Raw genomic sequence first — 109,988 nt, forward strand, 5'->3', positions numbered from 1 at the left:
CATGGCTTCAACCCCGAGGCCGGCAGGGACAGCGCAGGACGGGCTTCTCCGTCCCGTGAGCGGAGGCCGGTCCCAGCCACCAGGCACCACGGTGCGAATCCCCGGCGGTGCGGCTTCTACTCCGGTCGGCCCCGAGGCTCCGGGGACGACGGTTCCCATTGCCGGCGGTGCCGCCTCGACGCCAGTGGCCCCGCAGGCGCCGGGCACGACGGCTCCGATCGCGGGTGGCGCGGCTTCAACGCCGCTCCCGACGCAGCCAGCGGGCACCGGGACGCTCGGGCCACGGCCGGGAGTCCAGACGCAGCCTCCCGGAACCACGGTCCCGATTCCAGGTGGCGCCGCGTCCACGCCATCGGCCCGGCAGCCACCAGGGAGCGGCGGTCCCATCGCGGGTGGATGGGCCTCAACGCCCGTCGGGCCGCAAGCTCCGGGCACCACCGTCCCGATTGCCGGCGGCGCGGCTTCGACACCCATCGGGTCGTCCGTCCCTGTCTGGACCGCCCCGCTGTCGTCCGGCCCGGAACCGGTGCCAACCGCCACCCCGGCCGGCCCAGTGGCGCCCGGCGTGCTCGATCAGATGCGCGAGTCGATCGGGTTGCCGGCGATGGCGGCCCCGCAGAACTCAGCCGCCGCCGGCCCGACGCTGACCGCCGCGCCCGCAAGCACCGACGTCCTGTCGAGACTTCGGCAGGCGATCGTGCCGCAGTTGCGGCAGCCGCACGGCCGAACGCCGGCACAGCTCGCCCGGGACCTCAAGCGCAGCCGAGAGTTCGGACCGCGATTCGCCACTTGATTCTAGGGGGGACACTGTGAATCGCAAAGAGATTTCGGCCCGAAATCGGTTGGGGGGCGAGGGAAGAACCGCGAAGAAAACCGCTAACAAAACCGCTAAGCCGTCTCCGCGTAGCGGCGTGTCTCTCCCGGTGGGAGCCCACCCCGGGAACACCGGTGGCAAGAAGGGCCGCTCGGGGCGCCTGCCGTCGATGATCCGCGACCTGGCGCGCGAGGGGTTCGCCGACAACCTGGATACCCTGATACAGATGGCCGACGGCCACGTGGTCCGCCGCGTGCGGGTCGGCGATGCAGAAACAGAGAGCGTGGTCAACGTCGAGGTGTCGGACCGACTGCGCGCGATCGACCTGCTCGGGAAGTATGGACTCGGCACGGTCCGCGAGGTGAGCATCGAGGACGTGCGGGAACGGGTGCACCGAACGCTCGACGTCGTTCAGGAGCGCACGTCGCCGGACCAATGTGCAGCGATCATTGAAGCGATCAGGCCCATTTGGCGATGAACCAGCTCTCGAAAGTCCGAAATGGAAAGCACCGCGAGCAGCTGCATGCAAGACGCAGCGCGCTCCGACCGGACCTCGGATACTCACACTTCGGACGAGGTGACCGAAATGGCTGAGAAGTCGAAATCGTCTGCTGTCGCTGAGAAAACCGCGAACAAAACCGCGAAGCTTGCACCGCCATCAGGTAGGAACGGAAACAGGTTGCCGGTTGGGGCGCACTCCGGCAACACTGGTGGCAAGCCTGGACGCTCCGGTAGGCCAAGCAGGGCGTTCAAGGCGACGATCGCCGAGCTGCAACGCGACCCCGATCTCCACGACGCGCTACGCGAGGCTGCCTCCGACCCGAACCACAAGAACTTCGCCGCGGCCTGGGGTGTCATCACGAAGTTCGGCCCCTTGGACGATGGTCAGCAACCGGCGATGACGCCGGAGCAGGCGATGCAACTCATCGCGGAGCGCCTGAGTGTGGCCGCTGAGCGTCGGAAGGCGGCTATCATGATGAGAGTGGACATGCGAACCGGGGCGCCCGCAGGATGCGGCCTGACCGCCAAGCAGGGGCGCTTCGTCGATGAGTACCTGATCGACCTCAACGCGACGCAGGCGGCGATTCGGGCCGGCTACAGCGAGCGAACGGCCCGGTTCATCGGCGCAGAGAACCTAACAAAACCCAACATTGCCGCGGCGATCGCAGCGCGTACGGCCGAGGTGTGCGAGCGCCTTGGGCTCACGAAGGAGTGGGTGCTGACGCGTCTCAAGGAGAATGTTGAGCGGGCGATGCAGGCGGAGCCGGTGAAGGACAGCAAGGGCAAGGAAACCGGCGAGTATACGTACCAGGGCGCGGCGGCCAACAAGGCCCTGGAACTGCTGGGCAAGCACGTCGGCCTGTTTACCGACAAGTTGGACGTGGACTTCAATGACCTGTCCAGCATTTCGGACGCGGAACTCGAGCGGCGGCGGCGTGAGTTGCGGCTAGTGTGACGACGGCGGAGGTGGCGCGCCGGCGCCAGCACGTCGTCAAGGACGGCCGCCTCTGGCACGACCCGTCGCCGCGACCCATCCCGGTCGCTCGGTACGCGGAATACCAGATCCTCGTGCCGCTCATGCCACAGAGTCCGCGTCGGCTCAAACGGGCGGCGTGAGGGGCTACTAATTGACGATGACCGCCACGGTGGCCCCGCGGGCGACGTCTACGTGCTTCCAGACCACCCCGCCCTGCCTCGTCAGCGTTCCCCACACCGGGTCTGGGGCGTCCCAGGTGACCACGGTGCGCACCAAGTACGCCCCCGGCGGCAGGCTGTCGAACTCGAACCGGCCGTCACCGTCGGCGGTGACCATGCGCCGCGCGCGCCGAAACAGCCCGGTCGTGTCCGGGGGGTCCTGCAGGAAGGTGCCGAGGTCTGTGCCGCGCTGGGTGAACCACTCCATCGAGAACTGCGTAGCCGGATCCAACGTCACCTCCCGGCCGGCCGCGGTGCGCACCTGCCCTCCGCGGGTCGTGAGGAACGCCTGCCCTTTGAGCGTGGCGGTCCCAGGCGCCAGATAGGCCGCATACGCCGTCGTTGACGGCGGCCCGGAGAACCGCAACGGGGCGAGCGGCGCAGGCGGCGTGACGCACGCCCCGATCACCAACAGCGGAATGAGTGCCATAAGTCGTTTCACAATCACACCCTCCAAAAGGTTCCCCGCCGTATAATGGCGCACTTGTGGCCCCCACCTACAGTGCTAGCGCGTCCCTTACAAACAGTTGACCGTCCCCCCGCTTGAGGAGCAGGGATTATGGGTCGGTTGAAGTAGCGGTAAAGGTGAATGCTCTAGCAAAGCTCCCTGGCGTGCGGTCCGCAAGGCTGCTTTACCGTTGCGACATTGAAGGCCGCACGGCTCGCTCTCCGGTTCGGGAGGGCGGCCCGTTTTGCGTTTGTCCGACCAGCCCAACGAGCACACCGTGCCATGAAGTGAAGGTGAGTTCACCCCCCATGCCGCAGAGCCGAAGCTTTCCATCGTCTGTCGGCTGCTCTGCGCGCCTTCTTCTCCGCCCGCCTGACCTGGGTGTCCACCGTGGTGCGCTTCTTCCCGAACGCGCGCGCAGTTTCCGCGATCGATGGCCGGCCGGTGATCGCTTGGCGCCGCAGGTCATCGAGGATCGCTTTCTGACCTGGCGACGCTTCGGCGTAGAGGTCCTCTACTGACGGCTCGCCATACTTGGGGACGTCGGGATCGTAATCGAAGTACAACTCGTAAATCTCCTCGCCGTCGAGGCCGATTTCGAATTTGGGGTCGCCCGGGGTGGTGAACGGATACGGCTGGTTCAACAGGTCCGCGCGCGCCGCTTTTATGGCCTCACGCCTGAGCCACTTGGCGAACGCTGGCCCTACGAAGACTTGTGACGGAATGACCAGACGGCGGCTGTTGCGCTTGATGCGCTGTGGTTCGTTTCGACTGCCCCACGCGAGGCAGAGGCCGACCTTTACTGCGTACACCTTGACCGAAGCGAGCGAAATTCGTTCTGCTCGCGCACGCGCGAGGAGCGCGGCGAGAAGCCGGTGCCCGCGGATGATCCACCCGGTGGCGATCGCCCCCGCAAGTCCGAGCACCTCAGGTGGGATCCCGGCTGATTCCCCGCCCGCGTCAGCCACGATTCGCGGCCTCGGTCTCGCCGGTAGTCGGGTACTGCGACCGGTACACAAGGCGCAGGCAGGACCGACACGCCCGCTCCTGCCCGCCGGCCGGGCGGAGTAGGACCCGCCGCCGACTGCCGCACCGCGGACAGACGAGCCACCAACAGCGGCCTCCGAGCGTGCCCGGCGTGCTCGCTACCTGAAGACGGGCGGTCGTGCCCCGACTCGTTCGGATATGCCACCCGGTAACCTCGGCTCCAGCGGGCGGATGGCCATAGACCCGCTGCAGGTCAGTGATGCGCAGTGCCCGGCATTCCTCGACCGTCAGGCGCCGTTGCCGTCGCGACGGTGTTTTCGCTAGCCCGCTTTCAGCGGCGTTGGTCATTCTGAACTCCTTTCGGGTCATTGGGTACGGCGGCGCGGCCCCGAGTCCTGGGCTTTGGACGGCGATCGCTGCTTTCAGCGCAGGCTTGGCACACTAGGGCGAACACGGGGGCGCCGTGGCGCGTGTCCAGATTCGGCACGGCGCGGAGTCGGGCGGCGTCGGCGCCGCACGCGTCGCACCTCATGGCGTGGCGCTCACGTCAGACCGCCCGCGCTTTGGCCTGCATGGGGGCGCTTTGCCGCCCGGCGTCGCGCAGGAGCGCGATCACGGCCGAGGGGAGGGACAGAGACCGCCTCAGTCGGCGGAACGGCCAGTGGGGCGCTCAGACGCTCAGCATCTCGACCGTCCCGAGCGCCATACCATGCTGGATCTGGCGCGAGACGCCGGTCTGTGCAGGCATCAGGTGTCAGATTGGGTGTCGAATTGGAGCGGCAGAGTCCGACATCGCGGCCCCGACAGGACGGCGGATCACGTTGACTGTCAGAGTGTGGGCGCATCAGATGCCGGACTTCCGCACCGCGCTACGACGCCAACAAGGCGTTCGCGCACTATCGCTGGTAGGCGGTCGTCCCGCTGCTGGTGGCACGCCCCGTCCGGTCTCACCGGGCGGGGCGTTTTATTAGTTCTCTAGAATCCGAACCCGAAATCCAGCGTCCAGAGCCACGGTCGGCTGTTGGTCGGGGCGCTCACGCGCCGGAGGAGTCCGAGGCGGGGGCCCAGGGCGATGAACGGAAACCACGCGACGTCGGCGCCGACGTAGGTAGCATTGGGCGGCGCCTGCCATGGGTGGACTACGGTGCGCAGGACCGAGGCGCCGGCGGCGATGCCCCCGCCGAGATGGCCTGTGGAATGGACATAGGTCACGGACGCGCGTTCGGCGCCCAGTCCGGGAGCGAGGGCGAGGAGGAGTTCGCCCGACGGCTGCGTGGGGTCGGCGCCGGGGTCGAGGTTGAGGCCGATGCCGGCGGAGACGGAGAGGCGCTGCGGCGTGCCGAAGCGGGCGCCGAGGAAGGGGAAGACCTGCGTGTTGGTGGCCTCGACTGCCCCGGTCTGGATGGCGGTCTGTGCCGTGGCGTGGTTGGGGGCCGCGGCGACCAGGATGAGGGCGAGCGCGGCGAGGGTGCGCGCGCGTGGGCGGTGCCTGTGGGCGAGGGCTGGGATTGGGAGGCGAGGACGGCGGGGGCGTCGCATGGTGCGCGGTCTCGAGAAAGGGGTCCGACGTTGGGAATGTACCGGCGGCGTGGGCCGAAAGATTACCGGTGGGCGGGCGTTGACAACGCTCCGAATGCCAATAAATTCAAGGGGCTAGGGCAATTCGTACCTCTGGTTGTCGTAGCGGATGGTTCGTCGGCGGACTGCGCGCCGACCCTTATGGGCTCGCCGATGGGAGCGAGGGGACTTCAGACCGGCCGGAGCGCCTGTGGCGCCGAGGCTCCCGAAAAGCAACGCAGGACAATTCAACGTCGAGCGAAGTCGGCTCGGCGCGCCATGGGTCCCGGCTCGCGCTGCAGTGGCGGGCACACCCGGCGGCAGCGGATGGATACCGGCTCCTCTGGAGCGCCCTGGTCCACCCGCGTTTTTGCTGGTGACGGTTTGTCGTTCCCGATTCACTTTGAATTTGACGCCGTGCGTAGCTGGGCGCGGCATGCAGGCAAGAGACTCTTCGACTTATGGCACGCATCACACCGCTCGGGCACTATCGGAACATCGGCATCATGGCGCACATCGATGCCGGGAAGACGACGACGACCGAGCGCATTCTGTACTACACGGGCAAGGCCTACAAGATCGGCGAGGTGCACGAAGGCACGGCCACGATGGACTGGATGGAGCAGGAGCAGGAGCGCGGGATCACGATCACGTCGGCTGCGACGACCTGCTTCTGGAGCCGGCATGGCCAGAGCCAAGAGGCGGGCGATGGGCCGGAGTACCGGATCAACATCATCGACACGCCCGGCCACGTGGATTTCACGGTCGAAGTGGAGCGGTCGTTGCGGGTGCTCGATGGGGCGGTGACGCTGCTCGACTCGGTGGCCGGGGTGGAGCCGCAGACGGAGACGGTATGGCGGCAGGCCGATCGATACAACGTGCCGCGGCTGATCTTCGCCAACAAGATGGATCGCGTGGGTGCGGATTTCGAACGCTGTTTGACAATGGTGCGGGACCGGCTGTCGCGGAACGCGCACCCGCTGCAGCTGCCGGTCGGATCGGGCGAGTTGTTCACGGGCCACATCGACGTGATCGAGCGCAAGCAGTACGTGTTCGACGAAGCGTCGCTGGGCAAATCTTTCAGCGTCGTGAACGTACCGCCGGAGTTCGTCGAGCGGATGGAAGAGGCGCGCCACGAGTTGATCGAAGCCGCGGTGGCGCATGACGACGAGCTGCTGGAGAAGTATCTGGCCGGTGAGGAGCTGACTGTCCCTGAGATTCGACGGGCCATCCGCAAGGCGACCCTGGCGATGCAATTCGTGCCGGTGCTCTGCGGCGCCTCGTTCAAGAACAAGGGGGTGCAGGCGCTGCTCGACGCGGTGATCGACTACCTGCCGTCGCCCGAGGACGTGCCACCCATCCAGGGCCACGTGCCCCATCACGACGAGCACTTCGAGACGCGGCCGACCAACGACGAAGCGCCGTTTGCAGCGCTGGCGTTCAAGATCGCGACCGACCCATTCGTCGGAAAGCTGACGTTCTTCCGGGTGTACTCGGGGGTCCTGAAGTCGGGGTCGTACGTGTACAACTCGACCAAGGACAGGCGCGAGCGCGTGGGCCGGCTGTTGCAGATGCACGCCAACAAGCGCGAGGAGATCGCGGAAGTGCTGGCCGGCGACATCGCGGCCGCGATCGGGCTCAAGGACACGCGCACGGGCGATACGCTGTGTGACGACGACCACCCGATCATCCTCGAGGCGATGAAGTTCCCGAACCCGGTGATCGACGTCGCCATCGAGCCGAAGACCAAGGCCGACCAGGACAAGCTGGCGATCGCGCTGCAGAAGCTGGCCGAAGAGGATCCGACGTTCCGCGTGCACACCGATTCCGAGACGTCCCAGACGATCATCTCCGGGATGGGCGAGCTGCACCTCGAGATCATCGTCGACCGCATGATGCGCGAGTTCAAAGTGGACGCGAACATCGGTCGACCGCAGGTGGCCTATCGCGAGACCATTCGCCGGCGCGTCGAGAAGGTCGAGGGGAAGTTCATCCGGCAGTCGGGCGGCAAGGGCCAGTACGGGCACGTGGTGATCAACATGGAGCCGTCGGACACGGGCGCCGGATTTATCTTCGAGGACAAGATCGTGGGCGGGGTGATTCCGCGCGAGTACATCGCCCCGGTGGAGCAGGGCATCAAGGAAGCGTTGGAGAACGGCGTGCTGGCCGGCTATCCGATGGTCGATGTGAAGGTCGAGCTGGTGTACGGGTCGTACCATGACGTCGACTCGAGCGAGATGGCGTTCAAGATCGCCGGGTCGATGGCATTCAAGGAGGCGGCGAAGCGGGCGCATCCCGTCATCCTGGAGCCGTTGATGAACGTCGAGGTGGTGAGCCCGGAGGCGTACATGGGCGACGTGCTCGGCGATCTCTCGTCGCGGCGCGGCAAGATCGGAGGCATGACGCAACGGGGCGAAGCGCAGGTGATCGCCTCGACGGTGCCGCTCTCCGAGATGTTCGGTTATTCCACGAAGCTGCGCTCGATGTCGCAGGGCCGGGCGGTGTATTCGATGGAGTTCGCCCACTACGAAGAAGTGCCGAAGTCGAAGGCGGAAGAGATCATCAGCAAGGTCAAGGCGTAAGTCGGGGAGCGGCAGGCGGAATCACGGTTCCGACCTTCCATTATCAAGGACGCAGTAGATCAACTCATCGGGAACAGTACCATGGCCAAGGCAAAGTTCGAGCGTACCAAGCCGCACGTGAACGTCGGAACCATCGGCCACGTGGATCACGGCAAGACGACCCTTACCGCGGCGCTCACGAAGATCTCGGCGGAAAAGGGCTACAGCACGAAGTACATCGCGTACGATGAAGTCGCGAAGGCGTCGGAATCGCAGGGTCGCCGCGACGCGACCAAGATTCTGACCATCGCGACGTCGCACGTCGAGTACGAGACCGAGAAGCGCCACTACGCACACGTGGACTGCCCGGGACACGCCGACTACGTGAAGAACATGATCACGGGCGCGGCGCAGATGGACGGCGCGATCCTCGTCGTGAGCGCGGTGGACGGCCCGATGCCGCAGACGCGTGAGCACATCCTGCTCGCCCGCCAGGTGAACGTGCCGTCGGTGGTCGTGTTCCTCAACAAGTGCGATCTCGTGGACGACCCGGAGCTGCTGGACCTGGTCGAGCTCGAGGTCCGCGAGTTGCTGAGCAAGTACGACTACCCGGGCGACGACACGCCGGTGATCCGTGGCTCGGCGATGAAGGCGATCGAGGGCGACAAGGCGTGGATCGCGAAGATCCAGGAGTTGTATGACGCGCTCGATACGTTCATTCCGGAGCCGGTGCGCGAAGTGGACAAGCCGTTCCTGATGCCGGTCGAGGACGTGTTCTCGATCACCGGCCGCGGCACGGTGGCCACGGGCCGCATCGACCGCGGGAAGATCAAGGTCGGTGAGGAAATCGAGATGGTCGGCTTCGGCACCGACAAGAAGAGCGTCGTGACCGGCGTCGAGATGTTCCGTAAGCTGCTCGACGACGGCCAGGCAGGCGACAACGTCGGCCTCCTGCTCCGCGGCGTGGACAAGAAGGAGATCGAGCGCGGGATGGTGCTGGCCAAGCCTGGCTCGATCACACCGCACACGAAGTTCGAGGCCGAGGTGTACGTCCTCACCAAGGAAGAGGGCGGCCGCCACACCCCGTTCTTCAAGGGCTACCGCCCGCAGTTCTACCTCCGCACGACGGACGTGACGGGCGCGATCGAGTTGCCGGCCGGCACCGAGATGGTGATGCCGGGAGACAACATCCAGATGACGATCGAGCTGATCACGCCGGTCGCCATGGAAGAGCAACTCCGGTTCGCCATCCGCGAAGGCGGACGGACGGTCGGAGCGGGCGTGGTCACCAAGATTCTGAAGTAGGACGGTAGGCGAGTAGGACGGTAGGGCAGCACGCTGCGGACAACGATTCCGTCCTACCGTCCAACCGTTCTACAGCACGCCGAATCGAGCAGTCGGTCAGGTGCAGCACGATTGGTTCGGCAATACTCACTCACGGGCAACGCATGACTGGCAGAATTCGCATCCGTCTCAAGGCCTTCGATCACGCGGTGATCGATCAGGCGGCAGCGGATATCGTACGGACGGCGGAGAAGACCGGCGCTCAGGTGTCGGGGCCGATCCCGCTGCCCACGAAGTCGCAACTATGGACGGTGCTGCGCTCGCCGCACGTCGACAAGAAGTCACGCGAGCAGTTCCAGCTGAAGACGCACAAGCGGGTCATCGACATCCTCGATTCCCGCGCCCAGACGGTGGACGCGCTGACCAAGCTCGATCTGCCGGCCGGCGTGGACGTGGAAATCAAAGTTCAATAACGCGGGAAGGGCCGCTGGTGGGCTGATCGCCGACCGCTGCCGTTTCACAGTCCTCCTGGCGATCCGGCCAGTGACTACGCAGAGGAATTCATGATCGGAATTATTGGGAAGAAGCTGGGGATGACCCAGATCTTCAACGAGCAGGGACAACAGATCCCGGTGACGGTGATCGAGGCCGAGCCGAATCCGGTCGTCGCCGTGACGGACGCGGCGAAGAAGGGATTCGCGGCGGTGCAGCTCGGGCTCGGGCTGCAGCGTCTGGCGCGCGCCTCGACCAAGGGCGAGGGCACGCCGCGGGGGCGTCGCGCGCATGCGGCGGCGATCGGCCATGCCAAGAAGGCGGGCCTCGACACCCCGCCGGCCGTGCTGCGCAGTTTCCGGTTGGACGACGCGCGGGGCAAGGATGTGCCGGTTCCCACGTACGCCGTGGGCGACGTGGTCAAGGTGGACATCTTCCAGTCGGGCGAGACGGTGAAGGTGACGGGGACGAGCAAGGGACGCGGGTTCCAGGGCGTGGTCAAGCGCCACGGCTTCCATGGCGGTCCGAACACGCACGGCAATACGAAGCACCGCCGGCCCGGCTCGATCGGACCCGGCACCGATCCGTCGCGCGTCATCAAGGGGAAGAAGATGCCCGGGCACTACGGCGCGGCGCGGCATACGCAAACGCATCTCCGCGTGGAGAAGATCGACGCGGATCGCAATCTGATCTACATCCGTGGCTCGGTGGCCGGTCCTCGGAACGGCATCGTGCTCGTGCGGAAGCAGGGGTGAGTCATGGCTGACGAGACGACATTACAGGCAGCCGCGTACACGGCGCAGGGGACGGCTCGCGACAAGGTCGCGCTCCCCGAGGCGCTGTTCGACGGCACCGTGAACATGCCGGTGATGCACCAGGCGGTGAAGGCGTATCTCGCCAACCAGCGCCAGGGCAACGCCGCGACGAAGATTCGCAAGTACGTGATCGGCGGCAACCAGAAGCCGTGGCGGCAGAAGGGCACCGGGCGTGCGCGCCAGGGCTCGACGCGCGCGCCGCAGTGGGTGGGCGGTGGAACGGTATTCGGTCCGATTCCGCGCAGCTACGCGCAGTACGTGCCGCGCCAGGTGCGTGCGCTGGCCCGCAAGAGCGCGTTCAATGCCCGGGCCCGCGAGGATGCGATCATCGTCATCGACCGGTTCGACTATGACGCGCCCAAGACGAGCCGCCTCAAGGCGCTCATCGACCGGCTGGACCTGGCCGACCACAAGGTGCTCATCCTCACCGACGGCGTGAAGCCGAACGTGTTCCTGAGCGGACGCAACCTGCCCACAGCGCACGTGATGCCGTACGCGGACGTGTCGACCTACCATCTCCTGTGGTCGGACGTGGTGCTCGTGGAAGCGGGCGCGCTGGGCCAGATGTTGGCCCCGGTGGCGGAGACGGCGGCGGAACCGCGGGCGAAGAAGGCCAAGCCGGCCTCCAAGGACGAGGCATTAGTGAAGGCCGAAGCCAAGCGTGCCCGGAAGCAGGCCCCGAAGGCCAAGGCGCCGGCGGCCAAGGCGCCGGCGGCCAAGGCGGTGCCGACCAAGAAGGCGGCACCCAAGGCGGCCAAGAAGCCGGCGGCAAAGAAGACGGCTACGAAGAAGCCGTCGGCCACCAAGAAGAAGGGGAAGTAAGCGATGCCGACCACGCATCAGACCATCGTTCGCCCCGTGATCACGGAGCAGACGTCGACGGCGTTCCAGGAGCGCGGCGAGTACACCTTCGAGGTACACCCGAAGGCGAGCAAGCCGCAGATCCGAACGGCCGTCGAACAGTTGTTCGGCGTGAAGGTGACCGGCGTGTGGACCTCGAACCAGCGCGGCAAGCTTCGCCGCGTGGGTGCGACGGCCGGACGCCGCCCGAACTGGAAAAAGGCGATCGTGACGCTCCGCGAGGGCGATACGATCGAGATCTTCGAGGGCTGACCCGATGGGAATTCGTCAGTTCAAGCCGGTGACGAAGGGCACCCGGTTCCGCTCGGTTTCCGATTTCTCGGACATCACGCGGACGACGCCGGAGAAGTCCCTGCTCGAGCCGCTCAAGAAGTCGGGCGGTCGCGACAATCACGGGCACATCTCGATGCGGCGCCGTGGCGGTGGCCACAAGCGCATGTATCGCATCATGGATTTCAAGCGCAACAAGACGGGCCAGCCCGCCACGGTGCGTGAGATCGAGTACGATCCGAACCGGTCGGCGCGCATCGCGCTGGTCGAATACGCGGACGGCGAGAAGCGCTACATGCTGCACGCGAAAGGGCTCGCGGTGGGCGACACGGTGGTCGCTGGGCCGGGGTCGGACATTCGGGTGGGCAATGCGATGCCGCTGGCCGAGGTGCCGTTGGGCACCGCGGTGCACAACATCGAGCTGAAGATCGGGAAGGGCGGTCAGATCTGTCGTTCGGCGGGGACGTCGGCGCAGGTGCTGGCCAAGGAAGGCGACTACGTGACGCTGCGGCTCCAGTCGAGCGAGACGCGCCTGGTGCACGCGCGGTGCATGGCGACGATCGGCGAAGTGGGCAATGCTGAGCACGAATTGGTGTCGTGGGGCAAGGCAGGGAAGACGCGCTGGAAGGGGCGTCGTCCCAAAGTGCGCGGTGAAGTGATGAACCCGGTGGACCATCCGCACGGTGGCCGCACGCGCGGCGGCCGGAACGTGGTGAGTCCGTGGGGCAAGCCGGAGGGCGTGAAGACGCGCGACAAGAAGAAGTCGTCGCAGCGGTTGATCGTCCGCGGCCGGAAGCGCGGCAAGGCGACGCAGTAACCCGGGGCCGAGACTAATGGGAAGAAGCGTAAAGAAGGGACCGTTCGTTCAGGAAGCGCTGGCCAAGAAGGTCGAGGCCCTGAACGCCAAGAGCGAGAAGCGCGTGATCAAGACCTGGTCGCGGGCGAGCACGGTGCTGCCGGAGTTCGTGGGGCACACGTTCGCCGTGCACAACGGGAACAAGTTCGTCCCCGTGTACGTGACCGAGAACATGGTGGGGCACCGGTTGGGCGAATTCTCGCCCACGCGGCTGTTCCGCGGCCACACGGGGGCGAAGGCGGCGGACAAGAAGGCGCCGGCCGGCGCGCCCAGTGGCCCCGGCGCCGCTCCGGCGGCGGCCGCCCCGGCGCCGGCACCGGCGGCCAAGGGAGGCAGGTAACATGGCCACCGAGGCGCGGGCGATTCAGCGTACGGCGCGACAGTCGCCCTACAAGATGCGGCTGGTGATCGACCAGGTGCGCGGCAAGAGTGTGAACGAGGCGCTGGCGTTGCTGGCGTTTTCCAAGAAGCACGCGGCGCACCAGATCGAGAAGGTGGTGCGCTCGGCTGTGGCGAACGCGGAGCAGGCGGCGCGCGCGACCGGCGCGTCGTTGGACGTGGACGCGCTGGTGATCACGCACGCCGTGATCAACGAGGGGCCGAAGCTCAAGCGGTTCACGCCGGCGGCGATGGGGCGGGCCACACCAATTCAGAAGCGCACCAGCCACGTGGAAATCGTGGTGGGCGAGAGGAAGGATCGCTAATGGGACAGAAGACACATCCGATCGGCTTCCGCCTCGGCATCTCGAAGCAGTGGCGGTCGCGGTATTACGCGGGCCGGGAGCTGCCGGCGTTGCTGCGCGAGGACGAGTTGCTGCGCAAGTATCTCAAGGCGCGCCTCGGACACGCGGCGATTGCCGACATCGTGATCGAGCGCAAGCCGGGCAAGGTCGTGGTGACGCTGCACACGGGCCGTCCTGGCGTCGTGATCGGCAAGAAGGGCGCGGAGGTCGACAAGTTGCGCGACGAACTGGCGCACCTGACCGGGAAGGAAGTCGGGATCAACGTGGAAGAGATCAAGCGGCCCGAGCTGGAAGCGCAGTTGGTGGCCGACAACATCGCCAGTCAGTTGGCGCAGCGCATCTCGTTCCGGCGCGCGATGAAGCGGGCCGTGCAGAGCGCGATGCGGATGGGCGCGCTCGGGATCAAGATCAAGTGCGGCGGGCGTCTGGGCGGCGCGGAGATCGCGCGCGTCGAGGGCTACCATGAAGGGCGCGTGCCGCTGCACACGCTGCGGGCGGACATCGACTACGCGACGTCGACGGCGAAGACCACCTTCGGGACCATCGGGGTCAAGGTGTGGATCTTCAAGGGCGAGATCGTGGAAGACCGTCGTGGCACCACCTACTCCTCCGGCATGTAAGGGAGGCGACGATCAATGCTGAGTCCGAAGCGCGTCAAATTTCGCAAGATGTTCAAGGGCCGCACCAAGGGGCTGGCCCAACGGGGCAGCACGGTGGCGTTCGGGACCTACGGGCTCCAGGCGCTCGAGCCGGGCTGGATCACCAACCGGCAGATCGAGGCCGCGCGCGTGGCGCTGACGCGTCACATCAAGCGCGGGGGCAAGGTCTGGATCCGGATCTTCCCGGACAAGCCGATCACGAAGAAGCCCGCCGAGACCCGTATGGGCAAGGGCAAGGGATCACCGGAGTCGTGGGTGGCGGTGGTGAAGCCCGGCCGGGTGATGTTCGAGTTGGAGGGCATTTCGCGGGAGATCGCGCTGAAGGCGATGGCGCTGGCCGCGGCGAAGATGCCGATCAAGACGAAGTTCGTGGCCCGCGAGGAGGCGCACACCGATGCTAGCTAACGAAATTCGCGAGCTGACGTCGGAGGACATCTCGGCGCAGATCGTGGCTCTGGAAGAGGAGCGTTTCCGTCTCAAGTTCCGGAGCGCGTCCGAATCGCTGGAGGAGCCCCTCCGGCTGCGCGTGATCCGGCGCGATCTCGCCCGGCTCAAGACCATTCTGCGCGAACGGCGGCAGCCGCACGCGGCCCGCTAGTGGGGAGCGATCAACGAAATGGCTGACATGACGAATCCCAATACCGCTTCCGCGCCGGCGCGCACGTCTCGCAAGACGCGCGTGGGCCTCGTGGTGAGCGACAAGATGCAGAAGACGGTCGTGGTCGCGCTCGAACGCCGCGTGGCACATCCGATGTACGGCAAGATGATGACGCGCACCCGGAACGTGAAGGCGCACGACGAGGAGAACTCGGCGAAGACCGGCGATACGGTGCGCATCATCGAGACCCGCCCGCTGTCCAAAGACAAGCGGTGGCGTGTGGTCGAGATTCTCGAACGCGCACGCTGAGAGGAACGGCCGATGATTCAACAGGAATCCATAGTCCGGGTGGCGGATAATTCGGGGGCCAAGAAGGCGCTCGTGATCCGCGTCCTGGGCGGCACGCGCCGGCGGTACGCCGGCCTGGGCGACGTCGTGATCGTCGCCGTCAAGGATGCGTTGCCGAACGGTACGGTGAAGAAGGCGGAGGTGGCGCGGGCCGTCGTGGTGCGCACGGTCAAGGAGACGCGGCGCAAGGACGGCAGCTACATCCGCTTCGACGAAAACGCGGTCGTGATCATCAACGACCAGGGCGAACCGCGGGCCACGCGCATCTTCGGTCCCGTGGCGCGCGAGCTGCGCGAGAAGCGGTACATGAAGATCGTCTCGCTCGCGCCGGAGGTCTTGTAACATGCGCCACAACGAATATCGGAAGACGGATCGCCCGCGGGCCCAGAACCGGCGCCGCCACGCGATCAACGCGGCGCGGATGCCCATCCACGTGGTCAAGGGCGACACGGTGCGGGTGGTGCGGGGCGACGACAAGGGCAAGGAGGGGAAGATCCTCCGCGTCTATCCCAAGACCGGGCGGGTGATGGTCGAGGGCGTGAACATCGTGAAGCGGCATCGGAGGGCACGCAACGCCGACGAGCAGAGCGGGATCGTGGAATTCCCGGCCCCGGTGCACTCGTCGAACGTGATGCTCATCGATCCAAAGACCGGCGCGGCGACGCGCACGCGCGTCCGCCTGGACGACGACGGCACCAAGGAGCGCATCGGCGTGAAGAGCGGGGATGCCATTCCGCATCCCAAGCGCTGAGCGAGGACGATAGACCATGGCAACCAAGGAAAAGAAGGCGAAGAGCGGCAAGGGCAAAGGTGAGGTGAAGGCGCGCGGGGCCCATGCGGGCGCCGGGCTGCCGGTGCCTCCGCCGCGGCTCCGCATCCAGTACCACGACGAGGTGCGGCCGAAGCTGATGGCGCAGTTCGGCTTCACGAATCCGCACCAGGTTCCGACGCTCACCAAGATCGTGCTCAACGTGGGGCTGGGTGAGGCGATCAAACAGCCCAAGGCGTTGGACGTGGTGGTCGAGGAGCTGGCGACCATCACCGGCCAGCAGCCGGTGCGCAAGCGGGCCAAGAAGTCGATCGCGAATTTCGGGCTCCGCGAGGGGCAGGAGATCGGGGCGGCGGTGACCCTGCGCGGGGCGCGGATGTGGGAGTTCCTGGATCGGTTCATCTCGGTGACGATCCCGCGCGTGCGCGATTTCCGCGGGCTGCCGACGCGGTCGTTCGACGGGCGCGGGAACTACTCGCTCGGCATCAAGGAGCAGATGATCTTCCCGGAGATCAACTACGACGCGGTGGAGCAGATCCACGGCATGGACATCACGTTCGTCACGACGGCCAAGCGCGATGACCAGGCGCTGGCGTTGCTCAAGGAACTGGGCATGCCCTTCAAGGGCGAAGACAAGAAGGGCGGGCGCCTCCTGTAGGCGCGGTCCAAACCTGGAGAGAATGCTATGGCTCGAAAGGCCATGATCGAGAAGAGCCACCGGAAGCCGAAGTTCGCCGTGCGGCAGCACAACCGCTGTGGGCGCTGCGGACGGTCGCGTGCCTACCTCCGGCGGTTCGGCCTGTGCCGGATTTGCTTCCGGGAACTCGCCCTGAACGGGATGATCCCGGGCGTGCGTAAGGCGAGCTGGTAGGACTACAGGACGGTAGGACCGTAGGACAGCAGGACGGATGACTGCGGAACGCCGCGTGGCGTCCAACCGTCGAACAGTCCTACAGTTGGTTGGAGTAGCAGCGTTCACATTTCATTTCCGCACGTCCGCGCGAGTGGATACGACGGAACGACAGGACGAACACCATGAGCATGACCGACCCGATTGCCGACATGTTGACGCGGATCCGCAATGCCTGCGGATCGAAGCATCGCCGCGTGGACATGCCGGTGAGCAAGATCAAGACCGAGATCGCACGGATCCTGAAGGAGGAGAATTTCATTCAGGATTTCCAGACGATCGAGACCGAGGATGGCCGGAAAGTGTTGCGTGTGCGGCTCAAGTACGCGGGCGGCACGCCCGTGATCCGCGACCTGCAACGCGTGTCGACGCCGGGACTTCGCCGCTACGTGGGCGTGGGGGAGATCCCGCGCGTGCGCAACGGACTGGGCGTCGCCATCCTCTCCACTTCGCAGGGGCTGATGTCCGACCGTCAGGCGCGCGCCAAGCGCACCGGCGGCGAGCTTCTGGCCTTCGTCTGGTAAGGGGGCCCCATGTCGCGTATCGGAAAACTGCCGATCAAAGTGCCCAAGGGCGTCACGGTGACCGTGGACGGCCATGCGGTGCAGGTGAAGGGCCCGAAGGGCGAACTCGCGCGCACGCTGCACCGCGACGTCGGCGTCGTCGTGGACGGTGACGTGGTGACCGTCACGCGCCCGTCGGACGAGGACCGCCACAAGGCGCTCCACGGTCTGTCGCGCACGTTGGTGTTCAACATGGTCGAGGGTGTGACCAAGGGATATCAGAAGCAGCTGGAAATCACGGGCGTGGGCTACAAGGCCGAGGTGCGGCCGTACGGGCTGCAGTTAGCGCTGGGCTTCTCGCATACGATCGAGTACAAGGCGCCCAAGGGCATCAAGCTCACCGCGCCCCAGCCCACGCAGATCGTGATCGAAGGAGCGGACAAGGAGATGGTGGGCCAGGTGGCGGCCGAGTTGCGCAACCTGCGCCCCCCCGAGCCATACAAGGGCAAGGGCATCAAGTACGCCGGCGAACAGATCCGGCGGAAGGCCGGCAAGGCGGGAGGCAAGTAATGGCGATCATTCCCAAGACCCGCGAGGAGAAGCGCGTTCGGCGGCATCTGCGCGTGCGGAAGGCGCTCGCCGGCACGCCCGAGCGGCCCCGTCTCGTGGTGTTCCGTTCGCTCAAGCACATCTACGCCCAGCTCGTGGACGACACGTCGGGGCGCACGCTGCTCGCGGTGTCGAGCCACGGGATCACCGAGGGCAAGAAGGCCGAGCGTTCGGTGCAGGTGGGCAAGGCGATCGCCGAAAAGGCGAAGGCCGCCGGAATCAGCCGCGTGGTGTTCGACCGTGCGGGATACAAGTACCACGGCCGCGTGAAGGCGGTGGCCGAAGGCGCCCGCGAGGGCGGTCTGGAGTTCTAACATGGAACAGAATGAGAATCCGCAGTCCGAAGTGAGCACGACGTCGGTACCGGCGTCGGCGCCAGCGCCCGCGCCGCGCCGCGGCGGCGGCGGCGGTGGCGGCCGTGGTCGCGGTGGTGGTGGTGGTGGTGGCGGCGGCCGTGGTCGTGGCGGTCCCGGCGGCGGGGGTGGCCGTGGGCCTGGGCGTGGTGGGCCCGGCGGCGGCCGCGAGGGAGGCGGTCGCGACGGGCGGTCGCCGCGCAGCGGCGACTCCCGCGGCGAGCGTGGAGATGGCAGTGATCTGATCGAGAACGTGATCGCGATCAACCGCGTGGCCAAGGTCGTCAAGGGCGGCCGCCGGTTCTCGTTCAACGCCCTCGTGGCGGTGGGCGACGGCCAGGGCAAGGTTGGCTTCGCATCGGGCAAGGCCAACGAAGTGTCGGAAGCCGTTCGCAAGGCGGTCGACGCGGCGCGGCGGCGGATGGTGCAGGTGCCTCTCACCGGGGCGACAATCCCGCACTCCATCACGGGCCACTTCGGCGCCGGCAAGGTGTTGATGAAGCCCGCGGCACCCGGCGCCGGCGTGATCGCCGGCGGGGCTGTGCGGGCGCTCCTCGAGTGCGCCGGCATCTCCGACATTCTCACCAAGAGCCTCGGCTCGACCAATCCGCACAACATGGTGCGCGCGGCGATGCAAGGGTTGCAGGCGCTGACGACCGTGGAGCAGATCGCGCGGGAGCGCGGCGTCGAGCCGGACAGCCTCGGCTACCGCTCGCGGGCCAAGGTGAAGGAGGCGGTCTGATGGCACGGACGTTCGTGTGGCACCCCGGCAAGGGGCCGAAGCAGACCGCGAAGAACGAACTGACGGGGGGGAAGGTGCGCGTCCGCCAGGTGCGGAGCGGAATCGGCCACTCCTGGCGCATGCGCCTGACGCTCGAGGCACTCGGGCTCAAGCACCACCAGGATTCGGTTGTCCACCAGGATTCTCCGTCGCTCCGCGGCCAACTCAAGAAGGTGCGTCATCTCGTCGAAGTGACGCCGGTAAAGGAGTGACCAGGTGACCAATTCTGGAAAGATCGGCCTGCACAATCTGTCTGGCGCGCCCGCCTCTCACCGAGACCGCAAGCGGCTGGGGCGCGGTCCGGGGTCTGGCAAGGGCAAGACGTCGGGCAAGGGCCACAAGGGCATCAAGGCGCGCGCTGGCCATCACGGTCCGGGGGGCGGCAAGCCGCAGTTCGAGGGCGGCCAGATGCCGCTCACGCGCCGGCTGCCGAAGCGCGGATTCACCAATCCGTTCCGCGTCGAATCGCAGGTCGTGCGCCTCGCCGACCTGGCGACGCTTCCCGGGGGCATCGAGATCACCACCGAGACGCTGGTCGCGGCCGGGCTGATCCGGGCCAACAGGGGACCGGGCAAGGTGTTGGCCAACGGCGAGGTCACGCAAGCGATCACGTTGCGCGGTGTGAAGGTGAGCGCCGGCGCACGCGAGAAGATTGTCGCGGCCGGAGGCCGCGTCGAGGAGTAACATGGCGCAAACCAATCCGGTCGAGGCCATCCAGGGGCTGTTCAAGACGCCCGAGCTGAAGGAGAAGATCCTCTTCACGCTGCTGTGTCTGCTGATCTACCGAATCGGCGCGCACGTCACGGTGCCTGGGGTGGATCCGGTGGGGCTGGTGAACTTCTTCAACCAGCAGTCGGGTGGGTTGCTCGGCCTGTACGACCTGTTCACCGGCGGCGGGTTGTCCAAGGCCACGGTGTTCGCGCTCGGCATCATGCCGTACATCTCGTCGAGCATCTTCTTCCAGATCGCCGCGGCCGTGGTGCCGCAGGTCGAGAAGATGCAGAAGGACGAGGAAGGCCGGAAAAAGGTGGAACAGTGGACCCGATATGGGACGGTGGCGCTGGCTGCGGTGCAGGGCTGGGGCTTCGCGTTGTTCGCGGAGGGCCTGACCGGCGTGGTGGCGGCGCCGGGCATGGCGTTCCGGCTGGAGTTCACGTTCTTCCTCACAGCGGGCGCGATCTTCGTGATGTGGCTCGGCGAGCAGATCACCGAGAACGGCATCGGCAACGGCGCCAGCCTGATGATCTTCTTCTCGATCGCCCAGCGCATCTGGCCGAGCATCGCGCAGGCGTACACCTACATCACGACCGGCGCGCTGGGCGCATTCTCGCTGCTCGTGGTGATCGTGCTCCTCGTGGTCGTGGTCGCGGCCACGGTTTACATCACGGTCGGAGCGCGCAAGGTGCTCATCCAGATCCCGCAGCGTACGATGGCGCGAGGCCGAATGCGCGAAGCGTCGCGCAGCTACATCCCGTTGCGCATCAACGCGGCCGGTGTGATGCCGATCGTGTTCGCGCAATCGGTGATCGTGGTGCCGGCGGCCATCGCCCAGTTCATGGGCAACCAACGGCTCAAGGACATGGCCGACATGTTCAATCCCGGAACGGGGTGGTACTACATCGCGTTCGCCGTGCTGAACATCTTCTTCACCTACTTCTACACGTCCATCATCTTCAACCCGGTGGACCTGGCGGAGAACCTGAAGAAGCAGGGCGGGTTCATTCCCGGCGTGAAGCCGGGGTCGAAGACCGCCGAGTACATCGACTCCGTGGTCTCACGCATCACGCTGCCGGGCGCCATCTTCCTCACGGCGATCGCGCTGTTCCCGATCTGGCTCACGCAACTGGTGAACGTGCCGTTCGTATTCGGTGGGACGTCGCTGTTGATCGTGGTCGGCGTGGCGCTCGACACGCTGCAACAGATGCAGCAGCATCTCCTGCTGCGGAAGTACGATGGCTTCATGAAGAAGGGGCGGGTCAAGTTCCGAGGTGGCGCGTCGAACCTGGGTGGCGGGTTCTAACGCCCGCCCGGACGCTCACGCCAATGTGGTGGACCGGAACCTCGGTGCGAGCGACCTCGCGCCGAGGTTTCTCGTTCCATTCCCAAGGCGGGCATTCCGTGGCATTCTTCCTATCATGATCATCGTCCTGTTTGGCAAACCCGGCGCCGGCAAGGGCACGCAGGCCCCACGGCTGGCGGAATTGCTCGGCATCTCCACGCTGGCCACGGGGGATGTTCTGCGCGCGGCGAGCCAAGCGGGTACGGCGCTCGGCCGGGAGGCCAAAGGCTACATGGACAAGGGCGCGCTCGTGCCCGACGCGGTCATCCTGGGCATCGTGCGCGAGGCCCTGGCCTCACCGGCGTACGCCAACGGTGTGATCCTCGACGGCGTGGTGCGCACGGTGCCGCAGGCCGAGGGGCTGCGCGACGCGCTGGCCACCCTCGGGCGCACGGTGGACGCGGTGCTCAACTTCGACGTGTCCAACGACGAGATCGTGCGGCGATTGAGCGCCCGCCTGGTGTGCAGCGCGTGCCAGACGCCGTACATGTCCGGTTCGGTGGGTGACGCGTGCGCCAAGTGTGGGGGCAAGCTCGTGCGCCGTAAGGACGACGAGCCGGCGGCCATCCGGCACCGCCTCGAGGTGTTCGAAGCCCAGACGGCGCCGGTGTTCGAGTGGTACCGCGCGGCGGGGACCCGGGTGGCCACCGTGGACGCCACCGGCCCGGTAGCCGATGTGACGGTGCGGGCGCTGAAAGCCCTCGGTCGATGATCAAGCTCAAGTCGGCGCGCGAACTCGACGTCATGGCGGCGGGCGGTAAGATCCTCGCTGGCACGTTGGATCTGCTGCGCAAGGCGGTGGAGCCGGGCATCACGACGCAGGATCTGGATCGGATCGCGGAGACGTTCATCCGCGACCACGAGGGCGCGACGCCGGCATTCAAGGGGCTGTACGGTTTTCCCGGCAGCATCTGCTCGTCGATCAACGAGGAGATCGTGCACGGCATTCCGTCCAAGAAACGTGTGTTGCACGAGGGCGACCTCGTGTCACTCGACGTCGGGGTGGGTTACAAGGGTTTGTTCACCGACGCGGCGATCACGGTGCCGGTGGGCGACATCGATGCCGAGTCGAAGCGACTGCTCGAGGTGACCAAGAAGTCGCTCGACGCGGGGATCGCGGCGGCCAAGGTGGGCAACCAGGTGGGTGACATCGGGGCTGCCGTGCAGGCGGTGGTCGAGGCGGCCGGGTTCTCGGTCGTGCGCGAGTTAGTGGGGCACGGTGTGGGGGTGGCCATGCACGAGGAGCCGCAGGTGCCCAATTACGGCAAGCCCCACCGGGGAACCAAGCTCAACGCGGGGCTCACGATCGCCATCGAGCCGATGGTCAACGTTGGCGGGCACGCGGTGAAGACGCTCCCCGACCGGTGGACGATCGTGACCGCCGACGCTTCGCGGTCGGCGCATTTCGAGCACACCGTGGCGATCACGGAGAACGGCCCCTGGGTGCTGACGCGGCGGTAGCACGGGGGCCAGCGGTTCCGCCTCACGCCCCGTAGCTTCTGAGGAGTTCCCTTCCCGGGTCCGGCGGCGCGTACGCGGCGTGCCGGGCCACCGATTTCCACCGGAGATTCGCCATGCGGTCGAACCACTTCCGCACTTCTCTGGTCCTCGTGTTGCCCCTGGTGTTGGTGGCCGGCGCGGCACGGGCCCAGCGTCACGTCACGTCGCCCAAGGAGCAGTTCGGCCACAATATCGGCGACGACTACTGGCTTCCCAACTACGATCAGTACGAAGCGTACGTCCAGACGCTGGCCAGAGAGTCCGACCGCGCCAAGCTCGTGGACATCGGCAAATCGGCGGAGGGGCGTACGCAGTACACGCTCATCGTGTCGGCGCCCGAGAACATGAAGAACCTCGAGCACTACCGGCAGATCGAGGAACGACTGGCGCGCGCCCAGAACCTCACGGACGAGGAGGCCCACCAGTTGGCCAACGAAGGGAAGGCCGTGGTGTGGATTGACGGCGGGCTGCACGCCACCGAGGTCCTCGGCCCGTCGCAACTGATCCAGACCGCATACGACCTCCTCTCGCGCAACGATCCGGAGACGATGCGCCTCCTGCGCGATGACATCGTGCTGCTCACGCTGGTGAATCCCGACGGCATGCAACTCGTCGCCAACTGGTACATGCAGGAGCCCGACACGCTCAAGCGGAGCGAGAACATCCCGCGGCTCTACGAGAAGTACGCCGGGCACGACGACAACCGCGACTTCTACATGGCCAACCTGCCGGAAACGCAGAACGACGAGAAGGTGATGTTCTGGGAGTGGTACCCGATCATCGTCTACAACCACCATCAGACGGGACCGGCGGGCACGGTGATGTTCTCGCCCCCGTTCCGCGATCCGTTCAACTACAACTTCGATCCGCTGATCGTGACCGATCTGGACATGGTGGGTGCTGCGATCCATACGCGCCTGACCGTGGAGCACAAGCCGGGATTCACCATGCGGTCGGGTTCGAGCTATTCCACCTGGTGGAACGGCGGGCTCCGCACCGAAGTGTACTTCCACAACATGATCGGGCTGCTCACCGAGACGATCGGCAACCCGACGCCGGAGCGGATCCCCTTCGTGCCGGCCATGCAGCTTCCGCGAGGCGACCTCCCGTATCCGGTGGATCCGCAGGCGTGGCATTTCCGTCAGTCGGTGGACTATTCAGTGAGCGCGAACTATGCCGTGCTGGACATCGCATCGCGGCGGCGCGACGAGTTCCTGTACGGGCTCTACGAGATGGGTCGGAACTCCATTGAACGCGGAAGCCGGGACAGCTGGACGGTGACGCCGCCCATGATCGCGGCCGTGGACTCGGCGCTGGCCCGCGACCGTGCCGGCCGCGGTGGAGCTGGCGTGGCCGGTGGGGGTCGCGGCGGGCGCGGCGGCACCGCGGCCCCGGACGCGATGTTCCAGGAGTACCTGCGGAACCCGGCCGAACGGGACCCGCGCGGCTACATCATGACGGCCGGGCAGCCGGATTTCCCGACGGTCACCAAATTCATCAACACGCTGCGCTACAACGGCGTGGACGTGCTGCGTGCCACGGCAGCCTTCACCGTGAACGGCAAGTCGTACCCCGAGGGCTCATACGTTATCAAGACGGCACAGGCGTTCCGCCCGCAGATCCTCGACATGTTCGAACCGCAGCACTACCCCAACGATTTTGCGTACCCGGGTGGGCCTCCGGTCCCGCCGTATGACAATGCCGGGTGGACACTGGCCTATCAGATGGGGGTGCACTTCGACCGCATCCTCGAGGCATTCGACGGTCCATTCGAGAAGATCGGGGGGCTGGCCAGGCCACTGGCGGGCACGGTGGCCAACGCCGCCGGTGCGGCGGGCTTCGTATTCAGCCACGCCGAGAACGACGCGTTCACCGTGATCAATCGGCTGCTCAGGGCGCACGCCGACGTGTACTGGCTGCGGCAACCGCTGGCGGCGAACGGCACGACGTATCCGATCGGGACGTTCTACGTGACGTCGTCGAGTACGGCGGCTCCCATCGTGCGGACGGCGGCCGCGACCCTCGGCGTGAGCTTCACCGGCGTATCCGCCGCCCCCACCGCGGGCGCCATCAAGCTGCACCCGCAGCGCATCGCGTTGCTGGACCAGTACGGTGGATCGATGCCGTCCGGATGGACACGGTTCGAGCTGGAGCAATTTGAGTTCCCATATACCGTGGTCTATCCGCAGGACCTGGACGCGGGCAACCTCAACGCCAGGTACGACGTCATCATCCTCGTGGATACCCGAATCCAGGGGTCGGTAGGGAGTGGCGGGGGACGGGGGTTCGGAGGCGGCCGTGGCACGGCCGAGGTGCCGGCCGCGTACCAGCACATGCTGGGCAACGTGACGGCCGCCCAGACCGTCCCGCAGCTAAAGACGTTCATGGACCACGGCGGCACGGTGCTGACCGTCGGGGCCGCGACGTCCATGGCGTACGACCTGGACCTGCCCCTCGAGGACCAGTTGACGGAGCGCACGCCCGCCGGCCAGGTGCGGCCGCTCACCGGTCAGCAGTTCTACATCCCGGGGTCGATACTCGAGACGGCCGTGGACACGACGAACATGCTGGCGGCGGGCATGCCGGCGCAGCTCGACGTGTTCTTCGACCACTCGCCGGTGTTCCGGCTCGAGCCAGACGCCGCAATGCGCGGTGTGACGCCGGTAGCATGGTTCGACTCCGCGACGCCGCTGCGTAGCGGGTGGGCGTGGGGGCAGGGCTATCTGGAGGGCGGCGTTGCCGTGGCGGCTGCCAGGATCGGCCAGGGGCATCTGTTCCTGTTCGCTCCGGAAATCCTGTTCCGCGGGCAGCCGCATTCGAATTTCAAGTTTCTGTTCAACGGCATTTACGGCGGAGAGCGGTAGGCCGGGACGGGGACTCACGAATGATCCCAGACCCGGCCGGTGTGCTTCAGCCGCCGATCGCTCGTTCCACCATGCCTGTTGCCTGAGCGGCGAAGGCAGCCGCCTGGTGGGCGAGCGCGGCGGCATCGGCCGCCCGAGCCGCGCCGAGCGCCGGATCGTCGAGCGCGGCGACGTTGACACGGACGTTGTAGCCCGCGCCACGGCACGCCGCTTCGGCGAGCAGCGCCGCGACGGCGGCGTCGGATACCGCGTTCGTGTTCCCCTTCGCGGCCACGGTGACCGCGAGTTCGCACACCCGGACGCAGGCGCGGGCCGTCTCCAGCGGTACGTCCGCCGCGCCGAGGAGCGCCGCGGTTATCGCTTCGCTTCGGCGCAGAGCCTGTGGCGCGGTTTCGCGCGGCAGTTTGTAAGCGGCGCTGACGGCGGCGTACGACTGGGCGTCGCGGTCGACGAGGGCCGACAGGTCGCTGACCAGTGCGGCGGCTTCAAGCGCTACGGCCCGCATCTCGGCATCGACGGCCGCGTACTTCTTGCGCCCCGCGGTGAGCCCGGCCACCATCTGGGCAAGCGCCGCGCCGAGGGCGCCGGCATGCGCCGCCACGCTTCCACCTCCGGGCACTGGCGCCGACGAGGCCACGGCAGCCACGAAACCACCGAGCGACACGCCGCCCTCCACGGCGTCGCGCACCCGGCGTTCGAGCACCACGTCGGGAGAGAAGTCCCGCAGTTGGAGATGCCGCGCCGCCGCGTCGAACAGGGCTCGCTCGGGCACCAGCCCTACAATTTCGCTCCACGTGGGCGATACGCCCCGCGCTTCGGCCTCCATCTTCACCATGTCGAACGCCTGGTGCAGCGGTGTCTTCTCGGTATCAACGAGGTTCATCGACACTTGTGCTTGGCCATCCACTGCCAGGCCGAGGCCCTTCACGAAGCGGAGCCCACCCGAGGAGCCACGCACCGCCCTGGCCACGGCTTTGGCCACGCCGAGGTTGGATTCCGGTCCCAGATACACGTTGTAGGCCACGAGGAAGGGGCGGGCTCCCACCGCAGTGGCGCCGGCGGTGGGATGCACGCGAGCCGGTCCGAAGTCTGGCGTGCGCGCGGGCGTCGTGCCGATCTCGTCGCGCAGCGCCTCGAACTCGCCGCGCCGGATGTCGGCCAGGTTCTCGTGGTCCGGACGCGTGGCGGCCCGCTCGTAGAGGAAGATGGGGATCTCCAACTCGCGGCCAGCGCGCTCGCCGAGGCGGCGGGCAAGGGCGACGCAGTCTTCCATGGTGGTGCCTTCGAGCGGAATGAACGGCACCACGTCGGTCGCGCCCATGCGTGGGTGCTCACCGGTGTGCGTGGTGAGATCGATTCGGTCGCGGGCTGCGCGCATTCCGGCCAGCGCGGCGTCCACTGCCTGCTGGACCGGCGCGACGAAGGTGATCACACTGCGATTGTGGGATTCGTCCGACGATACATCGAGAATCGAGACGCCGTCGACGCCGGCGATCGCATCGCGGATCGCGGCGATGACCTCGGGGCGGCGGCCATCGGAGAAATTGGGAACACATTCGACAAGACGCATGGCGGAGTAGGGGAGAGAGCAGGTTTTGCTGCACCAGGACGCTGACGACAGAACACGCTGAAACCGCGACTGCAATAACAACTGCAATTACGGCAACCACCACCGGTCTTGGCAACGGCGGCCGGATGTCCGTTGGCGTTCGGGTCCGTCCTTTCCGCCCTGCGGCGAAGATCCGTCGAAGCCGCGTCAGGCGCGGCGGAGTTGTCCGAGGAGCCAGGCGTGCATCGCCGGATTGCCGGCCACGAGGGGGCCGTGGGCCACGGCTGCCGGACGCCCGTCCAGATCGGTGGCCACTCCCCCAGCTTCGCGGATGATCAGGAGGCCGGCGGCCACGTCCCAGGGAGCGAGGCTCAGCTCCCAGAAACCATCGAATCGCCCGCAGGCGACGTCGGTCAGGTCGAGGGCGGCGGCGCCGGCACGGCGCACGCCGGCCGTGGTGCGCATGATCTCGGGAAACGACGCCATATACGGTTCGATCAGGTGCCTGTGCTTGAACGGGAAGCCCGTGCCGATGAGGCTGCGCAGGGGGTCGGTCTGCGTGGACACCGCGATGGGCTCGCCGGCCCGGCGGGCTCCGCCCCCCGCTGTGGCGGTGAACAGTTCGCCGGTGGCGGCGTTGAGCACCGCGCCGGCCAGGATCTCCCCATCGCGCAGGGCGGCGATGGACACCGCGTACCACGGGTAGCCGTGCAGGAAGTTGGTGGTGCCGTCGAGCGGGTCGGCCACGAACACGAGCCCCGACAGGTCGCCGGCCTCGTCGGGTGACAGTTCCTCACCTACCATGCGGGCGTCGGGGTGGCGCTCACGGACCATGGCGGCGATGGCGTGTTCCGACGCGCGATCGACGTCACTCACGAAGTCGGCCGGCGATTTCACGTCCCAGGTGAGCTGGCCCAGATTGGCGGCACCGGCGCGCAGTACCTCACCGCCACGAACCGCGGCGGCCACGCAGGTCGTGAGTAGCGCGCGGTGATCCGCGCGCGGCGTGGATGCACCGGCTGATTTTGCTTGCGACGGGTCTGGTGCGCTCATAGCTTCACGCAATGTCACGAATTTTCAGTGGAATACAGCCCTCCGGCGAGCTGCATCTCGGCAACTATCTGGGGGCGGTGAAGAACTGGGTCCAACTCCAGGGCGAGCATCCCACGATCATCTGCATCGTGGACTACCACGCCATCATCACGGTGCCGTACGACCCCGACGTGCTGCGCGCGCGCCGTCGCGAGATGGCCGTCTCGCTGCTCGCCGCGGGAATCGATCCCGAGGTGGCCACGCTGTTCGTGCAGTCGGCCGTGCGGGAGCATACGGAGTTGCAGTGGATCTTCAACACCGTCACGCCGCTGGGCGAGCTGGAGCGTCAGACCCAGTTCAAAGATAAGGCCAGCCGTCAGGAAAGCGTGAATGCGGGGCTGCTCATGTATCCCGTGCTGCAGGCGGCCGACATCCTGCTCTACCGCGCCGACCTCGTGCCGGTGGGGGAGGACCAGCTCCAGCACCTGGAGCTGTCGCGCGTGATCGCGCGGCGCTGGAACGCCGCGTTCGGCCGCGGCGAGGACTACTTTCCCGAGCCGCAGCCCCTGCTCGCGCCCACGCGTCGCATCATGGGGCTGGACGGGCAGGCGAAGATGTCCAAGTCCATGGGCAACACCATCGGGCTTCTCGAAAGCCGCGACGAGATCTGGGCCAAGCTCCGTCCGGCGGTCACCGATCCGGCGCGCGTGCGCCGCACCGACCCGGGCCACCCAGAAGTCTGCAACATCTACGTGCTGCACAAGGCGTTCAGCTCCCCCGACACGGTGGCCCACGTGTACGAACAGTGCACGACGGCCGGGTGGGGGTGCATCGATTGCAAGAAAGTGCTGCTCGAGTCGATGGACCGGGAGTTGGTGCCCATTCGACGCCGGGCCGAGGAACTGCGGCAGCATCCGGAGCGGTTGGACGAGGTGCTGGCGGCTGGGGCGAGCACGTGCCGCGCCATCGCCCAGCAAACGATGGCCGAGGTGCGGGACCGTATGGGACTTGACTAGTGGCTGAGTTCCTCGCGGTCTTCCACGTTCAGTTGCTGGCCAAACTGGTCGTCGCCGTTCTTCTCGGTGGGGCGATCGGACTGGAACGTGAGGTCGCCGGCAAGCCGGCTGGATTACGCACGAACATCTTGATCTGCGTGGGCGCAGCGTTGTTCATGCACCTGTCCATCGTCGTGGGCGACATCGGGTTCTCGCCCGACGGCCATCCGTACGGCGACGTGACGCGCATCGCGGCGCAGATCGTGACCGGCGTCGGGTTCCTGGGCGCGGGGACGATCATGCAGGCGCGGGGAACGATCGTCGGGCTGACCTCGGCGGCGACGATCTGGGTGGTGGCGGCCATCGGGGCGACCGTGGGGGCTGGATTCCTGGTGGAAGCGTTGGGCGCCGGGGCGCTGGTGATGTTGGTGCTCAGCGGCCTGGGGTCGCTGGAGCACCGGTTGCGGCGGGCACGGCGCACGGTGAGCGCGACGATCCGCGCGCACCCTGGTACGTCGTTCGAAGAGATGTCCGAGGCCCTGTACCGGACCGGGATCAAGGTCGTCGAGCATTCGATCTTCGATCATGCGGGCGACCGGACGTTCGAGGTGCGGCTCGCCGGGCCGGCGCGCCAGTACACCGAGGCGCACGAGACCTTGATGAAACGGGATGACGTCTACGATTTCCACGTCGGATAGCGCCGGCCGGCTCGTCGTCATCGACCTCACGTCGACGTCGCGGAACTGGGCGCTCAGGGAAGGTGGCGAGGCGCACCTTCGTGCCGCGGCTCCGCCGGGGTGGCGGACGTATTTCGTGAGCGCGGCGACGATATCTGACGGCGATGGGTCGCCCACGCCCAGCGCCGAGGCACTGGCCGCGATCACCGAGGCGGAGGTGTACTTCGGGTTCGGCATCTCGCGCCCGCTGTTCGCGGCGGGCCGCCGGCTGCGCTGGGTGCACTCGGCCACGGCCGGCATGGGGAGCCTGCTCTTTCCCGAAATGGTGGCGAGCGACGTGTTGCTCACCAATTCGGCGGGCGTGCACGGCCCGCCGATCGCCGAATCGGTATTGGCCGGTGTGCTCCACTTCCTGAGGGGACTGGACGTGGCGGTGGACCAGCAGCGAGCCGGGACGTGGCGCAAGGCGTTCTTCGTGTCGGGCGAATCCCCGCTGCGCGAGGTGGCGGACTGTCGCGTGCTGGTGATCGGCGCTGGCGGCATCGGGTCGGAAGTCGCGACGCGGTTCAACGCACTGGGGGCGACGTGCGTCGGCGTGCGGAGGCGGCCAGCGCGGGGCGTGCCGCCGGGTTTTTCGCGCGTAGCGGGGCCCGATGCGATCGACGCCGAACTGCCGCAGGCGGACGTGGTCGTGGTGGCGGCGCCGTTCACGGGGGAGACGAGTGGACTACTCGATGCGCGGCGGCTGGACCTGTTGCCCGCGAACGCGATCGTGGTGAACGTGGCGCGTGGGGCGCTGGTGGATGAGGCTGCGTTGGCCACGCGGCTGGCCGAGGGACGACTGCGGGGCGCGGTGCTGGACGTGTTCGGCGAGGAGCCCCTGGCGCCGTCGAGCCCGCTGTGGCAGCTTCGATCGGCGCTGCTCACCCCCCACGTTTCGGCCGTGTCCCCGCTGCGCTTCTGGCCTCGGCAACTGGCGCTGTTCGTGGACAACTGGAACCGCTATGTGCGGGGAGAGCCGTTGCGTAACCTCGTGGACAAACACGCCGGGTATTGAGCTTGGAAAAAATCATCAAGGCGGCCGTGGACCGTGGGGCGTCGGACCTCCACATCAAGGCGGGCGACGTGTTCCGCGCCCGCATCCACGGCAGACTCGTCGCGCTCACCAAGCAGGCCCTGACGGCGGATCAGACGCGGGCCATCGCGCTGCACTTGATCGGGAACGAGGAGGACAAGGCGCGTATCGACCAGCTCACCGACTACGATTGCTCGTGGGAGGTGCCGGAGATGGGGCGCTTTCGCGTGAACATCATGAAGCAGCGGGGCACGTTCATGATCGTCATGCGGGCCATCCCATTCGAGGTGCCGACGTTCGACACGCTCAGGCTGCCGCCCGTGCTGGCCAGGGTGGCGCAGGCCGAGCGCGGCATGGTGCTGGTGACGGGGGTGACGGGCTCGGGCAAGTCGAGCACGATGGCGGCGCTGATCAACTACGTCAATCGGCACGAGAACCGCCACATCCTGACGCTCGAGAATCCGATCGAATTCCTGCACAAGGACATCAACTCGTCGGTCACGCAGCGGGAGATCGGTGCGGACACGACGGACTTCAAGATGGGTCTGCGGGCCGCGCTGCGTCAGGATCCCGACGTGATCATGATCGGCGAGCTGCGCGACGCGGAGACGATCGACACGGCGATGAAAGCCGCCGAGACGGGGCACCTGCTCATCTCCACGCTGCACACGCCCGACGCGCAGAGCACGATCCTGCGCATCATGGCGATGTTCCCGCCCGAGGAGCAGGAGACGGTGCGCCTCCGTCTGGCCGAGTCGCTGTACGCGGTGGTGTCGCAGCGGCTGCTCAAGCGCCGCGACGGCAATGGCCGCGTGGTGGCCGCCGAGGTGTTGATCGTCACACCGGCCGTGCGCGACATGATCGCCGACGGCAAGCGGATCAACGAGATCCGCGACTATATCGAAGCGGGGCACGAGCAGTACGGCATGCAAACCTTCGATCAGCACCTGGCCGACCTGGTGCGGGCACAGGACGTGACGTTCGAGACGGCGATGGCAGCATCTACAAACCCGTCGGACTTCGAACTCAAGTTGCGGATGTTCGGACGGCTGTCCCCGTCGGCGCAGACGGGGCCAGGAGAAGAGCCTCGCAGGAAAGGCGAACATCCGACGGAGGGCCCGACGCTCGAAGGCATCCGGCCGGGCGGGCTCGACTTCATGGGGGCCTAGGCGATGCATCTGTCGGGAATCCTCGGTCCCGTCGTGACCACGTTCGACGCGGCGACCGGCGAGTTGGATCGGGTGGCCTTCGCGGCCAATATCCGGGCGCACCTCGCGGCGGGGCTCCAGGGGGTCGTCGTCGCGGGGTCCACCGGCGAAGCGGTGCTACTCGACGAAGCCGAGCGCCGCCAGTTGATCGAGACGGCGCGGGAAGCGACGCCAAGGGACCGGCTGCTGGTGGCCGGCGCGGGGGCCGAGTCGACGCGCACCACGGTGCGCCGCTGCCGGGACGCCGCTGCGGCCGGTGCCGACGCGGTGCTCGTCGTGTCGCCGCACTACTACACGGCGGCGATGACCGCCGACGCCCTGCTCGGGCACTTCCGGCGCGTGGCCGACGAGAGTCCCGTTCCCGTCGTACTATATAATATTCCTAAATATGTGGGCTTCACCATCGCGCCGTCGATCGTCAGCGCGCTGGCCATGCACCGGAACATCGTGGGCATCAAGGACAGTTCGGGCGACCGCGATCTGATCAGCCTGTACGTGAACGCGCAGGGGCGGGATTTCTCAGTGCTCACGGGCAACGGATCGGCGTTCCAGGCGTCGCTCGCGGCCGGGGCGCGCGGGGCGATCCTGGCCGTCGCCCTGTTCGCCCCCGAGCTGTCGCGCCTGGTGTACCATGCCGCGCTGGCGCACGACGATGCCGCGGCGACCGACGCGCAGGCGCGATTGGCGCCGCTGGCGGGCACGATCGTCGGCACGTACGGCGTGGCCGGAGTGAAAGCGGCGCTCGACGGGGTGGGACTCCGGGGCGGTCCGGTGCGGCCGCCGCTCCAGCCGCTCGGGAAGGCCGAACTCGCCCGCGTACGCACGCTGCTCACCCACGGGGCGCTGGCCGCCAGCGCGTGAGCGCCTCCGCGGACGCCGACCTGGCGTTCCTGCGCGCGCTGGCGGCGCGCCCGCGGTTCACGGGCACCCAACCGCTCGCCCGCGCCCGCGAGGTCTGTGCGGTGCGGCTTCGGGGAATGGGGTTCTCGGTCGTGGAGCGCCCGTTTCGCTATTCGACCCTGCCGGCCCGGTTCGGGATGCCGTTGGTGGGACTGATGTCGATCGTGCTGGTGGCCGGCGTCGAGCTGGCCGCCGACCGGCTCGACGCGCGGGCCGCGGCCGGGCTGGCGCTCCTGGGGCTCGGCGTGCTGTTGGCGTTGGTCCGGTGGTTGACCGGTGGTGGGGCCCTGTCACTCGACGCGGCCCGTGCCCATGGCGCCAATCTCGAAGGGACGCGGGGCGGCGAGCCCCGCGTGTGGCTCGTGGCGCATCTCGACTCGAAGTCGCAGCGCTATCCGTTGGCCGTGCGCGCCGTCGGCGCATCACTCACCATGCTCGCCTGGGGCGCGCTGCTCATCGCGTGCGCGGCGGGCGCGGGCGGCGCTTCGTCGCCGTACCGGTGGTGGATCTGGGCGGCGAGCGCGGTCGGCGGCGGGCTGCTCGCGCTGGCCTCGGCGGGCAACGAGTCGCCGGGCGCGGTGGACAACGCTTCGGGTGTCGCGGCGATGCTCGCGGCCGCGGGGCGGTTGGGGCCGGCGGTGCCGGTGGGCGTGCTCATCACGGACGCCGAGGAAGTGGGGCTCGCCGGCGCGCACGCGTGGGCGCACGGGCGCGTGCCGGGCATCGCGGTCAACTGCGACACGATCGACGACCGCGGTGAGTTCGTGCTGCTCATCTCGGGCAGGCGCCCCGGCGCCGTGTGCGATGCGGCGGGCCGCGCGGCGCGCGGCACGGGCGTGCCGATTCGCGTGCGGCGGCTGCCGCGGGGCGTGCTCACGGACGGGGTGGCGCTCGCCCGCGCCGGTTGGGCGTGTGCCACGCTGAGCCGGGCCACCGTGGGGACGCTGCTGCGAATCCACACGCCGCAGGATTCCGTAGAGATGCTGGCGGGGACCGGCATCGGGCCGGCGGCCGCGCTGCTCGACGCCATGGTGCGGGAGTTGCTCTGATGTCGCTGGTCGTTCTGATCGTCGTGCTTGCCGGGTCGCTCGTGTTGGTTCCGCTGGGGTTGCCCGGCACGTGGCTCATGGTCGGGGCGGCGCTGGTGTACCACGTGGCCGTCCGCGGCGGTGGGATCGGTGTGTCCACCATCGTGGTGGTGGGCGTGTTGGCACTCGTGGGCGAACTGGTCGAGTTCTCGCTCGCGGCGCGCTTCACGCGAAAGTATGGCGGCTCACGACGAGCCGCCTGGAGCGCCATCCTGGGCGGCCTCGTGGGCGCGTTGGTGGGGGTGCCGGTGCCGGTGGTCGGCCCCGTGATCGGGGCGTTCCTCGGTGCCTTCCTCGGCGCGCTGGCGGCCGAGATGACGGTGCACGGCGACCATCGGGCGGCGACGCGCGTGGCCACGGGCGCACTGCTGGGGCGCGTGGCCGCATCGGCGATCAAGGTGGCGCTGGGCGCGGTGATGGCGGTATGGATCGTGATCGCCGCGCTCACGTGACCGACGCGTTGACACCACCCTGCGGCACGGTAGATTGACTCAACGCCCTGGGCAACCCGGGGCGTTTTTTCTTGCGGATAGGTTCTACCTCCAGGAGCCGCATGTTCGCTGACGACCGGCGCACCATCGTCGTGGTGGGCGCGCAGTGGGGAGACGAGGGGAAGGGGAAGCTCGTGGACGTGCTCGCCGAGCGTGCGCAGTGGGTGGTGCGGTATCAGGGCGGCGCCAATGCCGGCCACACCGTGGACCTGGGCGACTCGCACTTCGTGCTTCACCAGATCCCGAGCGGCATCCTGCATCCCGGGGTTCGCTGCGCCATCGGCAACGGCGTGGTGCTCGATCCCGATACGCTATTCACCGAGATCGACGGTCTCGTGCGCGATGGCGTGGACGTGGAGGGCCGGCTGTACGTGAGCGACCGTGCGCATCTGGTGCTGCCCTACCACAAGCTGGTGGACTCCGAGAGCCATGCGAGCCAGGCGATCGGCACCACCGGTCGCGGGATCGGGCCCGCCTACGAGGACAAGATCGCGCGGCGGGGCGTGCGCGTGGTGGATCTACGGCACCGCGACCGGCTCCAAGGACTGGTGGAGCAGGCGGTGGGCCACGCCAATGCGCAGCTGCAGCGGTTCGGCAGCAGCCAGCGCGTAACGTGCGACGACACGATGGTCCTGCTCGACCGCCTGGCCGAACGGCTGCTGCCGCTGGCCGAGGACGTGGGGTTGATGATCCACCGCGCGGGCAAGACCGGGGCTGCGGTGCTGCTCGAGGGCGCGCAGGGCTCGCTGCTCGATGTGGATCACGGCACGTACCCGTTCGTGACGTCGAGCAATACCACGGCGGGCGCCGCCGCGGTGGGTGCCGGCATCGCGCCGATGATGATCGACGCCGTGCTCGGCGTGGTGAAGGCGTACACGACGCGGGTGGGAAACGGGCCGCTCCCGACGGAGTTGGACGCCGCGCAGAGCGACCGCATGCGGCAACTCGGGAACGAATTCGGCGCTACCACCGGCCGGCCGCGCCGCTGCGGGTGGTTCGACGCCCTGGTGGTGAAGTACGCGTCCCGCATCAATGGGCTCACCGACCTCGCGGTCACCAAGCTCGACGTGCTCGACACGTTCGACAAGCTCGCCATCTGCACGGGGTACGAGTTCGAGGGCGAGATGCACACGGAGTTTCCATCGGATCTTGCCGAGCTGGCGGGGGTGACGCCGCGCTACGAGTGGCTGGACGGCTGGCAGTCGGCCACGTCCGCGGCCCGCCGACTCGAAGACCTGCCCGCGGCGGCGCGCGGTTATCTCGACCGGCTGGAGGAGACGGTGGGCACGCCGGTGACGTTCGTGAGCGTCGGCACGCGGCGCGATCAAATCATCGGGCTGCAATGACGGCCCGGCGGAGCGCCCGTGGCCGCTGACCGCGTGGACTGCGATCTGCTGATCGTGGGCGCGGGCCCGTGCGGGCTTGCCGCCGCGATTTCCGCGCAGCGCGCGGGGCTGCGCGCGCTCGTGGTGGACGCGCACGTCGTGGCGAGCACGATCACGCAGTATCCCACATACGTGCGGTTCTTTTCCACGGCCGAGAAGCTCGCCCTGGGCGGACTTCCTTTCGTGGTCGCGGCCGAGAAGCCGGGGCGGCGCGACGCGCTGGCCTACTACCGCGCCGTGGTTCAACACTTCGGGCTCGCCGTACGGCAATACGAGCGGGTGCAAGCGATCGAGGGACAGGTCGGGGCCTTCGAGGTACGCACGCGCACGCGCGCCGGTGAAGATCGCGTGATCCGCGCCGGAGCGGTGGTGGTGGCCACCGGCTATTTCGGTTCGCCGAACAAGCTGGGAGTATCGGGCGAGGATCTGCCGCACGTGGTGCACGTCTACCGAGAAGGGCACGAGGCGTTCCAGCAGGACGCGGTCGTGGTGGGCGGCGGCAACTCGGCCGCCGAAGCGGCGCTCGATCTGTGGCGCTCGGGGGCGCGGGTCACGCTCGTCCACTTCGGTCCCACGTTCGACAAGCGCATCAAGCCGTGGGTGCGCCCCGATTTCGAGAATCGGGTCAAAGAGGGAAGCATGGCGGCGCGATGGAATGCCCGGGTGGGCGCCATCGAGCCCGCGGCGGTCCGCATCACGACGCCGGAGGGCGAGGATCGGATCCCCGCGTCGTTGGTGTACGTGATGACGGGATTCGCACCCAATCTGACGCTGCTGCGCGACGCCGGCGTGCCGATCGACGCGGCCACCGGCATTCCGGCCCACGATCCCGCGACCCTCGAGACCACCGTGCCGGGGTTGTTCATTGCCGGGGTGGTTGTGGCGGGGTTCGACGCCAACAAGGTGTTCATCGAGAACGGCCGCTACCATGGGGATCGGATCGTGGCCCGGTTGACCGGGCGTCCGGCGCCCGAGAGCCCGCGGCTGAGCGCGGAACTGGACAGCTGACCTCCAGCCGAGCGCGCGGGGAAGTTTCGGTATAACTTTATGCGCTTCTCCGGTCGCGGTTCGCCGCCGACCCCGAGCGTCCCGGTGCGTCCCCTGTGCAGGTTGTTGCCGAGAGCTCACGTCCGTGAGCCGCCAGTTCGCGGCTTGCTGTTGTCGTCATCGCCCTTTCCCCCGCTTTTATGTCGCCCAGTCCGAATCCCGACGTGATGGAGAAACTGGTCTCGCTGTGCAAGCGGCGCGGCTTCGTCTTCCAGTCTTCCGAGATCTACGGTGGCACCGGCTCGGTGTGGGACTACGGTCCACTGGGCGTGGAGCTCAAGCGGAACATCAAGGACCGCTGGTGGAACGCGATGGTGCGGGCCCGCGATGACATCGAGGGGCTGGACGCGGCGATTCTCATGCATCCGCGGGTATGGGAGGCGAGCGGCCACGTGGCCGGGTTCACGGATCCGCTGATCGACTGCCGCAACTGCAAGCGGCGGTTCCGCGCGGACGACCCGAAGATCAAGGGCACGCCTGGCACGCCCGACGCACAGTGCCCGGCGTGCGGCATGAAGGGCACGCTCTCGGAGCCGCGCATGTTCAACCTCATGTTCAAGACGTTCATGGGGCCGGTGGAGGACAGTGCGGCCGTGGTGTATCTGCGTCCGGAGACGGCGCAGGGCATTTACGTGAACTTCCTGAACGTGCAGCAGTCCACGCGGCAGAAGGTGCCCTTCGGCATCGCGCAGATCGGCAAGGCGTTCCGCAACGAGATCACGCCGGGGAACTTCATCTTCCGTACGCGCGAGTTCGAGCAGATGGAGATGCAGTTCTTTGTGGATCCCGAAGGCGATCACATGCAGTGGTTCGAGTACTGGAAGGGCCAGCGCATGGCCTGGCACCGCGCGCTGGGGCTCGAGGAGGGGCGACTGCTGTTTCATCAGCACACGCCAGAGGAGCTGGCGCATTACGCGCGCGCCGCGTTCGACATCCAGTTCGACTTCGGCGGCACGCTCGGCTTCCAGGAAATCGAGGGGGTGCACCACCGCGGCGACTTCGATCTGAGCCGGCACCAGGAGTATTCGGGCAAGAAACTCGAGTATTTCGATCAGCCCAGCAACCGGCGGTTCGTGCCGTTCGTGGTGGAGACGTCGGTAGGCGCCGACCGGACGACCCTGGCCGTGCTGGTGAATGCGTATCGCGAGGAGACGGTGGAGGGCGAGGCCGAGGGCCGCACGGTGCTGGGGCTCCATCCATCGCTGGCGCCGATCAAGGCCGGCGTGTTTCCGCTCGTGAAGAAGGACGGGATGCCCGAGTTCGCCGAGAAGCTCGCCCGCGAGTTACGCAAGGCGTTTCCCGTGTTCTATGACGAGTCGGGGGCGATCGGCCGGCGGTACCGCCGCCAGGACGAGGTGGGGACGCCGTTCTGCATCACCGTGGATGGTCAGACGATGGCCGACGGCACCGTCACGCTGCGCGATCGCGACACGCTGGCGCAGGAGCGCGTGGCGGCCGAACGCGTGGGCGCGATGATCGCCGAGCGCGCGAGCGCGTGAGCATCCTGTCGCTCGACCGCCTGCGCCGCGAGGGCCAGACGTTCATGCAGGCGATCTCGCGGGAGATCTACCTGGCGCACTCGGGGCAGAAGGCCACCGCGGAGCTGCAGCCCATCTACGATCGTCACGCCGGAGTGATGGGGGAGGAGTCGCTGGCCCTGGTGCGCGATGCGTTCCAGGCCGCCGATCCGGCGAGCGACGAGTACCGCGGGCTCCGCCAACTGCTCGACTGGCAGGTGGAGTCGCAGGTGTCGCGCGCCTTGGCGGCGCTCGATGAGCGTGAGATCGCGTGGGAGGGGCAGGCGCTCGTCACCCTGCCGGACGGCACCAAGGTGCCCTTCCAGCGGGCGGCGATCGACATCGCCAACAGCACCGACCGCTCGGCGCGGCTGGCGCTCGACGCCGCCCGGGCCGATCTCGTGCGGGCCGAGTTGGCGCCCATGCGGTTGGAGCACTTCCAGAGCGAGCGCGAGATCGTGGAGCGGCTCCAGCTGGCGCCGGGGTACAACGCGACATTCGACCTGCTGGCCGGGTTCCCGTTGCTCGAGCTGCGCGCCGAATGCGAGCGGTTCCTGCGCGACACGCGGGCCATGTGGGACGACGTGCATCCCGAGTTCGTGAAGCGCATACTCGGCATCGCGCCGGCCGACGCGATGCGCGCCGACGCGCTGGCCGTCCTGCGGGCGCGCGAATTCGACGCCGGGTTCCCCTGGGGGCCGATGCAGGAACGCATCCTGGGCCAGGTGCGCGACATGGGGGTCGTGCCCGACGCCGGCGGCCGGATCGTGTTCGACACGGGCGACCGGGAGGGCAAGCGGTCGCGCGCCTTCTGCGCGCCGGTGCGCGTGCCGGAAGAAGTGTACCTCGTGCTGCGCGCGCACGGGGGCCAGAACGACTGGAGCACCTTCCTCCACGAACTCGGGCACGCATTACATTTCGCTTATATGCGACCGGACCTGCCGTTCGAGTACCGGTGGCTGGGCGACAACTCGGTGACCGAAGCGTACGCGATGCTGTTCGACCATCGCATGCAGGACGCCGGGTGGCTGGCCCGCTACGCGCCGCTGTCCAGGGCCGACGTGCCGCGGTTCCTGCGCAGCGCCGGCTTCGAGGAACTGCAGTTCCTGCGGCGCTACTGCGCCAAGCTGATCTACGAGACGCACCTGTACGGCGGCGACGTGTCGTGGGGCGCGCTCCCCGACCTGTACGTGCAACTGCTCACCGACGCCACGTCGTTCCGCTACGATACCTCGGATGCGTTCGTGGACGTGGATCCCCACTATTACTCGGCGCGATACCTGCGGGCCTGGCAGCTCCAGGCGCTGTTGGGGGAGACGCTCACCGAGCGGTTCGACGAAGACTGGTGGCGCAATCCGAAAGCCGGTCCGTGGATGGTGGGTGAGCTGTTCGGACACGGGCAACGGGAGTTGGCGCAGGAGCAGGCGGCGCGCGTATCGGGGAAGTCCCTGGGTTTCGCGCCCCTGGTGCGTGGCGTGGAACGGCTGCTGGGGTGACGCTACCCGTTCCATGCAAGGAGAGAGGAACATGTCGAAGCCCATCGCCCTCATCACCGGTGCCTCGCGCGGCATCGGGCGCGCCATCGCCCTCCGTCTAGCGACCGGCCACGACATCGTGGGCGCGGCGCGCTCGGAGGCGGAATTGCAGACGCTGGCCGCCGAGATCGAAAGAGGCGGCGGGCGTTGCAGGCCGGTCATGCTCGACGTGACCGATGCCGCCGCCGTCGCCTCCGTGCTCGCCGACGTGCAGGCCGACGTGGTGGTCAACAATGCCGGCGTGGGCGTCATCAAGCCGCTGCTCGACACCACCCCCGAAGAGTGGCACCGACAGGTGGACGTCAACTTCAACGCGGTCTACCACGTGACGCGCGCCGTGCTGCCCGGCATGGTGGCGCGCGGCCGCGGTCACGTGGTGATCATCGGTTCGATCGCGGGGCGGAGCGCCTTTGCCGGCGGTGCGGCGTACACGGGTACCAAGCACGCCGTGATGGCGTTTGCCGAGTGCCTGCTGCTCGAAGTACGGGACCGGGGTGTGAAAGTGTCGGTGGTGAGCCCGGGTGGCGTAGCCACGGATTTCGGGGGCGGGGATCCGGGCGCCAAGTCGTGGGCGCTCCGCCCGGAGGACGTGGCTGAAGCGGTGGCCCACGTGCTCGCCACGCCACCCAACGTGCTGGTGCACCGGGTGGAAGTGCGTGCGCTATCGAAGAAGGGGTAGTCCCCTCGCCCGCCCGATGGAATAAACAGCCGTATAAACATCCGTCTGGACCGGTCGGGGCGTTGCCCATACATTCGTAGGCGTGAGCCGGGCCTCAGCGATCTCGGGCGAAACCCACCTGCGCACGCCCGCCGAGGGCGTGGACTTCGGACTGCGGGAGTTGATGGCGGTCCGCGAGATCGTTCACGCGTTCCTCACCGCCGACCGCCCCGAAGAGGTCTTCCAGTTCGCCCTTGACCGGGTGAGTCCGGTGGTGGGCGCGACCTTTGCGTGCGTTTACCTGATCGACGGCGCCTCGGAGTTGATGCGGTTGGCGGCGGCGTACAACTGGCCGGAGCGGTTCACGCCGTTTCTGGGCGAGATGCGGGTGCGGCTGGGGTTCGGCCCGAGCGGCGAAGCGGCCAGCGAACGGCGGGCCATCGAGGTACCCGACATCTTCTCCGACCCGTCGCTCGAAGATTGGCAGGAGGTCGCCAGCGAGTTGGGGTTCCGGTCCCTGGTTGCGCTCCCGCTACAGACGGGGGCCGGCGTGCTGGGCACGGTCACTTTCTATTTCGGTGCGGCCGGCGGTTTGAGCGTGGAATCGCGGAGTCTGCTGCGGATGGTGGCCGACCAGATGGCGGCTACGGCGCAGAAGGCCCGGCTGATCGACGACCTGCGTCGCGCCAACTCGGCCCTCAGCGACTCCAATGCCGAGCTGGAACGGCAGTACGCCGAGCTGCTCGAGGCGCGGCGACTGCAGGACGAGTTTCTGGCCAATCTGTCCACGGACCTGCGCGCGCCTCTGGCCGAACTCGTCGGTTACATTTCCAAGGTTCAGGCCGGAGAGACGGGTCCCCTCACCGAGGCCGAGGACAAGGCGCTCGCGGAGGTGAAGGTCTCGGGCGCGGAGTTGCTGGAGCGGATCGCCAATCTGCTGGAGCTCTCGGAGCTCAAGCGTGGCGAAGTGGAGCCGGCGGTGAGTGTGTTCGACGTGCGCGATCCGATGCGTGAAGCGCTGACGATCGCGGCGGGGCGGCGCGACGAGGTGGCGGTGCAGAAGGTCGAACCGGACGACGCGGTGACGATGGCGAGTGATCGCCGGCGGGTGGTGCGGCTGCTGGTCCGACTCATCGCCAATGCCTATGCGTTCACGGCGCGCGGCACGGTGCGCGCAGTGGTCGAGGTGCACGAGGATCGCGTGGTGTATCGCGTGGAAGACACGGGCATCGGTATTCCGATCGACGCGCAGCGCTACGTATTCGAGGAGTTCCGGCGTGGCTGGGCGCCGGCGCCGGCGCCGGCGCCGGCGGAGGGCGGGCGGGTGGGGGCGGGTCTGGGGCTCGCGCTGGCGCGCCGGACGGCGCGGTTGCTGGGCGGCGACATCGTGCTGGTGAGCGCGCCGGGGGAGGGCTCGACGTTCCGCGTCGAGTTGCCGTTGGTGTACGAGGGGCCCGCCGAGCGGGCAACGGGGGCAGCAGGCCGCACGACGCCTCCGGGAACGAGGACCAATCCGGAATGACTGCCATGACGCCGTCCAAGATGACGCTGCAGGACTACTTCACTCCGCTGTCGCCCGACGACGTGCTCGCGCGGGCCAACCAGTTCTTCACCACGCGCAGCCCGTTGTACGCTGCGTTTCCGGACCAGCATGGCGCGGGGTGGGCCAGCTTCCGCGGGCAGGGGGGCGAGGAACTGGTCGTCGCGGCCGCCCCCGTGGCCGGGGGGAGTCGTGTGACCGGCTCCTCGTACCTATTCACGATGCAGGTGGCGCGGTTCTTCACCACGCTGCCCGCGATGGACAAGCCGGCGGAGGTCGCATGAGCGCCGCGCCGTTCGTCACTCAGCTGCGCGCCCGCCGCGACACGATCCGGTTAGGCACGCCCGACGAGAAGACGATCACGATTCGCGTGGAGATGCCTGAGGTATGGGACACCGTACGGATCGCGGTGCCGGGCTCGGCCAAGGTGGACGTGGTCAAGGTGCGCGCCCTCGAGGCGCTCTTTCCGCAGGCGCAGTATCACGAGGACTTCGTGGTCAAGCTGCGCGGGTGGGAAGTGCTGAATGAGCACGAGACCCTGGCCGATGCCGGTGTGACGGACGGCGCGATCCTCCTGCTCACGCACCGCCTCCGCCGCGCGCTGCGCTGATCGCCGCGCGGCTGCCAGGCGCTTATGTCGCTGGCCTACATCTCGCATTCCGACTGCGGCCGCCACGACACGGGGTGGGGGCATCCCGAGCACGTGGGGCGGCTGCGCGCGGTGCCGCGCGCGCTGCGCGACGACGCGGAGCTGTTTCGCGAGATCCAGCATGTCGAGGGGCGCCACGCGACCGAGGACGAACTGCGTCTCATCCACGACCCGGCGCACGTGGCGCACGTGCGCACCCTCGCCGAACAGGGTGGGGGGCGGCTGGATCCCGACACGGTGGTGAGCGAAGGTTCGTGGGACGCGGCCCGTGCGGCGGCGGGCTGCGTGCTCGATGGTGTGGACATGGCATTCGACGGCCGGGCGAGGCGCAACTTCAGCGTGGTGCGGCCTCCGGGGCACCACGCCCTGCGCGACCGCGGCATGGGGTTCTGTCTGTTCGGCAACGTCGCGCTGGCGGCCCACTACGTGCGACGGGTGCATGGTGCGGAGCGCGTCCTGATCGTGGATTGGGACGTGCACCACGGCAATGGCACGCAGGCGCTCGTCCAGGACACGCCGGACATCCGGTTCGTGTCGCTTCACCAGTGGCCCTGGTACCCGGGCACGGGAGCGGCTGGCGACCGCGGCCCACACGGATCGGTGTGGAACGTGCCGATGCAAGCCGGGCTCGCTCCCCAGCGCTACGTGGACACCTTGCTCGGCGCGGTGGATGACGCGACGCGCGGATTCACGCCTGACCTGGTGCTCGTGTCGGCGGGGTTCGATTCGCTGGCCGGAGATCCGCTGGGTGGATTCACGTTGGAGTTGGAGCATGTGGCGGCGCTCACGCGGGCGGTGGTGGAACGGGCCGACACGTGGTGCGGGGGCCGGGTCGTGAGCGCACTCGAGGGTGGATATGCGCCCGACCGCCTGGGGGCGGCGTGTGTGGCACACCTGCGGGCGCTTCGCTGATGCAGCGGGGGCACCGTCATGCTATGTTGTGAGTCCACGCCAAGGCCATGGCGGCCGACCACGCGGAGCGCGTAGCATGTTCTGTCCGGATTGCGGCACCTGGAATCGCGCCACAGCCGAGAGTTGCGCGCGCTGCAGCGCGGCACTCCCGGAGTTGGAGCACGCGCCCAAGGAAAAGCCGAGCGAGACGATTTCGGCATTGCGCCACGCGACGGGCAGTCGCTATCGCGTGCTGCAGCGGCTGGGCGGCGGCGGCATGGCCGACGTGTTCCTGGCCGACCACGCGCAGTTGGAACGCCGCGTGGTGATCAAGGTGCTCCACGCGCACCTGGCCAAGGACTCCGAGATGATGGAACGGTTCCGCCGCGAAGCTCAGGCGGCGGCGCGGCTGGTGCACCCGCACATCTGCCCGGTGATGGATGCCGGGAGCCAGGGAACGACCGTGTACACGGTGATGCCGTATCTGTCGGGGGGCTCGCTTTCCGATCGGATCGCCAAGCGCCGGATGGTCGATCCCGTGGAGGTGGCCACGGCCATCGCGCAGGTTGCGACGGCGCTCGACTACGCGCACCGGCGCGGCATCGTGCACCGCGACATCAAGCCCGACAACGTCCTGTTCGACGACGACGGCAACGCGATTCTCACCGACTTCGGCATCGCCGAAGCGCGGCACCATGGGCGTCTCACCGCGTCGGGGCGGGCCATGGGCACGCCGCATTACATGTCGCCCGAGCAGGCGATGGGCAAGTTGGTGGACGGGCGCAGCGACGTGTACGCGTTGGGCATCGTGCTGTACGAGTCGGCGGTGGGATTCCCTCCCTTTGACGGGCCCGACGCCTTCTCCGTGGGCTACAAGCAGGTGCACGAGCAGCCCGTGGCGCCCGACCAGGTGGACTCGCGCGTGCCGGCGACGCTGGCCGCGATCATCATGCAGTGTCTGGCCAAGGCACCGAGCCAGCGATATGCGCGGGCCAACGACCTGGCCGACGCGCTCATCGGGTTCGTGGAAAGCATGCCGAACAACGAGGCGGCGCACCGTGCGGCGTGGAGCGCGCGCCACCCCACGGAGGCGCCCCCCGCGTGATCGCGCTCGCGTATTCGCGGGTGACCGTTCACACCACGAATCCATTCGTCATCGCTCGCGGGAGCATGTCGGAGTACACGCGCGTGCACGTGACGGTGAGCGATGCCGATGGGGCGCAGGGGATGGGGGAGGCGGCGCCGAGCGCGTACTACGGCGAGACGGCCGATACGGTGGTGGCGGCGCTGGAGACGCTGCGGCGGATCGTCGAAGCGGCCGACCCGTGGGCGCTCGAGGACCTCGAGGCCGCGATGGTGCGCACGTTGCCCGGCAACGCCGCGGCCCGCGTCGCGGTGAGCGCCGCGGTGCACGATCTGGTGGGCCGGCGGCTGGGCGTGCCGCTGTACCGGCTGTGGGGGCTCACGCCGGCCCACGCACCGCCGTCGAGCTTCACCATCGGCATCGCGCCGACCGAGGACGAGCTGGTACGGCGTGTGGTACAGGCGTCGGCGTATCCCGTGCTCAAGGTGAAGCTCGGGACCGACCGCGACGACGACATCATGCGGACCGTGCGCGGTGCGGCCCCGCATAAGGTGCTGCGGGTGGACGCCAATGGCGCGTGGACGCCCGCGCACGCCGTGGAGATGATCGAGCGGCTGGCGCGCTACGGCGTGGAGCTCGTGGAGCAGCCGCTGCCGGCCGACGACCTCGATGGGCTGCGCTTCGTGCGGGAGCGCTCGGCGCTCCCCATCATCGCCGACGAGTCGTGCGTCACGAGCGTTGACATTCCGCGGCTGGCGGGGGCCGTGGACGGCATCAACATCAAGCTCGCCAAGTGCGGCGGCCTGCGGGAAGCGCAGCGCATGATCGCCACGGCGCGGGCGCACGGGCTGCGTGTGATGATGGGGTGCATGATCGAGACCAGCCTCGGCATCACGGCGGCCGCGCACCTGGCGCCGCTCCTGGATTACGCCGACCTGGACGGTGCCGCGCTGCTGGCCGATGATCCGTGGGTGGGGGCCGCGATCGTGGGTGGCCGCATCGACATTCCCGACGCGCCGGGGCTGGGAGTGCGGCGGCGCGGACGCTGACGCGTCGCGCGGCCACAGGCGCCGCATGCTGATCTCCGTGGCCCTTCCCCTTCCCTTGTTCCGCGAGTTCACCTACGCGGTGCCGCCCGCGTTGGCTCCGCGCGCCGGCGTGGGCTCGCGGGTGGTGGTGCCCGTGCGCGGGCGACGCACGATCGGCCTCGTGGTGGGCATCGCCGAGCCGAGCACCGACGTGGCGCCCAAGGACATCCTCGACGCGCCGGACGCGGCGCCCGTGGTGAGCGCGTCGCTGCTCGACCTCGCACGCTGGATGTCGGACTATTACGTGGCGCCGCTGGGCGTGGTGCTGCGCACGATGCTGCCCGCCGCGCTGTCGGCGGTGCGCGCGCCCACGCCGGTGCAGAAGGAGCAGCGGTTGGCGGGCATCATCCGCGAACTGCCATCGCTGCTGGAGCGGGATGCGGTGTTCAAACGCGCGCCCAAGCAGCGCTCCGCATACGAACTGCTCGAGTCGCTTCGGGGGCAGGCCCCGGTGGCGCACCTCGTCAAGCAGCTTGGGGCGTCGCCGTCGGCCCTCACGGCGCTGGCCAAGCGGCACCTCATTGCGTTCACGCAACAGGTCGTGGTGCGCGACCCCTTCCTGTCGCGACCGCCTGGCTCGCCGATGGCGCACCCGCTCACCGAGGCGCAGAGCGCCGCCGTGCACGCCATGGCGCAGGCCGGGGGCGGGGAGTCGCTCGTGCTCTTCGGCATCACCGGAAGCGGCAAGACGCTCGTGTACGTGGAATTCCTGCGCAAGGTCGTGGACGAATGGGGCAAGACGGCGATCGTGCTCGTGCCCGAGATCGCGCTCACGCCGCAGACCGTGGATCGCTTCCGCGCCGTGTTCGGCGACCGGATCGCCGTCCTGCACAGCGGGCTGAGCGACGGGGAGCGGTACGACGCCTGGTTGGCGCTGTCGCGCGGCGAGAAGCGGATCGCCGTGGGGGCGCGTTCGGCGGTGTTCGCGCCGCTCGACAACCTCGGGGCGATCATCGTGGACGAGGAACACGAATCCACGTACAAGCAGGGCGAAGCGCCGCGCTACCACGCGCGCGAAGTGGCGCTCGTCCGTGCCCGGCGCGAGGGCGCCGTGGTAGTGCTCGGCAGCGCCACGCCGAGTTTAGAAACCTGGAATAACGCCACGCGTGGGCGGCACCACCTGTTGCGGCTGCCGGAGCGGGTGGGCGGCGGCGTGCTGCCGGTGGTGGAGATCGTGGACATGCGGCGGCCCGATCCGATGCACGCCGGTCCGCGGGCGACGCCCGAGGAGGCCGCGCTGCGCTACGTGCTCAGCGAACCGCTGGAACGGAAACTCGTGGAACGGCTGGCGCGCGGCGAGCAGAGCATCCTGCTGCTCAACCGGCGCGGCTACGCCTCGTTCGTGCAGTGCACTGCCTGTGGTGACGTGGCGAGCTGCCCCAACTGCAACGTGAGCCTCACCTACCACCGGGTGCCCGAGCGGCTGGTGTGCCACCACTGCCAGTACTCCGAGCCCCTGCGCACCGCCTGCCCGCAGTGCGGCGGCGACCTGCTGCGCGCCAAGGGGCTGGGCACGCAGCAGGTGGAGCGGCTGCTCGGCGAGCGGTTCGGCACGGCGCGCGTGGCGCGCATGGACATGGACACGACCAGCGGCAAATGGGCGCACGCGAACATTCTCGACCGTGTGGGGCGGGGCGAGGTGGACATCCTGCTCGGCACCCAGATGATCGCCAAGGGGCTGGACTTTCCCAACGTCACGCTGGTGGGGGTGATCGATGCCGACGTGGGCATCAACATGCCGGATTTCCGCGCGTCGGAGCGGTGTTTTCAACTGGTGAGTCAGGTGGCGGGGCGCGCCGGCCGCGGCGCCAAGCGCGGTGAGGTGGTGGTGCAGACGCGGGTGCCGACGCACCACGCGCTCACGTGCGCGGCGGCGCACGACTACGAAGGGTTCGTGGCCCTCGAACTCGCCGCGCGGGCGAACCCGCCCTATCCGCCGTTCTCCCGGCTGGCCAATGTGATCGTGAGCGGGCTGTCCGAAGCGGCGACGATGGAGCAAGCCCAGTCGGCCGGGGCGTGGCTGCACGCGCTGGTGGACCGTCGTGAACCGGGGGCGCTGTCGATCATCGGACCGGCACCCTGCCCCATCGACCGGGTCAACAAGCGCTGGCGCTGGCATCTGCTGCTCAAGGCCCGGGAGCCGGGACCGCTCACCCGGGTGGCCGGCTACTTCGCTGCGCGGTATCCCGTGCCGGCGTCGTACGGGCTGCGGATGACCGTCGACCGGGACCCGGTTTCGCTACTCTAGGTCGGGTTTCGGGGTGCTCGTGGGCGCGGCTGCTGTCGCGCGGCTTGTTCGGCTCCCACTCTCCGGTCATCTTTCACGGGTGATCATCATCCCACCCCCGAACCTGGACGCGCCGGCGCTCAGCGGTGCTCCCGATGCCCGGTTCGTCCCGGCGCCCGTCGACGGCGTGGTGCCCGACGGCTTCTTCTCCACCACCAACCTGCCGACCTACGTCCGCATTGCCGGGACCTGGCGTACGCCGCGCGAACCGCGCATGGACGCGGCGCTGGTGCTCGACGCAGCGGGCGACCTGTGGGCGCGGGAGATGCGCCGGGTGCGCAAGGGCGAGCTGGTGGCGGTGGGCAAGGCCGAGAACGGCAGCGAAGGGATCTTCGTGTACGACCGCGCGCTCGACGCCGGCGGCGAGGACCAGTTCCAGTTCATGGGCAGCGACGTGTCGCGCGAGAAGCCGATCGACTATGCGCTCATGGCGCGGCTGCTGCTCGACGAGCGCGACCGCGGCGGGTACCCGGTGTGGGTGCTCGGGCCGGCGCTGGTGCACGCGCGGGCGCGGGCCGATCTCGTCTGGTTCATCGAGCGCGGGTTCGTGCGGGCGCTGCTGGCGGGCAATGCCGTGGCGGCCCACGACATCGAGGCGTCGATCTACGGCACGACGCTGGGCATGACGGGCAGCGGCATCCCGACGCAGGGCGGGCACGGGCTGCACATGCGGGCGATCAACAAGGTGCGCGAGGCAGGGTCGATCGCGGCGGCGGTGAAGCAGGGGATCATCACCGAGGGCATCATGCGGGCCTGCGTGCTGCACGACGTGCCGTTCGTGCTCGCCGCGTCGATTCGCGACGACGGTCCGCTACCCGAGGTGATCACCGACATGCTCCAGGCGCAGGACGCCATGCGCCGCCACACCGTGAAGGCGACGATGGCGATCATGATCGCCTCGGCGCTGCACGGGATCGCCACGGGCAACATGCTGCCGGCGTTCGTGACCGATGCCGACGGCGGGATGCGCGAGCTGATCACGATCTGCGTGGACTCGTCGGAGTTCGTGGTGAACAAGTTGAAGGACCGAGGGACGCACCAGGCGTTCGGCGTGGTGACCAATGCCCAGGACTTCATGCACATCATGCGGCTGTACGTGGAGCGGGAACTCGACGCGCGCGGCGCGGCGGCGGCGGCCGAGACGGTGGGCGCGCCATGATGACCGACGAGACGCGTGAGCGGTTCGTGCTGGCCGTGGCGGCGCAGCTGCCCGGGGCGGACATCTTCGAGGTGCACTTCTTCGCGCCGCGGCGGGTGGGCGGGGTGGAGAGTGGGGTCGCGGTAGTGGCGGCCCACTTGCGGGCGGCACCCGAGCCGATCGTGGATCAGGCGGCGCGCGCCGACGGCGCGGAGTCCGCGCCGCTGGACGCGGAGATCGAGATCGTGCCGGCGGTGGACGAGGCGCCCCTCGACGAGTTGCCCTATGCGTCCACGCCGGGCCTGCCCGAGCGGTACACGGTGTTGAGCGCCGCGTACCGCCACACGCTCAAGGGTCCCGAGCGCGGCAAGTGGGAAGTGGTGGTGAAGGCCGAGGCCGACGCACCGCTGGTGACGGTCGACCGGGTCGTGCGCGGGGTGCAGCGCCGTGCCGAGGACGCCGAGGAGGTGGACCGGATGACGGGCGACGAGGTCCGCGCGGTGATCGATGCGCACCGGGCGCACGAGGAGCGCATGGCCGGCGGGCCGGACGTTTCGTGACGGCGGGAGGCGAGATCGGGCTGTTGGTGGCGTTCGCGGCGGGGCTGGTGAGCTTCGTGTCGCCGTGCGTGTTGCCGCTGGTGCCGAGCTATCTCACCTTCATCACCGGGATCTCGCTGGAAGACGTGCACGCGTCGCGGCGGTTCGCGCTGCTCCACGCGGTGCTGTTCGTGATCGGCTTCTCGATCGTGTTCGTGACGATGGGCGTGGCGGCCAGCGCCGTCGGCCGGCTGCTGCTGGTGAATCGTGTCTGGGTAGCGCGCGTGGGCGGGGTGGTGATCATCCTGTTCGGCCTCTATCTGACCGGCGCGTTCAACCTGCCCATTCTGGGGCGCGACACCCGCGTCCACCTGCGCAACAAACCGCTGGGCTATTTCGGAACCGTAATCGTCGGGATGGCGTTCGGGGCCGGTTGGTCGCCCTGCCTGGGGCCGATTCTCGGGTCGATCCTCACCTTCGCGGCCACCTCGGGGGACGCAGCGCGCGGCGCGGTGCTGCTCAGCGCCTACTCGCTGGGGCTGGCCGTGCCGTTCCTGATCTCGGCGGTGGCGCTGGAAGAACTGATCGGGTTCGCGCAGCGCAATCGCGCCCGCCTTGCGTGGCTCACGAAGGCGTCGGGGGTGCTGCTCATCCTCGTGGGCCTGCTGCTGGTGAGCGGGTATCTCACCGTGCTCACCGGCATGCTGCAGTCCATGACGCCTGATTTCATCCTCAAGCGGATGTAGGTGCGCCAGGCGCGCATCAGGAACGGAGAGGTTCGGCCGGGGATGCTCCGGACTGGACGGATGCTCCGGAACCAAGAGGGCGGCTTTGGCGGGAAGATCTCTGCGCTGGAGCCCCCAAATTCTCTATCGGGCGCATCCGGCAAATCCGGAGCATCCTCTCGAGAACCCTGCAATCCTGATGCCCGCTACGCCGGCTCGATGGATGCTTCGAGCGACTCCTCGAGCTGCTGGCGGTTGAGCAGCGACCAGTAGCGCCCGCCGGCCGCGATGAGCACGTCGTGCGTGCCCTGTTCGACGAGGCGGCCCTCGTCGAGTACCACCGTGAACGTCGCGTCGCGGATGGCCGACACGCGGTGTGAGGCGATGAGGGCCGTGCGCCCGGCCAGCGTGGTGCGCAGCGCGTTGAGGATCTCGGCCTCGGTGTGCGTGTCCACGGCGCTCAGCGCGTCGTCGAGCAGCACCACCGTCGGCTTGCGGGCCAGGGCACGGGCCAGCGCCGCGCGCTGCTTCTGGCCGCCCGACAGGTTGATGCCGCGCTCGCCGAGCATCGTGTCGTAGCGCGCGGGCAGGGCGTCGATTGTGCTCGTGAGCTGCGCCACCTCCGCTGCCCAGTCGCGTGACGCGCCGTCGGGGGCGCCGTAGTCGAGGTTGGCGCCGACGCTCTCGCTGAACAGGAAGCTCTCCTGCGGTACGTAGCCGATCTCCCGCCGCCAGGCGTCGAGATCGAGGTCCGTGAGGGGCGCACCGTCGATCAGGATCTGGCCTTCCTGCGGATCGAACACCCGCGGCACGAGGTCGAGCAGCGCGCTCTTGCCGCTGCCCGTGGCGCCGACCACGCCCACGGTGGCGCCTGCCGGCACGGTGAAGCTCACGCCGCGCAGCACCCATCGCGGCGCGGCGTCCGGTGCCGTGGGGTAGTGGAAGCCCACGTTGCGGAACTCGATCGAGCGGCCGGCCGCGACGGCGCTGAGGGTGCGCGGCTGGGCCGGGGTCACGATCGTCGGTTTGGCGTCGAGGATATCCAGCAGCCGTTCCATCGACGCCGCACCCCGCTGGAACAAGTTGATCACGAAGCCCAGCGCGATGAGGGGCCAGGTCAGCATGCCCAGGTACAACCCGAATGCCACGAACGCGCCCACGGAGATCGTGCCGCGAATGGCCAGCGCGCCGCCCAGTCCCAGCACCACCACCGCGCCCAATCCCGCCAGCATCCCGAACGACGGGTACATCATGCCGTACAGCATCGCCAGCCGCATCTGCTTGGCGAGATATTCCTGGCCCAACGTCGCGAACCGCTCCGTCTCGGGCGCCTCCTGGCGATACGCGCGGACCACGCGTACCCCGGAGATGTTCTCCTGCGCCATCGTCGTCATGCGCCCGAAGTGGTCCTGCACGGCCTCGAACCGCTGGTGGATCGAGCGCCCCATCCAGATCATCGAGATCGGGAGGAGGGCCATGGGCAGGAGCGCGATGAGCGTGAGCCGCACATCGATGTGCAGCATGAACAGCAGCGCGAAGCTGCCGCCGGCGATCGTGTTGGTCAGATACATCACGGCGGGGCCGGCGGCCATGCGCACCGCCGACAGGTCGTTGGTGAGCCGCGCCATCAGGTCGCCGGTCCGCATGCGGGCGAAGTACGCCGCGTCGAGCGTCTCGAGCTTGGCGAACAGGGCGTTGCGCAGATCGTACTCGATCCAGCGGCTGACCTTGTTGAGCGTCTCCCGCATCATGAACCGGAAGAACCCGCCCACCAGCGCTACGCCGGTCATCGCGCCGACGAGCAGCCAGATGCGGGACATCGGCGCCTTGCTGATGAAGTCGTCGACCGCCTTCTGCAGGAACCACGGGCCGGCGGTGGAGAACGCGTATGAAACGACGGTCATGGAGAGCCCCAGGACCATCTTCGTGCGATACGGGCGGTAGTAGGGAAGGAGCCGCCGGAGCGGCCGCCGTGTGCTCATCCGTGCCCTCGTGCGGCGGTGTGCGTGATCGCCGTCCTGCGCCGGGACTCCGCCGTCAAAATCGTGTATAATTCACGATGGGAAGAAAAACCAACAGGGAGGGAAGACCCATGGTCAAATATATCGGCCGTCTGGGGGCTGCGCTGGCTGTGACGGCCATGCTCGCGGCGTGCGGCGGCAAGGGCGAATCTGCGAGCGCCGACTCGTCGGCGGCCAAGGATCTACAGATGGCGGGCGACTCGGCGGCCGCACAGCCGTCGCTCGCCGATACGGCGGCGGCGCCCGCCAGTGCGCCCGCCAGAGTGCGTCCCAGTGCGGCGGCTCCGACACGGCGTGCCGAGGGCGCCAGCCGGCCCGCGGAGGCCCCCAAGTCAGAGCCGGCCCGGCCCGCCGGCGAGATCGCGGCGGGCGAGACGCTCCTGTTGCACCCGAGTCAGAAGGTGTGCACCAACACCAATAAGGTGGGTGACGTCGTGCAAGCGACGGTGGCGGCGGCCGTACCGGGCAGCAACGGCGTGAGCATTCCCGCCGGTGCCGTCGTGAGGTTGACGATCACCGCGCTCAAGCGCAGTGAGAACGTCAAGGACCCGATCGACATGGGGTTCAGGGTCGAGTCGGTGACGTTCGCGGGTCAGACGTATGCGATGAGCGCGACCGTGACCGCAGAAGCCATCGATCACGTGCGGAACGAACCCACCAGCAAGGACGTCCAGAAAGTCGTGGGTGGGGCCCTGGTGGGCGCCATCGCCGGCAAACTCATCGGCAAGAGCACGACGGGAGCCGTGGTCGGCGGCGCTGCCGGCGCCGCGGCGGGCGCTGGCGTGGCCGCCACCACCGCGAACTTCGAGGGCTGCATCGCCGAGGGCAGCGACATGACGGTGAAGCTCACGGCCCCGGTAGTTATAAAGTAAGTATAATACGTCCCGGCGCGGGGCGATCGGCCGTGGCTGCGGTCGTCCCGGCTCCGGGCATCCCCCGCGGCTTGCCACGCGCGTTCCGCGATCGGTAGACTTACCGCAGCGTCCGGGCGCGCCGATCGCCGGTGGCCCGCGGACGCCGCGTCGAGTTCCCCCACCGGACCCCGTGGCCGCCAGAGCGAACGACCCGCGTATCACCGAGCAGCGCAATCCGCGCACGGCCGACATCGACCTCGCCACGCCGTTGGAGATCGTCGATCTCCTCGCCGCCGAGGACCGCGCCGTGCCGGCCGTCGTGCACCGGGAGCGGGACCGGATCGCCGCGGCGATCGCCGAAGCCGAGCGCACCTTTCGCCGCCGCGGCCGCCTGTTCTACGTGGGCGCCGGAACGTCCGGACGGCTGGGCGTGCTCGACGCGTCGGAGTGCCCGCCCACTTTCGGCACCGATCCGGAGATGGTGCAGGGGATCATCGCCGGCGGTCCTGACGCGCTCACGCGATCGCAGGAGGGGGCCGAGGACGTGGTGGAGCACGCGGTGCGCGACCTGGACGCGGCCGGCGTGCGGGCCGGCGACTTCGTGATCGGCATCGCGGCGTCGGGCACCACGCCGTATGTGCGCCGCGCCCTGGAGCACGCCCGGCGGCTGGGCGCGAGCACCGCCTTCGTGGCCTGCTCCCCACCCCCCGCTGGCGAGGCGCCACCGGCCGATATCGTGATCCTGCCGGTCACCGGCCCCGAGGCGGTTACGGGGTCCACGCGGCTCAAGGCGGGCACCGCCACCAAGCTGGTGCTCAACATGATCACCACCGGCGCCATGATCCGGCTGGGCAAGACCTACGGCAACCTGATGGTGGATCTACGTGCCACCAACGCCAAGCTGGCCGACCGCAGCGAACGCATCGTGATGGAGGTGTGCGACGTGCCACGCGAGGCGGCGCGGGCGCTGCTGGCCGCGGCCGGCGGCGCCGTGAAGCTGGCGATCGTCATGCACGTGCTCGACACGGACGCCGCGGGTGCCCAAGCAGCCCTCGTCCGCGAGGGGGGCGTGATCCGGCGCGTGATCGGCCGCACGCCGCCGCCGGTCCCATGACCGACGCCGGGGCGCGCCCGCCCCTCTACGTAGGGCTCATGTCGGGCACGTCGCTCGACGGGATCACCGCCGTGGCGGTCCGCTTCCACCCGCGCGACACGGGCTTCGACCCCGAGATGTGCGCCTTTAGCGTTATGGAATATACGGCCAACCAACGCGACGCTCTGCACCGGGCGATGTCGGTGGGCACGGCGGAGGAGTACTGCGTGCTGCAGTTCGCCCTCGGCGGCTGGCTGGCCGAGGCCGCGGTGGCGGTGATCGCCGAGGCCGGCGTGCCGCGCGAGGAGATCCGCGCCATCGCCTCGCACGGGCAGACGCTCTGGCATGCGCCGCCCCATGCCACCTGGCAGATCGGCGAATCGGCGGTGATCGCCGAGCGCACGGGCGTGGACGTGGTGAGCGACTTCCGTGTGCGCGACGTGGCGGCGGGCGGGCAGGGGGCGCCGCTCGTGCCCATCGCCGACGCGCTGCTGTTCGCCGGCGACTCGTGGCGCGCGCTGCAGAACATCGGCGGCATGGGCAACGTCACCATCGTGCCCCCCGGGGGCGCGCTGGGCGGCGTGCGCGCCTTCGACACGGGGCCGGGCGTGGCGGTGCTGGACGGCGTGGTGCGGGCGCTCTATCCCGGCATTCGCTACGACCACGCCGGCGCGTTCGCTCGGCAGGGCGTCCCGATCGACGCCGTGGTGGACGCGCTGCTCACCGACGAGTACTTCGCCGCCGAGCCGCCCAAGTCCACGGGCCGCGAACGGTTCGGCGCCGCCTACGTGGAGCGGGTGATCGCGCTGTGCCGTGAGGCCGCGCCCGGCGCCGTGCCCGCCGACCTCGCGGCCACCGCCACGGCACTCACGGCGCGCAGCATCGGCGACGCGTACCGGCGGTTCATGCCCGAGCCGGTGACGGAGGTCCTCGTGTCGGGGGGCGGCGCCCGCAACGAGACGCTCATGGCGATGGTCGCCGCCGAACTGGCGCCGCGCGCCGTGCGGGCGTTCAGCGATGCCTACTTCGACGACGAGGCCAAGGAGGCGGTGGCGTTCGCGCTGCTCGCGCACCTGTTCCTGGAACGCCTGCCCGGCAACGTGCCCCGTGCTACCGGCGCCGCCGGGCCCCGCGTGCTCGGCAAGCTCACGCCCGGTGGGCATCCAGAACGAGGTTGAACAGGGTGAACCGGATGTTACGGATGCTCCGGACCAGACTTCTGGGGAGGGCGGCGGCGAGATCTCCCCGCTGGCGCCCCCTCTTGTTTGATCCGGAGCATGCGGTCGATCCGTCTCATCTTTTTCGTAGAGTCCGTTCTGGATGCCTGGGCCGCGCTACTTGATGATGGCGCGGGCCTCGGGCGGCAGGAACGCCGCCAGCTTGTCGGCCGGGACCGCGTAGACGATGCGTCCGCCCGCTTCAGCGGGGCCACCGTACACCACGCCCACCACGTCGCCGTCGGCATTGAATACGGGACTGCCGCTGGATCCGTGGGTAGCGTACGAATCGATCTGGAGCACCGTCGTGACGCGCTTGCTCACCGTGCCGGGATCGAGCGTCGTCTTGGCGACCATGTCGCGTCCCGTCCCCTCCATGGGGAGGTCGGTGGCGAGCGGGAATCCGATCGTGACCACGGCCGCGCCTTCAGGCGCCGCGGTGGCCGAAGGGCTGATCCCGGCGACCACGGGGTAGGGCCCCGGCCGGTCCACCTGCACGAGCGCCAGATCCACCGCCGGATCGTCGCTCACCGTCACGATGTGAGCGGGCAGCAAGTCCTTGGAGTCGCGGAAGGTGACGGCGATCCGCGTGGCCGGTGTGCCGCCGGCGCTCTGCACGTTGTGCCGGCTGGTGACGAGCAGGCCGCCGCCGGTGACCGCGAATGCGGTGCCGGCGTACGCTTGGTTGTTCATCTCCGAATAGAGAATGGCCACGGCCGGCGCGTTGCGCGCGTTGATGGCCGGCACGTCCATCGTCACCAGGGCGCGCTGCGACCGGAGGTCGGTCCGGATGGAATCGATCGTGCCGGCCGCGTGGGCCGGCGCGCGGGCGATCCGTGCGCGCAAGGAGTCGCTGTTACGCGCGAGCGCCCGGATGAAGTTCGTGTCGGCCATCGCGGTCAGTCTGGCGTCGAGGGCTGCCGAGGCCGATTCGTTCTGGGCCAGCATCTCGCGGAGCTGCTGCATCTGTGCCGCCGCGGCGCGGTTGCCCAGCCAGAACGCGATTCCGATGCCCGCGCCGAGCAAGATCACGGCGGCGATCAGTAATCGAATCAGGTGCGCCGACTGGGCCCGCACGGCGATGGCGATACGCTCGGTGGTCGGCCGGCGGGGCGTCTCGTTGACCGGTGCCGCCGGCGTGGCCCGCGGTCTCCGCCGGCCGGCTCCGCGCGTGGCGGTGGGGGCGTCGGCGGCCACGAAGCGGACCTCCACCTGGGGACCGTGCACGCCGAACGCGATGCGGTCGCCGTCCGCGAGTTCCCGGTCGGGGAGTACGCGCTCGCCGTTCACGAACGTGCCGTTGGTGCTCGTATTGTCGTGGATGACGTAGCGGCCGTCGTGGCCGCGGATCTCGGCGTGCCGGGCGGATACGTCGAGGTCGCGCTCGGGATCGAAGCGCAGGTCGCTGAGAGGATGGCGTCCGACCGCGATCACGGACTTGTCGAACACCGCCCGCTGGCCGGCGCGCGCGCCGCCCAGGATGCGGATCTCGAGCGGCACGTCAGTTCCGGGCCTTGCCCAGCCACCACGCGGCGGCGGCGACCACGGCGATCACCAGCGCGCCCAGGAGCAGGCGCTGCATCATCCGGCCGCGGGCGCGCCGCTCCTCGGTTACCAGCGGTTGCTCCTCCGCCGCGCGTACCGGCACCGTCTCGCGGGTCACGGCATGCACGGGCGTGGTCGCGTGCCCGCTCTGATCGTCGAGCAGGCGGTCCACGCCCCGGGACGGTGTGTTCCCGGAGTCCGCGAGCGGGTAGACACGATGGCGCACTTCGTCGCTGTGGGCCGGGGCGCTCAACCCCTCGCCGTCGAAGCGCACCGCGATCACGGTGATGTTGTCGGGGCCGCCCGCGCTGTTGGCGAGGTCGATGAGCTGCTTGCACGCCGCCACGAGGTCCGGCTGGTCGCGGATCACCTCGGCAATCTGGTCGCGCGAAACCTGGCCCGACAGGCCGTCGCTGCAGAGCACGAGTACGTCGTCGCGGCGGAGCTTCTGGTGCGTGAGGTCGATCTTGACCGTGGCTTCGGGGCCCAGCGCCTGAAGGATGATATTGCGGCGCTCGCTGCGTTCGGCCTCCTCCTCGGTGAGCTCGCCCGCCTCGACCAGTTTCTGCATGAGCGACTGGTCTTTGGTGATCTGGCGGGCCACGCCATCGCGCACGAGGTAGGCGCGGCTGTCGCCGACCTGGGCGAGGTAGAGGGTGTCGCCCAGGAGGCCGGCGATCGTCGCCGTGGTGCCCATGCCACGGTATTCGGGGTGGTGGGCGGCGAACGCGTTGATCTCGGCATTGGCCACCACGGCGGCGCGCCTGAGCGCGGCGGCGAACGCGTCGGCCGTTGGGTCGGCGTGGGCCAGCCAGTCGCGGCGCAACTCGCGCAGCACGATGGCGGTGGCCATCTCGCTGGCGATCTCGCCGGCGGCAGCGCCGCCCATGCCGTCGGCCACCATGAACAGGGACCCGCGTTCCCCGGCCTCGTGGGTGCGGACCGTGGGCAGGAGCGACGCGTCGTCCGTCGTGAGGTCGGCCACGACGAACGCGTCCTCGTTGTGCTCGCGCGTGCGTCCCACGTCGGTCTTGGCGAAGACGTGAACGATCACGGGTCCGCGGGCAGCGCCGCCGGAGGATGGCATGGACTGAGGATTCACGAGGTTGCGGCTAGTTGCAGGAGATGTGCAACATGATGGATCTTACGGTGCTGTCCTGCGACGCCGTCGACGCCTTGTCCTTGATGCCCCGGAGAATCGCACACCCACTGTCGTTGAGGCCGACGGACCCCAGAGCTGCTGCGCGAATGATGGCGGCCGACACGTTCTGCACGGGCGTGGCGAGCCTTCCGGAGAGCGTGTCCAACGCCTGGAGGACGCGTTGGGCTGCGGGTTTGTCAAAGTTGCTGTCGGTGACCAGGGAGTCGAGCCGCGTGAGCTCGGCGTCCACGTCCGCCGCTGAAGCGGCGGGTGGTCCCGCCTGATTCGCCCCCGGCTTCAACGCCGGCGGCCCGATCGGCTTGTTGGCGGCGCGTCCCGCCGCGTCACGTTCGGCGTTCGCGTTCTGCGGCGAAGCCCCGTTGCCATGCTCGGTGGAATCTGCCGCCGCCCCGCTCGCTTGGCGGGGGGCCGGTGCCGCGTTCGCCGGCTTGCGCATCTGCAGCATCACCGTCATGACCCCGCCGAGCGCCACCACCGTGGCGATGGCGGCGATGAGCGGCGTCTTGCTCTTGCCGGCTGGTGTGGCCGCGGGGGCCGGCCTGGCCGGCGCGATACTGGCCGCCGCTGTGACGCGCGTGGCCGGCACGGCCGCCGTACGGGTCGTGGCCGCTCCGATCACCTGCGTACTCGCCTCGGCGGCCAGGCTCAGCGGCATGGCGCTCACCGCCCGATAGAGGTCACGCCCGAACTCCGGCGCCGTCTGGTACCGTCGGTTGGCGTCGCGTTCCAGCGCCTTGTCCAGCACCGCCTGCACGTCGGCGGGCCACGCCACGTCGGGCTTCATCTCCGGCAGTCGACTGGGCCTGTCGGTGAGGCGCACGAGCATTGCCTGCTGCGCCGATTCACCACGAAAGGGCAACGCGCCGGTGAGCATGTGAAAGGCCACCAGGCCCAGCGAATAGATGTCGCTCCGCCCGTCGAGCGGGTCGCCCGCCAGCTGCTCGGGGCTCATGTACTCGGGGGTGCCGATCACGAAGCCCGTCCTCGTGACCTTCTGCGCGTCGTTGCCGGCGGCCTTGGCGATGCCGAAGTCCACGACCTTCACCAGGTCCGACCCGTCGGGCGTCTTGGCGACCAGGATGTTGTCGGGCTTGAGATCGCGGTGCACGATGCCCATGTCGTGGGCGGCGGCCAGCGCGTCGGCGGCCTGGCGCACGATGGCGGCGGCGCGGAGCGGGGGCAGCGCCCCGTGCCGCGCGATGAGCGTGGTGAGCGACGGGCCGTCCACGAACTCCATCGCCAGGTAGATCAGGCCGTCGCTGGTTTCACCAAAGTCGTATACCGCGGCCACGTGGGGATGGCTGATGCGGCTGGCGTTCGACGCTTCGCGGTTGAACCGGGTGATCGCGTCGGCGTCGTGCCCCAAGCCGGGATTCATCACCTTCACGGCGCTCTTGCGCCCCATCCTGACGTGCTCGGCCAGGTAGACCCGGCCCATGCCGCCCTCGCCGAGCTTTCGCAGGACGCGGTAGCGGTCGGCGATGACCGACCCGACGAGATCATGGTCGCCTCCCGGCGTGCGCAGCGTGGCGCCGTCCTTGGGGCAGAACCGCTGGTCGAGCTCGTACTCGGCTCCGCACTGGGGGCAGGTCTTCAGATGGCTCACACGCTCTCCACCCGCAGGACCTGATCACCCAGCAGCAGCCGCTGTCCCTTCTTGAGTGCCTGCTCGCCGCGCACGGCGAGCGCGACGCCGTTGCGGCTGCCGGCGTCGTGGACGGAGAAATCGGAGTTGGCCGATCGGATCTCGGCGTGGCGCCCGCTCATCGTCTGATCGTACGGAAAGGTCCAGTCTCCCGTTTCGCGGCCGATGAGAATGCTGCGTCCCGGGGAGAGGTGGAAGGTGTCGCGTACGCTGCCGTCGGCGCGGAGTTGTTCCAGCACTGCCACGTCCACCGACGGCACGAGCGAACCCATGCGACGCGTGGAGTCGGCCTCGGGGGCGTGGGGACCCGGATATCCCAGCCGCCGGAAGCGCAGCACCTGCGATCCCACGAGCACACGGTCGCCGTCGATCAGCCTGACGCCACCCTCGATGAAAGCCCAGCTCGCGTTGCGCGAGCCGAGGTCGCGCACCCAGAGCACGCCCTCGCGCAGGTCGAACCGCGCGTGCAGCGGCGACATGTACACGTCGTCGGAGAACTTGATGTCGGCTTCGCTCCGACCCACCACGGCCTCGCCCCGGTCGAGGTTGAACGTCCTCGCCACGTCGCCGGCGTCGTTGAGAAGCGCGAGCCGTGGGCCCACCTCGCGCCGGCCGCCGCCCAGCCCCAGAGTGCCCGGTGCCAGCGGTTGGTCCCCCACCGACACGCGCTTGCCCACCCGCGATCCGCATCGAGCGCAGAACATGTCCGCTCCCTGCTGGAACGGCGCCCCGCAGTTGGCGCAACTGCCTTCCGCCGGGGCCACCGACATGCGGTTGCCGCAGTGCGGGCAGAACGGCAGCGAGGCTTCGACGGTCTTGGCGCACCGGGAGCAGGTGGCGCTGGAGGCGGGTTGAGAATCGGCCATGGGCGTATCAGGGACGCCTGAAGTATGGAAGGGGAACGATCAGCAGCACGGGCGGCGACCTGTGGTCGTGGATTGCCCGGCGGATCGGGCAGGTACGCCGGTGCCACGCGAGCGTTGGACGGCGCGGGAAACCGCCATGAAGCGCGAATATAGGACGCATGGAATAGAGGGTCAATGAACCGCCGATAGCGCGCAAGTGCCGGATCCGCCGTCGCTTCCCTCCTCCGCACTGGAGTCATAGGTTCATGCGATGCCGCGATCTGCCGCACGCTCCGCGCTGGCCGCTGCCGCCTTGGTCGCGGCGTGCGTTCCATCCACCGTCCCCGTTTCGCCACCGACGCCCGCCGCTGCCGACTCGGGCCGTGGCGCCGGCGCCCCGTCCACGCGGCCGGTGGCGCGCCGCGCGCCCGGGCCCGGCGGTGGGCCCCCGGCTTCCCTCCCGCCGATTCCCTTCGTGGCGGGCGCGCTCAGCCTCCACGTGGTCTATCCCGCGATCGGCCAGCTGATCACGTCGCGCGACTCCACCTACGTGCTGGGCTCGGTGGGAAACGGCGATGCCAAGCTCACCGTGGACGGGGAGCCCGTGCGTGTGTATCCCAACGGGGCATTCATGGGATTCGTGGCCAATCCGCCTGCGGGGGCGCCGCAATACGATCTCACTGCGGTGCTCGGCGCCGACACCGTGCGCGCCACGCATCAGGTACGGGTGCGTAGTCCCGAGACGGAGCGCTGGCCATCCGAGCCGCCCGCGTTCGATTCCACCGCCGAGTGGGTGCGCCTGGACGATCCGACCTCCCTGCTGCCGGACACCGACCAGACGATCGTGGCGCGTCCCACGCCGGGCGAGACGTACCACTGGTTCTTGTTGCCCGGCACGGTGGTGTGGCGCAGCGGCCGCGTGGGCGGGTACACGCGGATCCAGCTGGACAGTGGGCTTGCCGTGTGGGTTCCCGATTCGCTCACGCACGCGGTTGACGCCACTGCTGCGCCGCATCGCGTGGCCCAGGACGCCGAAGTGGTTTCGGCGCCCGGATGGGCCGACTTCGTGCTTCCCGTGGGGCAGCGGCCACCGTACGTCGTGGAGGAGCGCAACCATGCGATCGACCTCACGCTCTACGGCACGCGCGGCAACACCGACATCATCAAGTATCCGACGGACGATTCGCTGATTCGCCGCGTCGACTGGGCGCAGGTGCGCGGCGATCGCGTGCGCTACACGCTGCATCTGAGCCGCCGGCCGTTCGGCTACCTCGTACTCTGGCGCGACGGGCGGTTCGTGCTCCGCGTGCGCCGGCCGCCGGTGGTGAACGCGGCGCATCCGCTCCGCGGCCAGGTGATCGCGGTGGACGCGGGGCATCCGCCAGGCGGCGCCACCGGGCCCACGGGTCTCCCGGAATCCGACGCCACGCTGGCGGTGGCCCGGCGGCTCCAGACGTTGCTCGAGGCCGAGGGCGCGACGGTGGTGATGACGCGCGACACGCCCGACGCCGTCGCGCTCGACGACCGTCCCGTGATCGCCCGGCGTGCCGATGCCGACGCGTTCGTGTCCATCCACCTCAACGCTTTTCCCGACGGTGTGAACCCGTTCACGGCCACCGAGGGGAGTGCGACGTACTACTACTACGGGGAGGCCGAGCCGCTGGCCCGCGCGGTGCAACAGGGTGTCGTGCGCCACCTCGGGCTTCCCGACCAGGGCATCGTGTTCCGCAGCCTGGCCGTGGCGCGACAGACGTGGGTGCCGTCGATTCTCTGTGAGGGTGCGTTCGTCATCATTCCCCAGCAGGAGGCTGCGCTCCGCACGCCGGCATTCCAGGACGCGTATGCGCGGGGCCTGGCCGCCGGGCTGGTGGCCTACTTCCGCGGCCTGGGAGCGTCGTCGTGATGCGGCGTCTGTTGCTGGCCCTGGCGCTCCTCGGCGGGCGGTCCGTCGCGGTGCAGGCGCAGGTCGTGCCCAACGCCGATTGGCACACCATCACCACCACGCACTTTCGCGTGCACTTCACGCCGGCGCTCGAGTCGTTGGCCCGCCGCGCCGCCGCCTCTGCCGAGACCGCGTACGTGCAGCTGTCGGCCGAACTGCACCCACCGCGCGGCATGATCGATCTCATCGTCGCCGACAACATCGATGCCACCAACGGCTACGCCACGCCCTTTCCCACCAACCGCATCGTCATCTATGCCAACCCGCCGGTGAACGAGACCGCGCTGCGGTTCACCGACGATCCCGACGCGATGGTGGTGACGCACGAACTCACGCACATCTTCCAGCTCGACCGAACGCGTGGCATCTGGACGCTGGCCCAGCACGTGTTCGGGCGCGCGCCGTACCTGTTCCCCGAGGAGTACATCCCGGCCTGGCTCCGCGAGGGGTTGGCCGTCTATTACGAGTCGAAGCTCACTGGCGCCGGCCGCGTCCTCGGATCCGACCACCCGATGATCGCCCGCGCCTTCGCCAGCGAGCACCGGTTTCCGTCCATCGATCGCATCAGCTTGGGCGACGTCCGGTTTCCGTACGGGAACACGCCCTACGTATTCGGTTCGCTTTTCATGGACTATCTGGCGCGGACGCGCGGCGATCACATCCGGACGTTCGTCGAGTCCGAGGCCGACCAGCTCGTGCCGCTCTGGATCGACCGGCCGGCCAAGCAGGCGTTCGGCATCTCGTTCAGCCACGCCTGGCGGCAGTGGAGCGACTCGATGACCGCGGCGGCGCCCGATCCGTCGCTGCCGGCACCCGGCTGGCGCTACCTGACCGCGGCCGGCGGGTTCGCGAGCTTTCCGCGTTGGGCCGACGACACCGCCATCGTCTATTCGGGTACGACGGGGCGCGACAGTTGGGGGGCGTACAGCGTGACGCTCGACGGCACCGTGGATCGCATCGACCGGCGGAACAGCGACTCGCCCACGCTGCTCGCGCCCGGCAACGAGCAGCTGTACACGCAACTCGAATACGTGGATCCGTATACCGTGCGTTCTGACCTGTTCGAGCGGCGTGGGGGCGAGACGCTGCGGCTCACCCGGGGCGAGCGGATCAGCGTGCCCGACCGGCGCGCGGACGGGCGCATCGTGGCGGTGCAGACGTTGCCCGGCGCCACCCGCCTGGTCACCCTCCAGTGGGACGGCACCGGTCTGCGGCCGCTCACGGTGGGGAGCCCCGACGAGCAATGGACCGAGCCCCGCTGGTCGCCCGACGGCACGCACATCGCGGCCGCGCTGTGGCTGCGCGGGGGCACGTCGGAGATCGTCGTGATCGACACCAGCGGCCGGATCGTGCAGCGCATCTCGCCGGCCCACGCCATCCAGGCTGCCCCCAGCTGGTCGCCCGATGGTACGCGCATCTACTTCACGTCCGACCGTACCGGCGTCACCAACGTGTACGCTGCGCCCTTCGCGCCGGGGAGCACGGGCGGCCTCGAGGTGGTCACATCTGCCACCACCGGCATCTTCTATCCCAGCATCTCGCCCGACGGGCGGTGGCTCACCGGCTCGGTGGTGTTGGGCGACGGCTACCACGTGGGCATCGCGCCGGTAGACCGGCTGGCGCCTGCGCCCGCGCCGCCGCTGGCGCCGAACGTCACGCCCGAGCCCGCGCCGCCGGTGGACAGCGTCACGACACCGGCCGCCCCGTACTCGCCCTGGCAGAGCCTCTGGCCGCGCTATTGGATGCCGGTGGAGGAAGCGTCGATCGATGGCGGTGCGCGCCTGGGCGCGTACACCAGCGGCAGCGACGTCGTCGGGCGGCACAGTTACGCTGCCCAACTGTTCGTGCCCACCGACAACTCGGGCCTGACCGGATACGTGGACTACACGTACGCCGGGCTGGGGATGCCGCTGCTCACGGTCAGCGCGTCACAGGATTGGCAGATGCTGGGCGCCATCCGCGACGACCACCGCAACACCATCGGCACGCTGCGCGAGCGCACGCGTTATCTCACCGCCGGTCCCACCTGGGTGCGCCCGCGCTACCGCACCTACGGCGCGCTGTCGCTGCTCGCTTCGTTCGAGGCGCAGGACTACGCGTCCAGCCCCGCGCCGCTCGTCGCGCGCATCGATTCGTCCTATCGCTACACGAGCTACTATCCCACGCTCATCGCGAGCGGCGTGTGGAGCAACGTGCAGTCGCCCATCACCGCCGTGTCGCCGGAAGACGGTGTGACGGCGGGGTTCACGGCGCGCGAGCGGTTCCAGAGCGGCAGTGCGGCGCGGCAGACGCTGAGCGTCGTGGCCAACGGCACGGCGTACAAGTCGTTCGACTTTCCGGGATTCTCGCATCACGCGCTGGCCTTCTACGGCGCCGTGGGATTTCTCGACAACAAGGCCACCGACTACCTCGACCTGGGCGGGGTGAGCGGATCGACGATCGTGCTCGCACCGGGGATGGTGTTGGGTGAGGGGCGCCTCACGTTTCCGGTGCGCGGCTTCGCGCCCGGCACGCTCTTCGGCACCCGCGCGTACGCGGCGTCGGCCGAGTATCGGCTGCCGCTGGCGCTCATCGACGCCGGCCACGGCCTGCTTCCCTTCTTCCTCGACCGCACCTCGCTCTCGGGGTTCTACGACCAGGGCAGCGCGTGGTGCGCGTCCGTGCTCCCCCAGGGTGCCGTCTGCCGCGATCCCGCGCTCACCCAGCTCCACACCCTGTCGAGCGCGGGCGCGGAACTGAACGTCACGGCGGCCGTGCTCGACTGGGACACGCCCTATCGCTTCCGGGCCGGCCTGGCATTCCCGACGCGGGGCCGCGCGCTGGTCGGCGCGCCCCAGGTGGTCAGCTACTTCTCCCTCGGCCTCTCCTTCTGACCATGCCCACTCCCCCGCGCATCGATTCCACCGCGTTCGTCCACCCCCGCGCGTTCCTGTGTGGCGACGTGACGCTCGGGCCGCGGGTTTCCGTGTGGCCCTTTGCCGCCATTCGCGGCGACACCGCCCCCGTGGTGATCGGCGCCGACAGCAACGTGCAGGACGGCACGGTGATCCACGTGGATTTTGGTGTACCGTGCGTCATCGGAGCACGGGTCGGCATCGGCCACCGTGCCATCGTGCACGGCGCCACGGTCGCGGACGACTGCCTCATCGGTATGGGGGCCGTGTTGCTCAATGGCGTGCGCGTGGGTACGGGTTCGATCGTCGGGGCGGGGGCGGTGTGTCCCGAGGGCATGGAGATCCCGCCGAATTCGCTCGTGCTGGGGGTGCCCGGGCGGGTCGTGCGGGCCACCACCGACGTCGAGCGCGCCCGGATCCGGGGGACAGTGGAGAGCTATCTGGCGCTGCAGGAAGAGCACCGGCGCGGGTTCTACCCGTCGTTGTGATGTGGGTCCTGCTGGGCGAGTGGGATTCGGGTCCTGGGGGCGCTATTTCGACCTGTGTGAGCGAGCAAACGACGCCAGCATGTTTGTGATGCCTGCCTGGCCACTTCGGCCCTTCCTCGGTGCGGGTTTCCGAAACAGAAGATTTATCCAACTCGTTGTGCAGTAGGCATTTGGCAGATACAAGAGCGGTTTTATCCGACGATCGTGCGCCGTGTTCTATTGTTCTCATTGTGTCACGATTTGTTATCAACGTTCGAGACAGAGCACGCGCACGTTCGTGATGTTGATATCGTAACTGACTGTAACCAAACGAGTTGGGAAGGGACTGGCGTGGTTTCACGATCCCCGGTACGTTGCGCGCCCACCCCATATGGAACGGGGTTTCGGCAGTTTCCCGCCGGGGTCCCGCCCGTCCGTTGACTTGGCATACGTAATTAGGGAGTCTTTTCAAAATGTCCGTCTCCAAAATTCCGCCAGCTGGCAAGGCGTCGCTCACCGCAAACGCCCGGACCGTGCTGGCCAAGCGCTACCTCATCAAGAACGAGAAGGGTCAGTCGGTCGAGCAGCCGGAAGACCTGTTCTGGCGTGTGGCCACCGTGGTGGCGGAGGCGGACCGGCGGTACGGATCGACTGACGAGCAGGTGCAGGCGCAGGCCGAGGCGTTCTATGCGCTGATGACGCAGCGCCGGTTCGAACCCAATTCGCCCACGCTGATGAACGCCGGCCGTCCGCTGGGCCAGCTCTCGGCGTGTTTCGTGCTGCCCGTGGAGGATGCCCTGTCCAACCACAAGGACGGCATCTACGACACGCTGGCCAGCATGGCGCTCATCCACCAGTCGGGGGGCGGCACGGGCTTCTCGTTCTCGCGGCTGCGGCCCAAGGGGTCGATGGTGCGGAGCACCACCGGCGTGGCGTCGGGCCCCGTGTCATTCATGAAGTTGTATGACGCCAGCACCGATGCGGTGAAGCAGGGCGGGACGCGGCGCGGGGCCAACATGGGCATCCTGCGCGTGGACCACCCCGATGTGCTCGAGTTCATCACCTGCAAGGAAGATCTGACGCAGGTGACCAATTTCAACATCTCGGTGGGCGTCACGGCCAAGTTCATGGAGGCGTTGAAGAACCGGACGTCGTACGACCTCGTGGATCCGTCGAGCGGCAAGGTGGTGGGCGCGCTCGACGCGAACATGGTCTGGGACAAGATGATCCTGGGCGCGTGGCGTACTGGGGAACCCGGCTGCTTCTTCATCGACGAGGCCAACAGGTTCAACCCGGTTCCGCATCTCGGCGCCTACGAAGCCACCAACCCGTGCGGCGAGCAGCCGCTGCTGGCGTACGACGTGTGCAACCTGGGGTCGGTGAACGTCGGCTATTACGTGAACGACGGGGTGATGGACTGGGACGCATTCCGTGCGGACATCCATCTGAGCACGCACTTCCTGGACAACATCATCGACGTCAACAAGTACCCGCTGCCGGAGATCGACGCGCTGTCCAAGCGCATCCGGCGCATCGGGCTGGGCGTGATGGGCTTTGCCGACATGCTGGTGCGCATGGGCATCGCCTACGACAGCCCCGAGGGCGTCGAGATGGGGCGGCGCGTGATGGAGTTCCTGGACGTCGAGGGCAAGAACGAGAGCCGGCGGTTGGCCGAGCAGCGCGGGCCGTTCACCGAGTGGGGGCGGTCCATCTGGGGTCCCGACGAGACGTGCGCGCGCGACGCGGCAGGGGAGCGCATCCGTCCCATGCAGCTCTTGCGCAACTGCAACGTCACGACGGTGGCGCCCACGGGGACGATCTCGATCATCGCGGGCTGTTCGTCGGGGCTGGAGCCGCTGTTTGCCGTTGCGTTCATGCGCAACCAGGCGGGTGTGATGATGCCCGACGTGAACGAGGATTTCGTGCGCATCGCGAAGGCCGGGGGGTGGTACAGTGACGCGTTGATGGAGCGGATCGCGGCGCAGGGCCACATCAGGTTCGACGAGGTGCCCGAGCGGTGGCAGAAGGTGTTCGTGACCGCCAATCAGATCACGCCCGAGATGCACATCCGCATGCAGGCGGCCTTCCAGGCGCACTGCGATTCCGCGATTTCCAAGACCACCAATTTCGCGCACACGGCGACGGTGGAGGACGTGCGCGAGATCTACGAGTTGGCGTACGCGATGCACTGCAAGGGAGTGACGGTGTACCGCGACGGGTCGCGGGACAACCAGGTGCTCTCGACCGGTGCAACGGAGAAGGCGGCGGCGGAACGGGACGGCAAGGCGGTGGAGGCGCCGACGCGGGAGGAGCAGGCCGATCTGCACGGGACGATCGCCGAACTCCAGGCGGCGAACGAGGCGCTGCGGAAGCGCGTGTTCGACGTGGAGGCGGAGAATCTGCAGCGGCGGGCCAAGCGATCGCGTCCCGACCGGCTGCGTGGCACGACCATCCGCAAGGAGACGCCGCTCGGCGTGATGTTCGTGAGCATCAACGAAGACGAGAAGGGGCAGCCGTTCGAAGTGTTCATCAACCTGGGCAAGGCGGGCGGGAGTGCCATGGCCGACGCCGAGGCGATGGGGCGGCTGATCAGTCTGGCCTTGCGGTCGGGCATTCCGCTCACGGAGATCCACCGGCAGATGCGCGGCATCTCGTCGGACCGGATGGTGGGACTGGGCCCGAACAAGGTGATGAGCGTGCCGGACGCGATCGGGCTGGCCCTCGAAGAGTGGATGCGCGAGAAGCAGGGCGTGCAGCAGGAGCTGATCAGCGATCGTGCGGTGCCGCCGGTGGCCGATGCGGGGGACAACGTGGTGCGGGCCATGGGCCGGCCGAGCCTGTCGGGGTCGTCGGGCGCGCAGGGCGAGTTCGAGATGACGTCATTCGACGGTGGGCAGGCGTTCATGGGAACGTGTCCCGACTGCGGATCACAGCTCGAGTACGCCGAAGGGTGCGTGAAATGCCACGTGTGCGGGTTCAGCGAGTGTGGATGACCGAGTGGGGGGCGGGGTAGGGAGGAGCGCCTGCGGATCACGCGACAACAACGGCAACGGCGCCCGCGGGACGGGGCGCCGTTGGTGTCTCGGGTGAAGGCACGCGGCAATCCTGTCGTGCGAGGGTATCATGGAATTCCGAAGACTTGGCAACACGGGTCTCACCGTTTCTCGTATCTGCCTTGGGTGCATGAGCTACGGCGACCCCGCCGCGGCATTGCCCGGTGAACCTTCACGCTGGGCCTGGGTGCTGAAGGAGGACGAGGCGCGGCCGTTCTTCAAGCGCGCGCTCGAACTCGGCATCAACTTCTTCGATACGGCGAACGTGTACTCGCTAGGGGCGAGCGAGGAGATCACGGGCCGCGCGCTGCGCGCGTTCGCGCGGCGGGAAGACTTCGTGCTCGCCACGAAGGTCTGGGGACGGATGCGTCCCGGCCCGAACGGCCAGGGTCTCTCGCGCAAGGCGATCCTCCAGGAGATCGACGCGAGCCTGAAACGGCTCGGCACCGACTACGTGGACCTCTACCAGATCCACCGCTGGGACGACGCGACGCCGATCGAGGAGACGATGGAGGCGCTGCACGATGTGGTGCGCATGGGCAAGGCGCGGTACATCGGCGCGTCGTCCATGCACGCGTGGCAGTTCGCCAGCGCGCAGCACGCGGCGGACCGCCACGGTTGGACGCGCTTCGTGTCCATGCAGAATCACTACAACCTTCTGTATCGCGAGGAGGAGCGGGAGATGTCGCCGCTCTGTCGCGATCAGGGTGTGGGCATGATTCCCTGGAGTCCGCTCGCGCGCGGCCGGCTGGCGCGCGGACCGGATACGGGGACCACCAAGCGATCGGCGTCGGATCAGTTCGCCAAGACGCTGTATGCGGCGATGGCCCACGCGGACGGACAGGTGATGGAGGCGCTGGATCGGGTGGCGGCGCAGCGCAAGCTGCCCCACGCCCAGGTTGCCCTCGCCTGGCTACTCCACCGTGACGCCGTGACGGCCCCCATCGTTGGGGCGACGAAGATGGAGCACCTCGAGACCTCGGTCGGGGCGTTGGACGTGCGACTGTCCAACGAAGAGATGCAGGCGCTGGAGGCGCCGTACGTCGCGCACCCCGTTGCGGGCTTCGGCTGAGCGCCGCCGCAGCACGGACGGTTGAGGTCTTCGGCCTGTCGACCGCGGTGTACCGGAATCCGACAGGCGGCAGTATTGTTGTTCGTACCCTTCAGACCAGGCCCTCATGAAGCGCGTCGTCGGTCTCGCCATTGCGTTCGCCGCCTCCGCCCTGGCCCATACGGCCGGAGCGCAGAGGTTCGAGGTGTCCTTTCCCGCCGCTGTCCACGCCCAGCCGATCACCGGACGCGTCTTCCTCGTCATCACGCGCGACTCCGCGCCGCCCCCTCGGCTCCGTGCCGGATCATTCACCGAGAGCACCCCATTCTTCGGGGTTGATGTGAGCGCTCTGGCGCCCGGCCAGCCGGCCGCGATCGACCCGGCGACGCCCGGCTATCCGATTGCGTCGCTGCGGGACATTCCGGCGGGCGATTACTGGGTGCAGGCGGTGATGAACGTGTACACGGAGTTCCATCGCGCCGACGGCCACACGATCTGGGCGCACATGGACCAGTGGGAGGGCCAGAACTTCGCGAGGTCCCCCGGCAACCTCGTGAGTGTGCCGCAACGCGTGCACATCGATGCGAGCGCCGGCTACGACATTCCGATCTCGCTCACCCAGACGCTTCCCCCGATCGCGCTGCCGGCCGACACGAAGTGGGTGAAGCACGTCAAGATCGAGAGCGCGCTGCTCACGAAGTTCTGGGGCCATCCGATATACCTCGGTGCGACGGTACTGCTGCCGGCGGGATATGACGAGCACCCTGGCGTCCACTACCCCGTGGTATACGAACAGGGACATTTCAGCCTGAGCGCACCGCTCGGCTTCAGCCCCGACAGTTTTCCGCTGCCTCCCAGCTATCGCGCGTTGATCGCATCGTACAACATCGAACCACCCTGGGTATTCGCGCGACACTGGATGGGGCCTGGCGAGCCGCGGATGATCGCCGTGACGTTCCAGCATCCGACGCCGTATTTCGACGACTCGTACGCCGTCAACTCCGCCAACAACGGCCCCTATGGCGACGCGATCATGACGGAGCTCATTCCGTACATCGAGTCGCACTTTCGCATCATCGCCAAACCGTACGCGCGGGTCCTCACCGGTGGCTCCACCGGCGGCTGGGAGTCGATCGCGCTCCAGATCCATCACGCGGCGTTCTTCGGTGGCACCTGGACCCTGTACCCCGACCCGGTGGATTTCCACCATTACGGCACCGTCGACGCCTACACCGACACGAACGCCTTCGTCGTGTCGCGCCACGGGATCGCTCCGTTCGATCCGACGAGCGAGTGGTTTCATCCGGAGCGCTTCATCATGCGCGACAACGACGGGCAACCGTGGCTCAGCATTCGCGACTTCAGCCGGCTGGAAGACGTGCTCGGGAGCCACGGCCGGTCGGGCGAACAGCTCGAAGCGTGGGAGTCCGTCTACGCCCCCGTGGGCGCCGACGGGTATCCCGAGCCGCTGTGGGACAAGAAGACCGGGCACATCAACAGGTCCGTCATCACGTACATGCGCGATCACGGCTACGATCTCGAAGCGTATCTGGCCAAGCACTGGGCGACCGTGGGGCCGAACCTCGTGGACAAGATCCACGTGGACGTGGGCGACATGGACAACTTCTATCTCAACCTCGCCGTGATGGATCTGCAGGCGTTCATGGACTCGACCCGTGCGCCGCACGTGGCGGGTACGTTCCGGTATGGGCGGCCGGAGAAGGGCCACGGGTGGCAGCACGCGACGAACTCCGAGTTGCTGCGCGAGATGGCAGCGGCGATCACGAAACACGCTCCCGCCGGAGCGAACACCAGCGCGTGGAAGTACTAGGACATCGTCGCGAGGCAGCTATCGATCCCGCAACCCGGCCCGCGCCAAGCCGCCCACCGGAACCAGCACCGTGAGCTATGTTGACGAGAATCTCCTGGCCGGCGAGCGGGTCTCGTTCCGGACCACACTCCACTGGAACATCTATGTTGTTCCGGTGCTGCTCTCGCTGGTCGTCTTCGCGCCGCTCACCTGGCTGGCGTTCGAGTCGCAGCGCCCGGTGGTGGCCGCTGCGCCCGTCGCCGCGATCGTCATCGCGCTGCTGAGCGCGTTCCTGCGCCGGCGGTCGTCGGAGTTCGCGGTCACGAACAAGCGCGTGATCATGAAGCTCGGTGTGTTCCAGACGCGGTCGGTGGAACTGCTGCTGCCGAAAGTCGAAGGCGTCGGGGTGAACCAGGGGCTGATGGGCAAGATGCTCGGCTATGGGGAGATCGTGGTCACCGGCAGTGGCGGGACCCGTGAGCAGTTTTCGGACATCGACAAACCGCTCGAGTTTCGGCGCGCGCTGCAGACGGCGACCAGCGCCTGATGCGCGGTGGGCCGTGAGTTCGCCACAGCTCCACCGCGACCGTGTGCTCGAGCTGATCGCGGCGTTCAAACTGGTGAAGGCGCTGCTGCTGCTCATCGTGGTGGCCGGAGCATTGGAGTACGTGCGACCAGCGATCACGTTACGGGCCCGCGAATGGGTGGGCGCCATCTCGTTCACCGGCGAGCCGCGATTCGTGCGCGACCTGCTCGCGTGGCTGAGCGGCACGAGCGCCGCGCGCATCCGCGAGCTCGGTCTGGTGGCCTTGGGATACGCCGTTCTCTATACCCTCGAGGGCGTGGGCCTCTGGCTCGAACGACGGTGGGCGGAGTACCTGACGGTTATCGCTACGGCATCGTTCATTCCGTTCGAGGCAATCGCGCTCGCCGGCGGCCTCACGGGCCCCAAACTCTTCACATTCACGGTGAACGTGCTGGTGTGCGCGTATCTCGTGTGGCTGCTCCGGGGCACGAACGGGGCGGCGAAGCGCTTGGCCGGCGGCGATTCGACCACCGGGTAGCGCTGGTCATCCGGTAGGTCCATACTTGGGTGAAGGTTTGCCGGCGCGCCGCGCAGGCCGGAGCGCCAACGAGCGGGCTGATACGTCGGTCCTGTGAGGTACCACGATGGTCAACGCCCCCCGGATTGGCTGGCGTAAGTGGGCGCTAGCGTTCGGATCGGCCACCATCGTGCTGATGGCCGCCGGGTACTGGGTGTACCGAGTGGAGGCGGATGAAATCCACCGGGCCCAGTTCAGCGCCGTGGCGGCGGTGGGGCAGCTCAAGAGCGACCAGATCGAGCAATGGCGGCGGGAACGCAGCGTGGATGCCGCGGTGGCGGCGCGGGATCCAGCCTTCGCGATTGCGCTCCCCGCACTCTCGAACCCCGCCTTGCCGGCACTTCGCGCGCGCGCCCGCGCGCGTCTGAAGAGCGTGGCCGTGGCGTCCGACTACACGGACGGGTTGCTGACCTCGATGGATGGACGGGTTCTGCTCGCGGCGCACGACAGCACACCGCCACTCGACTCGGCCACCCGGGCGGCGATCATGCAAGCGGCGCAGACGTCGGGCGGAGTCCTGTCCGACCTGTTTCTCGGGCGTGACGACTCGGTGTTCATCGACGCGGTGAGTGTGGTCCGCGACGGAATGGGCCGGCCGCTCGGCGCCATCGCCCTTCGCGCCAACGCACGCACCTATCTGTATCCGCTCATCGACGCCTGGCCCAACCCCAGCCGCAGCGCGGAGACGGTGCTGATCGAACGTCGCGGCAACGATGTACTGTCGCTCAGCGATCTGCGATATGAGGCCAACTCGGCGTTGCGGTGGCGGCGCTCGCTCACGCTGGTGGAATTTCCGGCGGTGCAGGCGGTGCTCGGGAGGCGCGGTCCGGTGGAAGGGGTGGACTATCGCGGCGTGGACGTGCTGGCGGATCTGCGCGCGATCCCGGGCTCTCCCTGGTTGATGGTGGCCAAGGTGGACGCCGACGAACTCCTCGCCGAAGCGCGGTACCGGGCGTGGGTGATCAGTCTCATGGTTGCCTCGCTGATCCTGGCGGCGGCGGCGGTGACGGCGTACGGCTACCGGCGCCGGCAGGCCGGGGTGTTCAGGGGCCTGTACGAGTCGACGCGCGAGGCACAGGCGGCGCTGGTGCAGAGCCTGGAACGCTTCCAGTTGGCCAACCGTGCGACGTTCGACGTCATCTGGGACTACGACCCACAGGCGAACACGCTCTGGCACAACGACAATTTCCGGGAACGCTTCGGCTACCCGTCGCAGGACGCCGAAATCGGGCTGGAGTCATGGAGCAGCAGGGTGCACGAGGATGATCGGGCGCGCGCACGCGCCGGACTCGACGCCGCCGTCGCATCCACGGCCACGTTCTGGTCCGACTCCTATCGGTTCCGCCGACGCGACGGCACGTACGCGATGGTCGAAGACCGCGGCAATATCGTGCGTGACGCCGAGGGGCGCGCCGTGCGGGTAATCGGCGCCATGCAGGACGTCACGCAGATGCGACGGGCCGAACAGGGGATACGGCGGCTCAACCGCGTGTACGCCGTGCTCAGCGAGATCAACCAGGCGATCGTACGGATCCGGGATCAGCCGGCGCTGTTCGAGCGGGCCTGCGCGATCGCCGTGGAGCGGGGCCAACTCCGCATGGCGTGGGTGGGTCTGCGCGATGGACACTCCCCGGAGTTGCGCGTCGCGGCGTCGGCCGGCCTGAGCGCCGGGTATCTGGAAACAGTCAAGATCGACATCGGCGATCCCACCCGCGGGAGCGGCCCGACGGGAGTCGCCGTGCGCGAAGGCCGGCACGACGTCTGCAATGACATCGAACACGATCCCCGCATGGCCCCCTGGCGCGACCGGGCGCTGCGCCTGGGGTTCCGGTCGTCCGCTGCGTTTCCATTGATCGTCGATCGGGTCGTCCGCGGCGCGTTCACCCTGTACGCCGCCGAGCCGGACTTCTTCGACCGCGACGAACTGGCATTGCTCGACGATCTCGCGATGAGCATCAGCTTCGCCATGGAACTCGCCGAGCAGGAGTCCAACCGGCGGCAGCTGGAGGCGCAGTTCCTGCAAGCCCAGAAAATGGAGACGGTGGGCAGGTTGGCCGGCGGCATCGCGCACGACTTCAACAACCTGCTCACGGTGATCAACGGCACGGCTGGTATGCTGCTGGAATACGACGCGGTGGACGCGGGCCTGCGCCGGGATCTGATGGCGATCAAAGACGCCGGTGACCGGGCGGCGGCGCTCACCCGTCAACTGCTGGCGTTCAGCCGCCAACAACTGCTGACGCCCGACGTCATCGACCTCAACGCCCTGGTCGGCCGAATGCAGCCCATGCTACGGCGGCTGATCAGCGAGAACATCGACCTCGTCGTCACGCCGGGTGCGGCACTCGGCAGCGTCCGGGCCGATCCGGGTCAGATCGAACAGGTCGTGTTGAATCTCGTCGTGAACGCGAGCGATGCGATGCCCGCGGGCGGCACGCTGACGATCGAGACGGAGAACGCCGATCTGGACTCAACGTACGCCGAGTCCCATCCGTCGGTGCCGCCGGGTGCGTACGTGGTGCTCTCGATCGCCGATACCGGTACCGGGATGGATGAGGCGATCCGGCAGAAGATCTTTGAACCGTTCTTCACGACCAAAGAAGCCGGAAAGGGTACCGGCCTTGGGCTCGCGACGGTGTACGGCATCATCAAGCAGAGTGAGGGCAGCGTCTGGGTGGACAGCCAGCCGGGGCGCGGGTCGGTGTTCAAGATCTATCTGCCTCGGGTCGCGGAAGGGGCGCCGTCGCGCACGCCGGCCGAGGCACTGGCCATGCCGCGGGGAACGGAGACGATTCTCCTGGTTGAAGACGACGAGGCGGTGCGACGCCTCGCCGCGAGGATCCTGACGGCGGCCGGATACACGGTGCTCCCGGCGGCGGACGGCGCGGAAGCGCTCGAGATTCTGGGCCGGCAGGAGACGCCGATCCAACTGCTGCTGAGCGATGTGGTGCTTCCGGGGATCAGCGGACGCGAACTCGCCGCCCGGGTCGCGGAGCGTTACCCAGAAATCGGCGTCCTGCTGACCTCCGGCTACACCGACGACGCGATGCTGCGGATGGCCGTGACCGACAGCACCGCCCACTTCCTGGGCAAGCCCTACACGGCGGTCGAACTGACGCGTCGCGTGCGCGAGGTGCTCGACGCGCCCTGATGGTCGTGTTGACGGCCGGCCGCGGGGTCGCCGGGCGCACTCGCGCTCCTTCCTCCGGCGCCGGACTACCCGTGCGCGCTCGTCACGTGCTCGGCCAGGAACCACACCTGTAGCTCGTTGGTGCGGATCACGCCGCTCACGACGAGATCGTTGGTTCCGTCGTCGCCCGCTTTGGCGGCGTCACGCGCCGTGGCCCGTGCTGCTTCGAGCACGACCTCGTGTGCGTGGAGCAACCGCTGGATCTGCGCTTCGGCGGTCTCACGCCCGCGCGGCGGCCGGGGAACGAGCGTCGTCTCGGCCACGTCCTGCGCCATCGCGATACTGAGTCCGCCGAGCATCATGATGCGCTCGGCCAGGGAATCGACCAGTTCCGATTGCTCGCCCCAGTGCTTGTCGAACAGCAGATGCAATTGGTAAAACGTGGGGCCGGACACCTGCCAGTGATGCTTCTTGTACAGGTCGCGCAGGGCCATGGTATCAGCGAGCACCTGGTTCAGGTTCTCCACCGACTGCTTGCACGCCGATTCGGACAGCGCGATGGGCAGCTTGCGCTCGTGGCCGAACTCCTGGGTGACCTGGTGGTCAGTGCGCGGTTCCGCTTTGCCGCGGGCCGGCGCCGGTCTGGTTGTCGTCGTCATAGTTCATTCCTCCATATTTGAAGATGAACGGGTTTTCCCGGCGACGACAAGTGGGTTGGGCCCGTACGCGGGCGCGGTGACTCCCCGACGACCGCTGCCCCCGTATGAGCGGATTGCGGGAGCCGCGCCCCATCGTCCATGATGTAGCACGGCCTGCAGCGCCGCCGCCAACCCTGATCGCTGGACATGCAACCCCCCGATTCATCCGTGAAGATCCGCACGCTCTGTGTCTTCTGCGCGTCGAGCCCCGGCGCCAATCCACGCTACGTGGCGGCGACCCGCGAGTTCGGCGCGCTGATGGCGAGGTCCGGCCGCCGCATCGTGTACGGCGGCGGCAACACCGGGCTGATGGGCGCGCTGGCAGACGCGGCGCTCGCGGCCGGTGGTGAGGTGGTGGGGCTCATGCCCCGGCACCTCGTGGACCGCGAGGTGGCGCACCGGGGCCTCACGAGGCTGGACGTCGTGGCGTCGATGCACGAACGGAAAGCGCGGCTGGCCGACATGGCCGACGGGTTCGTGGCGCTGCCGGGCGGTCTCGGCACCCTCGAAGAGTTCACCGAGATCTGGACGTGGGGCCAACTTGGGCTCCACGCCAAGCCATACGGACTACTCAACGTCGCCGGGTACTACGATCCGCTGCTGGCGTTCCTCGATCATGCGGTGTCGGAGCGCTTCGTGCGCCCCGAACACCGCGCGATGGTACGGGTGGCCGACGATCCGGCGATGCTGGTCACCGCGATGGAGTCCGCGCCGGCGCCGGCGCAGCCCAAGTACATCGATCGGTCGGCGACGTAGCGGGCTACTGCCGCTCCCAGAATGGCGGCGGCGCGATGTTCAGCGCGCGCAGATAGACGTAGCCCTGCGCCCGGTGGTGGATCTCGTTATCGATCACGTACATGACGAGATCGCAGGCGCGCCCCTCGTAGTAGCCGAACGCGTTGACCGTCTCCTGAAAGCGCGTGGCCGGGATCTTCGGCCAGCCTTCATTCATCTTGGCGGTGGAAGCGTCCCACAGGCGCAGCACCTCAGCTTTGGGCTTCGGGTCGGCGGAGACTCCTTCCACCCAGTCGCCGGTGAGCACGCCATGAACCGTTGGCGCGGCCATACGCAGCATCTCCACGGCCATGGTGCCGAAGGGCCGCATGCCGCCCACCGCGAAGGTGTTGAACTGTTCGTCGGGAAACGCCTCGATCACGCGGCGGGTGAGACGGCGATGCCCCTGCCAGTGTTCGAGCAGGGCGTGCGGAGTGAGAAAGACTTCGGGTGCGGTCGCGGTCATGGCATGGTTCCTCGCGCGGCGATGGGGTGAAGGCACAAACGGAACTTCGTGAGCTTCGGCCTTTGTTCGGGCACAAGAAGATATGCGACGTATCCGTGGCATGCAAGCGGCGGCGCGGACGACATGCGATGCTGGAGCGGCCGGTCCCTCGCGTGCTCGGTTCCTTCAAAATGGCTCGAGTTCGAGCGCATGATTCGCCCCGTCGGGGCACGGGTTGGGGGCGGTTGCCCCACGACGGACATGCAACAGCTGACGATGGTGCTCACGCCGACGAGTTGAAGGTGCGGCGTGCGCGTGATCACACGGGCGTCGGCTCTGGCATTTCGAGGGCGGCGTCCACTCGTCGCGCGAGATCCCGGGCGCGGTCGATGTCGGCGGTAAGTTCGTCCACCGATGCCCGGCCGGCATGCAGCCGGAGCAGATCGAGGCGCAGGTTCTCGATGGCGGTGACGGCGGTGGCGAGGCGCTCGGCCTTGGAGGGATCGGCGCCGTCCAGCTGGTGGAGCGCGGCGGCGTCGGACTGGAGGCGTGCGAGGAGCGCGGGAACCTCGCCGAGCCGGCGGCGCTGCTCTCCGGGAAGCGCGTGGTACAGATCTTCGGTGGCGCGCGCCAGCAGGACGGCGGTGGGTTCGGCGGACGGGACCATCTGCTGTGTCTTCACCGTACGGCCGACAACGCGGAACAGCCAACGGCCGAACGGTCCGGCCATGAGGCGGTTCCAGAAGGTGCCCGGCTTCCCTGCCCGGAGGTCATGCCACACGCGGCGCGCTGCCATGGCGGGCGTCGTGATGCCGACGACGAATCCGAGGACGTCCAGCCCGTACCCGTTGGCGCTATTGGTCAGATAGAAGCCCGCCGACGTGACTGCCAGCCCGCCGAGCGCCGTGATCCAGGTGCGCGGGCCCACGCCGTGCGCCGGCTCGGCGGTGCTCTCGAGGTCGTGTTCCCGGTCGGCCACGATCGCGGCGGCGCGTACGGCATCGTGTCGGTAGCCGTCGCGGATGAGATTCCGCGTCTCGCTCGCCAGTTGGGCGGCGCGCGTAGCGGCGACGCCGAGAAGCGCCGCGGCGACGACGAACTCGATCGCCGTCGCGATGCCGAGAAAGTCGCCCGCGAACAATTTCATGATTTCGAATGCCACGACGGTCGCGGCGGCCGTCACGCCGAGCGGCGCGATCTCGCCGCCGATGCGCTCGGCAACCTGCACGTACCGCCGGACGGGCAGGGGCACCACCCCGAGCGCGCCGCGCGCCTCGCCGACATTCGCGGCGAAGGCGTCGGCTGATTCGAAGCGATCGTCGGGCGATTTGGCGAGCAAGCGGTCCACGGCGCCGACGAAGCTGGGCGGCAGACGCGGCGCGGCGGTACCGACGGAAGGCGCCGGCTGCTCGGCGTGCATGAGCAGCAGCGCGTGCGGACTCCGCGATTCGAAGGGCAGGCGGCCGGTGGCGGCGAAGTACGCGGTGCCGCCGAGCGAGTAGAGATCACTGCGGCCGTCCACGTCGTCGCCGCGCGCCTGCTCGGGGCTCATGTACTGCGGCGTGCCCACGGGCACTCCGCCACCGGGGTCGAGGGACTGGGCGACGCGGGCGATGCCGAAGTCGGTGACGAGGGCGCGGCCCGTGCCGCGCTCGAGGAGGATGTTGTCGGGCTTGACGTCGCGGTGGACGACGCCGCGCGCGTGCGCGTGACCGAGCGCCCAGGCCACCTCCTGCGTGATGCGCATGACCTCGCCCGGCGCGAGCGGTCCGGCGCGGCGCACGCGGGCGCCGAGCGTCTCGCCGTCCACGTAGGTCATGACGAAGAACACGAGGTCGCCATGTTCCTCGACGGCGTGGATGGGGACGATGTGCGGATGCGACAGCTTGGCGGCGGTGCGCGCCTCGCGCAGGAACAGCGCGCGGAGGTCGTCGCGCTGGGCCAGGTCGGGCGGCAGGAGCTTGACGGCCACGGGACGGTCGAGCGCCACGTCGCGAGCGAGAAAGACGACGCCCATGCCGCCGCGTCCGACTTCACGCTCGATGGAATACCGCCCCTTCACGACCTGCTGGAGGGCGAGGAATTCGGGGGCGGGCGCGAGGGGGAGTGGGGTGGTCGCCATGTGGGATCAGTATGGCATACGCGGGGCGGGCGGCGGAAGATTCCGCCGACCACCGCGGGCTACCGCGCCGATGGCGCGCCACCTCGCGCCGGCTAGAAGGCGGCGGCCCCGCGCGAGAGCATGGTCTGCCAGAGTTCGCGGTTGGCGTCCCACCGCTCGCGTTCCGTCGCGATGGTGATAACGGCGATATTGGTCTTGAGCGTATCGAACAGCGGGGTGAGCTTGGCCACGCTGGCCTTGGACAGCACGCCCTGGTCGTCGATCATCGCGGTCCACAGTTGGATGTTCGCGTCCCAGCGTTCCTTCTCGGGGGCGTTGTGGATGCGGCCCACGTTGTAGCGTATGCGTTCCAGCACGGCCGACATCCTGTCGTGTTCGGTCTTGGCGATGGGGCCGGTGCGGGCCAGTTCGATCTGCCAGAGTTCGATGTTGGCGCTCCAGCGTTCCTTCTCGGCGACGTTCTTGATGAGCGCGACGTTGGCCTTCATCACATCGATCGGTGCCCTGGTAGCCGGCGCCTGCTGGCTGGTGGCGAGCGCAGGCACCATGAGCAGCAACGACCACAAATTCTTGAGCTTCATGAGATCTCCTCGATAAGCGGGACCGGCGGCCAGTGGCGGTCGCACAGTCGGGTGCAATGTGCGGGCTGACCCGGGCGGGCAATGTCGGGGAGGAGGAGCAAGGGACGTAGGGGATTGGCGTACCCTGCAAGAGCGGCGCCCCCGTCCTGGGAGCGCCGCTCCGTGGCCAACTCGATGCCCGCAGGTCAGCCGCTCACGGCACGATCCCGCACACCTGTCCGGGCGCGCACTTGGGGTTGACGGCCGGGAGGCCGAGCTTCTTGGCCTGGGCGTTGAACGCCGCGAGGTCGGTGGCCCAGACCTTGGCCAGCGCGCTGGTCTGCACTCCGAGTTTACCGCTCAGGTAATTGAAGATCGGCGCGGCGCTGGCGATGGGGCGGCCGTCGCCGCTGTTCACCGTACTGAGCAGCGTCCCGATGCGGTTGTTGATCTTGATGGGGAAGTTGAGCGGATCCTGCCCGCTCTGGTTCCGCACCTGGTAGATGTTCTGCTCCACCGCGCCGGCGTGATCGTTGAGCTTTTCGCCGAGTTCCTTGAGCGTGGCGTCGTCCGACTTCTTGAGGCGGTCGTCCACCTGTGCCTTGACGTTGCGCACGTCGATCACCGCCTGGTTGGCCTCGGAGAGCTTGTTGCGGATCTTGATGGCGAGGGCGAACTGCGCCCGGAGGTCGGCGTCGGAGACGTCGGTGAACAACGGATTGCGCTTCACCGTCACCGGTTGGGTGAACGAGCCGCCGTCGACGATGAGTCGGACGGTGTACCGGCCCGGCGGTGCGGCAGGCCCCTGCGTGCTCGCGCCCCAGAGAATCATGCCGGGGAAGCTCGTGGCCGGGGCGTAGCGCAGGTCCCAGGTGAAGTGGTCGATACCGGCTGTCTTGGGTGGGGCGCTGGCGAAGCCGAACCGGCCGAAACCGCCGCGCCCGCGCGCCGGCGTGGTGCTGGTATCGGGCTTGTACTCGCGAATCACTCGGCCCGCGGCGTCGAGGATGTCGAGGCGCACGTCCTTGGCCGGATGCTTGAGCCAGTAAGTGATCACGGCGCCATCGGTGGAGCGGATGGCCGGGGGCGGCGCGAACAGGACCGCGTCGGGTGCCGCCTCGACCGCCGGCGTGTACTGCTCCAGCGGCACGACGTTGTCGAGCACGTAGAAGCCGCGCCCCATGGTAGAGATGACGAGGTCGTTGCGCCACACGATCAGATCCGACACGGGCAGGTCGGGCAGATTGAGCGACAGCGACGACCAGTGGTCGCCGTCGTCGTAGGAGATGTACACCCCGTGCTGGGTGGCCGCGTAGAGCAGGCCCCGGCGGTTTGGATCCTCGCGCACGGCGTGGACGTAGTCGTCGGCGCCGATGCCGTCGACGATCTTGGTCCACGTCTTGCCGTAGTCGTGCGTGCGGAAGATGTAGGGTGCCAGGTCGTCGAACAGGGGGCGCTTGACGGCCACGTAGGCCGCGCCACCGTCGAACGCCGAGGCGTCGATCTGACTCACGCGGCCGAAGTCGGGCATGCCCTTCGGGGTGACGTTGGTCCACGTCTTGCCGCCGTCGCGCGTGAGGTAGACGAGTCCGTCGTCGGAGCCCGTCCAGATGACGTTGACGTCCTTCTTGGAGGGCCCGATGGCGAAGATCGTGGCGTACACCTCGGGGGCGTTCATGTCGTGCGTGATCGGTCCGCCCGAGGGGCCCATGGTGCTGGGGTCGTGGCGGGTGAGATCGGGGCTGATGCGCGTCCAGCTCTGGCCGGCGTCGGTGGTCTTCCAGAGGTGCTGCGAGCTCGTGAACAGCAGGCGCGGATTGACGGGTGAGAAGATGATCGGGTACGTCCACTGCCACCGCTCGACGAGCGCGCTCGACGGCTCGCCCGAGAACATGAGGGGATATGGATTGACCTCGCGCGACAGGCCGGTGCGCCGGTCGAGGCGCTCCATGAAGCCGCCGTTGTTGGAACCGGAGAAGAAGATGTCGGGATCGAGGGGGTCGGGCGCGACGTAGCCGGGTTCGGCGCCGCCCGGGCTGAACGTCTCGGCGGCCGCGCCGCCGCGTCCGCCCCGGCCGCCGCGGCCGAAGCCGCGGCCCTGACCGGCGTTGCTGGGAACGCAGACCGTGCCGTCGTCCTGTTGGGCGCCGCACACGTCGTACGGGTAGTTGATCGTGGCGGCCACGTGGTAGAGCTGGGCCGTGGAGTAGGTCTCGGGGGTCCAGGTCTTTCCGCCGTCGGTCGTCACGGCGCCGCCGCCGTCGTTGCCGACCACCATGTGCTGCCCGTTGTCGGGGTCGATCCACAGGTCGTGGAAGTCGCCGTGTGTGCCGCGGAGATCGGTGAGCGTCTTGCCGGCGTCGGTGGACTCGAAGAGGCTCGTGTTCTGCGCGTAGACGCGGTTCTCGTCTTTTGGATCGGCGTAGACGTGCGTGTAATAGAAGGCGCGCTGGCGGATGTCGTGGCTGTCGTTGACGAACGTCCAGGTGGCGCCGGCATCGTCGGAGCGGAAGAGGCCGCCGCTGTCGTTCTCGACCAGGGCATAGACGCGGTTGGAGTTGGCCGGCGACACGGCGATGCCGATCTTGCCGTCGATGCCCGCGGGGAGTCCGCGGTTGTGGGTGATCTCGGTCCACGTCTCGCCGCCGTCGGTGGACTTGAACAGGCCAGACCCGGGCCCGCCCGACGACGCGGTGTATTCCTTGCGGAAGGCCTGCCAGAGCGCGGCGTAGACGACCTTGGGATTGTTGTGGTCGATCTCGACGTCGATGCCACCGGTGCCCGGATCACGGTAGAGCACCTTGCGCCAGGTGACCCCGCCGTCGGTGCTCTTGAACACGCCGCGGTCCTCGCTGGGTTCGGCGTACTGGCCGAACACGGCGGCGAAGGCGATGTTCGGATCGGTGGGATCTATACGAATTTTTGAAATGGCGTCCACGTGCCGGAAGGCGACGTGGGTCCAGGTCTTGCCCGCGTCCATCGAGCGGTAGATCCCGTCGCCGGGCATGATGTTGCCGCGGATCTCCGACTCGCCGGTGCCGATGAGCACCTCGTCGGGGTTGGTTTCGGATACGGCCACGGCGCCCACCGAGGCGCTGGTGATCTGGCCGTCGGTGACGGGAGCCCAGTGGTCGCCGCCGTCGGTGGTCTTCCAGAGGCCGCCGCCGGTGGCGCCGAAGTAGGCCACCTTGGGCTGGCCGCGGACCCCGGAAACGGCGATCGAGCGTCCGCCGCGTTCGGGGCCGATGTTGCGCCATTTGAACGAGTCGAGAACGGCAGTATCCACGGGGGGCGCGACGGGCGGCGCGTGCCGTGGGGCGGGATGACGGTCGTGCGTCCAGCCGGCGGCCGCAAGCACGAGGGCGGCGGGCAGGAGGGAGAGACCGAGGAGTTTCTGCAAGCGCGGCATGTCGGATTCCTTAGCGAGGTCCATGGGGAACAACGCCTGAATTACGCGTGAGGGACGCGGCCTTGTCCAGAGCGTGTCGGGCGAATGCGGCCGCGCATTGGTGTCCGGGGCCGCTTCGTGCCATCTTACCAAGGCCATGACTCTTCCATTTGACGGACCCGGCCGCCGGGTGGTTCCCCCCCTGCGGCGCGACGTACGACGCCTGATCATCGCCATCCTGGCCCTGACGTTCCTCGCGCTGTTCGTGGTGCCCTGGCTGGCGGGCTTCGCCACCGACTGGCTCTGGTTTCGCGAGGTCGGATTCACGACGGTGTTCATCACGTCGCTCATCTGGCGTGTGGTCCTGTTCGTGATCGGTGGCCTGGTGGCGTATGCCATCCTGGGCGGCAACGTCCGCATCGCGACGTCGCACCAGGGCAAGTTGCCGGCGCTGTTCATTCACCGCGTGAACCAGCCGCCGCTGGACGTCACGCGGGTCGTGCCGCGCGTGCTGCGGTTGGGCGCGCTGTTCCTGTCGTTCCTGGTGGCCGTCTCGATGGGCGCGCTGTGGATGACGTTCCTCCAGGCGTTCCATGCCGCACCGGTGGGGCGCACCGATCCGCTGTTCGGGCGCGACATCGGGTTCTATCTGTTCCAGCTGCCCGCCATCTCGACGGCCGTCACCGTGCTGAGCCTGCTCACCACGTTGTCGCTGGGCGCCGCCGGGTTGGTGTACGCGCTACGGGGCCAGCTGCCCATCGGGCCCGGCCGTCCGAAGGCCGATCCGGGGGCCGAGCGACACGTGGGGACGCTGCTCGCCGTGCTGTTCGTGCTGACGGCCGTGCGCCTCTGGATCGTGCGGTCGGCCGAACTGCTGTATTCCACCACCGGTCCGCTGGTGGGCGCGAGCTACACCGACGTGCACGTGATGCTGCCCGGCATCCGCATCTCCGCGGTCGTGGCGCTGGTTGCCGCCGGGTTGGTGGTGTACGGCATGTTGCGCGGCCGCCTGCTGCGCTACGCCCTGATCGCCACCGCGGGGTACGCGGCCGTGGGGGTCGTGGCGCGCGGCGTGCTGCCGCTCACCGTGCAGAAACTCAGCGTGCTGCCCAACGAGTTGGTCAAGGAAGCGCCGTACCTCAAGGACCACATCGTGGCCACGCGTGCGGCGTGGGGCATCGACCACGTCCAGACGAGTGCCCTGAGCGGCGAAGCCACGCTCACGATGGCGGACATCAAGGCCAACGCGGCGACGATCAACAATGTCCGGTTGTGGGAGCGGGATCTGCTGCAGCAGACGTTGAAGCAGTTGCAGGAGATCCGGACGTATTACGACTTCGTCTCCGTGAACGACGACCGGTACACGATCCAGGGGCAGTACCGCCAGGTGCACCTGTCGGCGCGCGAGTTGAACACGACGTCCCTGCCCACGCAGACGTTCATCAACGACCGCCTCACGTTCACGCACGGGATGGGGGTGACGATGGCGCCGGTGAACCAGGTGACGGACGAGGGCCTGCCGGTGCTGTTCGTGAAGGATCTGCCGCCGACGTCGCCGGTGGGGATCTCGGTCACGCGGCCGGAGGTCTACTACGGGCAGTTGACGAACAGCTATGTGTTCGTGGACACGAAGCAGAAGGAGTTCGACTATCCGGCCGGTGACAGCGACGTCTATACGTCGTACGCCGGGACCGGCGGGGTCCCCGTGGGATCGTTCTTCCGGCGGGCGCTGTACGCCTGGGAGTTCGGGTCGGCCAAGATCCTGTTCTCGGACGCCATCACCGGTTCGGCGCGCATCATGTACCACCGGAACATCATGGATCGGGCGACCACGGCCCTTCCGTTCCTCAGCTTCGATTCCGATCCCTACCCCGTGATCACGGACTCGGGCGGGCTGGAGTGGGTGCTCGACGGCTATACGACGAGCGCCGGCTATCCCTACTCGGAGCCGGTGGGCGACGTGAACTACATGCGCAACAGCGTGAAGGTGACGATCAACGCCTACAACGGCGCGATCACGGCCTACGTGATGGACCCGAACGACCCGGTGATCCAGACCGATGAGGCGATCTTTCCCGGAATCTTCAAACCACTGGCGGCCATGCCGGCGGACATCCGGCGGCACCTGCGCTATCCCGGGCAGCTGTTCCGGATCCAGGCGACGCTGCAGGCCACGTACCACATGGACAGCCCTGACGCGTTCTACCACCGCGAAGATCAGTGGCAGATCCCTTCGCCCGGGGACCAGAGCGGCAACGCGGTGCCGTTCATGCGGCACATCATCATGCGCCTGCCCGGGGAGCAGAAGGAGGAATTCATCTACATGACGCCGTTCACGCCCCGCGGCAAGGATAACCTCGCGGCGTGGATGGTGGCGCGGATGGACGGCGACCACTACGGGCAGCTCATGGTATACCAGTTTCCCAAGCAGAGCCTGGTGTACGGGCCCAAGCAGATCGTGAACCGCATCAATCAGGACACCGATATCTCGCGCCAGATCACGCTGTGGGATCAGCGGGGTTCGGAGGTGATTCGGGGTGAACTCCTGGTGATTCCGATCCAGGAGTCGCTGATCTACGTGCAGCCGCTGTTCCTGCGCGCGTCGGGCGGCTCGATTCCGGAGATGAAGCGCGTGGTCGTGGCGAGCGGCGACCGGGTGGTGATGGGGGAGACGCTCGATCAGGCGCTGGACGCGATGTTCGGTAACGGCGCGCCGGCGCCGGTGACGCAGGCGCCGGCGGACACGTCGGGGCAGGGCGAGCTCTCGGCCGCCGCCGGCGCTCCGACCCCGGCGCTCGGGGCCGGGGCGGCGGCGCTGCTCCAACAGGCCCAGGATCACTATGACCGCGCGATCGCCGCGCAACGGGCCGGCAACTGGGCCGAATACGGCCGGCAGATCGACGCCCTGGGCGCCGTGATCCGGCAGCTCAAAGCTGGTCACCATTAACAAACTACTATTATGCACTCCGCGGCTCGATTCGTGAATTCGCGGCGGCTGACCGTCCTCGCGTCGCTACTCCTGGTTCCCGCGCTCCGCGCGCAGGGGGCGCCGGCGCTCACGCGACCGCTGCCGGTGGACACGGCGGTGACGATCGGCACGCTGCCCAACGGCCTGCGCTACTACATCCGGGTGAATCACAAGCCGGAGAAGCGCGCCGAACTGCGGCTGGTGGTGAACGCGGGGTCGATTCTGGAGACCAACCAGCAGTTGGGGCTGGCACACGTCATCGAGCACATGGCGTTCGAGGGCACCCGGCACTTTCCCAAGAACACGTTGGTGAGCTACCTGCAATCCATCGGCATGCAGTTCGGGGCCGACCTCAACGCCTCCACCGGGTTCGACGAGACGGTCTATCAGTTGACGGTGCCCACCGACACCGAGCGGATCGTGAACTCGGCATTCCAGATCCTGAGCGATTGGGCGCACGGGGTGCTGTTCGACTCCAGCCGGGTGATGGCCGAGCGCGAGGTGGTGCGGGAGGAATGGCGGGGCGACAAGGGCGCCGAGGACCGCATGATGCGGCAGTGGCTGCCGATCGCCTTCAAGGGATCGCGGTACGCCGACCGGCTGCCGATCGGCACCGAGCAGAGCATCATGACGGCCACCCCGTCGCGGCTCCGGCCGTTCTACGACGAATGGTACCGGCCCGATCTGATGGCGGTGGTGGCGGTGGGCGACTTCGACGCCGCGCGGATCGAGGCGCTCATCAAGCGGGATTTCTCGGCGATTCCGAATCCCGCGCACGAGGAACCGCGGCCGGTGGCGGGGATTCCCGACAATGCGGCTCCGCTGGTGGCGATCGCTACCGACAAGGAGGCCACGGCCTCGGACGTCGACGTGATCTTCAAGATGGCGCGCCGGACCACGACGACGGTGGGCGACTACCGCCGCAATCTGGTCGGCGACCTGTACCTGGCGATGCTCAACAACCGGTTCGACGAGATGGCGCAGAAGCCTGGCGCGCCGTTTCTCGACGCCGGCGCATCGCGGAGCTCGTTCTACGCGCGAACGGTGGAAGCGTTCTCGCTGGCGGCCGACGTGAAGGACGGCGGCATCGAGCGGGGCACGGCGGCGCTGCTCGAGGAGGCACGTCGCGCAGACCAGTTCGGATTCCTGCCGGACGAGTTGGAGCGCGCCAAAGCGAATCTGCTTCGCGGATACGAGCGCGCGTACGACGAGCGCGACAAGACGAATTCGGGGTCGTACGTGGGGGAGTACGTGGACAACTACCTCTACCACGACCCGATTCCGGGCATCGGCTGGGAGTACGACGCGGTGAAGTCGTTGCTGCCCGGCATCACGCTGGCGGAGGTGAACGCGATCGGCCGTAGCTGGTTCACGCCCGACAATCGCGTGGTGATCGCGGAGGCGCCCGAGAAGCCCGGCGTCGAGGTGCCGACCAGGGAGCGGCTGCTGGCGGTCATGGACAGCGCCGCGAAGCTGACGCTCACCCCGTATACCGAGACCGTGGCCGGCGGCCCGCTGCTGGCGCCGATCACGACCGTGGGGCGCGTGGTGGCCGAGCAGGCCGTCCCCGCCGTGAACGTCACGGAGTGGACACTGTCCAATGGCGCGCGCGTGGTGGTCAAACCCACCGATTTCAAAGCGGACGAGATATTACTGAGCGCATATGCGAACGGCGGCACGTCGCTGGCGCCCGATTCGGAGTACATGTCGGCGGCGCTGGCGTCGCAGATCGCGGGCCTGAGCGGGCTGGGGCAGTTCAGCCGAGTGGATCTTGGCAAGAAGCTGAGCGGCAAGGTGGCCGGCGTATCGGCCGCCATAGGGGGGACCGAGCAAACGATCTCAGGGCACGCCTCGCCGAAAGACCTCGAGACGCTGTTCCAGCTCATCCATCTCGAGTTCACGGGCGCGCGTCTGGACACCGCGGCCTTCGAAGCGTTCCGGAACCAGGTGGAGCCATACCTCGCCAACCGCGGCGCCTCGCCGGATGAAGTGTTCTCGGATACGGTCCAGGTCACGATGGGGCAGCACGACTTCCGATCGCGGCCGATCACGCCGGCGACGTTCGCCGAGGTGGACCCGCACCGGGCGCTCGACTTCTTCAAGGCCCGATTCGCCGGGGCATCGGGCTTCACGTTCGTGTTCGTGGGCAACGTGAACCTCGACACGCTCAAGGCGCTGAGCGAGCGGTACCTGGCCACGATTCCCGCGGGCCATCCGGAAACGTGGAAGAACGTGGAGAAGGGGCCGCCGACGGGCGTCGTGGAGCGCGTGGTGCACAAGGGCGTGGAGCCCAAGGCGAACACGATGCTGTTCTTCACCGGGCCGCTCGACTACGCGCCGCAGAACCGGTTCGACCTGCGCGCACTGGCCGAGCTGCTGCAGATGCAGGTGATCGAGACGCTGCGCGAGAAGTTGGGGGGCACGTACAGCCCGAGCGTGAACGCGGGAACGGATTTCGCGCCGCGCCAGGAGTACACGATGCAGGTGGGGTTCAGTTCCGCACCGGCCAACGTCGACACGCTCGTCGCGACCACGATGGAACTCATCGAGACGCTGCAGCGCCAGGGCCCCTCGGCCGCCGACGTGGAGAAGGTGAAGGAGCAACTCCTCCGCGAGCACCAGGTGGAGGTGAAGCAGAACGCGTTCTGGGCGGGGAACATCGCGGCCCGTCTGCGCGCCGGCGAGGACATCGCCGGCTTGGGCGACCCGTACACGGCGATGATCACCGCGCTGACGGCCGCCGAGCTGCAGGCCGCGGCGAAGACGTATCTGAATACCGGGAATTATGCGCGGTTCGAGTTGCTGCCTGGAGGAAAGTAGGAGGGGAGAAGAGTAGGAGGGAGAACTGCGGAACGCCGTTCCCGTCCTACCGTCCAACCAGTCCTACTCCCCTATGGCAGCTGCAGTTTATACAATGCGATGGCGTTGTCGCGAAGGACCATGCGTGCCAACTGTTCGGCGCGCGCCCGCGTGATCTCACCGTCGCGCATCATGCCGGTGAGGGCGAGGCCGAGGGCACGACGCGCTGAGTTCGTGGCGAGCCACGCGCCCTGGTCCCACCCCTGCGGCGCGCCGCCGTCGAAGGCATCGGTGCCGAACAGCACCTTCTCCGGCCACTGACTGAGCCAGTCGCGGAGCACGCCGGCCAGCTGCGACGGTTCGATGAACTGCGTCATCATCGAGATGTCGGCATACATGTTGGGCTTGCCGAGCAGCGCGAGCGTCTCGTTGGTGAGCGGCCAGCCACCATGGAGCATCACGAAATTGGTGCCGCGGAGCGTGGAGTCGTCGGCCACCGCCTCGAGCTGATACGGCGCCGATCCGCTGGGCGAATAGAAGCCGCCGAACTCGTAGAGCACGTGGAGGTGCACGGGCATGCCCAGCCGGCCGGCCCGGAATGCGATCTCGTGGAACAGGTAGTCTTCGAGCGTCTTGTACTCGGCGCGCGTGGGCACGCCGCCGTGTACGTAGCGCGCATACACGGCGCGGGCGGCCGCCGTGTCGGGCGGAGCGAAGTCGAGCGGGCGCAGGTACGCCGCTTCGAACTTGACCGCCACGGCGCCCGAGTCGTGCTGGCGCTCCAGCGTGGGGTCGACCACCGTCTGCACGTACGCGGCGAGGTCGCCGGGCAGCGCCTGCAGGCCGAGCGCGCGCAGGTAGCGGTGCAGGAGCGCGGCCTCGCGGGGATAGAGGGCGCGTGTGTCGGGCGTGCGCGCCGCTTCGGCACGCGTGTCGAGCGGCAGCATGAGCGCGTCGTCGAATGGGACCCAGCGGAAGCGCGGACGCTCGAGTCCCGGACCCACCGCGATCCGGTTGGCCAACATCACGGCGATGCCCGCCCGGTCGAGCACCCACGACGGGAATTGGTCGCCCTGCTCTGCGCGAACGCGTTCGCGCGCCGCGGCCAGGGCGTCGAGGTAGGCCTTGCCGGTGTCGGACGCCGGGACGTCGTACAGCGCGCGCGCCGCGGACGCCCATTCGGGGTTCTCGAGGCGCAGGCGCCAGGGCAGCTGGAAGGGAGGAATGCCGTCGAGCGGCAGCGCGTCGTATTCGGTATCGGGAGGCGCACCAGGCGCGACGGGCCGCATGGGATGCGCGTGGTTGTCCACCGCTTTGATGCCGGCGATGTAGCCAGCGAGCTGGGGATCGACCGGATTCTGGTTCCTGGAGCCGGTACCGCACGCGGCGATCAGGGTACAGGCGGCGAGCGCGATGGCTTTCATGGGGGCGGGAGCGGGGGAAGGCGGGCACGGAATACCATAACCTGCGCCCTGCGCCGGCATCAAGAACGGAGAGGAAGCACCGGATGGCGTGCTGTTCATACCACGCGTTCCTTGTGCCCGCCCGGCGGGGGCTTGCAGGCGACGCCGGGTTTCTCCACGTTCCAGACCTTCGCCCCCTCCTCTTGCACCCTCACCCGGACGGATTCATGCGCAAGACCTTCTTTCCCGTAATCGCCGGACTGCTCGTTTCGGCGTCCCCGCTCTTTGCCCAGGCGACGAGCCCCGTGGCTGACGCGCTTCGCGGCTCGCTGGCCGGCGCCACTCGCAATCTCGTCGCCGCCGCCGAGGAGATGCCAGCCGACAAGTACAGCTATCATCCCACCGAGGCGCAGATGACCTTCGGCCAGCTCGTGCTGCACGTGGCCACGTCCAACGAATTCCTCTGCTCGCGCATCAGCGGCACGACGGCGCCCACCGAAGCGAAGCTCACCGCCACGTCGCCCAAGGCAGAACTCGTGGCGAGAATGAAGCGCTCGTTCGCCTACTGCGAGACGAGTTTCGCCAAGCTCAACGACTCGGGGCTCACCGATAGCGTGCCGTTCTTTGGCGGGAGCAAGGTGACCCGCGCCGCGGCGATGATGGACATGGCGGCCGACTGGGCCGACCACTACGGCGCGGCGGCCGGCTATCTGCGCCTGAACGGGATGTTGCCGCCCACGGCGAAGGGCCGCGGCGGCATGTAGCACGGGGTCGCCGCGCCACGCGCGGCGTCGAGAACGGAGGGGACGAACACGATGATCCGGATGGCTCCTCCGTTCTTGACGCCGGTTGGTCGAAACTGGCCGGCGTTGCCCGCGTAGGGAGATGGGGCGCGCATCGGGCGCGCACACGACAGGAGCGATCGATGGCAGACACCACCGGCAACACCGAAGAACACAAAGTCTCGGGCGAGGGGCTCGTGGCGCGCGTGAAGGAACTGGTGCACCAGGGGAACATCCGGCGCATCATCGTCAAGAACGACAAGGGCCATACGATTTTCGAAATTCCGCTCACCTTCGGTCTCGTGGGGGCGGCATTCATGCCGGTGCTGGTGGCCCTCGGCTCGATTGCCGCGCTCGCCGCCGAATACACGCTCGTGGTCGAGAAGCGGGGCCCGGACGAGAAGTAAGGCGATCCACTCGCGCGCGCCGGCCCAAGCCACCTCCCCGCGCGGGGTAGGAGAGTAGGAAGGAAAACGACCAACGCCGTTTCCGTCCTACCTTCCTACTCTCGGATCGCGCCAATCGGCTCCGGCTCTTAGATTGTCCCACGTCCGAGCCGAGACTCCCAACCCCGCGACCATGTCCGAACGCGACCTCCACGCCCTGCTGTCCGACCTGCACCACAGTCTGCTCGACACCACGTCGGTGAGCGAGGAGACCAAGGCGATGCTCGAACAGCTTGCGGCGGACATTCGGCCGATCGTCGAAGGCGGGCCGGGAGGTCCGATTGCCGGCGGCAAAGCGGCGGGGCTGCGCGAGCGGTTGGAGGGCGCGATGGCTGCCGTCGAGGCATCGCACCCAGCGCTGGCCAGGGCCATCGAACGGGTGGCCGACACGCTGGCGTTCTACAACCTCTAGCGACAGCGCGAGTTCGGCGGCGGGCAGAATACGGGCGATAAACGGGCGGAGAACGAGTGCGTCGCAGCGCCCCGCCCGGGGCCCCCGACCCGTTATACTTAGAAGGAGAGCAATTCCCTGCCGCGGATCACCAGGCCGCGACTCGCCCACCGAGGAGCGACGATGCCATCAGAAGCCCTTTCCACCGCGCGGCAGGAGTTCGTGACCGCCATGAAGCGCGACACCGCCCCCGTGGAGTGCCCGCGGTTCCTGGCCGTGCTCGACGCCATGATCGAGTGGAGTCTGGCTCGCCCCACGCTGGTGAAGTTCCGCCCCGAGGACTCCCACGACGGGACGATCGCGTTCGGACGCGTAGGCTCGAAGCTCACCATCTGGACGGCGTCGCCCCGCAAGCGCGACACGCCGCGGTTCGAGGTGATGCCGCGCGGGGCCCGCACGCTCAGCGACGAAGACCGGTCGTCGGTCATGGCCACGCTCAACGCCCACACCCGCGACGAACTGGAAGTTGGCGATCCGCTCCGCATCTCGTTCGGCGCCCTCAAGAACAAGGCGGCGCGCGCAGCGGTGTGCGACTGCATGGACCGCCTGCTCGTGGTCACCTGACGATTCGCCGCGCGGCGTCCCGCGCGGCCCGCCTCCAACAATTCTCTGCGTGCCGTTTACCGGATTCAAACTCCATCCCGACCTCCTGCGCGGTATTAAAGAACTAGGATACCAGCGCCCCACCCCGATCCAGAACGACGCCATTCCGCCGGCCATGGCCGGCCGCGACGTGCTCGCGTGCGCGATGACGGGCAGCGGCAAGACGGCGGCGTTCCTGCTCCCCGTGCTCCATCAGCTGGCGGGCCGTCCGCGCGGCACCACCCGCGCGCTGGTGATCACGCCCACGCGCGAGCTGGCGGCCCAGATCCTCGAGGACCTGAACGATCTCGCCGTCCACACGCCGCTCACCGGCGCCTCCGTGTACGGCGGCGTGGGCATGGGGCCCCAGGAACACGCCTTCCGCAGCGGCGTGGACGTGATCATCGCCACTCCCGGACGGCTGCTCGATCACTTCAAGGCCCCCTACGCCAAGCTCGCCGGCCTCCAGTACCTGGTGCTCGACGAGGCCGACCGCATGCTCGACATGGGGTTCCTGCCCGAGATCCGGAAAATCCTGCGCCACCTGCCTGCCAAACGGCAGACGCTGTTCTTCAGCGCCACGATGCCGCCGGCCATCGGCCAGTTGGCGCGTGAGATGCTGCACGACCCGGTGACGCTCAACATCGAGCGGCAGTCGGCGCCGGCGGTGGGCATCACGCAGGCCGTGTACCCGGTGCCCCAGGAACTCAAGTCGTCGCTGCTCGTCGCGCTGCTCGCGCGCGGCGACATGGAGCAGGCGCTGGTGTTCACGCGCACCAAGCATCGCGCCAACCGGCTGTGCGAGTTCCTGGTCAAACGCGGGCTCAAGGCCGAGCGCATCCACGGCAACCGTTCACAGGCCCAGCGCACGGCGGCGCTGGACGGGTTCAAGCGCGGGATCCACCGCGTGCTCGTGGCCACCGACATCGCCGCCCGCGGCATCGACGTCGAGGCGCTGGGACACGTCGTGAACTTCGACGTCCCCAACGTGCCCGAAGACTACATCCATCGGGTGGGACGCACGGCCCGCGCCGAGGCGACGGGCGACGCATTCACCATGGTCTCGCCGGAGGAAGAGGGCGAGTTGCGCGGCATCGAGCGGGCCATCGGCAAGCGGCTGCCGCGCGTGATCCTGCCCGACTTCGACTACAAGGCGCGCGTGGAGGGGAAGCTCGAGGTCCCGCTGGCCGAGCGCGTGGCCGGCATCCGGGCCCGCAAGGCGCAGGAGCGCGCCCGGGCCAAGGCCAAGGACGCGCGCCGCCGCGGGTAGCGGAGCTTCGCCGGTTCCACTTGCGCAGGGTGAAGCCGACCGGCAGCATATCGGGATGACGAACCCTCATCGTGCCGCACCCTCGACGCGCCGCGTGCCCACACCGCCGCGCGTCGTCGTTTTCTGCCTGATCGGCGCCCTCGCCCTGCTTCCCGCCGGCGCCCGCGCGCAGCAGTCCGTGGACATGGCCAAGCTGCAGGACGAGGCGGTGTCGCGCATCGAGCAGTACATCAAGATCAACACCACCAATCCGCCGGGCAACGAAGACCAGACGATGAAGTTCTTCGCCCGGATCTTCACCGCCGAGGGCATTCCGTTCGACACCGCGTCGTCGGCCCCGGGGCGCGGCAATATCTGGGCGCGGCTCAAGGGTGGGTCGCAGCCGGCGCTGGTGCTGCTCAGCCACATGGACGTGGTCCCCGCCGATCCCAAGTACTGGAGCGTGGACCCGTTCGCGGCCACGGTGAAGGACGGCTTTCTCTGGGGACGCGGCACGCTCGACACGAAGACGTTGGGCATCGTGGAGTTGGAGGCGTTCCTGACGCTGCACCGCACCAAGGCGCCGCTCGACCGCGACGTGATCTTCATGGCCACGGCGGACGAGGAAGCGGGCGCGGCGTTCGGGGCGGGGTGGGTGATGACGCACCATCCCGAAGCGTTCGCCGGCGCCGGGTTCGTGCTCAACGAGGGCGGCGGCGGCGACGTGGATCAGGGGCGCGAACGGTTCGGCATCGAGGTCACGCAGAAGGTGCCGTACTGGTTCAAGCTCACCGCCACGGGCACCCCGCGGCACGGGTCGGAACCGCAGGTCGCCTCGGCGGTGAACCGCATCGTCCGGTCGCTCTACCGGCTGCAGACGTACCAGTTCGCGCCGCGGATCATCCCGGCGGTGGACGCCTACTTCAAGGGGCTCGCGCCCACCGCCGGTCCCGAATGGAAGGACGCGTTCGCCGACATGGCCAAGACCATCCAGGATCCCGACAAGCTGCTCCGCCTGCAGACCGAGATGCCCGAACTGGCCGCCCTCACCCGCAACACCTGCGCGATCACGATGCTGCAGGCCAGCAACAAGATCAACGTGATCCCGCCCGAGGCATCGGCTCAGTTGGACTGCCGCCTGCTACCCGACCAGGACGTGCCGGCGTTCAAGCAGGAGCTGCGCGACGCGCTCAACGATCCCGGCATCACCGTCGAGCAACTGCTCGGCTTCACGCCGGCCGTGTCGCCCACCGACAATCTGTTGTACCGCACGATCGTGGACGTCACGCGGCAGCACTATCCCGACGCCGCCGTCGTGCCCGCGGTGTCCACCGGGTTCACCGACAGCCACTTCTTCCGCGACCGGGGCATCGCGTCGTACGGCTATGCACCTTTTCTCATACCAGAGGCCGATGAATCCGGGGTGCACGGGAACAACGAGCGGCTCTCGATCGCCAACATCCGCACCGGCACGCAGATGATGTACGAGATCGTGACGCGGATGGTCACCCCGTGAAGTTGGCATTGGCCGTCGGGGTCCTGGCGGCCGGCGCCTGTTCCCACGCGCCGCCCGTGGTGCGGCCGGCGGTGGATCCCGATCTCTACCGCTGCGCCGAGTTCGCCACGGCACAGCTCGGCTTCGTGGTTCGCCGCGACACCGGCACCTCGGCAACCCGCCTCACGGTGACCACGCGGCCCGATGTGCGGTCGGGCCAGTACGACGGGCTGGCCATCCGCTTGTTGGGCGACACGACGCGCGCCCATACCTGGCTCGAGGTTCAGCCATTCAGCGGCATCGTGACGGGCGGGGTGAGCGACGACCTGCTGATGGCCGGCCCGTCGGCCAGGCAGGCGGCGGCAGCGGTCGAACGGCGCTGCAACGGCGCCCCGGGGGGGCTCCGGGGCACCGTCCGGGGAGGCCGGGCGATTCCCCCGGCGGCACGCTAATTTTCCCCGATCACCATCAGCCCCCACCACTCATGAAGCCGTTCCGCCTTGCCAGCGTCACCGCGGCGTTCGTACTCGCCGCCTGCTCCGCGCCCAGCGTGACCACGCAGGCGCCGACCCCCGTGCGCCGGCCCACCGCACCGGCCGCCGAGCCCGCCAGCGTACCGCGGGCCACGTTCGCCACGCCGCCCACCGACTGGCAACTGCTCGACGAGGGCACGGACCACGTGCCGGGCATCAGCGTGCTCCGGGCCGACCAGGAGCTGCTCTCCGGGATGCAGCCCAAGCAGACGGTGCTCGTGGCAGTCATCGACGGCGGACTCGACACGGCGCAGGTGGACCTCGCCCCGCACCTCTGGCACAACCCGGGCGAGATTGCCGGCAACGGCAAGGACGACGATCACAACGGCTACGTGGACGACACCTGGGGGTGGGATTTCATCGGCGGTGCCGACGGCCGGGACATCGACCACGAGACGCTCGAAGTCACCCGTCTCTATTCGCGCTGCAACCACATCGCGCCGCTGAGCGTGGCCGGACCGAATCCGACGCCCGCCGAGTGCGCCCAGATCGACACCACGTTCCGGGCCGAGCGCGACTCGGCCTCGATGATCCTCGAAAACATCAACAACGCGGGCCGGGCGCTCGATCGCGCGACGGAGATCCTGAAGACCGCAATCCCCGATTCGCTCACCGCGGACCGCGTGAAGGCGTTCCAGCCCACCGGCCAGCTGCAGCAGCAGGCGCGCGCGATCTATCTCCAACTCGCCGCCGAGCACGTGGACCAGTCCGCCATCGGCGAGGCGCGCAAGGAGTACGAGTCGCAGGTGAAGTACGGCTACGACACGACCTATTTCCCGCGGCCGATCGTGGGCGACAACCTGATGGACCTGTCGCAGCGCGACTACGGCAACCGCGACGTCATGGGCCCCGACGCGCTGCACGGTTCGCACGTTTCGGGAATCATCGGCGCCGTGCCCGACGCCAAGGCGGGCATCCAGGGCGTGGCCCAGTCGGTGCGCATCATGATGGTCCGCACGGTGCCCGATGGCGACGAGCGCGACAAGGACGTGGCCAACGCCATTCGCTACGCGGTGGACAACGGCGCCAAGGTCATCAACATGAGCTTCGGCAAGCCGTACTCCCCGCAGAAGTCGGTGGTGGACGATGCCGTGAAGTACGCGGACGCGCACGGCGTGCTGATGGTCCACGCGGCGGGCAACGACGGCAAGGACAACGACCTGGGCCATAACTTCCCGACGGCGTTCTATCTGGACGGCGGGCGGGCGCAGGACTGGATCGAGGTGGGCGCGTCGAGCTGGAAGGGCGGCGACACCCTGGCCACGTCGTTCAGCAACTACGGGCAGCAGCGCGTGGACGTGTTCGCGCCCGGCCTGGACATCAAGTCCACGATTCCCGGCAACAAGTACGAGCGCGACAGCGGTACGAGCATGGCGTCGCCGGTGGTGGCCGGGCTCGCGGCGCTGATCATGTCGTACTACCCGAACCTGACGGCGGCCGACGTGAAGCGGATCATCCTTGCGTCGGCCACGCGCTACGCCACCCAGATGGTGGCGCGGCCGGGGGCGAAGGAGGGCGATCCGCTGGTGCCGTTCGGCACGCTGTCGGTCACGGGGGGAATCGTGAACGCCTACGCGGCGCTGCAGATGGCGGCCAAGGTGTCGGCCGGCAAGCAGTAGTTCGGCTGGCAGACGGGCGTCGAACACGTGGGGCGGGCCTGTCGGCACCGCCCCTGGGTCACGGCACGTGGGGCGGGCAGTTGCCAAGGGCTGCCGGCGACGGCAGCATTGGGAGCAGCTCTCCTCCCTCAGGAGGTGTTATTTCCATTCTCCGATACCCCATCGTACGTGCCGGGGCGTGCGCGCTTGCATTAGCCCTGCCGGTCCGGAGCACGCGGGCGCAAACCGCGCGCGTCTCCGGCATCGTGCGTGATACCGCCGGCGCGCCGATAAGCGCCGCGCAGGTGGCCGCGTCGCCCAACGTGCGGGCCTTCACCGATTCGCTGGGCCGCTTTGCCCTCACCGGACTCGCGCCGGGCGCGCACCGCGTGCGAGTGTCGCGCATCGGGTATCGGCACCGCGACACGACGCTCGTGCTGCACGACGGCGACGATGTCGTCCTCGACGTGACGCTCACTCCCGTACCAAACCTGTTCCCCGGCGAGCCAACCCCGAGGGAGGAAGCCGAGGCCGAGGCCGCGATCGCGGCCGCCGGCCAGATCGACAGCATCGGCGACGGGCTGCTCCACCAGGATACCACGCGCACGCTGTCGTATCGTGCGTTCGGGGAGCGGTTCCTGTTCGCCGCAATAGCAGCCCAGGGTGCGGATTCCACGACCGTCGTTTCGCCGGTCAGTGCGGCCACGGCGCTTTCGCTGCTCTGGATGGGGGCCCGGGACTCGACTGCCGCCGCGATTGGCCGGGTGTTGGGCCTGGGGGCGCTCTCCCGGACGGCGGTTGGCGCGGGCAATGCCGCCCTCATGGACGGGCTCGACCATCGATCGGACGTCGTCCTCGACATGGGCAACGCCGTGTGGGTGAGTCCCTGGACCACACTGCGCGACGAATTCAAGCGACTCGCCAGCGCTGACTACCGGACGGTGATTGCCCGCGTGCCGCTCGATCAGCCCGCCGCCGTCACGGCCATCAACCATTGGGTGGACAGCGTCACCCGCGGGAAGATCCCGGAGATGCTGACGCGGCCCTTGGATGCGAGGGCGTCCATGTATCTGGCGAACGCCGTGTATTTCAAGGGCAAATGGATGGCGCCGTTCAGGAAGTCCCAGACGCGGGACCGCGACTTCACACTGACCGGTGGCCAGCGGGTCCGAGTGCCGATGATGGAGAGGGTTGGCCGCTACGGCTACCGACAGGAGCCCGGCTACAGGCTTCTCCGCCTTCCGTATCGCGGCGGACGCGTGGCCATGTACATCGTATTGCCGGACTCGGGTGTCTTACCGGTTGACCTGGCACGGCGCATGAACCAGAGCGGGTGGCCGGCGTTCGAGGGCGTGGTCCCCCGCCCGATGGTTCACGTCGTACTTCCGAAATTCCACGTCGAGCAGCAGCTCGATCTGGGGCGACTGCTCTCGTCGCTCGGCATGGGCATCGCGTTCGACCCGGACCGGGCCGATTTCGGCGACCTCGCGCGGGATACGCGCGGGGACGGACTGGCGATCACCCGCGCTACGCAGAAGGTGTACATCGACGTCGACGAGGAGGGGACGGTGGCCGCGGCCGCAACGGGCGTCGAGGTCGGCGTTACTTCCGTGCCGCCTCCCCCCATCCCATTCATCGTCGACCGGCCCTTTGTGTTCCTGCTCCGGGACGAGGTGAGCGGGTCCGATCTGTTCGCCGGCTGGATCGCGCATCCGTAGATGGCCGTAGGACTTGCCCCGCGAGGGTCCATTGGGCAACGTTCGATGTCTGGGGCTGGAGCAGTCGCACAGTCAGCCAGTCGGACACCGCACCCGTCGTCCCAGGAGGACCCAACCACCGATGGCCACGATCACCTCTCCACGCGCCTATACTCGCCTCACGCAGCCGCTCGTTCGCGAGAACGGCGAGCTTCGCCCCGCCACCTGGGACGAGGCACTCGATGCGGCCGCCGAAGGATTCCGCCGGAACATCGAACGGAACGGGCCCGACGCGCTGGGAATCTTCTCGTGCTCCAAGTCCACCAACGAGATGAACTTCCTGGCGCAGAAGCTGGCCCGCATCGCCTTCGGTACCAACAACATCGATAGTTGCAACCGAACGTGACACGCACCTAGCGTCGTCGGTCTGGCGACGGTCTTTGGTGCGGGCGGGGGCACGAGCTCCTACGAAGAGGCGGAGGACACGGAGGTCGTGTTCCTCTGGGGTTCGAACGCGCGCGCTGCCCACCCCATCTGGTTCCACCATCTATTGAAAGGAATCCGGAACGGGGCGCGGTTGTACGTGGTCGACCCTCGGCGCACGGAGTCGGCGCAGTGGGCGGACGTGTGGATGGGGCTGAACGTGGGCTCGGACATCGCGCTCTCCAACGGCATGGCGCGCGAGATCATCCACGCGGGACTGACGCATGAGTGGTTCATCAAGAATGCCACGGAGGGGTTCGAGAAGTACCGCGAGTCGGTCGAACCGTATACGCTGGACTATGTGGAACAGATCACCGGCGTGCCCGCCGACGTGATCCGCGAGGCCGCCCACGCCTACGCCAAGGCCGAGCGGGCGATGATCTGCTGGACGCTGGGCATCACCGAACACCATGACGCCACCGCCAACGTGCTGGCCCTCATCAACCTGTCGCTCCTCACCGGCCACGTCGGGCGCTGGGGCTCGGGGTGCAACCCGCTGCGCGGCCAGAACAACGTGCAGGGCGGGGGCGACATGGGTGCGATTCCCAACAAGCTCCCCGGCTTCCAGGACATTCTCGACGACGAGGCGCGCACGCGCATCGAGAAGCGCTGGAGCACCACGATCCCGCGGAAATACGGCTGGAATCTCACCGAGATGCTGCACGCCATGGATCGGGGCGAGATGACGTCGCTGTTCGTGATCGGCGAGAACCCGGCGCAGTCCGACGCCGACGGGCATCATGTGGAGGCGCTGCTCCGCGGGCTCGACCACCTCGTGGTGCAGGAGATCTTCCTCACCAAGACGGCGCAGTTGGCCGACGTCGTGCTCCCGGCGAGCGCCAGCTGGTGCGAGGGCGAGGGCACGGTCACCAACAGCGAGCGCCGCATCCAGCGCGTGCGCAAGGCGGTGGAGCCGCCCGACGGGGCCCGCGACGAACTGTGGATTCTCTCCGAACTCGCGCGGCGCATGGGCCACGACTGGGGCCAGCCCACGGCGGAGGCCGTGTGGAACGAGGTGCGCGAGGTGGCGCCCGACTTCTGCGGCGGCACGAGTTACGCGCGCCTGGAGGCCCTGGGCGGCATCCAGTGGCCGTGCCCCGATGTATCGCATCCGGGCACGAAGTTCCTGCACGGGCGCCTGTGGGAGGACCCCCGCGGCGGGCGCGCCGCCCCCTTCTCGGTGGTGGCGCACGAGGGGCCGGTGGAGATGCCGGACCATGAGTATCCGCTAATGCTCACGACGGGTCGGCGGCTCGAATCGTACAACACCGGCGTCCAGTCGGGGGGCTACGAGTCGCCCCTGCACCTGGGGGAGACGCTCGACCTGTCCCCCGAAGACGCCGCCCGGCTGGGCATCGCCGACGGCGATCCGGTGCGCGTCACGTCGCGGCGGGGCGGCGTGGTGTCGCCGGCGCGGGTGGACCGCTCGCTGCGGCCCGGGGTGGTGTTCATGACATTACATTTTCCTGATGAAGTGGCCACGAACCTGCTGACCATCGACGCCTCGGACCTGCGGTCGGGCACGGCCGAGTTCAAGGCGTGCGCCGTGCGCGTGGAGCCCGCGGACGTGGCGGTGGAGGCCGGCGACTGATGGACATCCGGCTGCTCGAGGCCGCGCCGACGTCCGAGGAGCGCGGGGCCGTGGACGCCTGCCTCGGCCCGCCGCGGTCGGCGTGGGACGGCGGCGCGCGCGGCAGCATGCGCGATCGCCACGTGGCCCACGGGGGCCAGTCGATGCGGGACCGGCGCCATCGGCTGTTGCCCGCGCTGCAGGCGCTGCAGGCGCGCGTGGGCTGGATCAGCGAGGGCGGGTTGGCTTACGTATGCGAGCGGCTGGACGTGCCGCCTGCGGACGCGTGGGGGGTGGCCACCTTCTATGCGCTGCTCTCCACCACGCCGCGCGCCAAGCGCGTGCTCCACGTGTGCGACGACATCGCGTGCAAGTGCCGCGGGGCCGATGCGTTGATCGAGGAGTTGGAGCGGAAGGCCGGACCGGCGCACGCGCACGCGCCCGACGCCGACCACGTGCGTTTGGCCGATGACGCGTCGGTGTGGGTGCGCTCGCCCTGCCTGGGCATGTGCGAACATGGGCCGGCGGCGCTGCTGCAGCAGGGGGGCCTCGCGCCGTCCGAACACCAGGTAGCCGCGCTGACCGTGGACGCGGCGCTCGAGATGCTGGCCGGCGGAACGGACCAGGTGCCGAGCGTGCCGGCAGCCGTGCCGCGCTGCATCGGCGAGCCGAGATTGCTCGAGCGCGTCGGCAAGGTGGACCCGACGAGCTTCGCGGCCTATCAGGAGAGCGGCGGCTTCGTGGCGCTGGAGAAGGCGCTTGCCCTGGGCGCGGAGCGCGTGATCGCCGACGTGATCGCGTCGGGGCTCACGGGGCGGGGCGGCGCGGCGTTCCCGACGGGGAGAAAGTGGGATGCCGTGTCGAAGCAGACGGTCAAGCCGCACTACCTGATCTGCAACGCCGACGAGTCGGAGCCGGGCACGTTCAAGGACCGTGTGCTGATGGAGCAGGATCCGTTCGCGGTGATCGAGTCGATGACCATTGCGGGGTTCGCCACCGGCTGCGAGCGGGGGTTCATCTACATCCGCGGCGAATATCCGCTGGCCACCGAACGGTTGCAGTACGCCATCGACAGCTCGCGCGCCAAGGGAATGTTGGGCGCGCGCGTGATGGGCTCCGGCGTCCGCTTCGACATCGAGATCCGCCGCGGGGCCGGCGCGTACATCTGCGGCGAGGAGACGGCGATCTTCAACTCCATCGAGGGGTTCCGCGGCGAGCCGCGCAACAAGCCGCCCTTCCCGGCCGAGTCCGGCCTGTTCGGATGCCCCACGGTGGTGAACAACGTCGAGACGCTGGCCAACGTGCCGGCGATCGTGCTCTCGGGGGGCGAGGCGTTCGCGAAGGTGGGCGGGGGCCAGTCCACGGGCACCAAGCTATTCTGCGTGAGCGGAAACGTGCGGTTCCCCGGTGTGGTCGAGGTGCCCTTCGGCACCACGTTGCGCGAGGTCCTCGATCTCTGCGGCGGCGTGGCCGGTGGCCGGAAGTTGCAGGCGGTGCTGTTGGGTGGCGCTGCGGGGGTGTTCGTGCGCGGCGACGAACTGGACCTCCCGCTCACGCTCGAGGGGGCCCGCGCAGCGAATGCCACGCTCGGCTCCGGGGTCGTGATCGCGTTCGACGATCGGGTGGACATGCGCGCCGTGGTTCTGCGCATTGCCGCCTTTTTCCGCGACGAGTCGTGCGGCCAGTGCGTACCCTGTAGGGTGGGCACCGTGCGGCAGGAAGAGGCGCTCCATCGCATTGCGGCGGGCAGGACGATCGGCGGGGTGCGCAGCGAGTTGGCGTTGCTCGACGAGGTGGGCGTGTCGATGAAGGACGCGTCGATCTGCGGGTTGGGGCAGACCGCGTATTCGGCCGTGGAATCCGCCATCAAGAGGTTGGGGCTGTATGAGGACGTGTAGCGCTTGGGGAGAGGAGGAGAGTAGGACGGTGCCTGCGTTCACATCAATCGGTGTTGATCGCGGTTCCGAAGCTGTTGCTGCTGCTATTGCCGTGGCTGTTGCTGTGTGCTCTGCGGCCACTTCCCTGCGAAGAGGTGTTGCCTGATCAATGACCGGCATCGCTCCAGTACCGCTCGCTCAGATCCGCCGGCGCCGCGACGCCGACGTGAAGCGGGTCGGCCTCACCATTGACGGCCGCGAGGTCGTGGTGCCCGAGGGCACGACGATCCTCGCCGCCTGCACCCAACTCGGCATCGAGATCCCGACGCTCTGCTTTCTGGAAACGCTGCGGCCCGTGAACGTGTGCCGCATCTGTGTGGTGGAGGTGAAGGGGGCGCGCGTGCTGGTGCCCAGCTGTTCGCGTGCCGTCGAGGCCGGCATGGAGGTCCAGACCAACTCGCCGCGGGTGCGGCACAGCCGCAAGCTCATCCTCGAGATGCTGGGGTCGTCGGTGGATCTGTCGCAGACGCCGCAGGTGGCTGAGTGGATGCGGGAGTACGGGGCGAAGCCCGAGCGGTACGGCTCCAAGGCGCCGCCGTCGGCCGCGGGGGCGCGCGACGCGCTGGTGCCCGGGCACCACGAGCCGCCCGATCCCGCGTACGCGGCCACGGTGGCACAACCGGCCAAGGTGGACAACGATCTCTACGTGCGCGACTACGCCAAGTGCATTCTCTGCTACAAGTGCGTGGAGGCATGCGGGCCCGAGCATCAAAACACGTTTGCGATCGCCGTGGCGGGGCGCGGATTCGACGCGCGCATCTCGACCGAGCTGGCCGTGGCGCTGCCGCAGTCGGCGTGCGTCTATTGTGGGAATTGTATAGCCGTCTGTCCCACGGGCGCGCTGGTGGCGAGGACGGAGTTCGACATGCGGGCCGACGGCACGTGGAACGAGGCCGCGCAGACGTCGGCCGACACCATCTGTCCGTACTGCGGGGTGGGGTGCACGCTCACCCTGCACGTGCAGGACGGGGAGATCGTGAAGGCCACCAGTCCGCTGGACAACGACGTGACGCTCGGCAATCTGTGCATCAAGGGCCGTTTCGGGTGGCGGTTCGTGAAGGGTGCCGTGAAGGGAGCGGGCGTCGTGGCGGGGAACGGCAAGGCGCATGGCGGACACTGATCCGAAGGCCGGGCTCGGGCCCGTTCCGGGGCTCGGGTACGGGCAGGCGGTGAACGTGCGGCGGTTCGTGCGTCTCGGCGAGGATGCCGCGAGCGAGGACCGGGCGCCGGTGGCCGAGGAAGTGCCCGTGGCGTTCGTGTACACGGGGCGGGCGCATGCCGTGATGATGGCCACGCCCACCGATCTCGAAGACCTGGCCGTCGGGTTCACGTTGAGCGAATTGATAGTGGCCGAGCGCGGGGAGATCCGCCGGGTGACCGTGGCGCCGCACAGTCGTGGGGTGGAGCTGGCGATCGAGATTCCCGCCGAGGCCGTCGAGCGGCTGGGCGAGCGGGCGCGGGCGATTTCGGGGCGAACCGGCTGTGGGTTGTGCGGCGTCGAGGCGATCGACGATGCCGTGCGGGCGCCGCGTGTGGTGACCTCGACGCTCGCCATCGAGTCTGAGGCGTTGTGGAGGGCGGGGGCCGCGCTGGATGCGCGCCAGCCCTTCAACCAGGCCACGCACGCGGTGCACGGAGCGGCGTGGGCCTCGGCGGACGGCGAGTTGCGCGTGGTGCGCGAGGATGTCGGCCGGCACAACGCGCTGGACAAGGTTCTGGGTGCGCTGGCCCGCGGGGGAATCGACGCGTCGAGCGGATTCCTGGTCGTGACCAGTCGCGCGAGTTTCGAGCTGGTGCAGAAGGCGGCGGTGTTCGGGGTCCCGCTGTTGGCCGCCGTTTCGCGTCCTACCGGTCTGGCCGTGCGGCTCGCCGAGATGTGTGGCATGAGTCTCGTCGGGTTGTTGCGCGGGCGGACCGCGAATGTGTATGCCCACCCGGAGCGTGTGCGCGCTCCCATCACGCAGGAGCAGAGTTGACGGTTCCACGAGTTCCCTCCGACATCGAGATCGCGCAGGCCGCGCGGCCGCGTCCCATCGTGGACGTGGCCGCGGACATCGGCCTGGGCGCGGACGAAATAGATTTATATGGGAAATATAAAGCCAAGCTGCCGCTGGACGTCGCGTCGCGGCCGGTGAAGGGGCGGCTGGTGTTGGTGACGGCGATCAGCCCGACGCCGGCCGGCGAAGGGAAGAGCACGGTGAGCGTGGGGCTGGCGCAGGCGCTGCGGCGCATCGGCAGCAACGCCATTCTCTGCATACGGGAGCCGAGTCTGGGTCCCGTGTTCGGTGTGAAGGGGGGCGCGGCCGGAGGCGGGTATTCGCAAGTGATCCCGATGGAGGACATCAACCTCCATTTCACCGGCGATTTCCATGCGATCTCGAGCGCGCATGCGCTCCTGTCGGCGATGCTCGACAACCATCTGCAGCAGGGGAATTCGTTGAACATCGAACCCCGGCGGATCAGTTGGCCGCGCACGATCGACATGAACGATCGGGCGCTGCGCAACGCGGTGATCGGACTGGGCGGCATGGGAGAAGGCGTGGTGCGCGAGGAGCACTGGGTGATCATTCCGGCCAGCGAGATCATGGCGGTCGTGGCATTGTCCACGAGCCGCAAGGATCTGGAGGAGCGGCTCAGGCGGATCATCGTGGGTGCCACGGCGGGCAAGGACCGGCAGCCGGTGCGGGCTGGTCAGCTGAACGCGAGTGGGGCGATGGCGATGCTTCTCAAGGACGCCATCCGGCCGAATCTCGTGCAGACGTTGGAGGGTGGGCCGGCGCTGGTGCACTGCGGGCCGTTCGGCAACATCGCGCACGGGTGCAACAGCATTCTGGCCACGCGGTCGGCGCTAGCGCTGGGCGACGTGGTGGTGACCGAGGCGGGGTTCGGGTCGGATCTGGGCGCCGAGAAGTTCTTCGACATCAAGTGCCGGTTCGGGGGGTTGAACCCCGAAGCGGCGGTCCTGGTGGCGACCATCCGTTCGTTGAAGATGCAGGGCGGAATGGACAAGAAGTCGCTGACCAAGGAGGATCTGGGGGCGTTGGAGCGTGGGCTGCCGCATCTCAAGCACCATCTGGAGAACGTGCGGCAGTTCGGGGTGCCGGTGGTGATCGCGATCAATCGGATCCTGAGCGATACGCCCGAGGAGTTGCAGATGGTGCACGACTACGCGGCCGGTCTCGGGGCGCGGGTCGTGCTGGCCGACGTGTGGGCGCGGGGTGGGGCGGGCGGGGAGGATCTGGCCCGGGAGGTGCTGGCCATGCTCGACGAGAAGAGCGCGAAGTACGCGCCGTTGTACGATGCCGCGAAGCCCATTCGCGAGAAGATCGAGACTATCGTGAAACGGGTATACGGAGGCGACGGGGTGGACTATGCGCCGGCGGCCGAGCGGGCGATCGACTATCTCGAGTCGATCGGGATGGGTGAGACGCCCGTGTGCATTGCCAAGACGCAGTATTCCCTCACCGACGATGCGACGAAGCTGTGCAAGCCGACCGGGTTCCGGATCACGATCAACGAGGTGTACGGGAGCGCCGGGGCGGGGTTCGTGGTGGCCAAGGCGGGGGACATCATGACCATGCCGGGGTTGCCGAAGGTGCCGGCGGCGGAGGGGATGTCGATCAAGGAGAACGGGGAGATCGTGGGACTGTCGTAGGCCTGGCGGTCGCCGTGGCGGGGGGCTTTGCCCCCGCCGGGCGACGATCCACTCTTGTGCGCAGTGATTCGATGATGCCGGTTCCGAAAGGGTCCGGCATTGTCGTTTCATGCCATTGCCGCCGATACCTGCGTCGCACTTGAGCGGCCCGTCGGAACCAGAGCGCCGGTTCCGGTTCATGGAGATCGTGCGCCGGAAGCTCCGGGAGCGGCGATATAGCCGCCGGACCGAGGAGGCGTACGTGCACTGGATTCGCCGCTACATCGTATTTCACGGGAGGCGGCATCCAGGGGAACTGGGGCCTGAGGACGTCCGGCGGTTCCTGTCGGACCTGGCCGTGGGCCAGCAGGTGGCGGCGAGCACGCAGAACCAGGCGCTGCAGGCGCTGTTGTTCCTCTACGGCCAGGTCTTGGGGATGCCCTTGCCGAGGATCGACGGGATCGCGCCGGCGAGGCGGCCGCGGCACGTGCCCGTTGTGTTGTCGCAGCGGGAAGTGCGTTCGCTGTTTGGACGGTTGCCCGAGCCCGTGCGGCTGTGCGCCATGCTGATGTATGGAAGCGGGCTGCGGGTGGCCGAGTGCGTGGGTCTGCGGGTGAAGGACGTGGATCTCGATCGCCGGGAGATCGTGGTTCGGGGCGGGAAGGGAAACAAGGACCGTCGGACTCCGTTGGCGGAGACGTGTGTGCCCGCGCTGGAGCGGCGGTTCAGGGAGGGGTTGGCCGAGTACCGGCGGGATCGGAAGGCGGGTGTGCGGACGACTGGCCTGGCAGCGCCGCTGGCACGGAAGTACCCGGACGCCGAGACCGGGTGGGGATGGTGGTACGTGTTTCCTGCCGCGCGGACCTTCGTGGACGCCGCCCGGGTGCGGCGGCGACACCACCTGCACGAGACCGTCGTGCAGCGGGCCGTGAAAAATGCGGTGAACGAATTGGGGCTCACGAAGCGGGTGACCTCGCACTCGCTGCGCCACTCCTTCGCGACCCACCTGTTGGAGTCCGGGTCGGACATCCGGACTGTGCAGACCCTGCTCGGTCATTCGGACGTGCGGACGACCATGATCTACACGCATGTATTGAACAAGGGTGGGTTGGGCGTTCGGAGCCCCGCCGACCGGCTGTAGATCCCCTCCGGCCTTGCTCTGCCCGAAACAGTCGACTTCGCACGCTACGCAGCGTGGCCTTGCAGCATATCCTCCAGCCGACCGCGCCTTCTAATCCCTCTAATGTGATGTCACGGCAAGAGTTGCCTTGCCACATCGCGAAAATGGCCGCAGAATACACAGCAACGGGCCGCAGCCTTTCGTGCGGCTTCGCAGCATATCATGACTGCATAATTTGTAGTTAGGAGGCCGAGGCCAGGCCATTGGGCGCGATGTAGGGCAGGGCAGCGAACCGCGTGGCAGGCGTCGCGGCCGGGCGGACCAACCCTCCCGCTGGCCCGATCTCGGCGGAGAGCCTCGCTGTGGCCCCGCTCATGCGCCGGGCTTGTAGAGATCGCGACCAAGCCGTTGGGTATTGCGCCATGGAGTGCGCCGGGGCATATGTGGAAACTGACAAGAGGGAGAGCGATGCGGCTCACCCCCTGCTGCCTTTGCCGGTTCCCCAGTTCGCCTCCTAACGAGGCGCTGCTGCCGTCGGCGTGGGCTTTGGAAGCGGCTGGCTCGCTACGCTCGCCCGCCGCAATTATTGTGAAACGCCGCAGCAGAGCGCCACGGCGTTAGGCGCACGACGATGCTCAGTGCGAGGTAAGGATGCCCGATCCTGTCGTTGGGATCGCCTGGTACACCGAATCGGAGTGGCAAGTCTTCCGCGCGAAAGTGGCGGACCCGGAACGTCTCGAAGCCACGTATGCGGAGTGGGTTGAGGTCGCGGAAGCCGCATTGGAGGACTTTCGGCGACTGGGCCTCAAGCCGCAGCGGGTGCCGATCCGCGCCGCGGAGTTCTTCTCGTGGTGTAAGGAAGAGAGCCGGTTGCCGGATTCGGAGGCCCGGGCGTCGTATGTGAGCGAGGTGCTGGCGCGAGCTGATGAAGCCTGAGCGCGGGAGGCAGGCGGCGCCTAACGAGGCGCTGCTGCCGTCGGCGTGGGCT

The 109,988-nt window shown here is 68.3% G+C and carries 100 protein-coding genes and 1 pseudogene; 85 read left to right on the forward strand and 16 right to left on the reverse strand.

Going from position 1 to position 109,988, the window contains the following annotated elements; translation table 11 throughout:
• Nucleotides 1-526 precede the first annotated feature (526 nt).
• The 4 genes from VNF92_05305 (at nucleotide 527) to VNF92_05320 (ending at nucleotide 2,431) form a co-directional block, all read left to right on the forward strand.
• Nucleotides 527-793 carry a hypothetical protein gene (locus VNF92_05305; GenBank protein ID HVA57285.1) on the forward strand — a complete coding sequence of 89 codons (267 nt, stop codon included), beginning with the start codon at nucleotides 527-529 and terminating at the stop codon, nucleotides 791-793.
• Between the two features lie 118 nt (nucleotides 794-911).
• Nucleotides 912-1,292 carry a hypothetical protein gene (locus VNF92_05310; protein ID HVA57286.1) on the forward strand — a complete coding sequence of 127 codons (381 nt, stop codon included), beginning with the start codon at nucleotides 912-914 and terminating at the stop codon, nucleotides 1,290-1,292.
• Between the two features lie 108 nt (nucleotides 1,293-1,400).
• Complete coding sequence (locus tag VNF92_05315) at nucleotides 1,401-2,270, forward strand: terminase small subunit (protein HVA57287.1); 870 nt, start codon at nucleotides 1,401-1,403, stop codon at nucleotides 2,268-2,270.
• Nucleotides 2,267-2,431 carry a hypothetical protein gene (locus VNF92_05320; GenBank protein ID HVA57288.1) on the forward strand — a complete coding sequence of 55 codons (165 nt, stop codon included), beginning with the start codon at nucleotides 2,267-2,269 and terminating at the stop codon, nucleotides 2,429-2,431. Before VNF92_05315 ends, VNF92_05320 begins: the two co-directional genes overlap by 4 nt.
• 7 nt (nucleotides 2,432-2,438) lie before the next feature.
• On the opposite strand, the gene VNF92_05325 is transcribed toward VNF92_05320, so the two are convergent.
• From VNF92_05325 to VNF92_05335, 3 genes are all read right to left on the reverse strand, one after another.
• Nucleotides 2,439-2,939, reverse strand: coding sequence for a hypothetical protein (locus tag VNF92_05325; GenBank protein ID HVA57289.1), 501 nt, complete (start codon nucleotides 2,937-2,939; stop codon nucleotides 2,439-2,441).
• Between the two features lie 317 nt (nucleotides 2,940-3,256).
• On the reverse strand, nucleotides 3,257-3,883 hold the full coding sequence (locus VNF92_05330; GenBank protein HVA57290.1) for a hypothetical protein: 627 nt from the start codon (nucleotides 3,881-3,883) through the stop codon (nucleotides 3,257-3,259).
• A gap of 1,036 nt (nucleotides 3,884-4,919) precedes the next feature.
• Complete coding sequence (locus VNF92_05335) at nucleotides 4,920-5,483, reverse strand: hypothetical protein (protein HVA57291.1); 564 nt, start codon at nucleotides 5,481-5,483, stop codon at nucleotides 4,920-4,922.
• Between the two features lie 479 nt (nucleotides 5,484-5,962).
• On the opposite strand from VNF92_05335, the gene fusA reads away from it, so the two are divergent.
• The 28 genes and pseudogenes from fusA (at nucleotide 5,963) to VNF92_05475 (ending at nucleotide 25,336) form a co-directional block, all read left to right on the forward strand.
• Nucleotides 5,963-8,083 carry an elongation factor G gene (gene fusA / locus VNF92_05340; protein ID HVA57292.1) on the forward strand — a complete coding sequence of 707 codons (2,121 nt, stop codon included), beginning with the start codon at nucleotides 5,963-5,965 and terminating at the stop codon, nucleotides 8,081-8,083.
• Between the two features lie 81 nt (nucleotides 8,084-8,164).
• Nucleotides 8,165-9,367 carry an elongation factor Tu gene (tuf, locus tag VNF92_05345; GenBank protein HVA57293.1) on the forward strand — a complete coding sequence of 401 codons (1,203 nt, stop codon included), beginning with the start codon at nucleotides 8,165-8,167 and terminating at the stop codon, nucleotides 9,365-9,367.
• 143 nt (nucleotides 9,368-9,510) lie between these two features.
• A complete protein-coding gene (rpsJ, locus tag VNF92_05350; GenBank protein HVA57294.1) occupies nucleotides 9,511-9,819 on the forward strand; it encodes a 30S ribosomal protein S10 in 309 nt (102 codons plus the stop codon).
• Nucleotides 9,820-9,909: 90 nt separating this feature from the next.
• Nucleotides 9,910-10,593 (forward strand): 50S ribosomal protein L3, encoded by a 684-nt coding sequence (gene rplC / locus VNF92_05355; protein HVA57295.1) that lies wholly within the window; start codon nucleotides 9,910-9,912, stop codon nucleotides 10,591-10,593.
• A gap of 3 nt (nucleotides 10,594-10,596) precedes the next feature.
• A complete protein-coding gene (gene rplD, locus VNF92_05360) occupies nucleotides 10,597-11,475 on the forward strand; it encodes a 50S ribosomal protein L4 (GenBank protein HVA57296.1) in 879 nt (292 codons plus the stop codon).
• Between the two features lie 3 nt (nucleotides 11,476-11,478).
• Nucleotides 11,479-11,766, forward strand: coding sequence for a 50S ribosomal protein L23 (locus VNF92_05365; protein HVA57297.1), 288 nt, complete (start codon nucleotides 11,479-11,481; stop codon nucleotides 11,764-11,766).
• 4 nt (nucleotides 11,767-11,770) lie between these two features.
• Nucleotides 11,771-12,601: a 50S ribosomal protein L2 gene (gene rplB, locus VNF92_05370; protein HVA57298.1), complete on the forward strand. Its 831-nt coding sequence runs from the start codon at nucleotides 11,771-11,773 to the stop codon at nucleotides 12,599-12,601.
• Between the two features lie 16 nt (nucleotides 12,602-12,617).
• A pseudogene (gene rpsS, locus VNF92_05375) lies at nucleotides 12,618-12,869 on the forward strand (30S ribosomal protein S19).
• Nucleotides 12,870-12,981: 112 nt separating this feature from the next.
• Nucleotides 12,982-13,344: a 50S ribosomal protein L22 gene (gene rplV, locus VNF92_05380; GenBank protein ID HVA57299.1), complete on the forward strand. Its 363-nt coding sequence runs from the start codon at nucleotides 12,982-12,984 to the stop codon at nucleotides 13,342-13,344.
• Nucleotides 13,344-14,003 carry a 30S ribosomal protein S3 gene (gene rpsC / locus VNF92_05385; protein ID HVA57300.1) on the forward strand — a complete coding sequence of 220 codons (660 nt, stop codon included), beginning with the start codon at nucleotides 13,344-13,346 and terminating at the stop codon, nucleotides 14,001-14,003. Before rplV ends, rpsC begins: the two co-directional genes overlap by 1 nt.
• Before the next feature lie 15 nt (nucleotides 14,004-14,018).
• Complete coding sequence (gene rplP, locus VNF92_05390) at nucleotides 14,019-14,447, forward strand: 50S ribosomal protein L16 (GenBank protein ID HVA57301.1); 429 nt, start codon at nucleotides 14,019-14,021, stop codon at nucleotides 14,445-14,447.
• A complete protein-coding gene (gene rpmC / locus VNF92_05395) occupies nucleotides 14,437-14,640 on the forward strand; it encodes a 50S ribosomal protein L29 (GenBank protein HVA57302.1) in 204 nt (67 codons plus the stop codon). Before rplP ends, rpmC begins: the two co-directional genes overlap by 11 nt.
• A 27-nt stretch (nucleotides 14,641-14,667) precedes the next feature.
• Nucleotides 14,668-14,949 carry a 30S ribosomal protein S17 gene (gene rpsQ / locus VNF92_05400; protein ID HVA57303.1) on the forward strand — a complete coding sequence of 94 codons (282 nt, stop codon included), beginning with the start codon at nucleotides 14,668-14,670 and terminating at the stop codon, nucleotides 14,947-14,949.
• Between the two features lie 12 nt (nucleotides 14,950-14,961).
• Nucleotides 14,962-15,330, forward strand: coding sequence for a 50S ribosomal protein L14 (gene rplN, locus VNF92_05405; GenBank protein HVA57304.1), 369 nt, complete (start codon nucleotides 14,962-14,964; stop codon nucleotides 15,328-15,330).
• Between the two features lie 85 nt (nucleotides 15,331-15,415).
• Nucleotides 15,416-15,739, forward strand: a complete 324-nt coding sequence (gene rplX, locus VNF92_05410; GenBank protein ID HVA57305.1) for a 50S ribosomal protein L24 — start codon at nucleotides 15,416-15,418, stop codon at nucleotides 15,737-15,739.
• A 16-nt stretch (nucleotides 15,740-15,755) separates the two neighbouring features.
• Nucleotides 15,756-16,415 (forward strand): 50S ribosomal protein L5, encoded by a 660-nt coding sequence (rplE, locus tag VNF92_05415; GenBank protein ID HVA57306.1) that lies wholly within the window; start codon nucleotides 15,756-15,758, stop codon nucleotides 16,413-16,415.
• Nucleotides 16,416-16,442: 27 nt separating this feature from the next.
• Nucleotides 16,443-16,628 (forward strand): type Z 30S ribosomal protein S14, encoded by a 186-nt coding sequence (locus VNF92_05420; GenBank protein HVA57307.1) that lies wholly within the window; start codon nucleotides 16,443-16,445, stop codon nucleotides 16,626-16,628.
• A 164-nt stretch (nucleotides 16,629-16,792) separates the two neighbouring features.
• Nucleotides 16,793-17,191 (forward strand): 30S ribosomal protein S8, encoded by a 399-nt coding sequence (rpsH, locus tag VNF92_05425; protein ID HVA57308.1) that lies wholly within the window; start codon nucleotides 16,793-16,795, stop codon nucleotides 17,189-17,191.
• 9 nt (nucleotides 17,192-17,200) lie between these two features.
• Nucleotides 17,201-17,740, forward strand: coding sequence for a 50S ribosomal protein L6 (gene rplF, locus VNF92_05430; GenBank protein HVA57309.1), 540 nt, complete (start codon nucleotides 17,201-17,203; stop codon nucleotides 17,738-17,740).
• Nucleotides 17,740-18,093, forward strand: a complete 354-nt coding sequence (gene rplR, locus VNF92_05435) for a 50S ribosomal protein L18 (protein ID HVA57310.1) — start codon at nucleotides 17,740-17,742, stop codon at nucleotides 18,091-18,093. The genes rplF and rplR overlap by 1 nt, the downstream gene beginning before the upstream one ends.
• Nucleotides 18,094-18,188: 95 nt before the next feature.
• A complete protein-coding gene (locus VNF92_05440) occupies nucleotides 18,189-18,377 on the forward strand; it encodes a hypothetical protein (GenBank protein HVA57311.1) in 189 nt (62 codons plus the stop codon).
• Entirely contained in the window at nucleotides 18,377-18,874 is a 498-nt protein-coding gene (gene rpsE / locus VNF92_05445) for a 30S ribosomal protein S5 (protein HVA57312.1), read from the forward strand. The genes VNF92_05440 and rpsE overlap by 1 nt, the downstream gene beginning before the upstream one ends.
• A gap of 74 nt (nucleotides 18,875-18,948) precedes the next feature.
• Nucleotides 18,949-19,125, forward strand: coding sequence for a 50S ribosomal protein L30 (gene rpmD / locus VNF92_05450; protein HVA57313.1), 177 nt, complete (start codon nucleotides 18,949-18,951; stop codon nucleotides 19,123-19,125).
• Between the two features lie 22 nt (nucleotides 19,126-19,147).
• Entirely contained in the window at nucleotides 19,148-19,597 is a 450-nt protein-coding gene (gene rplO, locus VNF92_05455) for a 50S ribosomal protein L15 (GenBank protein HVA57314.1), read from the forward strand.
• A gap of 1 nt (nucleotide 19,598) precedes the next feature.
• Nucleotides 19,599-20,933, forward strand: a complete 1,335-nt coding sequence (gene secY, locus VNF92_05460; GenBank protein HVA57315.1) for a preprotein translocase subunit SecY — start codon at nucleotides 19,599-19,601, stop codon at nucleotides 20,931-20,933.
• A gap of 115 nt (nucleotides 20,934-21,048) precedes the next feature.
• Nucleotides 21,049-21,684, forward strand: a complete 636-nt coding sequence (locus VNF92_05465; protein HVA57316.1) for an adenylate kinase — start codon at nucleotides 21,049-21,051, stop codon at nucleotides 21,682-21,684.
• Nucleotides 21,681-22,433 carry a type I methionyl aminopeptidase gene (map, locus tag VNF92_05470; GenBank protein ID HVA57317.1) on the forward strand — a complete coding sequence of 251 codons (753 nt, stop codon included), beginning with the start codon at nucleotides 21,681-21,683 and terminating at the stop codon, nucleotides 22,431-22,433. Before VNF92_05465 ends, map begins: the two co-directional genes overlap by 4 nt.
• A 113-nt stretch (nucleotides 22,434-22,546) precedes the next feature.
• Nucleotides 22,547-25,336, forward strand: coding sequence for a M14 metallopeptidase family protein (locus tag VNF92_05475; GenBank protein ID HVA57318.1), 2,790 nt, complete (start codon nucleotides 22,547-22,549; stop codon nucleotides 25,334-25,336).
• Between the two features lie 46 nt (nucleotides 25,337-25,382).
• On the opposite strand, the gene ftcD is transcribed toward VNF92_05475, so the two are convergent.
• Nucleotides 25,383-26,906: a glutamate formimidoyltransferase gene (gene ftcD / locus VNF92_05480; protein HVA57319.1), complete on the reverse strand. Its 1,524-nt coding sequence runs from the start codon at nucleotides 26,904-26,906 to the stop codon at nucleotides 25,383-25,385.
• Nucleotides 26,907-27,092: 186 nt separating this feature from the next.
• Nucleotides 27,093-27,938 (reverse strand): inositol monophosphatase family protein, encoded by an 846-nt coding sequence (locus tag VNF92_05485; protein ID HVA57320.1) that lies wholly within the window; start codon nucleotides 27,936-27,938, stop codon nucleotides 27,093-27,095.
• 11 nt (nucleotides 27,939-27,949) lie between these two features.
• Here VNF92_05485 and trpS point away from each other — a divergent pair, with 11 nt between their 5' ends.
• The 22 genes from trpS (at nucleotide 27,950) to VNF92_05595 (ending at nucleotide 50,455) form a co-directional block, all read left to right on the forward strand.
• Nucleotides 27,950-28,933 (forward strand): tryptophan--tRNA ligase, encoded by a 984-nt coding sequence (gene trpS / locus VNF92_05490; GenBank protein ID HVA57321.1) that lies wholly within the window; start codon nucleotides 27,950-27,952, stop codon nucleotides 28,931-28,933.
• Nucleotides 28,933-29,610 (forward strand): MgtC/SapB family protein, encoded by a 678-nt coding sequence (locus VNF92_05495; protein HVA57322.1) that lies wholly within the window; start codon nucleotides 28,933-28,935, stop codon nucleotides 29,608-29,610. The genes trpS and VNF92_05495 overlap by 1 nt, the downstream gene beginning before the upstream one ends.
• Complete coding sequence (locus VNF92_05500) at nucleotides 29,582-30,646, forward strand: D-2-hydroxyacid dehydrogenase (protein HVA57323.1); 1,065 nt, start codon at nucleotides 29,582-29,584, stop codon at nucleotides 30,644-30,646. Before VNF92_05495 ends, VNF92_05500 begins: the two co-directional genes overlap by 29 nt.
• On the forward strand, nucleotides 30,643-31,833 hold the full coding sequence (locus tag VNF92_05505; GenBank protein ID HVA57324.1) for a PilT/PilU family type 4a pilus ATPase: 1,191 nt from the start codon (nucleotides 30,643-30,645) through the stop codon (nucleotides 31,831-31,833). The genes VNF92_05500 and VNF92_05505 overlap by 4 nt, the downstream gene beginning before the upstream one ends.
• 3 nt (nucleotides 31,834-31,836) lie before the next feature.
• A complete protein-coding gene (locus VNF92_05510; GenBank protein ID HVA57325.1) occupies nucleotides 31,837-32,733 on the forward strand; it encodes a dihydrodipicolinate synthase family protein in 897 nt (298 codons plus the stop codon).
• A complete protein-coding gene (locus tag VNF92_05515; GenBank protein HVA57326.1) occupies nucleotides 32,730-33,821 on the forward strand; it encodes a M28 family peptidase in 1,092 nt (363 codons plus the stop codon). Before VNF92_05510 ends, VNF92_05515 begins: the two co-directional genes overlap by 4 nt.
• Nucleotides 33,821-34,312: a DUF456 domain-containing protein gene (locus tag VNF92_05520; GenBank protein HVA57327.1), complete on the forward strand. Its 492-nt coding sequence runs from the start codon at nucleotides 33,821-33,823 to the stop codon at nucleotides 34,310-34,312. Before VNF92_05515 ends, VNF92_05520 begins: the two co-directional genes overlap by 1 nt.
• A 101-nt stretch (nucleotides 34,313-34,413) precedes the next feature.
• Nucleotides 34,414-35,697: an adenylosuccinate synthase gene (locus VNF92_05525; GenBank protein ID HVA57328.1), complete on the forward strand. Its 1,284-nt coding sequence runs from the start codon at nucleotides 34,414-34,416 to the stop codon at nucleotides 35,695-35,697.
• A gap of 18 nt (nucleotides 35,698-35,715) precedes the next feature.
• Nucleotides 35,716-36,744, forward strand: coding sequence for a YpdA family putative bacillithiol disulfide reductase (locus tag VNF92_05530; GenBank protein ID HVA57329.1), 1,029 nt, complete (start codon nucleotides 35,716-35,718; stop codon nucleotides 36,742-36,744).
• A gap of 179 nt (nucleotides 36,745-36,923) precedes the next feature.
• Nucleotides 36,924-38,282: a glycine--tRNA ligase gene (locus tag VNF92_05535; protein ID HVA57330.1), complete on the forward strand. Its 1,359-nt coding sequence runs from the start codon at nucleotides 36,924-36,926 to the stop codon at nucleotides 38,280-38,282.
• Nucleotides 38,279-39,796: a hypothetical protein gene (locus tag VNF92_05540; protein HVA57331.1), complete on the forward strand. Its 1,518-nt coding sequence runs from the start codon at nucleotides 38,279-38,281 to the stop codon at nucleotides 39,794-39,796. The genes VNF92_05535 and VNF92_05540 overlap by 4 nt, the downstream gene beginning before the upstream one ends.
• A 31-nt stretch (nucleotides 39,797-39,827) precedes the next feature.
• Entirely contained in the window at nucleotides 39,828-40,514 is a 687-nt protein-coding gene (locus VNF92_05545; GenBank protein HVA57332.1) for an SDR family oxidoreductase, read from the forward strand.
• An 82-nt stretch (nucleotides 40,515-40,596) separates the two neighbouring features.
• Nucleotides 40,597-42,015: a GAF domain-containing sensor histidine kinase gene (locus VNF92_05550; GenBank protein HVA57333.1), complete on the forward strand. Its 1,419-nt coding sequence runs from the start codon at nucleotides 40,597-40,599 to the stop codon at nucleotides 42,013-42,015.
• A 5-nt stretch (nucleotides 42,016-42,020) separates the two neighbouring features.
• Nucleotides 42,021-42,317 carry a hypothetical protein gene (locus VNF92_05555; protein HVA57334.1) on the forward strand — a complete coding sequence of 99 codons (297 nt, stop codon included), beginning with the start codon at nucleotides 42,021-42,023 and terminating at the stop codon, nucleotides 42,315-42,317.
• Nucleotides 42,314-42,643, forward strand: a complete 330-nt coding sequence (locus tag VNF92_05560) for an EsaB/YukD family protein (protein HVA57335.1) — start codon at nucleotides 42,314-42,316, stop codon at nucleotides 42,641-42,643. Before VNF92_05555 ends, VNF92_05560 begins: the two co-directional genes overlap by 4 nt.
• Before the next feature lie 24 nt (nucleotides 42,644-42,667).
• Nucleotides 42,668-43,594, forward strand: a complete 927-nt coding sequence (locus tag VNF92_05565) for a histone deacetylase (protein ID HVA57336.1) — start codon at nucleotides 42,668-42,670, stop codon at nucleotides 43,592-43,594.
• A gap of 76 nt (nucleotides 43,595-43,670) precedes the next feature.
• The gene (locus VNF92_05570) at nucleotides 43,671-44,678 is read left to right on the forward strand and encodes a serine/threonine-protein kinase (protein ID HVA57337.1); all 1,008 of its coding nucleotides are present in this window, start codon (nucleotides 43,671-43,673) and stop codon (nucleotides 44,676-44,678) included.
• Nucleotides 44,675-45,706 (forward strand): dipeptide epimerase, encoded by a 1,032-nt coding sequence (locus VNF92_05575; GenBank protein HVA57338.1) that lies wholly within the window; start codon nucleotides 44,675-44,677, stop codon nucleotides 45,704-45,706. The genes VNF92_05570 and VNF92_05575 overlap by 4 nt, the downstream gene beginning before the upstream one ends.
• Before the next feature lie 25 nt (nucleotides 45,707-45,731).
• Nucleotides 45,732-47,993: a primosomal protein N' gene (gene priA / locus VNF92_05580; protein HVA57339.1), complete on the forward strand. Its 2,262-nt coding sequence runs from the start codon at nucleotides 45,732-45,734 to the stop codon at nucleotides 47,991-47,993.
• A gap of 79 nt (nucleotides 47,994-48,072) precedes the next feature.
• Nucleotides 48,073-49,191, forward strand: coding sequence for a hypothetical protein (locus VNF92_05585; protein ID HVA57340.1), 1,119 nt, complete (start codon nucleotides 48,073-48,075; stop codon nucleotides 49,189-49,191).
• Nucleotides 49,188-49,730: a hypothetical protein gene (locus VNF92_05590; protein ID HVA57341.1), complete on the forward strand. Its 543-nt coding sequence runs from the start codon at nucleotides 49,188-49,190 to the stop codon at nucleotides 49,728-49,730. The genes VNF92_05585 and VNF92_05590 overlap by 4 nt, the downstream gene beginning before the upstream one ends.
• Nucleotides 49,727-50,455, forward strand: coding sequence for a cytochrome c biogenesis protein CcdA (locus VNF92_05595; protein HVA57342.1), 729 nt, complete (start codon nucleotides 49,727-49,729; stop codon nucleotides 50,453-50,455). The genes VNF92_05590 and VNF92_05595 overlap by 4 nt, the downstream gene beginning before the upstream one ends.
• A gap of 185 nt (nucleotides 50,456-50,640) precedes the next feature.
• Here the strand turns inward: VNF92_05595 and VNF92_05600 are convergent, their stop codons facing one another.
• The gene (locus tag VNF92_05600; GenBank protein ID HVA57343.1) at nucleotides 50,641-52,416 is read right to left on the reverse strand and encodes an ABC transporter ATP-binding protein; all 1,776 of its coding nucleotides are present in this window, start codon (nucleotides 52,414-52,416) and stop codon (nucleotides 50,641-50,643) included.
• A 110-nt stretch (nucleotides 52,417-52,526) separates the two neighbouring features.
• Here VNF92_05600 and VNF92_05605 point away from each other — a divergent pair, with 110 nt between their 5' ends.
• The 3 genes from VNF92_05605 to VNF92_05615 all read left to right on the forward strand — a co-directional run bounded on the left by VNF92_05605 (nucleotide 52,527) and on the right by VNF92_05615 (nucleotide 55,580).
• Nucleotides 52,527-53,327 carry a hypothetical protein gene (locus VNF92_05605; protein ID HVA57344.1) on the forward strand — a complete coding sequence of 267 codons (801 nt, stop codon included), beginning with the start codon at nucleotides 52,527-52,529 and terminating at the stop codon, nucleotides 53,325-53,327.
• 172 nt (nucleotides 53,328-53,499) lie between these two features.
• A complete protein-coding gene (gene murQ, locus VNF92_05610; protein ID HVA57345.1) occupies nucleotides 53,500-54,423 on the forward strand; it encodes an N-acetylmuramic acid 6-phosphate etherase in 924 nt (307 codons plus the stop codon).
• Nucleotides 54,420-55,580, forward strand: a complete 1,161-nt coding sequence (locus VNF92_05615; protein HVA57346.1) for an anhydro-N-acetylmuramic acid kinase — start codon at nucleotides 54,420-54,422, stop codon at nucleotides 55,578-55,580. Before murQ ends, VNF92_05615 begins: the two co-directional genes overlap by 4 nt.
• A 156-nt stretch (nucleotides 55,581-55,736) precedes the next feature.
• Here VNF92_05615 and VNF92_05620 read toward each other — a convergent pair whose 3' ends face one another.
• From VNF92_05620 to VNF92_05635, 4 genes are read right to left on the reverse strand one after another with little or no spacing between them, the layout of a single operon-like run.
• Nucleotides 55,737-57,119 carry a trypsin-like peptidase domain-containing protein gene (locus tag VNF92_05620; GenBank protein ID HVA57347.1) on the reverse strand — a complete coding sequence of 461 codons (1,383 nt, stop codon included), beginning with the start codon at nucleotides 57,117-57,119 and terminating at the stop codon, nucleotides 55,737-55,739.
• A gap of 1 nt (nucleotide 57,120) precedes the next feature.
• Nucleotides 57,121-58,218 carry a Stp1/IreP family PP2C-type Ser/Thr phosphatase gene (locus VNF92_05625; protein HVA57348.1) on the reverse strand — a complete coding sequence of 366 codons (1,098 nt, stop codon included), beginning with the start codon at nucleotides 58,216-58,218 and terminating at the stop codon, nucleotides 57,121-57,123.
• 58 nt (nucleotides 58,219-58,276) lie between these two features.
• On the reverse strand, nucleotides 58,277-59,932 hold the full coding sequence (locus VNF92_05630; protein HVA57349.1) for a serine/threonine-protein kinase: 1,656 nt from the start codon (nucleotides 59,930-59,932) through the stop codon (nucleotides 58,277-58,279).
• Nucleotides 59,929-60,837, reverse strand: a complete 909-nt coding sequence (locus VNF92_05635; GenBank protein ID HVA57350.1) for an FHA domain-containing protein — start codon at nucleotides 60,835-60,837, stop codon at nucleotides 59,929-59,931. Before VNF92_05635 ends, VNF92_05630 begins: the two co-directional genes overlap by 4 nt.
• 250 nt (nucleotides 60,838-61,087) lie before the next feature.
• Between VNF92_05635 and VNF92_05640 the strand changes: the two genes are divergently transcribed.
• The 9 genes from VNF92_05640 (at nucleotide 61,088) to VNF92_05680 (ending at nucleotide 76,287) form a co-directional block, all read left to right on the forward strand.
• Nucleotides 61,088-62,719 carry an N-acetylmuramoyl-L-alanine amidase gene (locus tag VNF92_05640; GenBank protein ID HVA57351.1) on the forward strand — a complete coding sequence of 544 codons (1,632 nt, stop codon included), beginning with the start codon at nucleotides 61,088-61,090 and terminating at the stop codon, nucleotides 62,717-62,719.
• Nucleotides 62,716-65,631, forward strand: coding sequence for a hypothetical protein (locus VNF92_05645; protein HVA57352.1), 2,916 nt, complete (start codon nucleotides 62,716-62,718; stop codon nucleotides 65,629-65,631). Before VNF92_05640 ends, VNF92_05645 begins: the two co-directional genes overlap by 4 nt.
• 2 nt (nucleotides 65,632-65,633) lie before the next feature.
• Nucleotides 65,634-66,140, forward strand: a complete 507-nt coding sequence (locus tag VNF92_05650) for a gamma carbonic anhydrase family protein (GenBank protein ID HVA57353.1) — start codon at nucleotides 65,634-65,636, stop codon at nucleotides 66,138-66,140.
• 452 nt (nucleotides 66,141-66,592) lie between these two features.
• Nucleotides 66,593-69,112 (forward strand): vitamin B12-dependent ribonucleotide reductase, encoded by a 2,520-nt coding sequence (locus tag VNF92_05655; GenBank protein HVA57354.1) that lies wholly within the window; start codon nucleotides 66,593-66,595, stop codon nucleotides 69,110-69,112.
• Nucleotides 69,113-69,242: 130 nt separating this feature from the next.
• Nucleotides 69,243-70,244, forward strand: a complete 1,002-nt coding sequence (locus VNF92_05660; GenBank protein ID HVA57355.1) for an aldo/keto reductase — start codon at nucleotides 69,243-69,245, stop codon at nucleotides 70,242-70,244.
• A gap of 106 nt (nucleotides 70,245-70,350) precedes the next feature.
• Entirely contained in the window at nucleotides 70,351-72,054 is a 1,704-nt protein-coding gene (locus VNF92_05665) for a hypothetical protein (GenBank protein HVA57356.1), read from the forward strand.
• Nucleotides 72,055-72,124: 70 nt separating this feature from the next.
• Entirely contained in the window at nucleotides 72,125-72,580 is a 456-nt protein-coding gene (locus VNF92_05670) for a PH domain-containing protein (GenBank protein HVA57357.1), read from the forward strand.
• Nucleotides 72,581-72,593: 13 nt separating this feature from the next.
• On the forward strand, nucleotides 72,594-73,097 hold the full coding sequence (locus VNF92_05675; protein ID HVA57358.1) for a DUF2127 domain-containing protein: 504 nt from the start codon (nucleotides 72,594-72,596) through the stop codon (nucleotides 73,095-73,097).
• Between the two features lie 106 nt (nucleotides 73,098-73,203).
• Entirely contained in the window at nucleotides 73,204-76,287 is a 3,084-nt protein-coding gene (locus tag VNF92_05680) for an ATP-binding protein (protein HVA57359.1), read from the forward strand.
• 65 nt (nucleotides 76,288-76,352) lie between these two features.
• Here VNF92_05680 and VNF92_05685 read toward each other — a convergent pair whose 3' ends face one another.
• The gene (locus VNF92_05685) at nucleotides 76,353-76,925 is read right to left on the reverse strand and encodes a DNA starvation/stationary phase protection protein (GenBank protein ID HVA57360.1); all 573 of its coding nucleotides are present in this window, start codon (nucleotides 76,923-76,925) and stop codon (nucleotides 76,353-76,355) included.
• 207 nt (nucleotides 76,926-77,132) lie between these two features.
• Here VNF92_05685 and VNF92_05690 point away from each other — a divergent pair, with 207 nt between their 5' ends.
• A complete protein-coding gene (locus tag VNF92_05690) occupies nucleotides 77,133-77,720 on the forward strand; it encodes a TIGR00730 family Rossman fold protein (GenBank protein ID HVA57361.1) in 588 nt (195 codons plus the stop codon).
• A 4-nt stretch (nucleotides 77,721-77,724) separates the two neighbouring features.
• Here VNF92_05690 and VNF92_05695 read toward each other — a convergent pair whose 3' ends face one another.
• The 4 genes from VNF92_05695 to VNF92_05710 all read right to left on the reverse strand — a co-directional run bounded on the left by VNF92_05695 (nucleotide 77,725) and on the right by VNF92_05710 (nucleotide 84,274).
• The gene (locus VNF92_05695; protein ID HVA57362.1) at nucleotides 77,725-78,204 is read right to left on the reverse strand and encodes a DinB family protein; all 480 of its coding nucleotides are present in this window, start codon (nucleotides 78,202-78,204) and stop codon (nucleotides 77,725-77,727) included.
• Nucleotides 78,205-78,502: 298 nt separating this feature from the next.
• Entirely contained in the window at nucleotides 78,503-80,305 is a 1,803-nt protein-coding gene (locus VNF92_05700; protein HVA57363.1) for a serine/threonine-protein kinase, read from the reverse strand.
• A gap of 92 nt (nucleotides 80,306-80,397) precedes the next feature.
• Nucleotides 80,398-80,886, reverse strand: coding sequence for a hypothetical protein (locus tag VNF92_05705; protein HVA57364.1), 489 nt, complete (start codon nucleotides 80,884-80,886; stop codon nucleotides 80,398-80,400).
• 193 nt (nucleotides 80,887-81,079) lie between these two features.
• Nucleotides 81,080-84,274 carry a glycosyl hydrolase gene (locus tag VNF92_05710; protein HVA57365.1) on the reverse strand — a complete coding sequence of 1,065 codons (3,195 nt, stop codon included), beginning with the start codon at nucleotides 84,272-84,274 and terminating at the stop codon, nucleotides 81,080-81,082.
• Nucleotides 84,275-84,410: 136 nt separating this feature from the next.
• Here VNF92_05710 and VNF92_05715 point away from each other — a divergent pair, with 136 nt between their 5' ends.
• Together VNF92_05715 and VNF92_05720 are read left to right on the forward strand one after the other, a co-directional pair.
• Nucleotides 84,411-87,200 carry a UPF0182 family protein gene (locus tag VNF92_05715; GenBank protein HVA57366.1) on the forward strand — a complete coding sequence of 930 codons (2,790 nt, stop codon included), beginning with the start codon at nucleotides 84,411-84,413 and terminating at the stop codon, nucleotides 87,198-87,200.
• Between the two features lie 33 nt (nucleotides 87,201-87,233).
• A complete protein-coding gene (locus tag VNF92_05720) occupies nucleotides 87,234-90,041 on the forward strand; it encodes an insulinase family protein (GenBank protein ID HVA57367.1) in 2,808 nt (935 codons plus the stop codon).
• A 71-nt stretch (nucleotides 90,042-90,112) separates the two neighbouring features.
• Here VNF92_05720 and VNF92_05725 read toward each other — a convergent pair whose 3' ends face one another.
• Nucleotides 90,113-91,444: a hypothetical protein gene (locus VNF92_05725; protein ID HVA57368.1), complete on the reverse strand. Its 1,332-nt coding sequence runs from the start codon at nucleotides 91,442-91,444 to the stop codon at nucleotides 90,113-90,115.
• Nucleotides 91,445-91,650: 206 nt separating this feature from the next.
• On the opposite strand from VNF92_05725, the gene VNF92_05730 reads away from it, so the two are divergent.
• The 16 genes from VNF92_05730 to VNF92_05805 all read left to right on the forward strand — a co-directional run bounded on the left by VNF92_05730 (nucleotide 91,651) and on the right by VNF92_05805 (nucleotide 109,936).
• Nucleotides 91,651-92,187: a DinB family protein gene (locus VNF92_05730; GenBank protein ID HVA57369.1), complete on the forward strand. Its 537-nt coding sequence runs from the start codon at nucleotides 91,651-91,653 to the stop codon at nucleotides 92,185-92,187.
• A 161-nt stretch (nucleotides 92,188-92,348) separates the two neighbouring features.
• A complete protein-coding gene (locus VNF92_05735) occupies nucleotides 92,349-92,612 on the forward strand; it encodes a DUF4342 domain-containing protein (GenBank protein ID HVA57370.1) in 264 nt (87 codons plus the stop codon).
• Between the two features lie 172 nt (nucleotides 92,613-92,784).
• Complete coding sequence (locus tag VNF92_05740) at nucleotides 92,785-93,063, forward strand: DUF4404 family protein (protein ID HVA57371.1); 279 nt, start codon at nucleotides 92,785-92,787, stop codon at nucleotides 93,061-93,063.
• A 162-nt stretch (nucleotides 93,064-93,225) separates the two neighbouring features.
• On the forward strand, nucleotides 93,226-93,666 hold the full coding sequence (locus VNF92_05745) for a hypothetical protein (protein ID HVA57372.1): 441 nt from the start codon (nucleotides 93,226-93,228) through the stop codon (nucleotides 93,664-93,666).
• 49 nt (nucleotides 93,667-93,715) lie between these two features.
• Nucleotides 93,716-94,954 carry a DEAD/DEAH box helicase gene (locus tag VNF92_05750; GenBank protein HVA57373.1) on the forward strand — a complete coding sequence of 413 codons (1,239 nt, stop codon included), beginning with the start codon at nucleotides 93,716-93,718 and terminating at the stop codon, nucleotides 94,952-94,954.
• A 55-nt stretch (nucleotides 94,955-95,009) separates the two neighbouring features.
• Nucleotides 95,010-96,449 (forward strand): M20/M25/M40 family metallo-hydrolase, encoded by a 1,440-nt coding sequence (locus tag VNF92_05755; protein HVA57374.1) that lies wholly within the window; start codon nucleotides 95,010-95,012, stop codon nucleotides 96,447-96,449.
• Entirely contained in the window at nucleotides 96,446-96,880 is a 435-nt protein-coding gene (locus VNF92_05760; protein HVA57375.1) for a hypothetical protein, read from the forward strand. Before VNF92_05755 ends, VNF92_05760 begins: the two co-directional genes overlap by 4 nt.
• 32 nt (nucleotides 96,881-96,912) lie before the next feature.
• Nucleotides 96,913-98,580, forward strand: coding sequence for a S8 family peptidase (locus VNF92_05765; GenBank protein ID HVA57376.1), 1,668 nt, complete (start codon nucleotides 96,913-96,915; stop codon nucleotides 98,578-98,580).
• Between the two features lie 245 nt (nucleotides 98,581-98,825).
• On the forward strand, nucleotides 98,826-100,277 hold the full coding sequence (locus VNF92_05770; GenBank protein ID HVA57377.1) for a serpin family protein: 1,452 nt from the start codon (nucleotides 98,826-98,828) through the stop codon (nucleotides 100,275-100,277).
• A gap of 121 nt (nucleotides 100,278-100,398) precedes the next feature.
• Nucleotides 100,399-102,330, forward strand: a complete 1,932-nt coding sequence (gene fdhF, locus VNF92_05775) for a formate dehydrogenase subunit alpha (GenBank protein ID HVA57378.1) — start codon at nucleotides 100,399-100,401, stop codon at nucleotides 102,328-102,330.
• Complete coding sequence (locus VNF92_05780) at nucleotides 102,279-104,207, forward strand: NAD(P)H-dependent oxidoreductase subunit E (GenBank protein HVA57379.1); 1,929 nt, start codon at nucleotides 102,279-102,281, stop codon at nucleotides 104,205-104,207. The genes fdhF and VNF92_05780 overlap by 52 nt, the downstream gene beginning before the upstream one ends.
• A 148-nt stretch (nucleotides 104,208-104,355) precedes the next feature.
• Nucleotides 104,356-105,366, forward strand: coding sequence for a 2Fe-2S iron-sulfur cluster-binding protein (locus VNF92_05785; protein ID HVA57380.1), 1,011 nt, complete (start codon nucleotides 104,356-104,358; stop codon nucleotides 105,364-105,366).
• Nucleotides 105,353-106,222: a formate dehydrogenase accessory sulfurtransferase FdhD gene (gene fdhD, locus VNF92_05790; GenBank protein HVA57381.1), complete on the forward strand. Its 870-nt coding sequence runs from the start codon at nucleotides 105,353-105,355 to the stop codon at nucleotides 106,220-106,222. The genes VNF92_05785 and fdhD overlap by 14 nt, the downstream gene beginning before the upstream one ends.
• The gene (locus VNF92_05795) at nucleotides 106,219-107,901 is read left to right on the forward strand and encodes a formate--tetrahydrofolate ligase (protein ID HVA57382.1); all 1,683 of its coding nucleotides are present in this window, start codon (nucleotides 106,219-106,221) and stop codon (nucleotides 107,899-107,901) included. The genes fdhD and VNF92_05795 overlap by 4 nt, the downstream gene beginning before the upstream one ends.
• 139 nt (nucleotides 107,902-108,040) lie before the next feature.
• Nucleotides 108,041-109,021, forward strand: a complete 981-nt coding sequence (locus VNF92_05800; GenBank protein HVA57383.1) for an integron integrase — start codon at nucleotides 108,041-108,043, stop codon at nucleotides 109,019-109,021.
• A 630-nt stretch (nucleotides 109,022-109,651) separates the two neighbouring features.
• Nucleotides 109,652-109,936: a hypothetical protein gene (locus tag VNF92_05805; protein ID HVA57384.1), complete on the forward strand. Its 285-nt coding sequence runs from the start codon at nucleotides 109,652-109,654 to the stop codon at nucleotides 109,934-109,936.
• Nucleotides 109,937-109,988: the final 52 nt, after the last annotated feature.

The sequence above is a fragment of the Gemmatimonadaceae bacterium genome, from assembly GCA_035533015.1.
Lineage (GTDB): Bacteria > Gemmatimonadota > Gemmatimonadetes > Gemmatimonadales > Gemmatimonadaceae > JAGWRI01.

Bases quoted from the DNA above. Each gene is read 5' to 3' on its own strand.
- VNF92_05315 (HVA57287.1), top strand. From the start codon at position 1,401: ATGGCTGAGAAGTCGAAATCGTCTGCTGTCGCTGAGAAAACCGCGAAC.
- VNF92_05325 (HVA57289.1), bottom strand. From the start codon at position 2,939: ATGGCACTCATTCCGCTGTTGGTGATCGGGGCGTGCGTCACGCCGCCT.
- VNF92_05335 (HVA57291.1), bottom strand. From the start codon at position 5,483: ATGCGACGCCCCCGCCGTCCTCGCCTCCCAATCCCAGCCCTCGCCCAC.
- fusA (HVA57292.1), top strand. From the start codon at position 5,963: ATGGCACGCATCACACCGCTCGGGCACTATCGGAACATCGGCATCATG.
- tuf (HVA57293.1), top strand. From the start codon at position 8,165: ATGGCCAAGGCAAAGTTCGAGCGTACCAAGCCGCACGTGAACGTCGGA.
- rpsJ (HVA57294.1), top strand. From the start codon at position 9,511: ATGACTGGCAGAATTCGCATCCGTCTCAAGGCCTTCGATCACGCGGTG.
- rplC (HVA57295.1), top strand. From the start codon at position 9,910: ATGATCGGAATTATTGGGAAGAAGCTGGGGATGACCCAGATCTTCAAC.
- rplD (HVA57296.1), top strand. From the start codon at position 10,597: ATGGCTGACGAGACGACATTACAGGCAGCCGCGTACACGGCGCAGGGG.
- VNF92_05365 (HVA57297.1), top strand. From the start codon at position 11,479: ATGCCGACCACGCATCAGACCATCGTTCGCCCCGTGATCACGGAGCAG.
- rplB (HVA57298.1), top strand. From the start codon at position 11,771: ATGGGAATTCGTCAGTTCAAGCCGGTGACGAAGGGCACCCGGTTCCGC.
- rplV (HVA57299.1), top strand. From the start codon at position 12,982: ATGGCCACCGAGGCGCGGGCGATTCAGCGTACGGCGCGACAGTCGCCC.
- rpsC (HVA57300.1), top strand. From the start codon at position 13,344: ATGGGACAGAAGACACATCCGATCGGCTTCCGCCTCGGCATCTCGAAG.
- rplP (HVA57301.1), top strand. From the start codon at position 14,019: ATGCTGAGTCCGAAGCGCGTCAAATTTCGCAAGATGTTCAAGGGCCGC.
- rpmC (HVA57302.1), top strand. From the start codon at position 14,437: ATGCTAGCTAACGAAATTCGCGAGCTGACGTCGGAGGACATCTCGGCG.
- rpsQ (HVA57303.1), top strand. From the start codon at position 14,668: ATGACGAATCCCAATACCGCTTCCGCGCCGGCGCGCACGTCTCGCAAG.
- rplN (HVA57304.1), top strand. From the start codon at position 14,962: ATGATTCAACAGGAATCCATAGTCCGGGTGGCGGATAATTCGGGGGCC.
- rplE (HVA57306.1), top strand. From the start codon at position 15,756: ATGGCAACCAAGGAAAAGAAGGCGAAGAGCGGCAAGGGCAAAGGTGAG.
- VNF92_05420 (HVA57307.1), top strand. From the start codon at position 16,443: ATGGCTCGAAAGGCCATGATCGAGAAGAGCCACCGGAAGCCGAAGTTC.
- rpsH (HVA57308.1), top strand. From the start codon at position 16,793: ATGAGCATGACCGACCCGATTGCCGACATGTTGACGCGGATCCGCAAT.
- rplF (HVA57309.1), top strand. From the start codon at position 17,201: ATGTCGCGTATCGGAAAACTGCCGATCAAAGTGCCCAAGGGCGTCACG.
- rplR (HVA57310.1), top strand. From the start codon at position 17,740: ATGGCGATCATTCCCAAGACCCGCGAGGAGAAGCGCGTTCGGCGGCAT.
- secY (HVA57315.1), top strand. From the start codon at position 19,599: ATGGCGCAAACCAATCCGGTCGAGGCCATCCAGGGGCTGTTCAAGACG.
- VNF92_05465 (HVA57316.1), top strand. From the start codon at position 21,049: ATGATCATCGTCCTGTTTGGCAAACCCGGCGCCGGCAAGGGCACGCAG.
- map (HVA57317.1), top strand. From the start codon at position 21,681: ATGATCAAGCTCAAGTCGGCGCGCGAACTCGACGTCATGGCGGCGGGC.
- VNF92_05475 (HVA57318.1), top strand. From the start codon at position 22,547: ATGCGGTCGAACCACTTCCGCACTTCTCTGGTCCTCGTGTTGCCCCTG.
- ftcD (HVA57319.1), bottom strand. From the start codon at position 26,906: ATGCGTCTTGTCGAATGTGTTCCCAATTTCTCCGATGGCCGCCGCCCC.
- VNF92_05485 (HVA57320.1), bottom strand. From the start codon at position 27,938: ATGAGCGCACCAGACCCGTCGCAAGCAAAATCAGCCGGTGCATCCACG.
- trpS (HVA57321.1), top strand. From the start codon at position 27,950: ATGTCACGAATTTTCAGTGGAATACAGCCCTCCGGCGAGCTGCATCTC.
- VNF92_05500 (HVA57323.1), top strand. From the start codon at position 29,582: ATGACGTCTACGATTTCCACGTCGGATAGCGCCGGCCGGCTCGTCGTC.
- VNF92_05510 (HVA57325.1), top strand. From the start codon at position 31,837: ATGCATCTGTCGGGAATCCTCGGTCCCGTCGTGACCACGTTCGACGCG.
- VNF92_05520 (HVA57327.1), top strand. From the start codon at position 33,821: ATGTCGCTGGTCGTTCTGATCGTCGTGCTTGCCGGGTCGCTCGTGTTG.
- VNF92_05525 (HVA57328.1), top strand. From the start codon at position 34,414: ATGTTCGCTGACGACCGGCGCACCATCGTCGTGGTGGGCGCGCAGTGG.
- VNF92_05535 (HVA57330.1), top strand. From the start codon at position 36,924: ATGTCGCCCAGTCCGAATCCCGACGTGATGGAGAAACTGGTCTCGCTG.
- VNF92_05545 (HVA57332.1), top strand. From the start codon at position 39,828: ATGTCGAAGCCCATCGCCCTCATCACCGGTGCCTCGCGCGGCATCGGG.
- VNF92_05555 (HVA57334.1), top strand. From the start codon at position 42,021: ATGACGCCGTCCAAGATGACGCTGCAGGACTACTTCACTCCGCTGTCG.
- VNF92_05560 (HVA57335.1), top strand. From the start codon at position 42,314: ATGAGCGCCGCGCCGTTCGTCACTCAGCTGCGCGCCCGCCGCGACACG.
- VNF92_05565 (HVA57336.1), top strand. From the start codon at position 42,668: ATGTCGCTGGCCTACATCTCGCATTCCGACTGCGGCCGCCACGACACG.
- VNF92_05570 (HVA57337.1), top strand. From the start codon at position 43,671: ATGTTCTGTCCGGATTGCGGCACCTGGAATCGCGCCACAGCCGAGAGT.
- priA (HVA57339.1), top strand. From the start codon at position 45,732: ATGCTGATCTCCGTGGCCCTTCCCCTTCCCTTGTTCCGCGAGTTCACC.
- VNF92_05590 (HVA57341.1), top strand. From the start codon at position 49,188: ATGATGACCGACGAGACGCGTGAGCGGTTCGTGCTGGCCGTGGCGGCG.
- VNF92_05600 (HVA57343.1), bottom strand. From the start codon at position 52,416: ATGAGCACACGGCGGCCGCTCCGGCGGCTCCTTCCCTACTACCGCCCG.
- VNF92_05605 (HVA57344.1), top strand. From the start codon at position 52,527: ATGGTCAAATATATCGGCCGTCTGGGGGCTGCGCTGGCTGTGACGGCC.
- VNF92_05615 (HVA57346.1), top strand. From the start codon at position 54,420: ATGACCGACGCCGGGGCGCGCCCGCCCCTCTACGTAGGGCTCATGTCG.
- VNF92_05635 (HVA57350.1), bottom strand. From the start codon at position 60,837: ATGGCCGATTCTCAACCCGCCTCCAGCGCCACCTGCTCCCGGTGCGCC.
- VNF92_05640 (HVA57351.1), top strand. From the start codon at position 61,088: ATGCCGCGATCTGCCGCACGCTCCGCGCTGGCCGCTGCCGCCTTGGTC.
- VNF92_05650 (HVA57353.1), top strand. From the start codon at position 65,634: ATGCCCACTCCCCCGCGCATCGATTCCACCGCGTTCGTCCACCCCCGC.
- VNF92_05655 (HVA57354.1), top strand. From the start codon at position 66,593: ATGTCCGTCTCCAAAATTCCGCCAGCTGGCAAGGCGTCGCTCACCGCA.
- VNF92_05660 (HVA57355.1), top strand. From the start codon at position 69,243: ATGGAATTCCGAAGACTTGGCAACACGGGTCTCACCGTTTCTCGTATC.
- VNF92_05665 (HVA57356.1), top strand. From the start codon at position 70,351: ATGAAGCGCGTCGTCGGTCTCGCCATTGCGTTCGCCGCCTCCGCCCTG.
- VNF92_05680 (HVA57359.1), top strand. From the start codon at position 73,204: ATGGTCAACGCCCCCCGGATTGGCTGGCGTAAGTGGGCGCTAGCGTTC.
- VNF92_05685 (HVA57360.1), bottom strand. From the start codon at position 76,925: ATGACGACGACAACCAGACCGGCGCCGGCCCGCGGCAAAGCGGAACCG.
- VNF92_05695 (HVA57362.1), bottom strand. From the start codon at position 78,204: ATGACCGCGACCGCACCCGAAGTCTTTCTCACTCCGCACGCCCTGCTC.
- VNF92_05700 (HVA57363.1), bottom strand. From the start codon at position 80,305: ATGGCGACCACCCCACTCCCCCTCGCGCCCGCCCCCGAATTCCTCGCC.
- VNF92_05705 (HVA57364.1), bottom strand. From the start codon at position 80,886: ATGAAGCTCAAGAATTTGTGGTCGTTGCTGCTCATGGTGCCTGCGCTC.
- VNF92_05710 (HVA57365.1), bottom strand. From the start codon at position 84,274: ATGCCGCGCTTGCAGAAACTCCTCGGTCTCTCCCTCCTGCCCGCCGCC.
- VNF92_05715 (HVA57366.1), top strand. From the start codon at position 84,411: ATGACTCTTCCATTTGACGGACCCGGCCGCCGGGTGGTTCCCCCCCTG.
- VNF92_05725 (HVA57368.1), bottom strand. From the start codon at position 91,444: ATGAAAGCCATCGCGCTCGCCGCCTGTACCCTGATCGCCGCGTGCGGT.
- VNF92_05730 (HVA57369.1), top strand. From the start codon at position 91,651: ATGCGCAAGACCTTCTTTCCCGTAATCGCCGGACTGCTCGTTTCGGCG.
- VNF92_05735 (HVA57370.1), top strand. From the start codon at position 92,349: ATGGCAGACACCACCGGCAACACCGAAGAACACAAAGTCTCGGGCGAG.
- VNF92_05740 (HVA57371.1), top strand. From the start codon at position 92,785: ATGTCCGAACGCGACCTCCACGCCCTGCTGTCCGACCTGCACCACAGT.
- VNF92_05745 (HVA57372.1), top strand. From the start codon at position 93,226: ATGCCATCAGAAGCCCTTTCCACCGCGCGGCAGGAGTTCGTGACCGCC.
- VNF92_05755 (HVA57374.1), top strand. From the start codon at position 95,010: ATGACGAACCCTCATCGTGCCGCACCCTCGACGCGCCGCGTGCCCACA.
- VNF92_05765 (HVA57376.1), top strand. From the start codon at position 96,913: ATGAAGCCGTTCCGCCTTGCCAGCGTCACCGCGGCGTTCGTACTCGCC.
- VNF92_05785 (HVA57380.1), top strand. From the start codon at position 104,356: ATGACCGGCATCGCTCCAGTACCGCTCGCTCAGATCCGCCGGCGCCGC.
- fdhD (HVA57381.1), top strand. From the start codon at position 105,353: ATGGCGGACACTGATCCGAAGGCCGGGCTCGGGCCCGTTCCGGGGCTC.
- VNF92_05805 (HVA57384.1), top strand. From the start codon at position 109,652: ATGCCCGATCCTGTCGTTGGGATCGCCTGGTACACCGAATCGGAGTGG.